This window comes from Pseudarthrobacter sp. J1763, assembly GCF_050490295.1.
Lineage (GTDB): Bacteria > Actinomycetota > Actinomycetes > Actinomycetales > Micrococcaceae > JBNPEO01.
Window position 1 is genome coordinate 225,021 of the sequence record NZ_JBNPEN010000001.1, and the last position, 115,343, is coordinate 340,363.

88 protein-coding genes and 2 tRNA genes (2 of these 90 cut by a window edge) are annotated in these 115,343 nt (G+C 57.4%); 67 read left to right on the top strand and 23 right to left on the bottom strand.

What is annotated here, in order from left to right; all coding sequences use genetic code 11:
- Together ACQQCD_RS01150 and ACQQCD_RS01155 are read left to right on the top strand one after the other, a co-directional pair.
- Positions 1–2,866: the 3' portion of an ATP-dependent helicase gene (locus ACQQCD_RS01150; RefSeq protein WP_430266556.1), read on the top strand. It extends 494 nt beyond the left edge of the window; the window shows 2,866 of its 3,360 coding nt (coding positions 495–3,360); the start codon falls outside the window, past its left edge; its stop codon occupies positions 2,864–2,866.
- A complete protein-coding gene (locus ACQQCD_RS01155; RefSeq protein WP_430266557.1) occupies positions 2,863–6,282 on the top strand; it encodes an ATP-dependent helicase in 3,420 nt (1,139 codons plus the stop codon). The genes ACQQCD_RS01150 and ACQQCD_RS01155 overlap by 4 nt, the downstream gene beginning before the upstream one ends.
- A gap of 36 nt (positions 6,283–6,318) precedes the next feature.
- Here ACQQCD_RS01155 and ACQQCD_RS01160 read toward each other — a convergent pair whose 3' ends face one another.
- The gene (locus ACQQCD_RS01160; RefSeq protein ID WP_430266558.1) at positions 6,319–7,560 is read right to left on the bottom strand and encodes a phosphotransferase; all 1,242 of its coding nucleotides are present in this window, start codon (positions 7,558–7,560) and stop codon (positions 6,319–6,321) included.
- 89 nt (positions 7,561–7,649) lie between these two features.
- Here ACQQCD_RS01160 and nudC point away from each other — a divergent pair, with 89 nt between their 5' ends.
- From nudC to ACQQCD_RS01175, 3 genes are all read left to right on the top strand, one after another.
- Complete coding sequence (gene nudC / locus ACQQCD_RS01165; RefSeq protein ID WP_430266559.1) at positions 7,650–8,648, top strand: NAD(+) diphosphatase; 999 nt, start codon at positions 7,650–7,652, stop codon at positions 8,646–8,648.
- Positions 8,649–8,709: 61 nt separating this feature from the next.
- Complete coding sequence (locus ACQQCD_RS01170) at positions 8,710–10,851, top strand: ATP-dependent DNA helicase UvrD2 (protein WP_430266560.1); 2,142 nt, start codon at positions 8,710–8,712, stop codon at positions 10,849–10,851.
- A 41-nt stretch (positions 10,852–10,892) separates the two neighbouring features.
- On the top strand, positions 10,893–11,432 hold the full coding sequence (locus ACQQCD_RS01175; protein ID WP_430266561.1) for a M48 metallopeptidase family protein: 540 nt from the start codon (positions 10,893–10,895) through the stop codon (positions 11,430–11,432).
- Between the two features lie 48 nt (positions 11,433–11,480).
- On the opposite strand, the gene ACQQCD_RS01180 is transcribed toward ACQQCD_RS01175, so the two are convergent.
- On the bottom strand, positions 11,481–12,869 hold the full coding sequence (locus tag ACQQCD_RS01180) for a zinc-dependent metalloprotease (RefSeq protein WP_430266726.1): 1,389 nt from the start codon (positions 12,867–12,869) through the stop codon (positions 11,481–11,483).
- Positions 12,870–13,169: 300 nt separating this feature from the next.
- On the opposite strand from ACQQCD_RS01180, the gene ACQQCD_RS01185 reads away from it, so the two are divergent.
- The 4 genes from ACQQCD_RS01185 (at position 13,170) to ACQQCD_RS01200 (ending at position 17,821) form a co-directional block, all read left to right on the top strand.
- Positions 13,170–14,279, top strand: coding sequence for a YlbL family protein (locus ACQQCD_RS01185; protein WP_430266562.1), 1,110 nt, complete (start codon positions 13,170–13,172; stop codon positions 14,277–14,279).
- 118 nt (positions 14,280–14,397) lie between these two features.
- Complete coding sequence (locus tag ACQQCD_RS01190) at positions 14,398–17,427, top strand: UPF0182 family protein (protein WP_430266563.1); 3,030 nt, start codon at positions 14,398–14,400, stop codon at positions 17,425–17,427.
- 98 nt (positions 17,428–17,525) lie between these two features.
- Positions 17,526–17,602: transfer RNA gene (locus ACQQCD_RS01195), tRNA-Met, on the top strand.
- A gap of 142 nt (positions 17,603–17,744) precedes the next feature.
- A tRNA-Met gene (locus tag ACQQCD_RS01200) sits at positions 17,745–17,821 on the top strand.
- A 124-nt stretch (positions 17,822–17,945) separates the two neighbouring features.
- Here the strand turns inward: ACQQCD_RS01200 and ACQQCD_RS01205 are convergent.
- Together ACQQCD_RS01205 and ACQQCD_RS01210 are read right to left on the bottom strand one after the other, a co-directional pair.
- Positions 17,946–18,572, bottom strand: a complete 627-nt coding sequence (locus tag ACQQCD_RS01205; protein ID WP_430266564.1) for a TetR/AcrR family transcriptional regulator — start codon at positions 18,570–18,572, stop codon at positions 17,946–17,948.
- On the bottom strand, positions 18,572–19,432 hold the full coding sequence (locus ACQQCD_RS01210; protein WP_430266565.1) for an enoyl-CoA hydratase-related protein: 861 nt from the start codon (positions 19,430–19,432) through the stop codon (positions 18,572–18,574). The genes ACQQCD_RS01205 and ACQQCD_RS01210 overlap by 1 nt, the downstream gene beginning before the upstream one ends.
- 77 nt (positions 19,433–19,509) lie before the next feature.
- Between ACQQCD_RS01210 and ACQQCD_RS01215 the strand changes: the two genes are divergently transcribed.
- Genes ACQQCD_RS01215 through ACQQCD_RS01250 form a run of 8 tightly spaced genes read left to right on the top strand, consistent with a single transcriptional unit; the run spans position 19,510 to position 30,599 of the window.
- Positions 19,510–20,682: an acyl-CoA dehydrogenase family protein gene (locus tag ACQQCD_RS01215; RefSeq protein ID WP_430266566.1), complete on the top strand. Its 1,173-nt coding sequence runs from the start codon at positions 19,510–19,512 to the stop codon at positions 20,680–20,682.
- A 16-nt stretch (positions 20,683–20,698) separates the two neighbouring features.
- Positions 20,699–21,922, top strand: a complete 1,224-nt coding sequence (locus ACQQCD_RS01220; protein ID WP_430266567.1) for an acetyl-CoA C-acetyltransferase — start codon at positions 20,699–20,701, stop codon at positions 21,920–21,922.
- A gap of 5 nt (positions 21,923–21,927) precedes the next feature.
- Positions 21,928–24,144, top strand: a complete 2,217-nt coding sequence (locus ACQQCD_RS01225) for a 3-hydroxyacyl-CoA dehydrogenase NAD-binding domain-containing protein (RefSeq protein ID WP_430266568.1) — start codon at positions 21,928–21,930, stop codon at positions 24,142–24,144.
- Positions 24,145–24,152: 8 nt separating this feature from the next.
- Positions 24,153–25,013, top strand: a complete 861-nt coding sequence (locus ACQQCD_RS01230; protein WP_430266569.1) for a crotonase/enoyl-CoA hydratase family protein — start codon at positions 24,153–24,155, stop codon at positions 25,011–25,013.
- Between the two features lie 59 nt (positions 25,014–25,072).
- Positions 25,073–26,629, top strand: a complete 1,557-nt coding sequence (locus tag ACQQCD_RS01235) for an acyl-CoA synthetase (protein ID WP_430266570.1) — start codon at positions 25,073–25,075, stop codon at positions 26,627–26,629.
- A gap of 2 nt (positions 26,630–26,631) precedes the next feature.
- Positions 26,632–27,807: a CaiB/BaiF CoA transferase family protein gene (locus ACQQCD_RS01240; protein ID WP_430266571.1), complete on the top strand. Its 1,176-nt coding sequence runs from the start codon at positions 26,632–26,634 to the stop codon at positions 27,805–27,807.
- Positions 27,792–28,883, top strand: coding sequence for an MBL fold metallo-hydrolase (locus tag ACQQCD_RS01245; RefSeq protein WP_430266572.1), 1,092 nt, complete (start codon positions 27,792–27,794; stop codon positions 28,881–28,883). The genes ACQQCD_RS01240 and ACQQCD_RS01245 overlap by 16 nt, the downstream gene beginning before the upstream one ends.
- Positions 28,884–28,922: 39 nt before the next feature.
- Entirely contained in the window at positions 28,923–30,599 is a 1,677-nt protein-coding gene (locus tag ACQQCD_RS01250) for an FAD-binding dehydrogenase (RefSeq protein WP_430266573.1), read from the top strand.
- Between the two features lie 119 nt (positions 30,600–30,718).
- Here the strand turns inward: ACQQCD_RS01250 and ACQQCD_RS01255 are convergent, their stop codons facing one another.
- Together ACQQCD_RS01255 and ACQQCD_RS01260 are read right to left on the bottom strand one after the other, a co-directional pair.
- Positions 30,719–31,507: a PspA/IM30 family protein gene (locus tag ACQQCD_RS01255; protein ID WP_430266574.1), complete on the bottom strand. Its 789-nt coding sequence runs from the start codon at positions 31,505–31,507 to the stop codon at positions 30,719–30,721.
- 156 nt (positions 31,508–31,663) lie between these two features.
- Positions 31,664–33,706 carry a TPM domain-containing protein gene (locus ACQQCD_RS01260; protein ID WP_430266575.1) on the bottom strand — a complete coding sequence of 681 codons (2,043 nt, stop codon included), beginning with the start codon at positions 33,704–33,706 and terminating at the stop codon, positions 31,664–31,666.
- 282 nt (positions 33,707–33,988) lie between these two features.
- Here ACQQCD_RS01260 and ACQQCD_RS01265 point away from each other — a divergent pair, with 282 nt between their 5' ends.
- The 4 genes from ACQQCD_RS01265 to ACQQCD_RS01280 all read left to right on the top strand — a co-directional run bounded on the left by ACQQCD_RS01265 (position 33,989) and on the right by ACQQCD_RS01280 (position 38,353).
- Positions 33,989–35,602, top strand: a complete 1,614-nt coding sequence (locus ACQQCD_RS01265; protein ID WP_430266576.1) for a trypsin-like peptidase domain-containing protein — start codon at positions 33,989–33,991, stop codon at positions 35,600–35,602.
- Between the two features lie 213 nt (positions 35,603–35,815).
- A complete protein-coding gene (locus tag ACQQCD_RS01270) occupies positions 35,816–36,610 on the top strand; it encodes an electron transfer flavoprotein subunit beta/FixA family protein (RefSeq protein WP_430266577.1) in 795 nt (264 codons plus the stop codon).
- A gap of 24 nt (positions 36,611–36,634) precedes the next feature.
- Positions 36,635–37,582: an electron transfer flavoprotein subunit alpha/FixB family protein gene (locus ACQQCD_RS01275; RefSeq protein WP_430266578.1), complete on the top strand. Its 948-nt coding sequence runs from the start codon at positions 36,635–36,637 to the stop codon at positions 37,580–37,582.
- Positions 37,583–38,353, top strand: a complete 771-nt coding sequence (locus ACQQCD_RS01280; RefSeq protein WP_430266727.1) for a PIG-L deacetylase family protein — start codon at positions 37,583–37,585, stop codon at positions 38,351–38,353. It begins immediately after the preceding gene.
- Positions 38,354–38,433: 80 nt separating this feature from the next.
- On the opposite strand, the gene ACQQCD_RS01285 is transcribed toward ACQQCD_RS01280, so the two are convergent.
- A complete protein-coding gene (locus tag ACQQCD_RS01285; protein ID WP_430266579.1) occupies positions 38,434–38,901 on the bottom strand; it encodes a tRNA (cytidine(34)-2'-O)-methyltransferase in 468 nt (155 codons plus the stop codon).
- Positions 38,902–38,941: 40 nt separating this feature from the next.
- Positions 38,942–39,916: a J domain-containing protein gene (locus ACQQCD_RS01290; protein WP_430266580.1), complete on the bottom strand. Its 975-nt coding sequence runs from the start codon at positions 39,914–39,916 to the stop codon at positions 38,942–38,944.
- 356 nt (positions 39,917–40,272) lie between these two features.
- On the opposite strand from ACQQCD_RS01290, the gene ACQQCD_RS01295 reads away from it, so the two are divergent.
- The 9 genes from ACQQCD_RS01295 (at position 40,273) to ACQQCD_RS01335 (ending at position 50,704) form a co-directional block, all read left to right on the top strand.
- The gene (locus tag ACQQCD_RS01295) at positions 40,273–40,872 is read left to right on the top strand and encodes a hypothetical protein (protein ID WP_430266581.1); all 600 of its coding nucleotides are present in this window, start codon (positions 40,273–40,275) and stop codon (positions 40,870–40,872) included.
- Between the two features lie 89 nt (positions 40,873–40,961).
- Positions 40,962–42,173, top strand: a complete 1,212-nt coding sequence (locus ACQQCD_RS01300) for a cysteine desulfurase family protein (RefSeq protein WP_430266582.1) — start codon at positions 40,962–40,964, stop codon at positions 42,171–42,173.
- A 148-nt stretch (positions 42,174–42,321) separates the two neighbouring features.
- The gene (gene mnmA / locus ACQQCD_RS01305) at positions 42,322–43,461 is read left to right on the top strand and encodes a tRNA 2-thiouridine(34) synthase MnmA (RefSeq protein WP_430266583.1); all 1,140 of its coding nucleotides are present in this window, start codon (positions 42,322–42,324) and stop codon (positions 43,459–43,461) included.
- Positions 43,462–43,692: 231 nt separating this feature from the next.
- Positions 43,693–45,336 carry an ABC transporter substrate-binding protein gene (locus ACQQCD_RS01310; RefSeq protein WP_430266584.1) on the top strand — a complete coding sequence of 548 codons (1,644 nt, stop codon included), beginning with the start codon at positions 43,693–43,695 and terminating at the stop codon, positions 45,334–45,336.
- A 98-nt stretch (positions 45,337–45,434) separates the two neighbouring features.
- Positions 45,435–46,526 (top strand): ABC transporter permease, encoded by a 1,092-nt coding sequence (locus ACQQCD_RS01315; RefSeq protein ID WP_430266585.1) that lies wholly within the window; start codon positions 45,435–45,437, stop codon positions 46,524–46,526.
- Between the two features lies 1 nt (position 46,527).
- Entirely contained in the window at positions 46,528–47,508 is a 981-nt protein-coding gene (locus ACQQCD_RS01320) for an ABC transporter permease (RefSeq protein ID WP_430266586.1), read from the top strand.
- Positions 47,505–49,208 (top strand): dipeptide ABC transporter ATP-binding protein, encoded by a 1,704-nt coding sequence (locus ACQQCD_RS01325; protein WP_430266587.1) that lies wholly within the window; start codon positions 47,505–47,507, stop codon positions 49,206–49,208. Before ACQQCD_RS01320 ends, ACQQCD_RS01325 begins: the two co-directional genes overlap by 4 nt.
- A 97-nt stretch (positions 49,209–49,305) precedes the next feature.
- Positions 49,306–49,698 carry a chorismate mutase gene (locus ACQQCD_RS01330; protein ID WP_430266588.1) on the top strand — a complete coding sequence of 131 codons (393 nt, stop codon included), beginning with the start codon at positions 49,306–49,308 and terminating at the stop codon, positions 49,696–49,698.
- A complete protein-coding gene (locus ACQQCD_RS01335) occupies positions 49,685–50,704 on the top strand; it encodes a hypothetical protein (RefSeq protein WP_430266589.1) in 1,020 nt (339 codons plus the stop codon). Before ACQQCD_RS01330 ends, ACQQCD_RS01335 begins: the two co-directional genes overlap by 14 nt.
- 32 nt (positions 50,705–50,736) lie before the next feature.
- Here the strand turns inward: ACQQCD_RS01335 and ACQQCD_RS01340 are convergent, their stop codons facing one another.
- The 5 genes from ACQQCD_RS01340 to ACQQCD_RS01360 are packed head-to-tail and all read right to left on the bottom strand — an operon-like array spanning position 50,737 to position 56,057.
- Positions 50,737–52,029 (bottom strand): DUF58 domain-containing protein, encoded by a 1,293-nt coding sequence (locus ACQQCD_RS01340; protein ID WP_430266590.1) that lies wholly within the window; start codon positions 52,027–52,029, stop codon positions 50,737–50,739.
- Entirely contained in the window at positions 52,029–53,015 is a 987-nt protein-coding gene (locus ACQQCD_RS01345) for an AAA family ATPase (RefSeq protein ID WP_430266591.1), read from the bottom strand. Before ACQQCD_RS01345 ends, ACQQCD_RS01340 begins: the two co-directional genes overlap by 1 nt.
- Positions 53,012–54,205 (bottom strand): DUF4350 domain-containing protein, encoded by a 1,194-nt coding sequence (locus tag ACQQCD_RS01350; RefSeq protein WP_430266592.1) that lies wholly within the window; start codon positions 54,203–54,205, stop codon positions 53,012–53,014. Before ACQQCD_RS01350 ends, ACQQCD_RS01345 begins: the two co-directional genes overlap by 4 nt.
- Positions 54,202–54,900: a DUF4129 domain-containing protein gene (locus ACQQCD_RS01355; protein WP_430266593.1), complete on the bottom strand. Its 699-nt coding sequence runs from the start codon at positions 54,898–54,900 to the stop codon at positions 54,202–54,204. The genes ACQQCD_RS01350 and ACQQCD_RS01355 overlap by 4 nt, the downstream gene beginning before the upstream one ends.
- Positions 54,897–56,057: a hypothetical protein gene (locus ACQQCD_RS01360; RefSeq protein ID WP_430266594.1), complete on the bottom strand. Its 1,161-nt coding sequence runs from the start codon at positions 56,055–56,057 to the stop codon at positions 54,897–54,899. The genes ACQQCD_RS01355 and ACQQCD_RS01360 overlap by 4 nt, the downstream gene beginning before the upstream one ends.
- Before the next feature lie 315 nt (positions 56,058–56,372).
- Here ACQQCD_RS01360 and mtrA point away from each other — a divergent pair, with 315 nt between their 5' ends.
- From mtrA to secA, 7 genes are all read left to right on the top strand, one after another.
- A complete protein-coding gene (mtrA, locus tag ACQQCD_RS01365) occupies positions 56,373–57,047 on the top strand; it encodes an MtrAB system response regulator MtrA (RefSeq protein WP_430266595.1) in 675 nt (224 codons plus the stop codon).
- 100 nt (positions 57,048–57,147) lie between these two features.
- Positions 57,148–58,884: an MtrAB system histidine kinase MtrB gene (gene mtrB, locus ACQQCD_RS01370; RefSeq protein ID WP_430266596.1), complete on the top strand. Its 1,737-nt coding sequence runs from the start codon at positions 57,148–57,150 to the stop codon at positions 58,882–58,884.
- Positions 58,877–60,592, top strand: coding sequence for an LpqB family beta-propeller domain-containing protein (locus ACQQCD_RS01375; RefSeq protein ID WP_430266597.1), 1,716 nt, complete (start codon positions 58,877–58,879; stop codon positions 60,590–60,592). The genes mtrB and ACQQCD_RS01375 overlap by 8 nt, the downstream gene beginning before the upstream one ends.
- 228 nt (positions 60,593–60,820) lie before the next feature.
- Positions 60,821–61,456 carry a ComF family protein gene (locus ACQQCD_RS01380; protein ID WP_430266598.1) on the top strand — a complete coding sequence of 212 codons (636 nt, stop codon included), beginning with the start codon at positions 60,821–60,823 and terminating at the stop codon, positions 61,454–61,456.
- Between the two features lie 184 nt (positions 61,457–61,640).
- Entirely contained in the window at positions 61,641–62,363 is a 723-nt protein-coding gene (gene hpf, locus ACQQCD_RS01385; RefSeq protein ID WP_430266599.1) for a ribosome hibernation-promoting factor, HPF/YfiA family, read from the top strand.
- 93 nt (positions 62,364–62,456) lie between these two features.
- On the top strand, positions 62,457–63,671 hold the full coding sequence (locus ACQQCD_RS01390) for a winged helix-turn-helix domain-containing protein (RefSeq protein WP_430266728.1): 1,215 nt from the start codon (positions 62,457–62,459) through the stop codon (positions 63,669–63,671).
- 103 nt (positions 63,672–63,774) lie between these two features.
- Positions 63,775–66,507, top strand: a complete 2,733-nt coding sequence (gene secA, locus ACQQCD_RS01395) for a preprotein translocase subunit SecA (RefSeq protein WP_430266600.1) — start codon at positions 63,775–63,777, stop codon at positions 66,505–66,507.
- Between the two features lie 76 nt (positions 66,508–66,583).
- Here the strand turns inward: secA and ACQQCD_RS01400 are convergent, their stop codons facing one another.
- Together ACQQCD_RS01400 and ACQQCD_RS01405 are read right to left on the bottom strand one after the other, a co-directional pair.
- Complete coding sequence (locus tag ACQQCD_RS01400; protein WP_430266601.1) at positions 66,584–67,069, bottom strand: Rv3235 family protein; 486 nt, start codon at positions 67,067–67,069, stop codon at positions 66,584–66,586.
- 58 nt (positions 67,070–67,127) lie between these two features.
- Complete coding sequence (locus ACQQCD_RS01405; RefSeq protein ID WP_430266602.1) at positions 67,128–68,066, bottom strand: LysM peptidoglycan-binding domain-containing protein; 939 nt, start codon at positions 68,064–68,066, stop codon at positions 67,128–67,130.
- A 329-nt stretch (positions 68,067–68,395) separates the two neighbouring features.
- Here ACQQCD_RS01405 and ACQQCD_RS01410 point away from each other — a divergent pair, with 329 nt between their 5' ends.
- Positions 68,396–68,962, top strand: a complete 567-nt coding sequence (locus ACQQCD_RS01410; RefSeq protein WP_430266603.1) for a hypothetical protein — start codon at positions 68,396–68,398, stop codon at positions 68,960–68,962.
- 35 nt (positions 68,963–68,997) lie between these two features.
- Here ACQQCD_RS01410 and ACQQCD_RS01415 read toward each other — a convergent pair whose 3' ends face one another.
- Complete coding sequence (locus ACQQCD_RS01415) at positions 68,998–69,228, bottom strand: helix-turn-helix domain-containing protein (protein WP_430266604.1); 231 nt, start codon at positions 69,226–69,228, stop codon at positions 68,998–69,000.
- A gap of 158 nt (positions 69,229–69,386) precedes the next feature.
- Between ACQQCD_RS01415 and ACQQCD_RS01420 the strand changes: the two genes are divergently transcribed.
- The 4 genes from ACQQCD_RS01420 to ACQQCD_RS01435 are packed head-to-tail and all read left to right on the top strand — an operon-like array spanning position 69,387 to position 77,745.
- Complete coding sequence (locus tag ACQQCD_RS01420; protein WP_430266605.1) at positions 69,387–70,031, top strand: hypothetical protein; 645 nt, start codon at positions 69,387–69,389, stop codon at positions 70,029–70,031.
- On the top strand, positions 70,028–71,353 hold the full coding sequence (locus ACQQCD_RS01425; protein ID WP_430266606.1) for an AAA family ATPase: 1,326 nt from the start codon (positions 70,028–70,030) through the stop codon (positions 71,351–71,353). Before ACQQCD_RS01420 ends, ACQQCD_RS01425 begins: the two co-directional genes overlap by 4 nt.
- Positions 71,354–71,411: 58 nt before the next feature.
- A complete protein-coding gene (locus tag ACQQCD_RS01430; protein WP_430266607.1) occupies positions 71,412–76,265 on the top strand; it encodes an NAD-glutamate dehydrogenase in 4,854 nt (1,617 codons plus the stop codon).
- A gap of 13 nt (positions 76,266–76,278) precedes the next feature.
- Positions 76,279–77,745 (top strand): sensor histidine kinase, encoded by a 1,467-nt coding sequence (locus ACQQCD_RS01435; RefSeq protein ID WP_430266608.1) that lies wholly within the window; start codon positions 76,279–76,281, stop codon positions 77,743–77,745.
- 93 nt (positions 77,746–77,838) lie between these two features.
- On the opposite strand, the gene ACQQCD_RS01440 is transcribed toward ACQQCD_RS01435, so the two are convergent.
- Positions 77,839–78,087 carry a WhiB family transcriptional regulator gene (locus tag ACQQCD_RS01440; RefSeq protein WP_430266609.1) on the bottom strand — a complete coding sequence of 83 codons (249 nt, stop codon included), beginning with the start codon at positions 78,085–78,087 and terminating at the stop codon, positions 77,839–77,841.
- 286 nt (positions 78,088–78,373) lie between these two features.
- Here ACQQCD_RS01440 and ACQQCD_RS01445 point away from each other — a divergent pair, with 286 nt between their 5' ends.
- Positions 78,374–78,808 carry a hypothetical protein gene (locus ACQQCD_RS01445; protein ID WP_430266610.1) on the top strand — a complete coding sequence of 145 codons (435 nt, stop codon included), beginning with the start codon at positions 78,374–78,376 and terminating at the stop codon, positions 78,806–78,808.
- Between the two features lie 32 nt (positions 78,809–78,840).
- Here the strand turns inward: ACQQCD_RS01445 and ACQQCD_RS01450 are convergent, their stop codons facing one another.
- Entirely contained in the window at positions 78,841–83,007 is a 4,167-nt protein-coding gene (locus ACQQCD_RS01450; protein WP_430266611.1) for an FtsK/SpoIIIE domain-containing protein, read from the bottom strand.
- Positions 83,008–83,227: 220 nt separating this feature from the next.
- Between ACQQCD_RS01450 and glf the strand changes: the two genes are divergently transcribed.
- The 6 genes from glf (at position 83,228) to ACQQCD_RS01480 (ending at position 91,390) form a co-directional block, all read left to right on the top strand.
- The gene (gene glf / locus ACQQCD_RS01455; protein ID WP_430266612.1) at positions 83,228–84,415 is read left to right on the top strand and encodes a UDP-galactopyranose mutase; all 1,188 of its coding nucleotides are present in this window, start codon (positions 83,228–83,230) and stop codon (positions 84,413–84,415) included.
- Entirely contained in the window at positions 84,412–86,454 is a 2,043-nt protein-coding gene (locus ACQQCD_RS01460; protein WP_430266613.1) for a glycosyltransferase, read from the top strand. The genes glf and ACQQCD_RS01460 overlap by 4 nt, the downstream gene beginning before the upstream one ends.
- Positions 86,451–87,320, top strand: coding sequence for an ABC transporter permease (locus ACQQCD_RS01465; protein WP_430266614.1), 870 nt, complete (start codon positions 86,451–86,453; stop codon positions 87,318–87,320). Before ACQQCD_RS01460 ends, ACQQCD_RS01465 begins: the two co-directional genes overlap by 4 nt.
- Positions 87,320–88,069: an ABC transporter ATP-binding protein gene (locus ACQQCD_RS01470; RefSeq protein ID WP_430266615.1), complete on the top strand. Its 750-nt coding sequence runs from the start codon at positions 87,320–87,322 to the stop codon at positions 88,067–88,069. Before ACQQCD_RS01465 ends, ACQQCD_RS01470 begins: the two co-directional genes overlap by 1 nt.
- A gap of 55 nt (positions 88,070–88,124) precedes the next feature.
- Entirely contained in the window at positions 88,125–90,287 is a 2,163-nt protein-coding gene (locus tag ACQQCD_RS01475) for an acyltransferase family protein (protein WP_430266616.1), read from the top strand.
- A 254-nt stretch (positions 90,288–90,541) separates the two neighbouring features.
- Positions 90,542–91,390 carry an ABC transporter substrate-binding protein gene (locus ACQQCD_RS01480; protein WP_430266617.1) on the top strand — a complete coding sequence of 283 codons (849 nt, stop codon included), beginning with the start codon at positions 90,542–90,544 and terminating at the stop codon, positions 91,388–91,390.
- Positions 91,391–91,473: 83 nt separating this feature from the next.
- On the opposite strand, the gene ACQQCD_RS01485 is transcribed toward ACQQCD_RS01480, so the two are convergent.
- Entirely contained in the window at positions 91,474–93,516 is a 2,043-nt protein-coding gene (locus ACQQCD_RS01485) for a DUF6541 family protein (protein WP_430266618.1), read from the bottom strand.
- A gap of 262 nt (positions 93,517–93,778) precedes the next feature.
- Here ACQQCD_RS01485 and ACQQCD_RS01490 point away from each other — a divergent pair, with 262 nt between their 5' ends.
- From ACQQCD_RS01490 to ACQQCD_RS01520, 7 genes are all read left to right on the top strand, one after another.
- Positions 93,779–94,444 (top strand): glycosyltransferase family 2 protein, encoded by a 666-nt coding sequence (locus tag ACQQCD_RS01490; protein WP_430266619.1) that lies wholly within the window; start codon positions 93,779–93,781, stop codon positions 94,442–94,444.
- 2 nt (positions 94,445–94,446) lie between these two features.
- Positions 94,447–94,800, top strand: a complete 354-nt coding sequence (locus ACQQCD_RS01495; RefSeq protein WP_430266620.1) for a DUF2304 domain-containing protein — start codon at positions 94,447–94,449, stop codon at positions 94,798–94,800.
- A 69-nt stretch (positions 94,801–94,869) separates the two neighbouring features.
- A complete protein-coding gene (locus ACQQCD_RS01500) occupies positions 94,870–95,766 on the top strand; it encodes a glycosyltransferase family 2 protein (RefSeq protein ID WP_430266621.1) in 897 nt (298 codons plus the stop codon).
- 82 nt (positions 95,767–95,848) lie between these two features.
- Positions 95,849–96,835: a UDP-N-acetylglucosamine 4,6-dehydratase (inverting) gene (gene pseB, locus ACQQCD_RS01505; RefSeq protein ID WP_430266622.1), complete on the top strand. Its 987-nt coding sequence runs from the start codon at positions 95,849–95,851 to the stop codon at positions 96,833–96,835.
- Between the two features lie 2 nt (positions 96,836–96,837).
- Positions 96,838–97,965 carry an aminotransferase class V-fold PLP-dependent enzyme gene (locus ACQQCD_RS01510; protein ID WP_430266623.1) on the top strand — a complete coding sequence of 376 codons (1,128 nt, stop codon included), beginning with the start codon at positions 96,838–96,840 and terminating at the stop codon, positions 97,963–97,965.
- The gene (locus ACQQCD_RS01515; RefSeq protein WP_430266624.1) at positions 97,962–98,747 is read left to right on the top strand and encodes a cytidylyltransferase domain-containing protein; all 786 of its coding nucleotides are present in this window, start codon (positions 97,962–97,964) and stop codon (positions 98,745–98,747) included. Before ACQQCD_RS01510 ends, ACQQCD_RS01515 begins: the two co-directional genes overlap by 4 nt.
- 64 nt (positions 98,748–98,811) lie before the next feature.
- Complete coding sequence (locus ACQQCD_RS01520; protein WP_430266625.1) at positions 98,812–100,233, top strand: GNAT family N-acetyltransferase; 1,422 nt, start codon at positions 98,812–98,814, stop codon at positions 100,231–100,233.
- A gap of 77 nt (positions 100,234–100,310) precedes the next feature.
- Here the strand turns inward: ACQQCD_RS01520 and pseI are convergent, their stop codons facing one another.
- From pseI to ACQQCD_RS01540, 4 genes are all read right to left on the bottom strand, one after another.
- Positions 100,311–101,363, bottom strand: a complete 1,053-nt coding sequence (gene pseI / locus ACQQCD_RS01525; protein WP_430266626.1) for a pseudaminic acid synthase — start codon at positions 101,361–101,363, stop codon at positions 100,311–100,313.
- 62 nt (positions 101,364–101,425) lie between these two features.
- A complete protein-coding gene (locus ACQQCD_RS01530; protein ID WP_430266627.1) occupies positions 101,426–102,808 on the bottom strand; it encodes a hypothetical protein in 1,383 nt (460 codons plus the stop codon).
- Positions 102,801–103,832 (bottom strand): hypothetical protein, encoded by a 1,032-nt coding sequence (locus ACQQCD_RS01535; protein WP_430266628.1) that lies wholly within the window; start codon positions 103,830–103,832, stop codon positions 102,801–102,803. The genes ACQQCD_RS01530 and ACQQCD_RS01535 overlap by 8 nt, the downstream gene beginning before the upstream one ends.
- 110 nt (positions 103,833–103,942) lie before the next feature.
- On the bottom strand, positions 103,943–106,588 hold the full coding sequence (locus ACQQCD_RS01540) for a GH25 family lysozyme (RefSeq protein WP_430266629.1): 2,646 nt from the start codon (positions 106,586–106,588) through the stop codon (positions 103,943–103,945).
- 305 nt (positions 106,589–106,893) lie between these two features.
- Between ACQQCD_RS01540 and ACQQCD_RS01545 the strand changes: the two genes are divergently transcribed.
- The 11 genes from ACQQCD_RS01545 to ACQQCD_RS01595 form a co-directional block, all read left to right on the top strand.
- On the top strand, positions 106,894–108,117 hold the full coding sequence (locus ACQQCD_RS01545) for a CpaF family protein (protein WP_430266630.1): 1,224 nt from the start codon (positions 106,894–106,896) through the stop codon (positions 108,115–108,117).
- Positions 108,117–108,971 (top strand): type II secretion system F family protein, encoded by an 855-nt coding sequence (locus ACQQCD_RS01550; RefSeq protein ID WP_430266631.1) that lies wholly within the window; start codon positions 108,117–108,119, stop codon positions 108,969–108,971. The genes ACQQCD_RS01545 and ACQQCD_RS01550 overlap by 1 nt, the downstream gene beginning before the upstream one ends.
- 62 nt (positions 108,972–109,033) lie before the next feature.
- Complete coding sequence (locus ACQQCD_RS01555; RefSeq protein WP_430266729.1) at positions 109,034–109,909, top strand: type II secretion system F family protein; 876 nt, start codon at positions 109,034–109,036, stop codon at positions 109,907–109,909.
- Between the two features lie 58 nt (positions 109,910–109,967).
- The gene (locus ACQQCD_RS01560; protein ID WP_430266632.1) at positions 109,968–110,261 is read left to right on the top strand and encodes a hypothetical protein; all 294 of its coding nucleotides are present in this window, start codon (positions 109,968–109,970) and stop codon (positions 110,259–110,261) included.
- A complete protein-coding gene (locus tag ACQQCD_RS01565) occupies positions 110,245–110,664 on the top strand; it encodes a TadE/TadG family type IV pilus assembly protein (protein WP_430266633.1) in 420 nt (139 codons plus the stop codon). The genes ACQQCD_RS01560 and ACQQCD_RS01565 overlap by 17 nt, the downstream gene beginning before the upstream one ends.
- Positions 110,645–111,145, top strand: a complete 501-nt coding sequence (locus ACQQCD_RS01570; RefSeq protein ID WP_430266634.1) for a hypothetical protein — start codon at positions 110,645–110,647, stop codon at positions 111,143–111,145. Before ACQQCD_RS01565 ends, ACQQCD_RS01570 begins: the two co-directional genes overlap by 20 nt.
- Entirely contained in the window at positions 111,145–111,633 is a 489-nt protein-coding gene (locus tag ACQQCD_RS01575) for a pilus assembly protein TadG-related protein (protein ID WP_430266635.1), read from the top strand. The genes ACQQCD_RS01570 and ACQQCD_RS01575 overlap by 1 nt, the downstream gene beginning before the upstream one ends.
- A gap of 38 nt (positions 111,634–111,671) precedes the next feature.
- The gene (prfB, locus tag ACQQCD_RS01580) at positions 111,672–112,787 is read left to right on the top strand and encodes a peptide chain release factor 2 (protein ID WP_430266636.1); all 1,116 of its coding nucleotides are present in this window, start codon (positions 111,672–111,674) and stop codon (positions 112,785–112,787) included.
- A 168-nt stretch (positions 112,788–112,955) separates the two neighbouring features.
- The gene (ftsE, locus tag ACQQCD_RS01585) at positions 112,956–113,777 is read left to right on the top strand and encodes a cell division ATP-binding protein FtsE (RefSeq protein ID WP_430266637.1); all 822 of its coding nucleotides are present in this window, start codon (positions 112,956–112,958) and stop codon (positions 113,775–113,777) included.
- Positions 113,774–114,688: a permease-like cell division protein FtsX gene (ftsX, locus tag ACQQCD_RS01590; protein ID WP_430266638.1), complete on the top strand. Its 915-nt coding sequence runs from the start codon at positions 113,774–113,776 to the stop codon at positions 114,686–114,688. The genes ftsE and ftsX overlap by 4 nt, the downstream gene beginning before the upstream one ends.
- Positions 114,689–114,786: 98 nt before the next feature.
- Positions 114,787–115,343: the start of a peptidoglycan DD-metalloendopeptidase family protein gene (locus tag ACQQCD_RS01595; protein ID WP_430266730.1), read on the top strand. It continues 823 nt past the right edge of the window; only the first 557 of its 1,380 coding nucleotides appear in the window; it begins with the start codon at positions 114,787–114,789; its stop codon lies off the right edge, out of view.

Consider the following 115,343-nt stretch of genomic DNA (forward strand, 5'->3'; position numbering starts at 1 on the left):
GCAAGCTGCCCTACCCACGCGCGGCTTTCGCCAAGAAATTCGGCAGCTCTTTGACCGCATTATTGAATCCGGTCGCGGGGCAGATGACCTCGCGGCGCTCAGCACGAGACTGAACCGGCCCGAGTGGCATGCAGCGGCCAACCTATATGCCGAGTATCGGGACGTGATGGATCTTGGTGCTGATGCCGCCTTTGATCCGGCAGGAATCATCACCACAGCGCGCAATATTTTCCAAGACTCTCCTGAGTTTTTGCGCCTTGAACGGGATCGGCTCCAGCTGATTTTGGTTGACGACATTCAAGAGGCGAATCCGGCTATATACGAACTTCTGGCAGATGTGGCGGAAGGCAAGGACTGCATTGTTACCGCCTGCCCAGACACAGTGGCCCAAGGGTTCCGCGGGGCGCGGCCAGACCTCGTCGCCGAACTACCGCAGCTCTTGCGCGGCACACCTGTACGTGGCGTGGGGGCTAGCTTGCCCGGGGCCTCGGACGAGGGCGTCAAGAAACTGAGTCTGAGCCGTTCACACCGAATGACTCCACCGCTGGCCGCAGCCTGGACTTCCGTGGCAGAGCGAATCTCCACCCGGGCCGGTGGGGGAGCTGCACGAACGCTCACTGCCGTTGCGGGGATCTCTGAAGCGGAGCAGAACAGCTCGGTCCATCAAAACAGCTCTGTGCATCAGAACAGCTCTGTGGAGGCCCACCTCTTGGCCTCACCAGTGCACGAACTGCGGTACCTCACACAGCGGATTCTTCACGCGAAGCTGCGGGACAATATCGCTTTCGAGGACATTGCCGTGATTGTCCGTAACGGTGCCCAAGTGGTTCAAACCCAGCGCTTTCTCCAAGCTCAAGGGATCACCTGCGCAGTCCCGGTAGCTGACACTGCGGTCCGTGACGAGATCGCCGTACGCCCACTTCTGGACGTTTACCGCGTAGTGCTAGAACCAGAAATGCTCGACGCCGAACGCGCGGTCGCGCTGATCACCTCCCGAGTGGGTGGCAGTAATGCGATGGAGCTGAGGCGATTGCGCCAAAGCCTCCGGCGAGAAGAACTCTCTGGCGGTTCCGGGCGCGCCAGTGACGAGCTCTTAGTCGAAGCACTGGGTAATCCTCGGGCTCTACAGACCCTTGGCATCGAAGCCCGGGGCGCTCGCCGGATCGCCGCCATGATTGAAGCCGGCCGGGCAGCGATGGCCGTCCAAGGAGCCAATGCTGAGACGGTCCTATGGGCAATCTGGGATACAGCCGGACTCGCCAAACGCTGGCGCGAGGCTGCCCTCGCAGGAGGAGCCGCAGGGGAACGGGCAGACCGGGATCTGGACGCCATCATGGCCCTGTTCCACGCCGCTGAACGCTATGTAGATCAGGTTCCAGGTTCTGGCCCTGCCCAGTTCTTTGACTACCTGATGAACCAAGAAATACCGATGGATACCTTGGCGGCACGAGCCCAACAGGGAAGTGCTGTGCAGATCATGACACCGGCCAGCGCAGCGGGCAAAGAGTGGGAGATGGTGCTGATCCCAGGATTGCAAGAAGGTGTGTGGCCCAATACCAAGCTTCGTGGCGAGTTGCTAGGCAGCAGTCTCTTTGCGGACGCCGTGGAACACGGGGTGGACTATGCACTCCAGCAGGGGCCCGTGAGTCGCCTTCGCGAAGTTCGTTACGACGAGCTACGAATGTTTTCACTCGCTGTGAGCCGCGCCCAGCGGATTCTGATTTGCACAGCAGTGGCGAGTGAAGACGAACAGCCCTCACAATTTTTGGATTACGTTGCGCCGCTTTCGGTGGATCATCCTGGACGCTCGCTGACCAGAGTAGAGCGGCCACTAACTCTGCGGGCCCTCGTGGCTGAATTACGGGCGGCCACCATAACGGAGACGGCTATAACGACAGATGCAGCGACAGAGACGGCAGCCGGCGCAGCCGGCGTTCCCTGGTCCCCTGACGCTCACGAGGCAGCTCGAGTGCTTGCAGTCTTGGCGTCCGCCCAACCGCCAGTTCCCGGTGCTGCGCCGCAAGACTGGTGGGGCTTGGCGCCCTTGAGCTCAACGGCTCCGATTGTGGGCCCTGAACTTCCTGTGGCAGTTTCGCCGTCAAAAATTGAGGCAGTCCACAAGTCACCTCTGGACTGGTTTGTGCAAGCAGCAGGCGGCGAAGCAGCGACTGACTTCGCACGCAGCCTGGGTACCTTGGTGCACTCCATTGCCCAAGACATGCCAGCAGCAAGTGGCAACGAATACATTCAGGAGCTAGTCCGAAGATGGCCCACCTTGGGGATGAAGGACAACTGGGAGGGACGGCTGGATTTCAAACGAGCCGAAGGCATGGTCAAACACCTCGCCTCCTACGTGATCCTGATGCGTTCTCAGAACCGCGAGCTCGTGGCCACTGAGCATGATTTCCAAGTGGAGTTCCCGGCCCCAGGTACCGCGCGCGACGCCGTGTTGCGTGGACAAGTGGACCGCCTGGAGATGGACGCAGATGGGCGGCTTTACGTGGTTGACCTTAAGACGGGCCGCCGAAAACCGACCAAAGCTGAGCTCGCCCGGCACGCCCAACTAGGTGTTTACCAAGCAGCCGTTGAAAACGGTGCCTTTGCCGAGCTAGCGGAGGGAAGTAGCGGTGGTGCCGCGTTGGTCCAATTGGGTTCAGAAACGGCCTCGGTTGGCGTCCAAGAACAACCAGCCCTTGAAAAAGACGAATCGTGGGCTCAGGAACTCATCCTAGAAGCTGCTGAATTAATGGGCTCCGCATCTTTCCAAGCCCGGCACGATCCCACCAAAGGAAGCTACGGCGGTCATGGTTGCCGGCTTCCAGAAGTTTGTCCCCTCTGCGCTAGGGGAAGGCAGGTCACTGAATGAGTCAGGAATTACCCGTGAGGTTCTCACCCGAGGAATTGGCCTCGCTATTGGGCGAATCCCATGCTCCCACCGCTGAGCAATCAGCCATTATCTCCGCTCCTCTGGAACCGATGCTGGTGATCGCCGGTGCCGGTTCAGGTAAAACTGCAACCATGTCAGACCGGGTGGTGTGGCTGGTAGCCAACGGTTGGGTGCGGCCGGAAGAAATTTTGGGTGTGACATTTACTCGCAAGGCCGCAGGTGAACTCGCCTCGCGTATTAGAAGCAAACTTGCAGCCTTGGCCAAAATTGCCGCTGCTGACACCAAACATGCCGTTTTCCCGGCGGGCCTTTTGGACCCCGATGCCTTGGAACCCAAGGTGTCGACGTATCACTCATACGCCTCCTCGATCGTCTCGGACCACGGCCTTCGCCTGGGTATCGAACGGGACGTGACCCTCTTGGGCGGTGCCCGGATGTGGCAGATGGCAAACGAAATTGTGGAATCTTTCGACGGCGAATACGAGCACCTGAGCGCTGCCAAATCCACGCTAGTTAAAGCAGTTGTTCAACTCTCAGGCGAGTGCTCCGAGCACTTGCGGCCCGCCACAGAAGTTCAAGAGTGGCTCGCGGAACGGCTTGCTACCTACAGTGAGCTTCCCCTCGTTTCCAAGGGAGCCCGGGGTCCAGAGAAAGCAGCCAAGGACCTCGAGCGTCTGCTCAAAACAAGGATCACCGTTGCTGAGCTTGTTGAACGCTACGAACAAGCCAAACGTCGCCGTTCAGTCCTAGACTTCGGGGACTTGGTTGAACTTGCAGCACGTATTTCCAATGAAATTCCTGAGGCAGCACGGATGGAGCGTGAGCGCAGCAAAGTTGTCCTCCTGGACGAATTTCAGGACACCTCGCACGCACAGATGGTGCTGTTCTCGCGGCTATTCGGCGACGGGCACCCGGTCACAGCGGTAGGGGACCCCAATCAATCCATCTACGGCTTTCGCGGTGCCTCAGCAGGGCAATTGTTCCACTTCTCCACAGAGTTCCCTAGGGTGTTCCCCGACGGCAACCGTGCACCAGCGAAGACTGCTTTCCTCACCACCGCATGGCGTAACGGCCACAACGTGCTGGCCATGGCAAATACCATCGCAGCGCCCTTGAACAAGGCGGCAGTGAGTGTCACCGGTGGTGTACCTTCACTCACGGCTTCACCAACTGCCAAACAGGGCCGCGTTGTTATGTCCAGGTTCAACACTGACGTGGACGAATCTTTGGCCATTACCGAGGCCGTTATGCGTTTACGTCGACCAGGCGGGTTACGTGAGCCGGGTGTGGCCAGTGGCCGTTCCGGACCGCCGAGTATGGCCGTTCTATGCCGCCGTCGGGCTCAAATGGAAGGCATTCGTCAACAATTCGAGCGTTACGGTGTTCCCTACGGGATTGTTGGTCTCGGTGGTTTGATGGACACCCCGGAAATTGTGGACATGGTTGCCACACTCCACGTTTTAGCGGATCCGGGCCGATCAGATTCCTTGATGCGGTTACTCGCTGGAGCGCGCTGGCGTCTGGGCACCGCAGACTTGATGGCATTCAACGACTGGTCTCGCTTTTTGGCCAAGCGCCGTGCCCAAGCCATTGAGCGCAGAGAATCTCTGGATCTCAACACACCTGAGGAGCTCGAGAGCGAGGACGCTAGCACCCCAGTGATCGCGGCGGACCTTAGCGATTCAGCAAGCCTGATTGAAGCGCTGGACTGGTTGCCGCAGCCAGGCTGGGTCTCCGGTCACCGACGCTCGCTCACCGCTGAAGGGCTGGAGCGTCTTCAACGGTTATCGGCGGAGCTGCGTACCTTGCGTACTTTCTTGGGTGATGACTTGATCTCCCTACTCGGTGAAGTCGAACGCACCATGCTTTTGGATATTGAGGTGGCAGCAAAACCTGGGGTGAGCATCCATCAAGCGCGTAGAAATCTTGATGCTTTTCAGGATGCGGCGGCGGGCTTTATGCAAACGGCTGAACGGGTTGACCTGGCGACTTTTTTGGCGTGGCTCGAAGCGGCTCAAGATGAAGAAAACGGCCTGGCCATGGCACAAGCCGAGGTTAATCCGGAAGCCGTTCAACTCCTCACCGTCCACGCTTCCAAGGGGCTCGAATGGGATGCGGTGTTTGTTCCGGGTCTAAATGCAGGCAGCTTTCCGAGCGACAAAATCTCACGATGGAGCAGCGGCAGTGCGGCGCTCCCGTGGCCTTTACGTGGGGACGCCAACGATCTACCTCAATGGGACACGGATCAGCCGGACAAAAAAGGTTGGCTGGAATCCGAGAAAACCTTCTCCGATGAGGTGGGCGCGCACGCCGAACTTGAAGAACGGAGACTTGCGTACGTTGCCTACACAAGGGCCAAGGACTTCTTGTGGCTCTCGAGCGCGGCCTGGGTGGGAACTCGCAGTAAACCCAGTGAACCGTCACCCTTCCTGAGCGAATTGTGGCAGCTAGCTGTGCCGGGGCAATCGCTGATCGAAATCCACGCCGAAAGTGTTGAAGCTGAGGCCATCACAGAGACGAACCCGCACACCGCCGAGATCCAAAGTGCCAACTGGCCCTACGATCCGCTAGAGGGGCCCCTCGACGCTGTGACCGGTGAACGTTTGAGTCTCAAACCAGGCCGACGCGCGGCAATGGAACGTGCCGCTGTTGAGGTCAACGCTTGGCTAGAAAGGGGGACGGAGACCGGGGATATTGCGGCGGGGCTGAGCCTCAAAGCGTCTGGATGGGCCGAAGAGGCAAAGCTACTCTTGGCTGCTCGCGAGCAGTTGAGGCCAAACAACGAAGTCCGTCTGCCGCAGCACATTTCCGCGTCCACTCTGACGGAACTGCGCAAGGATCCGGTTGGTGTTGTGACCCAATTGCGCCGACCGATCCCGCGGCAACCGGGAATGGCCGCCCGTAAGGGGACGGCTTTCCACTTGTGGGTGGAGGAGTTCTTTGGTTCGGCCGGAATGCTGGACTTTGAAGATCTCGCTGGCACTAATAGCGATCCGGCAGACGTCTACCAACTTGAAGAGCTTGTAGAGACTTTTAAACGCTCCGAATGGGCCAGCCGCATTCCCGCGTTTGTTGAAGCTGCCGTGGAAACGCGCGTAGGTGACGTTGTGGTTCGTGGCCGCATTGACGCCATTTTCCAAGACGCTGACGGTGGCTGGGAACTTGTGGACTGGAAAACCGGCCACAAACCCTCCGCCAAGGATCTGGAAGTGCGCGCCGTGCAGTTGGCCGTGTACCGGCTAGCCTGGGCACGGCTCAAAAACGTTCCCTTGGCGAAGGTGCGCGCTGCGTTCTACTACGTTGCGGACGACGCGGTGGTGCGGCCCATGGACCTTGCAGAGGAAGCCGAACTGGAAGCTATTGTGGCAGCCGCCTACGCTGAACAGCCGGTTTGAACAGTCGGTCAGCGCGATCACCGACAAACCGAGCCGCTAGGAGCGCTTGGGGGCCTCGATGATGGAAATCGCAGCCGTTTCGGTGCTGTCGTGGTGCGCAGCCTCCGGTTCCGTGGTTTCCTCGGAATCCGAGTCCTGCTCGCTGCTCTCTACTTCAACGGGAATTGGCGCTACCGACACAGCAGCTGCAGCACCTGCCGATACGGCAACCGTAGCTGCCGCTGGCGACTCAGCGACCGGCGGCTCTGCGGCCGGGGACGGCACAGCAGCGGCAGTCTCCGTCTCCAAGGCGGTTTCGGGTTCGGGCTCGTGGGCAGCGAGTTCTTGCAACCGCGCCTCTAGACGAGCTTCTTCCTCAACACGTTGTTCTTCTTCGATGTCTGCAGCCAAGGAGGCAAGCATGTCCTCGGCCTCGGCAATCATTTGTGGATCTTCACTCGCAAGCGCCTTGACCAAGTACTGGGCCAGGGCAAACTCAGCGGACAGGGCTGCGCGGCGCAGTAATTGTGTGTCCGGCTGGTCCCGGCGGGAGGCGGCGTAGTGGCGCAAAACGGAATCCACAAAGCTCTGATCTTGAGCGGCCACCAACCACGCCAAGTCATCGGCGGGATCGCCAATGCGGAGGTCAGTCCATCCGGTCACGGCCATCACGCGGGTTCCTTCAACCAGGATGTTGTCTTCGTGGAGGTCGCCATGAACCACACACGGGTTAAAGCGCCACAAAGTGACATCCTCAAGCGCGTTCTCCCAGCGGCGCAACAGAACGCTCTGAATTTTGCCGGTGGTGGCGGCTTGATCCAATTCGTTGAGGCGGCGCTGACGGAATTGTTCGGCGGAATAATGCGGCAGGTCTGCGTTGTCCACCAAAGAGTGAGGTAGATCGTGGATCGCGGCCAACGTAGTGGCCAGATCAGCGGCCATGGCGTCCCCTGCGGCGGCCATCTCATCCACCGGCACGCTATACCCGGCCAAGTGCGAGTACACAAAGGTGGTGAGCGCACCTTGTCGCACGGTGCCGGCCACGGTGGGCATCAAAAACGGAAGTTCGGCACGCACAGCGGGGGCGAAGGCACGGAGCACCAATAGCTCAGTTTCAAGACGGGTGCTGGCCTCGGGGTGCTTAGGGGAGCGCACACGCCAGCGCTTGTCTTCATTGTCCAGCAGGAGTGCCGAATCGAAGTCGGCGGCGTCGTCTGCGGAGGCGGCTACTGCCTTGGGAGCCAGGCCGGGTACGGCGGCGGTTGCAATGGCGGCCAGTTCAATGGGGGATCTTCTCACGCCTTCCACCGTAGATTGCCGGGGCGCGCTCTGTTTCGAGGCTCTCCGGCGAGTCGCCAATACCGTGTACAAGTCAGTACGGTAGAAGCATGAGTATTGTCGCGTCACGCACCCATGCAGCCGACCGCCTCACCTCCACCGTCTTGCCTCACATTGAAGCATCGATCGATCGAGATGCTACTGAGCGGATGCGCCCTGAGAAATTGTCGGAGCTTTTGGTTGAGCCGGGCACCAAAGCCATGCTGCTGTCCCAGCGTCAGGCACTTTTGACCGCTGACGACGACGGAGGCTTGCTTCTGCTGGACGTCGGTACTGTGCTCGAGCACATTCCAGAGCAAGACAAGCTGCAGTTCGTCTACTTGGGACGAACTGTCAGTTCCGAAAGCGCTCCGGTGGGGACCGCCGTCGTACTGGTGGTTTTGCCTGAACCCTTAGAACCCGGGACTGCTGGCATCAGCACCACCGCTGTGTGGCATAGTTTCCGTGAGTGTGCAGCCTGGTTAAACGCCACTGACACGGCACTGTTTATCGAGGCCAGCGCCATTTCAAACTGGCATTCCTCGCACCCCTATTGCCCGCGGTGTGGAGCAGCTACCAACGTGGAACAGTCCGGTTGGGTGCGCCGCTGCCCGCGCGATGATTCAGAGCATTACCCGCGCACTGACCCGGCGATCATTGTGACAATTGTTGGCCCGGATGATCGCGTGCTCCTAGGCGGCGGTGGTGCTCAGCACAGCAAAATGCACTCCACATTCGCCGGTTTTGTTGAGCCAGGTGAATCACTAGAACAAGCTGTTGCCCGGGAAATGGCTGAAGAAGTCAGCGTGGACATAACAGATGTGCAGTATCTCGGATCGCAGCCTTGGCCCTTCCCAGCAAGCCTGATGCTCGGGTTCACAGCAAGCACCACCACCGTTGACCCCAAACCCGACGGCGTTGAGGTCACCCGGGCGCGTTGGTTCACTCGTGCGGAATTGCAGGAAGCGGTGTTGAGCGGGGAGATTGTTATTCCGTCCAGAATTTCGATTTCCAGGGCGTTGATTGAGCACTGGTACGGCGGAAAAATTGAAGAGCCTCAACCGGCCTAAACTTGAAGGTCCAACAATCACCAAAGACCCAGAACAACTGCAGCAATCTAGAACGGCGCCCTTGACTACACCAGCATTTGACGACTCACTCTCCCTCGAGGAACGGATCCTGGGCGGGCTGGATGCCGAACAACGCGAGGTGGCCACCGCCTTGACCGGTCCCTTGTGTGTTCTGGCAGGTGCTGGTACAGGAAAAACCCGGGCCATTACCCACCGGATCGCTTATGGTGTCCACACAGGCGTCTACCAGCCTCAGCGGCTCTTGGCCGTGACCTTCACGGCCCGGGCCGCAGCGGAAATGCGCAGCCGGTTGCGCGACCTTGGTGTGGGGAACGTCCAAGCGAGGACCTTCCACGCAGCTGCATTGCGGCAATTGCAGTTCTTCTGGCCCCAAGCCATTGGCGGCGAATTGCCGGCACTGGTTGACCACAAAGCGCAGCTGATCACCGAGTCAGCGCGCCGGCTCCGCCTCTCAACGGACCGTGCCACCGTGCGCGACTTAGCCTCTGAAATTGAGTGGGCCAAAGTATCGATGCTCACCCCGGGCAATTACGCAGATCGTGCTGCGGACCGGGGAGAACCTGGCGGTTTTGATATCCGCACCGTCTCGAGGGTTTTTCAGGCCTATGAAGACCTCAAAACTGACCGAAATCTGATCGACTTTGAAGACGTTCTACTGATCACAGTGGGCATCTTGCAAGAGGATCAGAAGGTAGCGGCCACGGTTCGTGAACAGTACCGGCACTTTGTTGTGGACGAATACCAAGACGTTTCGCCGCTGCAACAAAAGCTCCTCGATTTGTGGCTAGGCGGCAGGCAAGAGCTGTGTGTTGTGGGGGACTCGAGCCAGACTATTTACTCCTTCACGGGCGCCACCTCACGCCACCTCTTGGAATTTCCCAAGACGTTCCCTGACGCCAAAGTGGTCCAGTTGGTCCGCGATTACCGGTCCACCCCGCAAGTGGTGAAGCTGGCCAACGAACTCCTCGCTGCTCGCCCCAGCGGTGGCCCCACAGCTGACGCTGCTTGGGCTAAACCCTTGCAGTTGAAAGCCCAACGTCCGCAAGGACCCGGGCCAGTCTTTACCGAATGCCCGGATGACGAAGCTGAAGCAGCCATGGCTGCGGCCAAGATCAAAGAACTGATGACAGCAGGGACCAAACCCAGCGAGATTGCAATCCTCTTCCGTACCAACGGCCAATCCGAAGCTTACGAACAAGCCCTGGCTTCGGCCGGAATCGGCTACCAGCTCCGTGGTGGAGAGCGGTTCTTTGCTCGCAGGGAAGTGCGTGATGCCATCCTGCAATTGCGGGCAGCATCGCGGGCTGTGGAAGAAGACGCCGCTCTCCAGCTTGGCCAAATAGTGCGTGACGTTCTCAGCAGCCTCGGCTACGCGGACAAAGCTCCAGCCTCCGGCGGTGCCACCCGGGAGCGCTGGGAATCCCTTGCCGCTTTGGTGTCTTTGGCTGATGAACTCAGTGCCAATCGTGGCCCTGAGTTTGGCTTGATGGCTTTTGTGGCTGAGCTTCAAGACCGATCCGTCTCCCAACATGCCCCCACCGTTCAAGGCGTGACTTTGGCTTCACTGCACGCGGCCAAGGGGCTGGAATGGGACGCAGTATTTTTGGTGGGATTGAGCGAGGGGCTGATGCCCATCTCCTTCGCCGATTCTGCAGCGTCAGTGGATGAGGAACGGCGTTTGCTGTATGTAGGCATCACACGTGCTCGAGAATTCTTGTCGCTGTCATGGTCCACAGCCCGAACACCCGGCGGACGAGCCAACCGTAAACCATCCCGCTTTTTGGACGGCTTGCGTCCCGGCTCAGTGACCACCTCCACGGTGCGTGGAAGCAAAGTATCCATGCGGCGCAAAGCTGCAGTTCCGGCGTCGTGCAAGGTCTGCGGAAGTATGCTCACCACAGGCGCTGAACGGAAAGTGGGCCGCTGTTCAAACTGCCCGCCTAGCTACGAAGAACACACCTTTGAAGCGTTGCGTGAATGGCGCCGAGGAGTGGCCTCCGAATCTGACGTTCCGGCGTACGTGGTGTTCACTGATGCAACGTTGACGGCAATTGCTGAGGCACGTCCGCTCACTATGGAACAGCTCGCTCCCGTGGCCGGGGTGGGGCCCTCCAAGCTCGAACGCTACGGGGAAGCGGTGCTCGCTGTGCTTGCACGGTCGGTGGCGGGGCCGGCGGCGTGAAAGGTTTGGGCCGGCGCCGTTCGGCGCAACCTCAGCAGCTGGTGACTGACTTCAGCGGCGTTACCGTGGAGGTCCGCCGGTCAACCCGGCGCCAGCGTACCGTCTCTGCATTTTGGGAGCAGGGAACGGCTGTGGTGGCTATTCCGGCGCACTTTACACCAGCTCAAGAGGCCGACTGGGTGCAAAAAATGGTGCCCAAGTTGCAACAGCGCGGGCAAGGACGTGGTGCAGGCGCCAAGCGTTCTCCGCGGAGCGACGATGAGTTGATGCAACGCGCCACGGAGCTGTCCAGACAGTATTTGGGGGCTAAGGCTGTGCCCTCGAGCGTGCGGTGGGTGAGTAATCAGAATTCGCGTTGGGGTTCGGCAACACCGGCGGACGGCAGTATTCGTCTGTCAGACAAGTTGCAACCCATGCCAGGCTGGGTACAGGACTACGTGATGGTGCACGAGCTGGCACATTTATTGGTGTCTTCGCACGGGCCTGTTTTTTGGCGGTTGGTGGACGCTTACCCGCATACCGAGCGAGCTAAAGCATTCCTCGAGGGTGTTGCCTTTGCCCAATCGCGGCTGCCCGCCTGACTGACATTTGTGGTTGTTCTCAGCGCTGAGAACAACCACAAATGCGAACTACTTTGGGGATGAATCCGGCGCCGGTTCGTCACCAGAGTCTGGCTCGTCAAAGCCGCCGGCAAGCAACTTCTCCAGCGCGTCGTCGACTTCGCTATCAGACGCTTCGGCCAGTGTGCGTCGAGCGGCAAAACCTGTGGGATCATCAAGGTCCTCGGCAGTCGGCAGCAAATCTGGGTGTTTCCAAATAGCGTCGCGGCCTTCCACGCCGCGTTCGTCCTTGAGCGAAGACCACAAGGCGGCAGCCTCGCGCAGTCGCCGCGGACGGAGTTCAAGGCCCACGAGCGAAGCAAAAGCGTGCTCGGCCGGACCACCCGTTGCCCGGCGACGACGAGCCGTCTCGCGCAGGGCCGCAGCGGAAGGCAACACATTGTGGGTTGCGGCAGCGGTGAGCTCGTCCACCCAACCCTCAACCAGCGCCAAAGCGGTTTCGAGCTTAGCGAGGGCTTGTTCCTGCGCAGGCGTTCGCTGCGGCATAAAGACGCCTTGCGAGAGCGCTTCTTGGATGCCTTCAGGATTCGAAGGATCAAGCTCGCGGGCTAGCTCTTCGATGCGTGAAGTGTCGATGTGGATGCCGCGTGCGTATTCCTCAATGGCACCCAGCAAATGGCCGCGCAACCACGGGACGTGCACAAACAGGCGGGCGTGTGCGGCTTCTCGAACCGCCAAGAATAAACGAATGTCGCCTTCAGGCAGCTCCAAGCCCTCACCAAATTTGGTCACGTTGGCCGGGAGTAGAGCCATTTCTAGGTCAGCCAGGGGGACACCAACGTCCGTTGAGCTCACAACTTCGGTGGAGAGCGCACCAATGGCTTGGCCCAACTGCATACCAAAAATGGCACCGCCCATGTTGTTCAGCATCGAGGATGCCCCGCCCATGGCGGACTTCATGTGTTCCGGCATCTGCTCGGTCATCGCGTTGGAGAGAGCGTTGGCAATGCTGTTAGCTACCGGTTCGGTGAGGCGCTTCCACGTCCCCATGGTCTCTTCCACCCACTCAGCGCGGGACCATGCTCGCCCAATCAGACCCGTTGACGGAAGGTCGGTGACGGCATCAAGCCAAAGCTCGGCAAGGCGCAGTGCCTCGTCCACCTCTCGGCTTTGCAGGCTAGTGACCGAAGGATCCGAAGTGCCAGCGGCCGCGCGTCGAGCATTTTCATGGGCGAGCGTCCAGTTCACTGGCCCTTCGGCCGGTGCGCTCATCATGGCCTGCACCTGCGCGAACATCTGCTGCAGCAGGGCAGGGTCATTGGGGAGGCCCGTTGCTTTGGCAATTTCGGCAGCGTCCAACCCGTTCATGCCTTGACCGCCTAAAAGATTCGCCAGCATTTCAGCAAGCGGGTCTTGGGGTTCGTCACCATTTGAAGGGGTGCTGGGATTCGAGGTCATGGCTCCGCCGATCTGTTTTCGAGCTGCTTCGACCTTCACCGTACTCCGGCGCACTGCTGCGTGTCTGCCAGCGAGCGGCCGGTTTCGCTATAGGCAAATATGCTGGGCTCCAGACTGTGAATGTCCATGGAATATGCCGTGAGCTGGCCTGTGTGAAGTCACCGGCGGCCCAACAATTCATGAGCACCGCGTAATCTGTTCACAACACTCCTCGCGTCCGGGTACACCTCTATGATCCGCAGCGGTCAGCAGCGGGGCAGGTAAAAACACAGAGTTAAAGTTTCGCCAGGGAAAGGCCCCATGACACAGCTGAGTAATCACCTTGATGCTCCGGACGCCAACAATGCTCCGTACACCAAGCGGGACCGCAGGTTTACGGCCATGTTGGTGACCGGCGCAGTGGCGGTTGTGTTGGGCATCGTCGCGGCAGTGGTACCAGTGCCTTACGTGGTGGAATCGCCAGGCCCCACCTTTAATACCCTCGGTAAAGATGGCACCAAATCGGTCATTTCAGTCACCGGTCACGAGTCTTACCCCACCTCTGGAAACCTCAACCTGACCACCGTCTACGTCAGCGGCGGCCCCAACGGTCCGGTATCGATCTTGGAAGCCTTGCAAGCTTGGTTGGATCCAGCCAAAGCTGTGTACCCGCAGGAAATGATCTACCCCTCCGGCGTCACGAAAGAGCAGTCGGACCAAGAAAGTGCCGTGGCCATGTCCACCTCACAAGAAAATGCGACGGCGGCCGCACTCTCTGAGCTGGCGATCACCTATAAGCAAAACTTGATTGTTGCTGGGTTCTCGGAAAACTCGCCTTCGCAATCAAAACTGGCGGTGGGGGATCAACTGCTCAGCGTTGACGGTCACAACGTGACCACCCTGAAAGTTGTGCAAGACGCGCTGGCAGCCGGCGCCGGAATGCCAGCAACCGTCGTCGTACTTCGCGGCGGAAAAAATGTCACAGCTCAAGTGACGCCAACCCGCAATTCTGAGGGCCGCTACCTGCTGGGCATTGGGCTTGAGTACAAGTTCACGTTCCCCTTTGACGTGAAGTTCAGTCTGGACCAGGTCGGTGGGCCAAGCGCCGGAATGATGTTTGCGCTTGGCCTGATTGACACCATCACCCCGGGCGAGCTGACTGGCGGGAAATTCGTCGCCGGCACCGGAACCATCACCCCGGACGGCAAAGTGGGCGCGATCGGCGGAATTGCCCAGAAGATGCACGGCGCTCGCGACCAAGGCGCAACGCTGTTTTTGGCACCGGCAGCAAACTGCAATGACGTTGTGGGGCACGTCCCGGATGGGCTCCAAGTGGTCAAGGTCGAGACCTTGGCTGAGGCGCGGGACGCAGTTCGACTTGCTGGAGAAGGTAAGGACACTTCCGCTTTGCCAAGTTGCTCAGCGAACTAGACTGACGGTGTGGGAACTTAGCGGGCTCTTGGCTCGTGCCATAAGTACCCGAATTATCATCACCGCTTGTTGCGCGCGGCCGCGCGCAAGGCACTCACATCACTAAGAGGTAGCTAGCTTGTCTAGAGACGCCAGCCCCGCAGGTCCCGCATATCAACGCGCGCGAAGGGGGGCTCTAGTTCCCACCCTCATTGTTGTTGCGGTGCTGGTAGTGGCATTTATCTTCTTCGCCAATATCTGGACTGACGTTTTGTGGTATCAGCAATTGGGATTCATTTCCGTATTTTTGACCGAGAATATCTCCCGCATCCTGACCTTCTTGGTGGGGTTCGCGCTGATGTTCTTGGCAGTGTTTTTCTCGATCCGCATTGCTTACCGGTCACGCCCGGTCTACGCGCCTGATTCGAGCATTCAGGACAATCTGAACCGCTACCAGGCACAGCTGGAACCCATCCGCCGGGCAGTGATGATTGGTGTTCCTGCACTCTTTGGACTGTTTGCCGGTAGTGCTGCAGCGGCTCAATGGCAGCGCGTTTTGATGTTTATCAACCAAGTTCCCTTTGGTCAGCAAGATCCGCAGTTCCACTTGGATATTAGTTTTTACCTCATGACACTGCCGTTCTTGGGCTTTTTAGTGGGTTTTTTGATCAGCGTTGTGGTCATCTCCACGATTGCCGGACTCCTGACGCACTACTTGTATGGCGCGATTCGCCTGCAAGAACGCGGCATTTTCACCAGCCGCACAGCACAGATTCACCTGTCCGTTGCCGGTGCGCTCTTTTTGTTGTTGCTCGCCGCGAATTTCTGGCTGGACCGTTATAGTGCAGTCCTTAATGCCAACCCGGGCCGTTGGGCTGGAGCCCTGTACGCGGACGTTTCGGCAGTAATCCCCACCAAGGCCATCTTGGCCATTGCCGCGGCGATTGTTGCTGTGCTCTTTATTGTGGCCGCAGTCATTGGCCGCTGGCGTTTGCCGGTGATCGGTACAGCCATGTTGATCATCACCGCAATCCTGGCCGGCGGCATCTACCCGTGGGCAATTCAGCAATTCCAGGTGCGGCCCTCTGAGCGGACGTTGGAGAAGGAATATATCCAGCGCAACATCGAGATGACCCGTTCGGCCTACGGCTTGGATAAAGTCTCCGTTAAGCCGTACAACGCCACCACGACGGCGACTGCCGGAGCTTTGCGCGGCGACGCCGAGACGGCTGCAAGTATCCGGCTCCTAGACCCCAACCTGATTTCTTCGGCATTTAGCCAGCTTGAGCAATACCGCCCGTACTACCAGTTCCCGCAGACGCTGAACGTTGACCGCTACAAGATCGATGGCAAGGTTCAAGACACCGTCATTGCCGTGCGTGAGCTGAACCCCAGCGGTTTGAACGCCTCACAGCAGACTTGGTACAACCAGCACATCGTCTACACCCACGGTTACGGTGTAGTGGCCGCCAAGGGCAACAAATTCACCTCAGACGGCAAGCCGGAATTTTTGCAGTATGGCATTCCTTCCACGGGTGCTTTGGGCAATGACACGAGCTACCAGCCGCGAATCTACTTTGGCGAAAACTCGCCCAGCTACTCGATTGTTGGAGCCCCTGAAGGCGCCCCGAACCGCGAGCAAGACCGGCCTGCTGGCCGCGAAGGTACTAGTGAAACCCTCAACACCTTCGACGGAAACGGTGGCCCCAACGTAGGTAACTGGTTCAACAAACTGCTTTACGCTGTGAAGTTCCAGTCCTCCGACTTGCTGCTCTCTGACGGTGTTAATGAGCAGTCGCAGATCCTGTATGACCGCACACCTCGCGAACGTGTTCAGAAAGTTGCACCGTATTTGACGATTGATGGGAATGCTTACCCGGCCGTCATTGATGGTCGTGTGAAGTGGATTGTGGACGGGTACACCACCAGCCCGTACTTCCCGTACTCCCAGCAGCAAGAGTTGGACTCCGCTACCCGCGATTCCCAAACTGCAGCCGGCCGTGTTGCGGCTCTTCCGGGTGAGTCCGTGAACTACATTCGAAACTCAGTCAAGGCAACCGTTGACGCATACGACGGCTCAGTGGATTTGTATGCCTGGGACGATCAGGATCCCGTACTGAAGACGTGGCAGAAAGTTTTCCCCACCACTGTGAAGCCGTACTCGGAGATGTCTGCTGATCTAATGAGTCACGTCCGCTACCCAGAGGATCTGTTTAAGGTTCAGCGTGAGCTTTTGGGACGCTACCACGTAACGGATCCGGATAGCTTCTACACCAACAACGATGCGTGGTCCACACCGAATGATCCCACCGTCAAGGATCCAGCCAACCAGGTCAAGCAGCCGCCTTACTACATGTCACTGCAAGTGCCTGGTGAAACCGGAACAGCTTTCCGTCTCACCAGCACGTTTATCCCTCAGGTGGTTGGAGACAGCGCACGTAACGTTCTGTACGGCTTCCTCTCGGCTAATTCTGATGCCGGTTCCACCAAGGGGGTGAAGGCAGAAAGCTACGGCAAGCTGCAATTGCTGGAGCTGCCCACGGATACCCAAGTCACCGGGCCGGGCCAGGCACAAAACCGCTTTGACTCAGACCCCACCGTTTCCCAAGCCTTAAACCTTTTGCGTCAAGGCGCCTCCGAGGTGCTCAACGGAAACCTACTGACTCTGCCAGTGGGTGGTGGTTTGCTCTATGTCCAGCCGGTGTACTTGAAGTCAACAGGTAGCACCGCGTACCCCACCTTGCAGCGAGTTCTTGTTGCTTTCGGTGACAAGATTGGTTTTGCTCCGACCCTGGACGCTGCCCTAGATCAGCTCTTCGGCGGTGACTCTGGTGCAACAGCGGGGGATGCTACGAACAACGGTAAGACACCCACCGCGCCGGGGACATCAGGAACAACTACCAATCCCAACGCGGATCCCAAGGGGGATCTGAAGGCTGCTCTTGATGAAGCCAATAAGGCTATTCAGGATGGTCAAGCTGCGTTGAAGTCCGGCGACTTCGCAGCCTATGGCGAGCAGCAAAAGAAGTTGGACGCGGCGCTGAAGAAGGCCATGGACGCTGAGGCTAAGCTCGACCCAGCCGCCGCTGCAACTTCGACGGCGAGCCCTAGCGCATTACCGTCGGCCACGCCGTCGGACTCTGCGTCACCGTCACCAAGTAACAAGTAGAACAACCGCTAAAACACGCGGCACACCGGCTGGGAGACACAGATCACGTCACCAGGATTTGGCCTGAAGTTTCCCAGCCGGTAGTGTTGTTCTTGCGACGCGGGGTGGAGCAGTTCGGTAGCTCGCTGGGCTCATAACCCAGAGGTCACAGGTTCAAATCCTGTCCCCGCAACCAATGAGAAAAAACCCGGAAGATTTTCTTCCGGGTTTTTTCGCGTCTGAGGACGATTGTTCAGGGGTGGGGTTACGCCGTGGCACTTCACGGTGGCACGGCGGTAATCTGCCTGTGCTTCACTGCGGTAGACTAGTTCTTGCGACGCGGGGTGGAGCAGTTCGGTAGCTCGCTGGGCTCATAACCCAGAGGTCACAGGTTCAAATCCTGTCCCCGCAACCAAGGAAACGGCCCGGTCAGTGGAAACACTGACCGGGCCGTTTTGTTCTAACCAGCGCTACAAAATTGGACACTCGCGCGCCGATCCAGGCTGCGGATGTCCAAAAATGTAGCGAGAACCCGGGAACTAGAGTGCAGGGACTGCGTCCTCGACGATTGTTTGGAGTGTGCCAGCCAGCAACGCGTGGACTTGGCTGCGAGTGAGGGTCTTGCGCAAAAGCCATTCGCGGGCGCCGCTTCGAGCCAGCTGCGCAAAAACACGGAAGAGCGCCCGGATCTCTTGCTGGTTGACGCGTCGATCAGCCAGGCCGCACGCCTCCATTAGGAGCTCAATTGACTCGTTCTCGGCTGAAATCAGGACTTCTTCAAGCTCAGGGTCCCGCCCGAGCGCCCCAGATCCCAGCGGGAGCCACGTGGAGCCGGATTTTTGCACTGAATCAAGAAACCACGTCACGGCACTGTCGATCCGCTCGGCCAGTGTGCTGTTGGGCAATTGAGCCATGGCAAGCTCAGAAACTGTTGAGCTGACTTTGATGACCTCAAGGTACAGGCCGCGCTTGTTCCCGAAATAGTGGTTGATCAGGCCGCGCGCCACGCCGGCTTCAATGGCAATGTCGGTAGCCGAGACGTCCTCGTAGGGGCGCTCATTAAACAGTCGCTGCGCGCATTCGAAGATCTGCTGCCGCCGCTCATCGGGGGAGAGGCGGCTACGGCGCTGTTCAGCAAGCGGTGCTTCGGCTGGGGTGGGGCTCATCAACTCCGCTCGCCGTCGATCCATGGAAGCCACGCGGGAAGATCCTGCGGGACACTCAGAGGGAAGTCCGGGTGGCGTTTTTCGAGGAAGGACTTCACACCTTCCACGGCGTCTTGGTGCGTGGGGAGTCCTGCAATGAGTCGTGAGTCCACACTGTGGGCTGTATATGGGGTTTCAAGGCCGCTGAGCCTGTTGAGCATTTGCTTGATCACGGCGTTGGACACTTCAGAAGTGTTCTTTATGAGGTCATGCGCCAGGTCATTGGCGGCGCCAAGCACGTCTTCCGGCGCGTGCACCGAGGTCACTAGGCCGGCACTTAGGGCTTCCTCGGCGCCGAAGATGCGTCCCGTGAGCATCCAGTCTGAGGCCCGGGTGACGCCAACGAGCCGGGGCAGGTACCAGGTAGATCCGCCTTCGGGGAAGATGCCGCGGCGGCTGAAGGGGAAACCAAAACGGGAGTCGTGGGAGGCTAGGCGGAAATCGCACGAGAGAGTTATGGTCAGCCCGCCCCCGACGGCGATTCCTCGTAGCGCTGCGATCACCGGTTTGTTCATTCCATAGATCGTTTTGGAGCACCGCCCTGCGGGCTCTTGCCAGTCGTCGCCTGCTGATTTTTCATTCACGTCAAAGCCGCCGCCGCTCAGATCGGCGCCAACACAAAAGTCTTTACCGGCGGCGGTGAGGATTACGACGAAAACTTCGGGGTCGGCGTCGGCTGCTTTGAAGGCGTGCTCTAGCTCGCTGGCCATGGTTAGGGTATATCCATTGTGGGCTTCTGGCCGGTTCAGGGTCAGCGTTGCAATACGCTCCGTGACCTCATAAGTGATGGAGGAGTATGGTGCCGAAATCTCTGTAGTCATGGGCAGCCTTCCGGGCCGAGGGGAAAAGTTCAAGACGGCTATTGACGTGCTGTCAATAGTCTTGCACTATTGGCGGTATGTCAATAACTCCGACGTCGTCAGCATGGATCGATGAAGATCTCCGCGATGTAGCCGAGCTGGCCGCAACGTTTTTCGTCAAAGAGGTAGCCCCGCTCGAGGAGAAGTTCAAAGCCCAAGGATTCCCGGACAAAGCACTCTATGCCAGAGCAGGGGAGCTGGGACTCTCCGGTATGTCCATTCCTGAGGAATACGGTGGCGGCGGTGGCACCTTCGCTAACCTCGCCGTGCTCCTCCAAGAGCAAACTACTGCAGGCGCCGGCAGCCTCGGGTTCGCCGTGAGTGAAGGCATTGTGGCCCACTATCTCTTGGCCTACGCCAGTGAAGAACAGAAAAAACGTTGGCTGCCCAAAATCTGCAGCGGCGAATGGGTGGGCGCCATCGCCATGACCGAGCCAGGCACCGGATCCGACCTGCAGGCGATCACCACCAAAGCCGTTCGCGAGGGTGACGAGTACGTTATCAGCGGATCCAAGATTTTCATCTCGAACGGTCAGCTGTGTGATCTGGTGATCATCGCCGCCAAAACCGATACCAGTCAGGGCGCCAAGGGAATCTCACTTTTGGTAGCAGAGGTTGGCGACAACCCACCCGGGTTCAACCGCGGCCGCAAACTCGCCAAGCTGGGCCTGAAAGGCCAAGACACTTCGGAACTGTACTTCGACGGACTCCGGGTCCCAGCCGAAAACATCCTGGGTACCGAGAAAAATGGCAGCCGGGAAGGTCAGGGCTTCTATCAATTAATGACCCAGCTTCCACAAGAACGGCTGATTACGGCCATCCTGGCCCAAGCCATCAGCGAAGCAGCGGTTGCGGCAACGCTTGACTACACCAAAACCCGTGAAGCCTTTGGCAAACCACTTTTTGAACTCCAAAACACCCGTTTTGAACTCGCCGAATGCGCCACTATCACCCGCGTAAACCGGGTTTTCCTCGATGACTGTATAACCCGGCACACCACCGGCGGCCTCGATGCGGCCACCGCGTCAATGGCCAAGTACTGGATCACTGACAAAACCTCCGAGGTAGTGGACCGTTGCCTACAACTCTTTGGCGGCTACGGGTACTCCACCGAGTACCCCATTGCCGAAATGTACGCCGACAACCGGGTGCTGCGGATTCTCGCCGGCGCCAACGAAGTTATGAAGGAACTCATCGCCCGCTCGCTGTGATGTGGAAGGAAAACCCATGAGTGAAACAACGCCGCCAGAAGCCTACGTATTTGATGCAGTCCGTACCCCGCGAGGACGCGGCAAAAAGGGATCGCTCCACGGGACTAAACCCATTGACCTCGTGGTGGGGCTGATCAACGCCCTGAGGGAACGGAACCCGGGCCTTGACGAAACTCTGATTGATGACCTCATTCTGGGAGTTGTCTCACCCGTAGGGGACCAAGGCGCAGTCATTGCCCGGACCGCCGTGCTAGCTGCTGGGTTGCCTGACACGGTGGGCGGCGTTCAAGTCAACAGGTTCTGCGCCTCCGGATTGGAAGCTGTAAACATTGCGGCTCAAAAGGTTCGTTCCGGGTGGGATCAGCTGATCATTGCCGGTGGCGTTGAGTCTATGTCTCGCGTACCGATCGGTTCCGACGGCGGAGCCTGGGCTATGGACCCTGCCACCAACTACGATGCTTACTTTGTTCCGCAGGGCATCGGTGCCGACTTGATCGCCACCATGGAGGGGTTCACCCGCGAGGACGTTGATGCGTACGCGGTGCGCTCGCAGAAGCTCGCCGCCCAGGCCTGGGCAGAGGGCCGCTTTGCGAACTCAGTGGTCCCAGTCAGGGACCAAAACGGCTTACTGGTGTTGGACCATGACGAGCACATGCGCCCTGAATCCACTCCCGAATCTCAGGCCGCATTGCGGCCGGCGTTTGAGGTGATGGGCTCGGCTGGTGGCTTTGACGCCGTCGCACTTCAAAAGTTCCACCACGTGGAGTCGATTGATCACGTGCACACTGCCGGTAATTCCTCGGGAATTGTCGACGGCGCTGCGCTGGTTCTGATGGGCAGCGCGGAAGTTGGGGAGCGGCTAGGTCTTAAGCCGCGAGGGCGGATTGTGGCCACCGCAACGTCCGGCGCCGACCCCACGATTATGCTCACGGGCCCCACTCCGGCTACCAAAAAACTCCTTGCGAAGGCAGGCCTCGGTGTGGAGGACATTGACCTGTTCGAGATCAACGAGGCCTTCGCGTCTGTCGTCTTGAAGTACCAAAAGGACTTGGGTATTCCGGACGAGCAGCTCAACGTCAACGGTGGTGCCATCGCCATGGGTCACCCGCTCGGTGCCACGGGGGCGATGATTCTGGGCACTGTGCTGGATGAGCTGGAACGGACTAACAAACGACGCGCGGTGGTCACCCTGTGCATCGGCGGCGGTATGGGCGTGGCAACTCTGGTGGAGAGGATTTAGGGGCGATGGCAAACGAGACTGCGAACTCAAAGACCGTGAACCAAATGACCGTGAACCAAGAAACAGGCATGATGATCCGCTGGGCGCAAGATGCCGACGGTGTAGTGGTCCTGACCATGGACGATCCCCAGCAATCCGCGAACACCATGAATGCCGATTACGTCGCTTCGATGCAGTCGGTAGTGGACAGGCTGCTTGCCGAAAAGGAAAACGTGAAAGGCGTGATCCTCACTTCGGCCAAAAAGACGTTCTTCGCCGGCGGTGATTTGAGAGACCTGGTGGCAGCCACCAAGGACGATGCACAGCGCATTGCTGATCTCGGCCGGCAAATAAAGCAACAGCTGAGGACCCTGGAAACCCTGGGTGTGCCGGTGGTGGCTGCCATCAACGGTGCTGCCCTCGGTGGTGGTCTCGAAATCGCATTGGCCACGCATTACCGGGTGGTGGCTAACACTCGAGGAACCGTACTTGGTTTGCCAGAAGTCACCCTGGGTCTGTTGCCTGGCGGCGGCGGAATTGTGCGCACCGTCCGGCTAATGGGGATCCAAGAAGCTGTCACCAAGCTCTTGCTGCAGGGCCAAAAGTACAAGCCAGCACAGGCTCTCGAACTGGGTTTGGTTCATAACGTAGTGGATACCGTGGAGGAGCTCATCCCGGCTGCCAAAGCATGGATTGCCTCCCATCCTGAGTCCTCGCAGCCGTGGGACGTTAAGGGTTACAAGATTCCTGGTGGAACCCCGTCCTCCCCGGCTTTCGCTGCGAACCTTCCGTCCTTCCCAGCGAATCTGCGCAAGCAACTCAAGGGTGCAAATTATCCGGCGCCGCGGGCTATTCTGGCCGCAGCAGTTGAAAGCACGCAAGTGGACTTTGAGACGGCCCAAGAGATCGAAGGCCGCTACTTCGTGGAGCTGGTCACGGGGCAAGTCTCCACCAACATGATCAAGGCATTCTTCTTTGACATGGCCAGCATCAATTCAGGTCTGAGCCGCCCCGAAGGCTTCCCCCAGCGCACCGCTACCAAGGTGGCAGTTCTGGGTGCCGGGATGATGGGTGCCGGTATCGCCTACGTTTGTGCCAAGGCGGGCATCGAGGTGATGCTCAAGGATGTTTCACTCGAAGCAGCCCAGCGTGGCAAGGCGTACTCGCAGGCCATCACAGAAACGGCTGTGTCTCGGGGCCGGTCCACCCAAGAGCAGGCCACCACGTTGCTGGACCGAATTACCCCCACCACTCAGGCCACTGATCTTGCCGGTTGTGATCTGGTGATCGAGGCAGTGTTTGAGAACGTCAATGTGAAACAAGTTGCGTTCCAAGAAATCCAGGACATTGTTGCTCCGGATGCCCTCTTAGGCTCCAACACGTCTAGTTTGCCCATTTCCTCGCTCGCTGAGGGAGTGAATGAAGCTAAGAACTTTATTGGGCTGCACTTCTTCTCCCCAGTGGACAAGATGCCACTCTTGGAGATCATCGCTGGCACGGAAACCTCGGATGAATCCCTGGCTAGGGCGTTCGACCTCGCCCAGCAAATCGGCAAAACTCCTATTGTGGTCAACGATTCGCGTGGATTTTTTACCAGCCGGGTGATCGGGACGTTTATGAATGAGGCCATCGCCATGTTGGGTGAAGGCGTCGCGGCGTCTTCGATTGAACAGGCGGGCCTGCAAGCCGGTTACCCGGCGGCACCACTGCAACTTGCCGATGAACTCAACCTGACTTTGATGTCCAAGATCCAGAAGGAAACCAAGGCTGGGCTCGAAGCCGACAACGGCCAGCAGAAGTACCGTCACCACGCTGCGTACAACATCGTGGACAAGATGATCGAGGAGTTCGGCCGCAAGGGAAAACTCGCCGGTGCAGGCTTCTATGACTATGCGGACGGCCACCGAACCGGCCTGTGGTCAGGGCTCAAGGAAAACTTTGGTGGCACAGCCCAGATTCCGTTTGAGGACATCAAGGAGCGGATGCTTTTCGCGGAATCGCTGGAGACTGTTCGGTGCCTGGACGAGGGTGTTCTGCGTAGTGCCGAGGACGCCAACATTGGCTCGCTGCTGGGTATTGGTTTCCCCGCATGGACTGGCGGTGTGCTTCAGTACATCAACGGTTACGACGGCGGATTGCCAGGTTTTGTGGCTAGGTCCCGTGAGCTTGCTGCCCGTTACGGTGAGCAATTCGAACCGCCGGCGTCGCTGGTGGAAAAGGCCGAGAACGGCGGCCACTACTGATGCGCCTGGTGCCTGAGCCTGCCGGCGGTGTGTTTGACCGCGAGTGGAAAGCGTTCTCGGTGACGCGGGATAAAAACCCGGAAGTCGCCGTCGTGCAGTTGCTTGGCCCTGGCCGCGGCAACATGATGGGGCAGGACTTTTGGGCTGGGCTGCCGCAAATTTTTGCCGCGCTCGATGCCGATACCTCGGTTCGCGCTGTGGTTCTCGCCGGTCAAGGTAAGCACTTCAGCACGGGCCTTGATGTTCAGGGCGTACTGGGGCCGTGGCTTGCTGGCATAGGTGGGGGACCAACATCCACAGCGGCGGATCGCAGCGGGTTCTTGGCTTTGGTCAGCACACTCCAAGCCAGTATCACTTCGGTGGCTGTGTGCCGGAAACCAGTGATTGCAGCAGTATCCGGCTGGTGCATTGGTGGCGGAGTTGACCTGATTAGCGCGGCAGATGTGCGGGTGGCATCCCAAGACGCCAAATTCAGCATTCGCGAAGCACGGCTGGCGATCGTCGCCGACGTTGGTAGCTTGCAACGCCTGCGCGGCATCATCGGTGAAGGCCACTTAAGGGAGTTGGCACTAACAGCCAAAGACTTTGACGCTGCCCATGCCGAAAAGATCGGCCTGGTCAACGAGGTTCTGGGGACACCCGGGGAAGCACTGGCTGCCGCCATCCAGATGGCCGGGGAGATCGCGGCTAACTCGCCGCTAGCCGTGGCCGGAACCAAAGCCGTGCTCAACGAGGATCGTGAAGAACACATTGCCCGGGGACTGCGTCACGTGGCGCTTTGGAATAGTTCATTTATTCACAGCGAAGACTTGCTAGAAGCCGTTCAAGCCATGGGGGAGGGGCGCTCAGCAAGGTTCACAGGTCACTAGTCAAAATCACTTGGCACTCCCGCCACAAAGAATCAGCGTCGATTTCTTAAGGAGCCGCAATGTATCTCACTCAAGGCCTTCATCGTTCACTTCAGGCAGACCCCAACGGTATTGCCACCATTTACAAGGACCGTTCCCGGACCTACGCCGAGCATGCCGATAGGATCGCCCGCTTTGCTGGAGCATTGCGGCAGCTCAACGTCCAGCCGGGGGACCGGGTGGCAATGCTCTCGCTCAATAGCGACCGCTACGCCGAGTATCTTCTGTCTGTGCCGTGGGCTGGTGCGGCAGTTAACCCGGTGAACATTCGGTGGAGCCCCACTGAGATTGCGTATTCTCTCAACGATTCCGGCACCAAGGTTTTGTTGATCGACGATGCGTTTCTCCCCATGGCCCAGTCCTTGAAGGAAAAAACCCCGGGACTGGAAACCTTGATCCACTGTGGTGATGGACCCACCCCGGAAGGCATGCTCTCCTACGAACAACTCGTGGCACAGAATGAACCAGTCGAGGATGCGTACCGCCGCGGGGATGACCTTGCTGGGGTCTTCTATACGGGTGGCACCACGGGATTCCCCAAGGGGGTGATGCTCAGCCACACGAACTTTGTTACCTCCGGCTTGGGCACCGTTGCCACGAGTGAATTGTTGTTCGCAGGAGCCACATTCTTGCACGCGGCGCCGATGTTCCACTTGGCTGACCTTGCCGCGTGGTGCGGCCTCACGATCTTGGGCGGCACTCACGTGATGGTTCCGTTCTTCGAACCAACCTCTGTATTCCAAGTAATCGAGAAGCACCGGCCCACCGACGTTTTGCTGGTACCCACCATGATCCAGATCCTCACCGACCATCCCGATGCCGGGAACTACGATCTGTCCTCAATGCAGCGCATGCTCTACGGTGGTGCATCTATTTCTGAAGGTGTTTTGAAACGGACCATGGAGCGTTTCCCAGGTGTGCGGATGACTCAGGCTTACGGGCAGACGGAGGCCGCGCCCGTGATCACCCTATTGCTGCCGGACGACCACCACGGCGACGCTCTGCGCTCGGGAGGCCGTGCAGCACCGCACTGCCAAGTCGCGGTATTGGGCGCGGACGGCACGGAACTTCCCAGCGGTGAAGTGGGCGAGATCTGTGCCCGCGGTGCCAACGTGATGCTCGGCTACTGGAATAACCCCGAACAGACTGCCGCGGCCCTCCAAGATGGGTGGCTGCACACCGGGGACCTTGGCTACCTTGATGCCCAAGGATTTGTGTACGTGGTGGACAGACTCAAGGACATGATCATCACCGGCGGCGAAAACGTGTACTCAGCCGAGGTAGAGAACGCGCTGAGCAAGCATCCCGCCGTCGCGTCCTCTGCAGTCATTGGTGTGCCGGATGAACGCTTTGGGGAGCGGGTGCACGCAGTGGTGATTTTGGCGCCGGACGCAGCACCTACCGTGGAGGAACTCCAGGCCCACTGCCGCGAACACATTGCCGGCTATAAGGTTCCTCGCAGCTTCGCATTCCCTGAATCCATGCCGATGTCAGGTGCCGGAAAGATCCTCAAGCGGGACTTGCGCGAAACGTACGCACGGGAAAAAGCCGCAGCCTCAGACGGCGAACAAGGATAATAATGTCAGGACCCTTGCAGGGTGTGAAAGTGGTGGAGCTTGCGGCGCTGGGACCAGCGCCGCACGCTGCCATGATGCTTGCGGACATGGGAGCAGACGTGGTCCGCATCGTGGGCCCGGCACCTTTTATTGGAGGGTACGACGTCGATACTCATCTCCAGCGCGGACGCACCACTGTGCGGGCGGACCTGAAAGACCACGCCGCGCTCGCGAAGGTGCGTTCACTCATCAACGAGGCCGATGTACTACTCGAGGGCTTCCGGCCAGGCACCACCGAGCGTTTGGGTTTGGGGCCGGCAGAGTTCTTGGAGGGAAATCCGCGACTCATCTACGCCAGGATGACCGGCTGGGGTCAGTCCGGGCCGCTGGCTGCCAGGGCCGGGCATGACATCAACTATCTGGCCCTCAGCGGTGCGCTCAACGCCGTTGGTCCCGCCGAGCATCCCGTCCCGCCGCTAAATCTGGTGGGGGACTTTGGTGCGGGATCCATGCTGGTCCTCACCGGCATTTTGGCGGCACTTGTGGAGCGGGAATATTCCGGCATGGGGCAAGTGGTGGACGCGGCCATGCTGGACGGAATAGGTATGCTCTCGCAACTGATTTTGGAGCTGCGCTCGGTGGGGATGTGGACTGACACCCGTGGCAGTAACCTCTTGGACGGGGCAGCCCCTTACTACCGCTGCTACCGGTGTGCGGACGGACAATTTGTTGCTGTGGGCGCCATTGAAGACCCCTTTTATGCTGAGCTGTTGTCTGGTTTGGGGCTTCGTGAGCAGGCTGCAGGGAGCCGAGAACCCATAAGCAGCGCAGAACCAACAGGATCCGTCCCTGAACGCATCAACCCGGCCAATTGGCCGCTCATCACCGAACTGTTCGCCCAGGCTTTTGCCCAGCGCAGCCGGGACGAATGGGACAAACTGTTCCGGGATACTGATGCGTGTGTCACCCCCGTGTTGAGCTTTGGCGAGGCCGCCCACACACCACAAGTGGTGGCCCGCGAGACTCTCCACGGCGACGGCGCGAATATTGTTGCCGCAGCTGCCCCACGATTCTCCCGGACGCCGTCGGCCGTTCAAGTTCCAGAGACCCGAGCCACAGAATCCCCCGTCTCAGAAATTTCAGCCACAGAAACTGGGGTCACTTTAGAGGATGTGTTAAAGCAATGGCAGAGGAAATGATTACCGTCACCGGGGACTTGCAATTCGAGGCGTGGCGCCAAAAAGTGCTCCCACCGGTGGAAGAAGTCCGGCCGAGTGTGTGGTCAATTCCGGTACCGTTCCCCAACAACCCCATGCGATACACACTGTGTTATGCGCTCATTGGAGAGGACGCCGGTTCCGGTTCAGTTGTGGTGGTTGATCCTGGATGGGCGTCAGCCGAGGGCTGGGAAGCCTTGACCCAGGGGCTGGCTCTTGCCGGGGTATCAACCGAAGCCGTTAGTGGAATTGTGGTGACTCACTTGCACCCAGACCACCTTGGTCTCGCTTCACGTTTGCGGACTGCGTCCGGAGCATGGGTGGCGCTTGGGGAGCAAGAGGTTTTACCCTCGGGCTGGGCCGCCGATGCTGACAAACATGCAATCAAGGATGCTGAGCGGTACCGGAATTGGGGTGTGCCGGCAGATCGCCTCACGGAGGTCACCTTTGGTGCAGCGGATTGGGCTCAGATGGCACGGATGCAGGAACCTCAACTCCGGCTCAGTGATGGCGCCTATGTTCCGGCCGTGGGCTTGAGGCTACGGGTCATCGCAACCCCTGGCCACACCCCGGGGCACATTTGTCTCTTTGATGAGAAAAATAACCTACTCCTGACGGGGGACCATATTCTTCCCCGAATCACTCCACACATATCCCTTGAAATGCACTCGCCCATCAACCCTGTAGCCGACTACCTCTCCTCTCTGGATGTCCTTGAAAATCTCCAAACGCAAGACGCGAACACGGCCCTGGAAGTTTTGCCAGCTCACGAATATCGTTTTGATGGTCTGAGTCAACGTCTTGCCGAGCTGCGGCAACACACCTTGGCTAGGTCCGCTGAAGTACAAAGCGTCATTAACTCGGGAACAGCAAGGAACGTGTGGGATGTGGCAAGCAAGTTGACCTGGTCCCGAGGATTTGACTCCCTCGGCTCTTTCGCATTGAGGCTAGCCATGGCCGAAACCGCAAGTCACCTCGTGTACCTTCAAAGCCAAGGTGCTGGGCTTGATTTCCAGATAACCGAGGTACCAGAGGCACCAGTCACCGGGACCGAGTAGATTCAATCCTGCGCCACCAAGCCCATTGAAAGGCTGACGATGAAAGCTGATGTGATAGTTATTGGGGCCGGCCTTGCCGGGCTCGCGGCAGCCAACGAAGTCATCAACTCTGGTCACACCGTGCTCCTGGTAGATCAAGAAAACGAAGCGAACCTTGGTGGCCAGGCCTTTTGGTCTTTTGGCGGGTTGTTTTTGGTGGACACTCCCGAACAGCGGCGGCTTGGGGTGAAGGATTCTTTTGACCTTGCCTGGCAGGACTGGCAAGGGAGTGCAGCTTGGGATCGTTTGGACGGGCCACTTCCCCAAGATGAGTGGGCCTCCCAGTGGGGCCGTGCCTACGTTGAATTTGCCGCCGGGGAGGCGCGATCGTGGCTACGTGAGCAGGGGGTGAGTTTCACGCCCATGGTTGGTTGGGCTGAACGTGGGGACGGCAGAGCTGGCGGCCACGGCAACTCGGTGCCGCGGTTCCACGTTGCTTGGGGGACCGGCACAGGGGTTGTTGGGCCGTTCGTTGAAAAGGCTCGAGCGGCAGCAGCGGAAGGCAATTTACAGTTTGCTTTTCGCCACCGGGTTGATCGCCTCGGCATGCACGACGGCGCCATCACCTCGGTCTCCGGAGCGGTCCTTGCGCCTGAGACGGCAAGGCGCGGTTCGCCGTCGAACTCGCAAGTAGTGGGGGATTTCGAGTTCAGCGCTCAAGCGGTCATTGTGACCACCGGCGGGCTGGGCGGAAACCACCAGATGGTGCGCCGCAATTGGCCGGCGAGGCTTGGCGCGCCGCCCGCCACCATGATCACTGGAGTCCCCGAATACGTGGACGGGCGAATGCTGGACATTGCCGAATCTAGTGGCGTGCGGCTGGTTAATAAAGACCGGATGTGGCACTACACAGAGGGAATCCAGAATTGGGACCCAGTGTGGCCTCAACACGGAATACGAATACTTCCAGGCCCTTCGTCCATGTGGTTTGACGCATTGGGGCGGCGGCTTCCCGCTCCCGGGCTGCCAGGCTATGACACCCTAGGCACGTTGAGATTACTGCGGACGGACCCGGCGATCGCGCAGTACAGCCACTCTTGGTTCATTTTGACCCAAAAGATGATTGAGAAAGAGTTCGCGCTCTCAGGTTCCGAACAAAACCCGGACATCACCAACAAGGACTTTAAGCTGCTGCTTAAGGCGCGGCTGGGCAAGGGAGCTCCAGCCCCTGTGGAAGCGTTCAAGACTTATGGGGCGGACTTTGTGGTGGCTAACTCACTTGAGGAGCTAGTCCCGCAAATGAACGCTCTGACCACGGAGCAATTGTTGGATGTGGCCACTCTTAGGGCCCACATAGAGCAGCGAGACCGGGAGATGAGCAACCCGTTCAGCAAGGACGCGCAAGTGATGGGGATTCATAATGCCCGTAAGTACCTTGGCGACAGGCTCACCCGCGTCGCCGCACCGCACAGAATTCTTGATCCCAAGGCCGGCCCGCTGATCGGTGTAAAGCTGCACATTCTCACTCGCAAAACACTCGGCGGAATCCAAACCGATTTGTCCTCACGTGCGCTTAACTCAGACGGAAAAGTGATTAGCGGGCTCTACGCGGCAGGTGAGGTCAGCGGCTTTGGTGGGGGAGGCTCCCACGGTTACAACGCCCTCGAGGGGACTTTTTTGGGTGGTTGCATGTTGACTGGCAGAACGGCGGGCCGGGCAGCTGCTGCTGCGCTCTAGCGCAGCCAGCTCTAAGCCACGGTGAATCTCAGCAGGGCAGCAAAACAAAAGTGATAAAGCACAAAACGATCGTCGCCCGGCAGCAGGAGCCGGGCGACGATCGTTTTGTTGAGTGCTATTTAGAGCTTGTCGAAGTCAGCTTCGTCCACGGTGGAACGGCTAGTCTGCGGAGCGGATGCGCCCAACGCTGGGGTGGAGCCGCCGTGCTTCAAAGCAGCAAGACGGGCTTCGATTTCAGTCTGCTCACCGAGGTCTTCAAGCTGGTTGAACTGGGCGTCCAAGCTTGAAGATGCCAGCTCTTGCTGACCGCGGACTTTTGCTTCTTCGCGACGGATTTTCTCCTCGAAGCGGCCAATCTCACTCGTGGGGTCAAGGATGTCGATGCTCTTAATGGCATCGTGAACCTGAGACTGAGCCTCAACTGTCTTGGACCGAGCCACCAGTTCATTGCGCTTGCTGGTCAGCTCGTTGAGCTTGGCCTTCATTTGGTCCAGGCCAGACTTGAGCTTGTCTACAACCTCGGTCTGCGAAGCGATGTTGGGCTCGTTAGCTTTGGCCTCGTTCTCGGCCGACATTTGACGCTGCAAGGCAACCTTGGCGAGGTTGTCGAACTTGGTGGCATCTGCATCGTTGCCAGCAGCACGGAACTCGTCAGCCTTGCGTGATGCTGCAAGTGCCTTGTTGCCCCAGTCATGTGCGTTTTTGACGTCCTCGGTGTGGTCGTCCTGAAGCAGGCGCAAGTTGCCAATGGTCTGTGCCACGGCGGACTCAGCCTCGGCGATGTTGTTTGTGTAGTCACGAACCATTTGATCCAGCATCTTCTGCGGATCCTCGGCCTGATCCAGAATGGCGTTGATGTTCGCCTTTGCCAACTGTGCGATCCGGCCAAAAATGGACTGCTTTACCATGGTGATCCCTTTCGTCCTGCTCAGAGCGGGTGCTGGTCTCAGCTACCCGATTGGGTACTTCCTCTATACATCTGCGCCGTGGTGACGCATAGATGCCTAGCTATTGGTGCGGCTGGTTCCCTGTGGAACCTGGGACCAGCCGCGGATGATGTGAACCTAGAAACCGAAGTCGCCGCCGGAGTCGCCGCCCCAGCCGCCGCCTCCGCCGGAGTCGCCTCCACCCCAGCCTCCGCCACCGCCCCAGCCTCCGCCAGAGTCGCCTCCACCCCAGCCGGAGTCGCCTCCGCCGTGATTTCCGCCATTGAGAATCGAGTTGATCAAGATGCCGCCGAGGATGGCACCACCCAGACCTCCACCATTGCCGCGGCCACCGAACATTCCGCCGCCGAAGCCTTGGTTACCATAGCCCTGGCCAAACTGATCCACATCCTGCTGGGCCAAGGAGGCTGCCTGAGCAGCCAAGGCGTTTGCTTGCTGTGCGTAGCTGAGCGCTGTAACCGGGTCAGCTTTGGAAATGGAGAGCGCGTAGTCAGCGTTGCGTTGTGCTTCCGCCAGGCGGGTGCGAGCCTCGGTGCCTACACCGCCGCGGCGTGCCGTGATGTAGTCAGTGGTGGCGCTAATCTGAGCCTGAGCTGACATAAGTGCCTGCTGGAGTGACGCTTGGGCACGCCGGGCCTGATCTTGTTGGTCCCGAATTCCCGTGAGCGCTTGGTCTAAACCTTGGTGGGCGGTTTCAACACGCTGCAAGGTCAGCGCGGGGTCAATCTTCCCGGTCTGCATCTCTGTTTTGACCTGTTGTAGAGCCTGTTCTACCCCCGCTACTGGGCCCACCAGTTCAGTGTGCTGACCGTTCGCGGTCATGGCTTTGGCTTGGGCAAGGTCTTGTTCGGTCTCGGCGATGGCAGAGTCGAGAGTGGTGCGGGAGATATCCAGATTTGCGGAGACCTTAGCGATGGCATCAAGGAGGATGTTGGTCTGAGCCAAGCTTTCCTCAGCTGCTCGCACAGCCACGGCGGCGAGACTGGACTCCCCAGCGTCGAGTTTGGTCTGGGCCGTTGCTGAAGCGTTCTGGACAAAGCTCAGACGTTCCTTCGCCTGAGTGATGTTGTCAGCAACCTGGGTGCTGGCTGATTCGGCATATTTAGACCGCAGCACCGTCAATGACTGCTCGGCTGCATTGATTCGTTCCGTGGCCTTCGTGGCGCCGGCTTCAACCGAAGCCAAGGCCTGCGGGGCATTCTTCTCCAGCTCGCGGAGGGAATCGAAGTCAGCTTTCTGTTCCTTGAGGGAAGCGATTGCAGCTTCGGAGCGTCGGATGATTTCGCCAAGCCAGCTGCGCTGTTGTTCTTCAGTGTCTGGGATGTGGTCATCAAGTTGCTGTTGCAGCTTGAACGACTCTGACATGTGGCCCTTGGCCTCAGCGAGTGCCGTGGTGAAATTCCCCACTGCAGCATCACCGTATTGTGCCTGAGCGAAGCCAAGCTCTTGTTCGCTGGACTTGATGGCGTCATCCGCAGCGATGAGCAAAGAACCACTGCGTTTGCGCAACTCGTCAATGCTTAGCCCGGCCAATGGGTCCAGCTGTTCGCCCTGAGGTCCATAGCTAGCGCTCGATGCTTGAGCTGCCTTTTTGCGCCGGTTGCGGACCAACAAATACGCTCCGGCGCCGCCTGCAACCACCACGCCACCACCAACGAGTGCTGCAACACTGCCACCGCCGCTTTGGCTCTCACCGATTTGCGTAGCCGTGTTGATGATGGCTTTGTCGTAATCCTTAACGCCCTGGCTCAGAGCCGGGGACACGGCATTTTTGAGGAGATCATTGCGCTGCGAATCGGTGATGGGGGAATTGGGCCCGCGCACAATGGTTCCGTTGCCGGATTCTGTTGCAATCACTAGCAATACATCGCTTGCACTGAACGTCTTTTTGGTGGCCACGGCATTAGCCCATGCAGTGGGAGCAGTGGGGTTGGTGAAAGTCTTAACGGTGACTACCCAGAGATTGATCTGGTGATCGGTGTAGAGCTTTCGAATGGCATCATTGACCGCGGTCTTGTCCTTGATCACGCCGGAATTATCCGTGATGTTTTGACCCGAGGGAATGGTCACGGGATCTTCGGCGAACGCCGCAGCGGCCGGGACTAAGAGGAGTCCGGTCAACCCGATAGTGGCAAGGACTCGTTTTAACAGTAACCGCATGGGTAACCCTTCAGCACGCTAGTACCGTCCCAGGCCGGAACAGCAGTTCAGAATGCATCAGCGCCCCCACGCACAGGTTTCGCCGCAGGTCGCTGTGGCATTTCAACTTGATTCTATGGTGCAGCACTGGGTGCGTCCACCGAAGCGAATATGCCACAAGCGAAATGCGAACAAGGGTAGATTGAGCGCAGGAAAAGTTCCCAGACAACTTCCAGCAAACGTCCGACATTGCCCCAGAATCATTGACCATAGTTAGTGAGACGGAGGACGAAAGGAAATTTCATGACTGAGAATCCAGCACCGAGGAATTCCGGCGAAGCGGCCGACTCTGCTGCGAACCAGGATCCAACCACGCACCACACTGAGGTGATCCCGCACCTGGAAAATCCGACCATGAGTTTTGATCGTCACCCAGCCCAGGCGAACCCAGCCCAGGCCAACCCAGCACAGGCGGGCCACGAGCAGCAGAATACAGCCAACGGAAATTACTCGCCGCCGCAGCCGGTATACCCGCAGCCAGCCCCGCAAGGAACCTTCTCTGGACAGCAGAGCAACTTCAAGGGACCGGCCAACGCTGGGGGCAATGCCACTACGCCGCCGGCCCCGCACTACTCACCTCAGTATGGGCAGCAGCCATATAGTCAGCACACTTCGGCCTCCGTGGCCACCATGCCGGGCTCTGCGCCCAAACGCAAAGCCAGCTTTGGTGTTGGCACTTTGGTGGCGTGCATTGTTGCTGCGGGTCTTGTTGGTGGAGGTGTAGCCGCTGGTGGGAGTGCGCTGTGGGGTCAAAACACTTCCAGCGCGGCTTCCACGTCCAGCCAGCCCAGCACGGTGATTGTCAACAACAAGGACTCTGTTAATGCGATCACCGCGGCTGCAGCCAAAGCATCTCCGAGTGTTGTGACCATCAGCGCAGTGAGCGGTCAGTCCTCAGGCACAGGATCAGGAATCATCATTGATGATCAGGGGCATATTCTGACGAACACCCACGTGGTGACCTTGGATGGAACGGCAGCGAAAGCCACCATTGAAGTACGTACCAATGAGGGTAAGGTCCTGACTGGCACCGTAGTAGGTACTGACCCGCTTTCTGACCTGGCAGTGATTAAGGTTGATCCTTCAGGGCTGACCCCAGCCACTCTGGGAGATTCCAGCCAGCTTAATGTTGGTGACACCGCTGTGGCCATCGGTTCACCGCTGGGCCTGACCAACACTGTGACAGACGGCATTGTCTCCACGCTGAACCGGACCATATCCGTAGCGTCTTCAGCGGCACCTGACCAAAGTTCAGACAGCTCCCAGGGCCAGGATGACAACGGCTTCCGTTTTGCCCCGCCAGGTAGCAGCCAAGACCAGAGCCAAACCGCTACAAGTTCCATCTACCTCAACGTGATTCAAACCGATGCAGCCATCAACCCCGGAAACTCCGGTGGTGCCTTGGTCAACAGCAAAGGTGAAGTTGTAGGTGTGAACGTGGCTATAGCTTCGTCTGGAAGCAGCAGTAGTAGCAGTAGTAGCAGCGGAAACATCGGTGTTGGTTTTAGCATCCCGATCAACTACGCCAAGCGAATTGCTCAAGACATCATCAGCAACGGCAAGGCCACCCACGGGCAGTTCGGTGTGAGTGTTCAGCCAAAAACCTCCACTAGCGCCGACTCTACCTTCTCGGTAGGAGGCCTTGTAGCTGAAGTTGTTAGTGGTTCGGCCGCTGACAAAGCCGGTCTGAAAAAGGGTGATGTGATCACCAAGTTCGGTGACTACAGCATCAGCGATCCCAAGGAACTCACAGCAGCTGTTCGCGAACAGGCTGCCGGAAGCACCGTCAAGGTGACCGTCCAGCGTGACGGTTCTACCAAAGAATTTGACGTCACACTTACGGAAGCGGCCAACTGACATTCGTCGCAGATAGTTCGGTAAGAATGAAATAAGAACGACGGCGACCGGCCCCGAAAAAGGGTCGGTCGCCGTCGTTCTTTTAAGCGCAGCGACGAAAAGGACCTTAACGCTCAAGCCCACCAAGCTGGCTTTGTGGTTAGCTTGGAACACACCCGACGAAGACAGGCTCGGTACAGCACCGGTGGCCTTTAAGAGACAGTGGGAGAAACGTTGAAGATCGTTGTTTTGATCAAGTTTGTGCCTGATGCGCAATTTGATCGCCACTTGAGCGGCCCTGGTCACACCACTGACCGCTCCGAAAGCATTCTGTCCGAACTGGACGAGTACGCACTCGAGGCCGCACTGCAGATCGCAGACGCCGCGCCGGGGTCAGGTCACTCTGTTGTTGCACTGACCATGGGCCCGGCTGGTGCGTCCAACGCCGTAAAGAAGGCGCTGCAGATGGGTGCAAGCGAAGGAATCCACTTGAGCGACGATGCTCTAGCTGGTTCCGATGCTGCTGCAACATCGCTGGCACTCGCCGCTGCTATCAACAAGATTGGGGCAGAAGCTCCTGTGGACCTGATTGTCACAGGGATGGCCTCCACCGATGGCGAAACTTCCTTGGTTCCGGCGATGCTCGCCGAACGCCTCGATTTGCCGCAATTGACGTTTGCTTCCGCGGTGGAACTAGATGGATCCACCCTAACGATCCGCCGTGATTCAGACTTGTATTCGGAAACTGTCCAAGCAACTTTGCCGGCAGTACTCTCCGTCACCGACCAGGCCAATGATCCCCGGTACCCCAACTTCAAAGGCATCATCGCGGCCAAGCGGAAAAAGACTCAGACTTTGAGTCTCGCTGAGGTTGGCGTGGATGCGTCCCAGGTGGGTACTGCCGGCTCGTGGGCTGCAGTGACCTCGGCAAATGAGCGCCCGGCGCGCACAGCCGGAACCATTATCAATGACGACGGCAACGCTGGCATTGCGCTCGCGGACTTCTTGGCCGCCCAGAAGCTCATCTGAACCGGACGCTAGGACGTAATCATCATGGCAAAAGTACTTGTATATATTGACGCTGAGGGTGAGCTGAAAAAGAGCCACCTTGAACTTTTGACTGCCGCACGTGGCCTTGGCGAATTGGCTGTTGCTCTACCAACAACGCCCGACGCCGATGCCTCAGCAACCCTGGGACGTTACGGCGCCGCAGAGGTGCTGTTGCCTTCGGTTGACTTGGGCGATTACCTCGTGGGGCCAAAGGCCGCTTTTGTGGCCGCTGCAGCCCAAGGAGTAGGTGCCTCGGCAATCATTCTTGGAAACACTGCGGAGTCCAAAGAGATCGCTGCACGAGCGGGCATCCGTTTGGGTGCAGGTGTGATTACCGATGTTGTTCAGCTCGACGCTGACGGCACAGCACACAAGTCAGTGCTCGCCGGCTCTTACACCACGCAGGCTACGGTCCGCACGGGCATTGCCGTTCTGACCCTCAAGCCCAACAGTGTTGAACCGTCTGAAGCATCAGCACCGGGTTCTGCAAATGTTTCTACAGTTGAAGTTCCCGCTGCCGCCTTGGCTTCTTCGGCCCGCATCACCAATCGCGCACCTCGCCCGGCAACCGGACGCCCCGAGCTGACGGATGCACGCATTATTGTTGCCGGTGGTCGAGGTCTGGACGGTGATTTTGGGCCGGTTGAAGAATTGGCCGATGTTCTGGGTGCCGCCGTCGGTGCTTCACGTGCGGCTACTGACGCTGGCTGGATTGGTCACGAATTCCAAGTGGGGCAAACCGGTAAAACCGTGTCGCCGCAGCTGTACATTTCAGTCGGTATTTCCGGGGCAATCCAGCAAAAAGCTGGGATGCAGACCTCCAAGGTAATCGTTGCGGTGAACAAGGACGCTGAGTCACCCATCTTTGAGATTGCTGACTTTGGTGTGGTGGGTGACCTCTTTCAGGTTCTGCCACAAGCCATCGAAGAAATCCGGAAGCGCAAAGGCTAAATCTTGACTCAGCACACCACGGACCCGTTCGGCTCGAATCACAGGGTCGAACGGGTTTTGTGTTTCACTGCCCACCCGGACGACGTTGACTTTGGCGCGGCCGGAACCATTGCAGCATGGACCGCCGAAGGTGTTGAAGTCACCTATTGTGTGATGACCGACGGCGACGCCGGCGGCTTTGAGCCACGCGAACGTGAAGCGATCATCGCCCAACGAGCTGCTGAACAATTTCAAGCTGCACAGATTGTGGGGGTGAAAAACGTCCACTATTTGCACCGCCGCGACGGTTACCTCACCCCGGATCATTCGGTGATTGCTGAAGTAGTGGCACTGATCCGGGAAATCCGTCCCGACGTCGTACTTTCCATGCACCCGCAGCGAAACTGGGCACGCATCCAAAAGTCCCACCCAGATCACCTTGCGGTTGGCGAGGCAGTCACCCGAGCCGTGTATCCTGCCGCCGAGAACCCCTTTGCGTACCCCGAACTCGCCGAGCGTGGGCTGGAAGCGTACAAAGTTCCCTGGCTCTGGCTGATGGCTGGTCCGGAAGAGCTAGAAAACCATTTTGTGGACGTCACCGAACATGTGGAGGCCAAACTCGCAGCGATTCGAATCCATGCCAGCCAACATCCGGATCTAACTGCGATGGACCGTTCGGTCCGCCAAGGTCTGGAAGACACCGCCGCCCGCGGTGGCTTGGGCGAGGGAACGTTAGCCGAGGCATTCCATGTGGTGGCTGTGAACGGGCAAAGCACCTTCGCAGGCTTCTAAGCTCACCGTGAATCCTGCGTTTGCTGGACCGAGAGCTGTCCGGACGTTTTCATCTGGATATGGAGAGCTGGAGTGGATGCTTACAGTTGCGCTCCGGCGAATCCGTTCTGGCGCCATGCCTCATAGATGGCAATCGAGGCAGAGTTAGCCAGATTGAGCGATCGCAAGGACGGCAACATGGGCAAACGCACCCGTGATGTCACGTGCGGATCAATCTTGATTTCTGCGGGTAGCCCCACGGATTCTGGGCCGAACATTAAAACGTCACCGGCTTGATACTGGACCTCCGTGTAGGGGAGTTCCCCCTCGGAGGTAAAAGCAAACACCCGCTCGGGCTGCAAGGCTTCCCAGGCTGCTTCAATATTTGGGTGAACCGTCACCACGGCAAGGTCGTGATAATCCAGACCCGCCCGGCGCAACTTAGAGTCCTCGAAGCTGAACCCTAAAGGCTCAACGAGGTGCAATTCTGCGCCGGTAATGGCGGCCAAACGGATGGCATTGCCGGTATTACCGGGAATTTCTGGCGTATAAAAAAGGATGCGGAACACCCAACCATCCTAGTGCCGGGCGCGTGCATCCCTTGAATTGCTAGTGCATCCCTTTGATCAGCCGCGCAAGAATAGGCACATCAACGGTGTTAGGTACTGGCCCAGAACCGAGGAAGTGTTTTAGCCCGCGAATCAGGCCAGCGGCATTCACCACCTCGGGGGCGATGATTTCCGAGCCACCGCGATGATCGTCAATGACCGGTTGATGAATGGCGCCGTCGGGACTATGAATAACAGTCCAAGCCGTGACGTTCAATTCCGGGAAAGCATCCTGAAGACTCCGCAGCGATGGCGCCAGCCGGGGCGGTTTCACTAACCGGCCAGCCCGGTTCAGCGAGTCACCATTCCAACCATAAACGCCCGGTGGGAGAAGCATGGAGTCGATCAAAGCTAAGCGGTAACCGACTAAAAGGGCGTGGTCTATGTGGCTGTTGTTATGCGGTGCCACCAGCCCGTTGATGAGCCTAGCGGATGGCATTTCGGACAAAATTCCACGAACCAAGAGTTGCACTGTGCGCATTTCGCGGGCAATCCGGGCCTCTGCGCCAAAGATTCCACGCTTGCGGGGGAGGCCATGCATTTGCTGACGTGCCATAGCCTCGGGGATCATACTGGTGCCGAACGCCGAGGGGTCTTCGCCCGGTGCCCCGGTGGGAAACGGTGGAACAAACACTGCAGGATCAGTTGCGCTAACCCGGGGTGCAGGTCTGCGGACACCGTGTGCGGTGAAGCCAGCCGTACCTGACGAATGGCCCGACGACGAACGGTACCCGGACTTTTCGGCAGTAGTTCGCGGAACCGAACCTGCGCCGTAGCTGCCGTCGTAAGCCGCCCGCCTTTTGGGATCGGAGAGCGTTTCAAAAGCAAGAGTGACAAGACGGAACGTTGCAGGATCTCCACCATGGTCAGGGTGGGTGCGCCTAGCCTGTTTGCGGTACGCAACTTTGATTTCTTGAGTTGTAGCGGTGATCGGCACACCAAGAATCTCGTAGTGCGTCACACGAGCTTTGCTCACAGTTGTTGCTCATCCCTCCGTGGCCAAGATTCACGAGCCAAATTCGTGGCGAGAACCTACAAAATACGTGCGCATTTCGCCTGCCAAGCTTATCCGGTGAACAGCCACTTTATCCATGGGCATGATCGCTCATCGGCTTTGGACTTGATGACACTCCAAGCGGCAACAGATTAGAATCGTCCACGGTGGCGTGCGGCGCAGGTGCGCAAGCGCACCAGCGTCGGCAAAAGCAAGGGGAAGCAGTGCATACGACAGTCCATTCAGAGGTGGGCCAAGTGCGCCCTGCGGCGCAATGCCGTCGAACTTTTTCTGCCTTGAGTGCCCTATTACTTTGCGCAAGTCTTGCTGCGTGCGCCGTGGCCGTTGACGATCCCAAAGCCCCCAAACCGGCGCCGAGCACACCAACATTGGCCACCCCCACGGTCATCCCCGGTCATGACGCCGCAGCTGTAGCCGCTAAGGACATGACCTTCGCCGCGGGTAACACGCTCGCCGCATCCGTGCCGATTAGCTTCGGACAAGGCCTTGAAGAAACCCCAGGATGGAGAATCACACGAAATAACGTTGATTCAGGAACTGACTACACGAGCACCGCCGGGTGTATTGTCTCGGCCAAAACCCGTACTAAACAGAGATCACTGTCTGTTGCCGGTGATGACAACGCCGCCACGGCAGGGATGTTTGCTTACCTTGATTCAAGTGTTTTGCCTGAGTACCTCAAAACCGCCCAATTACGGTGGGGCGGCGATGATGAAAAGCCAGGCAAAAAACTTGACGTCCTTGCTCTAGAAACCAAAGCCGCGCCTCCCGTGCGCGCCTCGGTGGTTTATGCACGGGTGTTCTCCCAAGCAGAGTCAACGCTGCTCTTGAGTATCTCGTGCCCAACGGATGCGGCGCTCGCCGCTGCTAAAGGCACAGTGATTAAAAGAATGGTGGTGCAACCACCTGCCGATTAGCACTCGGTGAGTGACTGACGGCCGGCACTTGCTTGCGTTACCTTGTCCTGCCCACAACGAGCCATAGCAAGCGGACATAGAATAGAACAGTGCCAAGCTACCTAGATCACGCCGCCACAACACCCCTTTCGGATTCCGCTCTTGCTGAAATGACCCGTGAATTGGCCAAAGTAGGTAACCCCTCTTCACTCCACTCGGCTGGCCGTTCGGCCCGGCGCACAGTGGAGGATGCTCGCGAGCGCTTGGCCGCTGCGGCGGGTGCGCACCCTTCAGAGGTCATCTTCACTTCCGGCGGCACAGAGGCGGACAACCTCGCCATCAAGGGCATGTACTGGGCTCGAAAAAAGCGGGATGCGGCCAAGCGCAGGATCCTCTGTGCCGGCATCGAACACCATGCGGTACTGGACACCGTTGAGTGGTTGGAACGCCACGAGGACGCCGAGATCGTCTGGTTGCCAGTAGATAGCTACGGCGTGGTGGACCTCGCGGCGGTGGAACGTGAGCTGAGTCAGAGCCCAGAAACCATTGCCTTGTTGACCCTGATGTGGGCCAACAACGAGGTGGGGAGCGTTCAGCCCATCAAGGAAGTTGTGGAATTAGCTCACGCGCACGGCATTCCAGTGCATTCGGACGCGGTGCAGGCGTTTGGCTCGGTACCCGTGAATTTCAAGAGCTCAGGCCTTGATGCCATGAGCGTTTCAGCGCATAAAATCGGCGGCCCTATGGGGATCGGCGCACTCTTTCTAGGCCGTGCAGTTGCCTTGGAAGCAACTCAGCATGGTGGCGGCCAAGAACGTGATGTTCGTTCCGGCACCTTGGACACACCAGCGATTGCTGCCTTTGCAATTGCCGCCGAGGAGGCAGCAGCCCACTTGGATACCGAGGCGGTGCGGCTCAGTGCTTTGCGAGATCAGCTCATCGAGGGGGTTCTCGCGGCGGTTCCCCAAGCTCAATTACGCGGCGCGCCAGGCTCCGGACGTTTGCCGGGGAACGCTCACTTCACCTTCCCAGGCTGCGAGGGGGACTCGCTGCTGTTCCTGTTGGACTTGGTTGGGGTGCAATCGTCAACTGGATCGGCATGCACGGCAGGAGTGCCACGGCCCTCACATGTGTTGTTGGCCATGGGCTTGGACGAAGAAACTGCCCGTGGTGCCCAGCGCTTTAGCTTGGGGCACAACTCCACCGAGGCAGACGTCTTAGCCCTACTTTCCGCCCTTCCGGGAGCTTATGCCCAAGCATTGAAGGCCGGAATGGCTTCCCATATTTCTTCTATCCAAACGGCTGGAACCCTCAATCCCTAGGCCTCGGCTCTAGGGTCACGCTGCACCAGGGTCCACCCGGCGCTAGAATAGTGGGGCACCCACCACGTCCTTGGCGTGGCAGTAATTTAACGCAGTTCCTTGGTGAACTCTTCAAAGCACTGTGTGCAAAGTCCATTAGAGAGTAATTATGCGAGTCCTTGCAGCCATGAGCGGTGGAGTCGATTCCGCCGTTGCCGCCGCCCGAGCCGTTGAGGCGGGCCATGACGTTGTTGGCGTCCACTTGGCCCTATCCCGAATGCCCGGTACTTTGCGTACCGGAAGCCGCGGTTGTTGCACTATCGAGGACTCCCGTGATGCGTGGCGAGCGTGCGACATTTTGGGCATCCCCTATTACGTGTGGGACTTCTCTGAACGCTTTAAAGAAGACGTAGTCCAAGACTTCATTGACGAATACGCTGCGGGGCGCACGCCTAACCCATGCATGCGCTGCAACGAACGCATCAAGTTCGCCGCGCTGCTGGAGAAAGCCATCGCTTTGGGCTTCGACGCAGTGTGCACTGGTCACTATGCCAAGGTCATCACTGACGCCGATGGCAACCCTGAATTGCACCGTGCTGCAGATTGGGCCAAAGACCAGAGTTATGTACTTGGTGTTCTGACGCATGAGCAGCTCAAGCATTCGATGTTCCCGCTCGCTGACACCCCATCCAAGGCCGAAGTCCGCGCCGAGGCTGAACGCCGCGGACTCTCCGTGGCCAACAAGCCGGACAGCCACGACATTTGTTTTATCCCAGACGGGGACACCGCGGGTTGGCTGGCCGAGAAGATTGACATGACCAACGGCGACATCGTTGACGAGACAGGCACCAAAGTAGGGGAGCACCCCGGCGCTAACGCTTTCACCGTTGGACAGCGGCGTGGCCTCAAGCTCGGCACCCCCGCGGCGGACGGCAAGCCGCGCTTTGTTCTGGAGATCCGCCCCAAGGAAAACAAAGTTGTGGTGGGGCCCGAGGCACTGTTGGCGATCGACGAGATCCGCGGCATCAAAGTCTCTTGGGCCGGGTTGCCGATTAGCGAAGTCAACACCGGCGAAGAGTTTGCTTGCTACGCCCAGGTGCGCGCTCACGGGGATCCGGTGCCGGCTCGCGCCAAGGTAGAAATGGTCGACGACGAGAACGGCACCGCCCGTACTCAGGTGTTGGTAACCCTTGATGAATCACTGCGTGGTGTGGCTCCCGGTCAAACTGTTGTTCTCTATCAGGGCAGCCGTGTTTTGGGCCAAGCAACCATCGATGTGGCACGTTCTTTGCAACGCACTGCGCTCTAGTTGCGACTTCTGGAGAAGCCCGGACGCCACAGATTTGCCCGGTAAGGGCGTCCAGCCGCGGTGCTAGTTATTAGTGAACTAACAATCGTGTTGTAAACATCTGATTGCAAATTGGGTTTAGGCGCGCCTTCCAGCCATTCGTCTGGTAGAAACGAGAGATCACGAATGTGCTGGCGGTCACCTTGGGGTGTGATGCCAGGCACTTCGCACGCATCGAAAGAAAGTCACCCAATGACTAAGTACACCTTTGATCGTCGTCATTTTCTCGGGTTTGCCGGTATGTCCGTTCTGGCAATTGGCGTCACAGCCTGCACCGGCCCTAGCGGTGGAAGCACCAGCAGCGCCAGCGGCGCTTCCGGAGCAGCCATCGTTTTGGGCACCACTGACAAAGTCACCTTCTTGGATCCAGCTGGTTCCTACGACAACGGCTCCTTTATGGTGATGAACCAGATCTACCCCTTTGTTCTGAACTCGAAGCCAGGCAGCGCGGATCCCACTCCGGATATCGCCGAGTCCGCTAGTTTCACGAGCCCCACCGAATACACGGTCAAGCTGAAGTCGGGTCTGAAATGGGCTAATGGCAACACTTTGGATTCAACGGACGTGAAATTCAGCTTTGATCGTCAGCTCAAGATCAACGATCCGAACGGTCCGGCAACCTTGCTGGCCAACCTGGATTCCGTGAGTGCTCCTGACGCCACAACAGTGATCTTCAAACTCAAGCAGGGGAATGACCAAACCTTCCCGCAGATCTTGACCAGCCCGGCTGGGCCCATTGTGGATCACAAGACGTTCCCAGCGGACAAGGTTATCGATGACGACGCGATCATCAAGGCGAAGGCTTTTGCTGGGCAGTACACGATTGAGTCGTACAAAAAGAACGAGCTCATCAGCTTCAAGGCCTACGCGGACTACAAGGGCTTGCTCGGTGCACCCAAGACCAGCGACGTCACCATCAAGTACTACGCTGACGCTTCTAACTTGAAGCTAGATGTTGAACAGGGCAACGTTGACGTTGCTACCCGGAGCCTGTCCGCCACGGACATCGCTGACCTGAAGACCAAGAGCGACAAGGTTCGTGTAGACGTAGGACCCGGTGGCGAGCTGCGCTACATCGTGTTCAACTTTGACACGATGCCCTTCGGCGCCAAGACCCCTGAGGCTGATCCCGCCAAGGCATTGGCCATCCGGCAGGCAATGGCTAACGTTGTTGATCGCCAGGCAATTGCTGATCAGGTCTACAAAGGAACCTACCTTCCGGTCTACTCCCACGTACCGCAAGGATTTGCTGGTGCCACTGAACCGTTGAAGAGCATGTACGGCGACGGTTCGGGCAAGCCCAGTGTGGACAAGGCCAAGGCTGTGCTTGAGGCAGCAGGCGTTTCCACGCCGGTGACACTTAACCTGCAGTACAACTCGGATCACTACGGCCAGTCCTCCGGCGATGAGTACGCTGCCATCAAGGATCAGCTGGAAAAGAGCTCCTTGTTCAAGGTGAACTTGCAGTCCACTGAGTGGGTGACGTATTCCAAGGAACGCGTTAAGGACACTTACCCGGAATACCAGCTCGGTTGGTTCCCGGACTACTCCGACGCTGACAACTACCTGTCTCCGTTCTTCACAGCCAATAACTTCCTGAAGAACCACTATGACAACAAGAACGTGCAGGACATGATCGCCAAGCAGTTGGTCACCGTGGACAAGCCGGCACGTGAAAAGTTGATTGGTGACATTCAGGAAGCTGTAGCCACGGACCTCTCCACTTTGCCGCTCTTCCAGGGCGCCCAAGTGGCTGTCTCGGGTAAAAACGTGCAGGGCACCAAGGACACCTTGGATGCGTCCTTCAAATTCCGCTTGGGCGTTCTGTCAAAGTAAGCGCCGAACACCCATAAAAACGAAGTGACTGCGTAGGGGGAGGCGGCGCCTGTGGCGCCGCCTCCTTTCTACGGTATTGGACACAACGAACGGCAAGAATGACAACCTTAATTGAAAGTCCGCCAGACGGCGCCGACGCACTCCTCCCCACCGCCAAAGTTAAATCCGGCGGTGGCCTGGGCAAATATATTCTGATCAGATTTCTGCTGATCTTCCCCACTATTTTTATTTTGGTCACCATGGTGTTTTTCCTGATGCGGATCACCGGCGATCCCATCACGGCAGCCCAAGGCGGGCGTCTCTCGCCCGAACAGTTAGCCATCCGAGTTCATGATGCTGGCTACGACAGGCCCGTGCTTGTTCAGTACTTTGAGTACCTCGGCCAGATTGCCACCGGCAACTTTGGCCGCACCATCTCGGACAACCTGAAGGTCACCGACATGCTGGCCACCTACGGGTCGGCAACACTTGAATTGGCCGTCAACTCCTTAGTAGTAGCCTTGCTGCTGGGTGTGCCCTTAGGAATGTGGGCTGCCCGCAAGCGGGACAAAACCCCGGACGCCGTACTGCGCATTTTGGCCATCATGGGCTATGCAACACCCGTGTTTTTTGCTGGCCTATTGCTCAAGCTCATTTTTTCCGTGGGATTAGGATGGCTGCCGGTGGCCGGGCGAGTGTCCTCGAGTAACGAGATTGCGCTCAACTCCCTGGCAGCACCCACAGGGATTTACTGGCTTGATGCCATCCGGAGTGGTAACTTCCAAGCACTCAGCGATGTAGCGGCCCATTCCGTTCTACCCGCCATTGCCCTGGGTCTACTGACTGGAGGTGTGTTCCTGCGTCTAGTACGCACCAACGTTATTGGAACCCTGAGCAAGGACTACGTGGAAGCTGCGCGTTCTCGCGGTGTTAAAGAATTCCGCTTGGTGACAAAGCACGCCTACAAGCCAGCCTTGATCCCGATCATCACGGTGATGGGTCTTCAAATCGCGCTCTTGCTCGGTGGAGCTGTGCTGACTGAAACCACCTTTGAATGGAAAGGCCTTGGCTTCCAGCTGGCTCACTACCTAACCGCCCGTGACTTTATTGCGGTGCAAGGAATTGTGGTTCTGCTGGCCATCATTGTGGCCGTCACCAACTTTGTGGTGGATGTTATCGCCGCCTTGATCGATCCCCGGGTGAGGTACTGAGATGAGTAACGTACCTGAGATTTACCGGCGTCGATCCATTTGGGAACGTCTGCCCATCATCTCCCACCTGAACAAAAGTGTGGGACTCCAACGCGGGATGCTGCTGGCCGGCATCATCTTGACATCGCTGTTTTTGCTGACGGCAGCCTTCGCCCCGTTGATAGCCCCGTACGGTTTTGGTCAGCGGTTCCCCGTGAGCCAAGAACCGCCGTCGAGCGCTCACATCTGGGGTACCACCGCGGGTGGCCTGGATGTTTTCTCGCGCACCATTTGGGGCACCCAAACCGCTGTATTGGTGATCATTGTGGCAGTGGCGCTGTCCATTTTTATTGGTGTTGCGCTGGGACTGCTCTCCGGTTACTTCGGTGGCTGGTTGGACCGTGTTCTGGTGGTTATTGCGGATGCTGTTTACGCGTTCCCTACCTTGCTGCTGGCCATTGTGGTTTCCATTGCCATTAACCACGGAGCCTCTAACCTGTGGTTCGGAATCTTGTCCGCAGCCGCATCGATCACCGTGGTTTTTATCCCTCAGTACTTCCGAGTGATCCGCGCCGAAACCATCCGTCTCAAAACGGAACCCTTTGTGGAATCGGCCAAGGTAGTGGGCGCTTCAAGCACTCGCATTATGGCTCGCCACATATACAAAAACGCCACCCGCACGCTGCCGTTGATCTTTACGCTCAACGCCTCCGAGGCTATCTTGACGCTCGCGGCCCTTGGCTTTTTAGGCTTCGGCTTGGAACCGTCCTCGGCAGCTGAATGGGGCTACGACCTCAACCATGCGCAATCCGATGTCACAGCAGGCATTTGGTGGACTGCATTGTTCCCTGGCATCGCCATTGTGCTCACAGTGCTGGGGCTAACCCTGTTGGGAGAGAGCATGAATGATCTCAACGATCCTCGGCTACGCGGACGGAAGCGGGCGGGCAAAAAGACTGCCACCGCACCCGGAAATGATTCAGCTAAGGAGGCAACGGTATGAGCAACGTTGAGACCACGGCGCCTGGGCCGAATCGCACGGAGGTGCTGAAGATTGAGCACCTCAAAGTTACCTTCGCCACGGACTCCGGCGACGTACGTGCAGTGGATGATGTTTCGCTCAGCGTCGCTTCCGGCGAGGTTGTTGCCATTGTTGGCGAATCCGGCTCGGGGAAGACGGTCACCGCCAAGACCATTTTGGGGCTTTTGCCTGAGACAGCCGTCAGCTCTGGTGCTGTATTGATCAGTGGGCAGAACGTGATTGAAGTGACTCCCGAGAAGCTTCGCCGGATTCGTGGTGAAGACGTGGCGATGGTTTTCCAAGAACCCTCAACTGCGCTTAACCCTGTTTACACGGTGGGTTGGCAGATCGCCGAAGGGCTGCTTGCACACTCTCGCGATGGGCGCCGCATCACCAAAAAAGAAGCACGACGCCGGGCCATCGAAGCCTTGGGCAAAGTGGGAATCCCGGAGCCGGAGAAACGTGTGGATTACTACCCGCACCAATTCTCCGGCGGTCAAAAACAGCGTGTGGTGATTGCTTGTGCTCTTGCGCTGAACCCTTCGTTGATTGTTGCGGACGAACCCACAACGGCCCTGGACGTCACAGTGCAGGCGGAAATACTGCAACTTCTGCGTGAACTGCGTGACGTCTACGGAACATCCATTGTGCTGATTACTCACAACATGGGTGTGGTGGCGGATCTGGCCGACCGTGTGGTGGTGATGTATCAGGGTGATGTGGTGGAAGAAGCCAGCGCAAAAACGCTGTTCGCCCAGCCGCGTGAGGATTACACCAAGAAGCTGCTTGCGGCCGTTCCGCACTTGGGCCGTAATTCGGCCTCGGCCGGACTGACCGAACGTGCGCATCAGGGGAACGAGGTTTTGGTGGAAGCCAAGAACCTGGTCATTGAGTACCCCGGTCGTTTGGGCAGCCCCGGTTTCCGGGCTGTTGACGACGTCAGCTTCACTATTTCGGCCGGCGAAGTCTTTGGGCTGGTGGGGGAGTCCGGTTCCGGGAAGACCACTATTGGGCGTGCCATCGCCGGTTTGAACAAAACTACGGGTGGTTCCCTAAAGGTCTTGGGCTATGAAATGCGGACCTTTAACGAAAGGCGTTTCCGGCCACTCCGCAAGGACATTGGGTTCGTTTTTCAAGACCCAGCGGCGTCCTTTAATCCGCAACTAAGCATTGGCGAATGTGTTGCTGAGCCGTTGCTGATCCATTTGGATCTCAGCCCGGCAGAGGTACGCAAACGGGTGGGCGAATTACTTGAGGCAGTTCAATTGCCTGCAGCTTATGCCGCGCGTTTTCCGCACGAACTCTCGGGCGGTCAACGTCAACGAGCCTCCTTGGCCCGTGCGCTCGCCTTGAACCCCAAATTGTTGATTGCTGATGAACCCACATCAGCGCTTGATGTTTCGGTTCAGGCCAAGGTTCTGGAGCTGTTCCGCGAAATTCAGGCCGAGTTTGGGTTTGCGGCTCTGTTTGTCAGCCACGATTTGGCAGTGGTGGACATGCTCAGCGAGTGGGTTGGTGTGCTTTACAAGGGCAAGCTAGTGGAGCAGGGCATCGGTTCAACGGTGATGGGCAACGCGACGCATCCATATACGCGAAAGCTCATCGCCTCGCTTCCAGTCCCGGACCCGGATGAACAAGCACGACGGCGCGAGGCTCACCGCGCGCTGCTGACAGGTGCCTAAACACCGCATGGGGTGTCAGCGCAGCTTCCCGGTGCTGAAGAGGTAACAGTAGCTGCGCACGCGGTCAACGGGTGCTGCTGCGTCATAGACTGAGTCAATGACGCAGCAGCACCCGGCTACCGACGCCTCCAGCACTAGCACTTCCTTCGATCCAACGGCCAGCTCTCTTGCCGGTCACGTGCAGGATCAGGTGATGAATGAGCTCCTTTCCATCCGTTCAAGCATCGACAACATTGATGCCACGCTGGTTTTTTTACTCGCTGAACGTTTTAAAGCAACCCAGCGCGTGGGTGTCCTCAAAGCGAAGCACCGTTTGCCCGCCGGAGACCCGGGGCGTGAAGCCGCCCAGATCGCGCGGCTACGCAGGCTCGCCGAAGAAGCTCACCTTGACCCGGCTTTTGCTGAGAAATTCTTGAACTTCATCATCAGTGAAGTGATTCGTCATCATGAGGCCATCTCGGCCGATCACGAGAACAATGTCAACGACTAAGCAAGTCACCGCTACTGCCTTTTCAGCATGGCCTGGGAATGATCCTGTTGAAGCGCTCAAGATTGTTCGTGGCGAACTGGGCACGCCGCACACCCCTTTTTTGCCGCAGCTTCCGGACCGCGGAGTAGGTTCAGACGCGATCGGCCGGACAGCAAGTTTGCTGGTGGAACTCCCTGTGGATGTTCAACCACATGGTTGGCGTTTGGTTGACCGTCCAGGCAAGGACATCCGCCGTGCTCACTCAGCCCTGTCCACGGACATTAATATCCTTGCTGACATTGCCGGTGCAGAACAGCAGCCCAGCGATGAACTGAAAATTGAGCTGGTAGGTCCGCTCACGCTCAGCTCCGCCTTGTACGTTCATCGCGGCGAACGTGCTGTGAGCGATCACGGTGCGCGCCGGGAAATCGCCGAATCTCTGGCAGCAGGTGTGGGCCAGCATTTGACCCGTATTCAAAGCGCAGTACCAGGCACGCGGCTCGTGGTTCAGGTCGATGAACATTTGGCAGCCTCCGCGTTGGCGGGGACACTGCCAACGGCGAGTGGCTACCGCACTTTGCGGTCTATCCCGGGAGCCGAAGCTACGGCTACGTGGACGTTACTTGTTGATGCCCTTCGGGACGCTGGGGCACACGAGATTGTGTTCTCCCTGGCGGCGAAGGATGCGCCCTTGCAACGAATCCTGCATTCCGGGGCTGATGGATTCGCCCTCGATGTGGCGGGTATTTCGCGTGAACAGTGGGACATCACTGCTGGTGCTGTCGAAAGCGGAAAACGGCTTTGGGCCGGGCTTGAGCTTGCCTCGAGCCAATCCGGCTCGGCCAGCAAAGCAGCAGATCAGATCATTGTTCCGTGGCGCGAATTAGGTCTGCCGTTGAACACTCTGGGTGCTGTTCGAGTCATGCCAGCGCAACCACTGGATCGTGGCACCCCGCAGCAGGGGAAAACTGTGCTTGGACGGTTGAGCGCCGCGGCAGACGCTATCAACCAGCGAATGCTCGGCTAAGCATCAAAGCTAGTAACCCGCAGCATCCCTTGCTACAGACGCCCGGCCGCTTTGAGCCGGATATAGGCGTCGGCGAGTAAAGGCGGTAATGCCAACGGTGCAGCGTCCACTACCTCGGCCCCCATCTGCCGCAATTGCCTGCTGATTGCTTCCCGCTCAAGGAGGGCGCGCTCTGCCGCCGCTGCCCGATACGTCTGGGTCGCCGTCGTCCGTTCTGTGAGCAGCGCATCTAAAGCTGGATCACGAACACTTGCCACCACCACAACGTGGTCTTGGGCGAGTTGCTGGACTATGGGCAGCAGTCCTTCTTCAGGGGCTCCAGAATCCAAGGCCGTGAGCAAAACCACCAAGGCCCGGTGGGAAGATATGGCGCGTACTTGTTGAGGAATTTGGCTGAAATCCAGCTCGATGAGCGCTGGCTCCAAGGTAGCCATAGATTGGACCAAGTTCTTCAGCAGCATACCCTTGGCGGTGCTTCCGGTGCGCGCCCGGACGCGTCGATCGAAGGCCACAAAGTCCACTCGGTCTCCACCACGTTCGGCCAAAACTGCTAGCAGGAGCGCTGCCTCCATGCCGGTATCCAAGTGCGGTTCATCATCAATCCGCACTGCGGAGAGCCGCGAAGTATCAAGGACAACGATCACCCGCCGGTCCCGCTCTGGCCGCCACGTCCGAACCACCACGGATTGGCGTCGGGCAGTAGCCCTCCAGTCGATGGACCGCACGTCATCGCCGCGCACATAATCGCGCAGCGAGTCGAATTCGGTGCCGGCTCCGCGGATCTGGACAGCGGCCTTGCCGTCCAGCTCACGCAAACGCTTGAGTTTGGAAGGAAGATGACGTTTGGAATGGAACGGTGGCAGCACCTTGACTGAGGCCGGAGCTGAAAACGTTCGCTGACGCGCCCCGAGCCCAAGAGGTCCGAAGGCCCGCACCGTCAGGTTCGCCGTGCGTAGCTCGCCACGGCGCGTTGACAACAAGGTGGTGCTGACTTTGCGTTGCTCTGAAGGTGGAATATCCAAAGCCTGGCGTGCTTTTTGGGCTCCCGCTGAAGGCTGCCAGGCATCTCTCATTTCGCCCTGGAGACGGCGCGACGAATCGTTGCTGACTAGAACTTCACTCGTGCAGGGCTCACCGAGCCGGACGTTCTGGGGAAGCATACGGCGGAACTGAAGTTTCTTCAGCAGGGCGGCCAGCGCAACGTCTAAAAATACCAGCAGCACTAGCGCGGCCAGAGCCAGGAGCACTGTGGACCACGATGGGAATAGCACCAAAAGAACCAGCACAACGGCGGCGAGTAGAAGGACCCGCCCGGAAATGGCCATTAGCGCGGGACGGGCACGGTGGCCAGAATGCCGTAGAGCACGTCATCAACGCTGACACCGTCCATTTGTGCTTCGGCTCGCAAACTCACCCGGTGCCGCAGACATGGGACGGTGAGAGCTTTGACGTCGTCAGGGATTACGTAATTCCTCCCGCACAACCATGCCCAAGCCCGTGAGGTGTTCAGAAGAGCTGTGGTGCCACGAGGTGAAACACCCAACTGGAACGACGGCGCAGTACGAGTAGCGCGCACTACGTCAACAATGTAGGCCAAGACTTCGGGCGCAGCACCTACAGCTGCCACAGCAGCTTTAGCCGCGGCTAGATCGTCTGCGCTTGCCACCGGAGTAACACCGGCCCCGGCCAGGTCGCGAGGGTTAAAACCAGTTGCATGGCGGCGAATAATCTCAATCTCGTCATGACGCTCGGGAAGCTGCATGGTCAGTTTGAGCAGGAACCTATCCAATTGGGCCTCAGGAAGGGCATAAGTCCCCTCATACTCCACTGGGTTCTGGGTGGCCGCCACAATAAATGGATCGGGCAGGGCACGCGAGATACCGTCCACTGATACTTGGCGTTCTTCCATGGCTTCCAGTAGGGACGCCTGAGTTTTGGGAGGTGTCCGGTTGATCTCGTCAGCGAGCAAAATGTTCGTAAAGACGGGGCCTTCGCGGAAGGTGAACTCGGAGGTGTGGGCATCGTAGACCAGTGACCCAGTAATGTCACCGGGCATCAAATCGGGTGTGAACTGGACTCGTTTAGTGTCCAGACTCAAGGCCGCTGATAGGGAGCGGACAAGAAGTGTTTTTGCAACGCCCGGGACTCCTTCCAGCAGCACGTGACCGCCGGCAAGCAGAGCAATGAGCAGGCCGGTCACAGCGGAGTCTTGCCCTACAACGGCTTTACCAACTTCAGCACGAACACGGTTCAACGCTTCGAGCGCGGGATGAGGACCACCGGGAAATTCGGTGGATGGGGTAGTAGTCATCGTGACAGTACTTCCTTCTCTAGTGCGTTGAGTTCTTGCGCCCAGCGGGTTAAATCCGTATCCGTGGCGGGTCTGTAGGAAGTCAAAAGATGGCTAACATCGGTCTCAGGACGCCCCAGATGCCGGGAAACTGCTTCCACTACGCTCGCCACTGGGGCATGTGGACCCAGATGCAATTGGGAGGCCAGGCGGGAGAGTGCGCCTGAACGCAAGTTACTAGCGGCGCGGTCAAGAGAGTTCGACTGCTGATAAAGCCGGGCCCGGCCGTCCACCGTTTCGGAGGATTTCACCACCACTGGCAAGGGCTCTAAAGCGAGTGGACCGAGGCGCCGGCCTCGCCACAGCATGGCTAGCACCCCTAAGAACATCACCCAGAATCCCACCAGGTTTACCCAATCAGGCATCAGCTCGGTGACCGTTTTCGGTTTGCTGGTGTGGGTAACGTCAGAGAAGTCTGGTGTTACCCACACGAGTTTTTCGGTGCTTCCAAGCGAGTTAATCACTAAGGATGCGTTGCCACCCTGAGCTAAAAACTCGTTCATCAGGATTTCTTTGCTGCCCAGTACTGTGACTTGGCCATCCTTGGACGTTGCGTACATTCCGGTTGCGGATCCGCTGTCCTCGCTGCTGTTGTGTGCGCTGCTGTCGGCGCTACCGTAGCAAGCAGTGGCAGAGCGGTAGATACGTACGCGGTGCACCTGTACGTTCCCTGCCCGCTGTGGGATCTCAGCGCTGCACCGTGGATTAAGACTCCCGTGCGGCACTTCGAGAACACCGGCTTGGAATATCTCAGGAGCGAGGACTTTCAAGGATGCGAGGCTCGGAGTGACCACCACGATCTTGCCCCTTCGTGAGGCCAGTGCGAGCAATTGATCTTTGTCCAGGTAGCTGCGCGGGTCGTACAAAAAAGTCGTGGACTCTTGGCTAGCGGAGTCCAGTTCTACAAGGGCTTTTTTGAACGAATCGGGTCCCTTGACGTCCACCTGGTGTTTCTTCAAGACTTCCCCCAGTGCCATTGCACCGTTCGGTTTGGGGTTCTTGAGTGATAGATCGCTGGCATCAGGTGTGGGGCTTGTGGCGATAACAAAGAATATGATCGCAGCCCCGAGGAGAAATCCACTAATGATGATCCAGAGCAGGTGACGGCGGACCCAGGCAAGAGCTTTGGAGAAGGGGCTGCTTATGCTCATTGAGGCACCGCCGGTAGCGCGGAGGTATTTTTGTGGCGCTCTGGCTTGAGTGCTCGAAGCCTAGACTCGAGGCCGCTGAGCTGTTGAACCTGAACTGGGGTGACACTGTGTTTGCCATAAACGATCGCTGAAAAAATCACTGAGGCGCGGTGAAGCTCAGCCTGTTCGGAAACGAAGGACTTGCCAATCTCGGCCGCCGCTTCGCTTGCTGTACGCCCAGCCTTCGCATCGATAACGGTGCGTTCTTCGGCGGTTTTGACCGTGGCGCGGAACCAAGCAACTGCGGCGGCGCTGAGTTCCCCGGCCCTTTGGGCAAGCTCGGCTTCGGACCGGAAGTCGGCAGCAGATTTGGTGTTGTCCTCCTCAAAAACCAAGCCCTGTTTCGGTGCTCGTGCGTTCAGCCGGGGACGGACAATAAATATTGCTGCCACAACCACCACCAACACAGCAACCCCTACCCACACCACGCTGGTTTGGGAGGGAGGGGCGCTGAAATTAACGTCAACTAGATTGCGGAACCAGTTCAACGCATCGTTGAGAAGTTTGCCCAGAAGTGTTGGTTTGGCTTCTTGATAGACACTCCGCGAGAGCTCCTCTTCAGCCCAACGGCGCGCCTCATCTCCTCCCGGAGTAACGGGAGGTTCAGCGAAAAACCGCTGTTGCAGAAGCGTCACTGCAAAACGAATGAACGTCATATGGCTCGGTACGTTCCCAGCACGTTAGCGCTGCCGCCCGGGACGCCACCGTTGTCGATTTCATTGCTTTCATTCAAACGCATGAGTTCCACGTCCAGACCGTCCCGACGCATCCTCAGGTCTAGATAAATCAGCGCGATCACGCTTGCTTGGAGGGCAAAGCCAAATGCACTCACAAAACACGTCAGAACAACAGTCGCAGCCATGGCAATCAAATATCCACCGAGGTAGTCGCCGGGGCTCTGACGCGGTGCAAAGGTACTGAAGATCAAAGTCGATCCGGTACTGATGGCGAACGAGACGATGTTCGTAGAAACGCCCACGATGAGTCCCGTCAGGAGATTGATCCCCAAAATTCGCCACCAATTATGTGTGGTCAAAGTCCATGATCTTTTGATCGAGGCGAAGATCCCCAGCCGCTCCACCACAATGATGGACGGCACTAGCGAAATCTTGATGTAGATCCATAAGAATCCAACGAATACTCCACTCATCCCCAAAAGGTTCAGCGGGAGGGACCATTGCCAGTCCACGTTGGCAGTCAAAACCAAAATCCCTACAGCTAGGCCAAACCACACGGATCCAGCCAGTACTGTCAGCACAGCAAAACCAACCACGGCCCAGATCCTGCCTCGGGCACCTCGCCACATTTGGGCTAGAGAAGTTTTCCGATTAAGTGCAGCGCGTGAAACCGGTATAGAAACAGCGCCCTGCAGGAGCACCGAACAAAGGCCAACCACGGCAGCTAAAAGAACCATCCCACTGATGACCGCAAGGCCAAACGCTGCCACTTCGGGAGGTAGCCCGCCATCGGAGCTCATACTGGAATCTAGGCCGACACCGATACTTGTGGCATAAGAAGCGGTGCCAGCAATAATGAGCCCGATCAATGTGTAGAGGATCAGGGACGAGCCAAGAATTGCACCGGGAGTTCGGCGTAGAACGGAGAAGGCCCCACTGAGGATGTCAGCTAGTCCTAAAGGACGGAGCGGAATTGCGCCTGGCTTCGGGGGCAGGACATAGCCATTGGCGAAATTCGGATTGTAGAAACCAGCTTGCTGGTTGTAACCATTAGCCGGTTGTAGGTACTGCCGCTGTTGGTACGCCTGTTGTTCATACGGGGCTGCTTGATACCGCGGCGACCCATACGGTGGCATCTCTTGGGCCGGAGGATACGGCGGAGGATACGGCGGAGGATACGGCGGCGGAGCTGGCGGTGTAGGCGCCCCGGTATTCTCGGAGGGCTCCGGAGATACCCACGGATTGCTCACACGATTCCTTCCCCCGCCCCGGTCAACGGGGCCACGTGATGGGTGGCACTCGCGGTCGCCGGGGACCTTGTGTTCTCAGACAGCCTATAGGCGCTGATCGCTGCACCGCTAGGCATGTAGAGGGGAAGTTCTCCCCGCTCAGAGCAGCGCCCCTCGGCCAGTCAACGGGACAAAGCTGTGTCAATAAGGGAACATAGACGTATGAAGGCACGCATTCTGGTAGTGGACGACGACGAAGCTCTTGCCGAGATGATTGGCATCGTTTTGCGCAACGACGGTTTCGATCCGGTGTTTTGCGCTGATGGTGGCAGGGCTCTCGAGATTTTCCGTGCGTCCAAGCCTGATTTAGTCCTCTTGGACATTATGTTGCCGGGCTCTGACGGCATTGAAGTGTGCCGGCAGATCCGTGGTGAGTCCGATGTTCCTATTGTGATGTTGACGGCTAAGTCGGACACCTCCGATGTTGTGCGTGGCCTTGAATCAGGCGCTGACGATTACGTCCCCAAGCCCTTTAAACCAGCCGAACTCGTGGCACGTGTTCGAGCGCGGCTACGCCCGGGCGATCAAAAAGCGCCAGAGACTCTTCGCATTGCTGACGTCACTATCGACGTGGCCGGTCACATGGTCAGTCGCGGCGACGAACGAATTTCCCTCACACCACTCGAATTCGACTTGCTCGTGGCGTTGGCTCGGAAGCCGTGGCAGGTGTTCACCCGCGAGCTCCTTTTGGAACAGGTGTGGGGTTACCGTCATGCCGCTGACACACGACTAGTAAATGTTCATGTGCAGCGCCTTCGCTCCAAGATTGAGCGGGATCCGGAAGCCCCTGAAGTAGTTTTGACGGTCCGCGGTGTCGGATATAAAGCAGGTTCCTGAGTCAGCGGTGCCGCCTTCATCTGACGATGCGCCGGACCCAGAACTTACTCCCGATCAAAGTCCTGTACACCCAAATATCAGAGGGGTAAAAGGCGCCTCTTTGCGTGCCCGGATTTATGCTCGGCGCGCCCAAATCATCTTTGTTCGCTTGGCTCGCTTTGTTCTGCACGCACTCTCGCGGATCATCCCATCGTTGGACACTGCACGGAGGGCTGTAGCGCGACGTTGGCGCAGATCCATGCAATTCCGAACTGTTCTGGTGACGTTGCTGCTTGCTGGCTTGGCGTTTTTTGGTGTGGGCGCATACTTGTCCAATCAGATCGCTAACAACCTCTTCCAGGAACGCTTACGCCAAGCTGAGATAGACACGCGCACCTCGGTCAAGGAAGTCCAAGACACCTTCGACGGCGCCCAAGTCACTGACCGTGCCAGTGTCCAAAAACTCGTCATTGACACCCTTGATGTATTGGAGGGCAAAGGCACAGAAATTCAGCGCCGCTTTGTGTTTTTGGCCCTCCCGGATCAAACCCAACCACGCAACAAATGGGTAGATTCTCGCTCCTCGTACCAGACCGGGATTTCCGTCATTCCGGAGAGCTTGCGCGCAGCTGTTCAAAAGTCTGGCAAGGACCAGTACTGGGCTTCTATTAGCCTGCCGGTCCAGAGCGAAAACCACCCTGCCATAGCGATGGGCAACAAAGTTCTTTTCAACGGCACTGTGTACGAGTTGTACTTGATCTACGACGTCAACTCGGCTCAAACCACGCTCAACGACATCCAAAACGTCCTTCTGGCTGGTGCAGCGGTTTTGGTGCTTTTGATTGGTGCTGTGGCATGGTTCGTCACTCGAAGTGTGGTCAGCCCCGTCAGTCACGCGGCCTTAGTTTCGGAGAAGCTTGCTGCCGGACAACTCCAAGAACGTATGACAGTTAAGGGTGAAGACGAGGTAGCCCGTTTGGGGGCTTCGTTCAACCACATGGCTGCGAGCCTTCAAGAGCAGATCACCCAGCTGGCTACCCTTTCCCAAATGCAGCAGCGCTTTGTCTCGGATGTGTCCCATGAGCTGCGCACTCCGCTGACCACAGTACGGATGGCAGCCGAGGTGCTGTACAGCGCTCGCGATGACTTTGACGCAGTTAACAAGCGTTCCGCTGAGTTGCTTTATAACCAAGTCGAGCGTTTTCAATCGCTGCTAGCTGACTTGTTGGAAATCTCTCGCTTTGATGCTGGTGCGGCCACACTTGATGCTGAACCTCGCGACATTTTCCAAGTGCTGGACAAGGTTATTGAGAGCGCTGCACCGGTGGCAAAACAATACGGTTCAGAAATTCGGATGACCACAAGCCAAAAAACCATCGTGGTCGAGATGGACGCCAAACGTATTGAGCGTATCCTCCGCAACTTGCTCCTCAACGCTGTTGAGCATGGCGAAGGAAAGCCGATTGAAGTTATGGTCGCTTCTAACGCTGATGCCGTCGCCGTTGCTGTACGAGATCACGGAATTGGGCTCAGCAAAGCAGACGCCGACCGCGTTTTTGACCGTTTTTGGCGCGCGGATCCCGCACGAACACGCTCAACTGGTGGCAGCGGTCTAGGTCTCTCCATCGCCATGGAGGACGCCAAACTTCACCAAGGCTGGCTGGAAGCCAGAGGTGAAAAGGGCAAAGGTTCTACGTTCCGGCTCACCATCCCACTTGAAGCCGGCGGAGAGATCATTAAGTCGCCGGTGCCCATGGAACAAAACTATTTGTCCATCCCGGCGGGTGCCGCTGACCGGCACGACGTTGTGCCAAGCTTCGAAGATCACATGGCCACGAGGGAGCAGAACGATGAATAGGCGCAGCGAGCGGCGCCGGTGGGCCGTCGCCGTCGTAATCATGGCTCTATTTTTGAGTGGTTGCGCCCAAATCCCTAGTTCTGGCCCGGTGACCAAAAGCCAAGACGAAAGCAGCGGGCAGCTCTCCGATGCCACTGTTTATTACCCTTCAGGGCCACGTACAGGGTCAAGCCCACAAGGCATTGTTGAAGATTTCTACAATGCAGGGAATTCGCACCAAGATGACTATGCGGTAGCTCGGCAATTCCTGACTCAATCAACGTCAGTCTCGTGGAAACCGGACCAGCGCACATTGGTCTACCGCTCCGCCAAGGTGGTCCCCGGCGGGAAAGCCAACGACTTCAACTATCAACTAGATGTTGCGTATTCGGTTGACTCAGAGGGAATCGCCACTCAGTTCCCCTCCGGCACGATTGAAAGTGTCCCGGTCACCTTGGCTCAGGTGGATGGACAATGGCGAATCTCCCAAGTCCAAGATGGCACCATCATTCCCGAAGAGATTTACCGTGGGCTCTACCAGCCTTACACCATCTACTTCTATGACCCGAGCTTCCAATACGCCGTTCCAGACGTCCGTTGGTTTATCAACCGCGCGTCTGTCACTAAGTCGATTGTTAGCGCACTCCTTGCTGGCCCGGCGCCGTACCTCAAAGATGCTGTGGTGAGCGCATTCCCTTCCGGAACTCAGCTAGCGCGGGAATCCGTACCTGTAGTGTCCGGGGCCGCGCAGGTTGACCTGACAGAGGATCTCTTAGAGACCTCGGTGGAGGACCGTCAGCGGATGCTGAACCAACTCACGCTCTCCTTCCGGGGACAATCAACAGTGGTCAGCGTCCAATTACGTGCGGGCCAAAACGAATTGCATCTCGAAGACGCTGGCACCGTCTCGCCTCCGATTGTGGACAAAAACGTACCGTCATGGCAGATAGCCGTCGCCAACCACGAGCTGGTGAAGTACGAGAACAACAAGACTGAACGCATCACCGGTCTGAAGGACACCTCAGCGCTTGGGCCGCGGTATCCGGCAGCGGCGCCAGCCTCGGCGTCGTACGCTTTTTTGAACGATCAGCGCACCACGATGTACACCATCGTCCCGGGGCAATCGGCTCGAGCCGTCACCACCAGGAGCCGCTTGTCGCGGCCAAGTTTCGATCCCCAGAACTGGGTGTGGACGGCAGGACCTGGCGGCACCGGCGCCGAAGAGATTGTGGCGTACCGTCCGGACGGTGTTCGCGAAGGTGCCACCATGCCCAGCGTGATCCTGACCCCGAGTTGGCTTGCCGGCCGGGCGGTCAAGGAGTTCCAAGTTTCACGGGACGGCACACGCGCTCTAGTCATTTCTTCAGCGAACGGCAGCACTGCTGTCCAGCTGGTTGGAATCGTCCGCAGCAGCGATGGCACCCCGCGCGAACTGACCTCACCTATGACCTTGCCATCAACATCCTCGCCCGATCAAGGCGTGTGGGTTAGTGATTCCACGGTTGCAGTAATGGCCACTTCAGCTACCGCCTCGGTGACCCCCGAGCTGCTGACGCTCCGTTCGGGCCAAGCGCAGAACCTCCCGGCGCTGCAAGGCTTGCTGGCGCTGAGCGCAGGCAACGGAGTTCAAGACCTGTATGCCCGTACTAAGGACGGCATTTTGCAGCGGGTGGGTAACAGCTGGGCTCAACAAACCACGGGCGTCCTGGACCCTAAATTCCCTGGCTAAAATTCAGTGCAGTTTTCCACATATGGGCATATTTGAGCCTCGCGTAGCGGCCGGATAGCGCATGCTCGAGCTATGGGAGCTCATAAAGTCCAGACGCTGAGCGGAAGAATCACTGCCTCTGCAACGGACGTCTTGAATCTGCTATTACCGGCTCAGTGCGTGCATTGTGGGCTCGAAGACACCATTTTGTGTCAACAGTGCGCGGCTCAGCTACGCGCTCAATGCCGAGTGCCTTTTCGTGCGGAGAGTGGTGCGCCAGCTCTGACCGAGTTCGACGGCACCGTGTTGCTGCCAGCAGTGGCCGCTGGTGTGTATCGGGACGAATTATCCCAAGTGATTTTGGCCTACAAACACCTAGGTAGCGCTGGACTACTGCGTCCTTTGGCCCTCACTCTTGCGCAGACTTTGCGAGTGGCGCTTGCTCCAGGTCCGCCGGTAATCCTTGTTCCGGTCCCCACCTCTTCGGCAGCATTCCGACGGCGGGGATTTAGTCCTGTCCAGGAGATGCTTCGGGCTGTGCAGACCAGTGGGTCACTGGCGGTCGGTGTGAGCATCGGTGATGTTCTGGCGAAGAAAGCCTCCTGGGGTGCCGCCGGTGGCGGGCAAAAAGGTTTGGGTGCCGGTGAGCGATCAAGACGCGTCAGGCACAGTATGCGTTTGCGCTTGATTGTTCCGCAATGGGGGATAAATATGGCCCGCGCCGCTGTGTGTGGCCGCCGAGTGGTGATTGTGGACGACGTGCTCACCACCGGAGCCACACTCTCCGAAGCCGCCCGTGTGTTGCGGGCAGCCGGTGCCAGTGTAGAAGGAGCAGTAGTACTTGCCGCTTCACGGGCGCCGGCACCTGAAAGTAACGACATCTGAGCAATGTCAGGAAAAAATAAGTGAAGAAAGGGTGAATAACCAGGGCTAATGAACTAACGTCAGTTGTGGGTACTAAATCAAGAGATGTACCTTTCGATGGCGGCTCGGAAAGGGGCTCGACTGTCAATACAGATCGGCCCCAGAAGTGCCGCTGTCGTGTCACCGAAGTTATTTGGAGGGCACCATGGAATTCATGATCAGCGGACGGAACCTGACAGTTTCTGAGCGCTTCCGGGATTACGCCGGCGAAAAGATCGCAAAGATCGAGTCACTCGGAGACAAGATTCAACGAGTGGACGCCAAGGTTTCTAAGGAAACTAATGCACGATCCACGGACAACCTCCTGACCGTTGAAGTCACCGTTTTGGGACGCGGACCTGTGATTCGAGCTGAGGCTTCGGCTCCGGACAAGTTTGCCGCTTTTGATTTGGCCTATGCCAAGTTGCTTGAGCGCCTCCGCCGGGCCAAGGACCGTCGCAAGGTCCATCACGGTCGCCATACACCGAAGGCAGTTCGCGAAGCTACGGCCACTCTGGAACCGGCCAGCACCAGCACGCCGCTCTACCTCGAAACTGCTCAGGAAGAGACGTCGGCGCCCACTGAAGAACGCTCGCCGTATGAGATCGAGAACGACATTCCCGCAGGCGATAGTCCCGTCCTCATTCGTCGCAAAGTTTTCCCAGCGGTCAAGATGACCATGGACGAAGCAGTGGACAACATGGAGCTTGTGGGGCACGATTTCTACTTGTTTATCGATAGCGCCAATGACACACCCTCGGTGGTATATCGTCGCCGGGGCTGGACGTACGGAATCATCACGCTTGATCAGAACTGCGAACCGGGTACTGGTCCCGTGGAAGAGCAGATTCATGCGTATCACTCCGATGACCAGGTGGCCAGCGTCTAGGCCTTGAGTGCTTGGCATAACGCCAATGTAATGACTGTATAAAAGCTGATGCGGGTCCAGTGATGGGCCCGCATCAGCTGTGGAAGGACACAAATCTTGGCGCAACTATCACTCGCGCAGGCTCGCAGAATTGCCCTCGGTGCTCAGGGACTCGCGAAGGCCCGCAAGCCTGGGCCGGTTTCGGCGCGGGCGATCAGTGGCGCGTTTGAGCGGATGCAATTGGTGCAGATCGACTCGGTTAATGTGCTGTCCCGCAGCCACTATCTGCCGTTTTTCTCCCGTCTTGGCGACTATGACCGTTCCACCCTCGAGACAATGTCTAATCGATCTCCGCGGCGAATGATGGAGTACTGGGCCCATGAAGCCAGTTACATCCAGCCTCAGCACTTTCATGATTTGCGGGTGTGGCAAAACCGTACGTGGATGGGTGCCAAAAACCTGGACCCTGAGCTTCGTGATCAGCTTGCCGGGCAAATTATGACGGTGCTGTCCACCAGCCGCCCGCTGACCGCCTCCGAGGTGACGGCGCGCATTGACCACAAAGAAGAACGAGAAGACGTTAATTGGGGATGGAATTGGAACTCCGCGAAGCGTGTTCTCGAAGACCTTTTTGAACAAGGAACTATTACATCTGCTGGTCGCACAGATCAGTTTGAGCGCAGATACACTTTGACCCATAAGGCTTATCCTCAAACAGCGCAGTTGGGGGAGGCATCGCGGGAGGAGTCCATGGTTCGTCTGATTAAAGCCTCAGCTCGTGCCCACGGAATCGGCTCCCTTCGTTGCCTAGCCGACTATTTCCGTATGCCACAATCGGCGGCGAGTACCGCCGTCGACCATTTGTTGCGAACTGGCGTCCTAGAAAAGGTTCAGGTGGCTGGCTGGGATCGGGAACTGTATTTACACACTGAGGCCGCTTTACCGCGCCGGGCCACGGGGCGCGCATTGCTGAGCCCTTTTGACCCCGTGGTGTTTGAGCGGCGCCGCCTCGAAGAACTATTCGGTATGCACTACCGCCTGGAGATTTATACACCGGCGCACAAACGACGTTATGGGTACTACGTTTTGCCGTTCTTGTTACGGGACAGCTTTGTTGCCCGGGTGGATCTGAAGGCTGACCGGCAAGCCTCGGCACTTTGGGTACGCGCAAGCCATGCCGAGCCCGGCGCACCGTTGGACACAGCTCAGGAACTGGCCGCGGAACTGCGCTTGATGGCAACTTGGCTCAAGTTGGACACCGTCAGGGTCGACGACGAAGGAGACCTCGGCGCGCAGCTCGCCGACGCGGTGCACACCCTAGAAAATTAGATACGGACTTTCACTCAGAGGGAAAGGCGCGCACGTGGTGTGAGTCTCTCCCGTAGACTGAACACGCCAGATTTCGGCAGCAATGGACTGGGAGCAACGTCACGTGGCATCACTTCTTGAAAAACTTCTTCGCACCGGCGATAAGAAGACCCTGAGGCAACTGCGCAATTATGCAGCTTCAATCAACGCCCTCGAGGACACACTCAAGACGTTCACGGACGCTGAGTTGCGCGAAGAAACTGACCGGCTCAAGCTGCGTCACTCTGACGGCGAAAGCCTGGATGATCTTCTGCCAGAGGCTTTTGCTGCAGTGCGTGAAGCGTCTTCCCGCACCCTAGGTATGCGCCACTTCGACGTTCAGTTGATGGGTGGCGCCGCGCTGCACTTGGGCAACATTGCCGAAATGAAGACTGGTGAAGGTAAAACTTTGGTGGCCACGGCCCCGGCATACCTCAACGCACTAAGTGGCAAAGGCGTGCACGTAGTTACGGTCAACGATTACTTGGCCGAATATCAGTCAGACCTGATGGGGCGCGTCTACCGGTTCCTTGGCCTCAGCAGCGGTTGCATCCTCTCCAACCAGGATCCCGCTGTTCGGCGTGAACAGTACGCCTCTGACATCACCTATGGCACTAACAACGAGTTCGGCTTTGACTACCTGCGAGACAACATGGCGTGGGACAGCACTGAGCTTGTTCAGCGGGGGCACAACTTTGCGATTGTGGATGAAGTTGACTCGATCCTGATCGATGAGGCCCGCACCCCGCTCATCATTTCTGGACCGGCTCAAGGCGACGCGAACCGCTGGTATGGCGAATTCGCCAAGGTTGTTAACCGGCTCAGCGTTGAAACTGACTACGAGGTTGATGAGAAAAAGCGTACCGTCGGTGTGCTGGAGAACGGTATTGAAAAGGTTGAGGATTACCTCGGCATTTCTAACCTGTACGAGTCGGCAAATACTCCGCTGATTGGCTTTTTGAACAACGCCATCAAAGCTAAGGAACTCTTTAAGCGCGACAAGGACTACGTCGTTTTGGACGGCGAAGTCCTCATCGTTGACGAGCACACTGGACGTATTCTGGCTGGCCGCCGGTACAACGAAGGTATGCACCAGGCGATTGAGGCCAAAGAAGGCGTTGAAATCAAGGCCGAGAACCAGACGCTCGCCACCGTAACGCTGCAGAACTACTTCCGCATGTACAACAAGCTCGCAGGTATGACCGGTACTGCCGAGACCGAGGCCGCAGAATTTATGGGCACCTACAAGCTCGGTGTGGTGGCCATTCCCACCAACCGTGAAATGCAGCGTGTGGACCAGCCGGACCTGGTGTTCAAAAACGAGCAGGTTAAGTTTGACGCAGTTGTTCAGGATATTGTTGAACGCCACAAATTGGGCCAGCCGGTCCTTGTTGGTACCACCAGCGTGGAGAAGAGTGAATATCTTTCCCGCCAGTTGGCCAAGGAAGGCGTTAAGCACGAGGTCCTCAACGCTAAGAACCACGCTCGCGAAGCAAGCATTGTTGCCGAGGCTGGACGCAAGGGAGCAGTGACGGTTGCCACCAACATGGCTGGTCGCGGAACCGACATTATGCTCGGTGGTAGCCCGGAGTTCACGGCCGTTGCGGCGCTCAAGGCAAAGGGTCTTGACCCGGTTGATACCCCGGAAGAGTATGAGGCTGCATGGCCGGAAGCCCTCGAAGCTGCCAAAAAGGCTGTTAAGGACGAGCATGAGGAAGTCCTGGGCTTGGGCGGGCTGTATGTTTTGGGTACGGAACGCCATGAGTCTCGCCGGATTGATAACCAGTTGCGTGGACGTTCTGGGCGTCAGGGTGACCCGGGCGAGTCACGGTTCTACCTTTCCTTGACCGATGACTTGATGCGCTTGTTCAACTCCGGTGGCGCTGAGCGGCTGATGGCTTCTTCGCTTCCGGACGATGTCCCGCTCGAGTCGAAGCTGGTTTCGCGTGCTATCGCCTCTGCGCAGGGCCAGGTTGAGGGCCGCAACGCCGAACAGCGTAAAAACGTTTTGAAGTACGACGACGTGTTGAACCGCCAGCGCGAAGCAATCTACGGCGACCGTCGGCGGATTCTTGAGGGCGATGATCTGCACGAAAAGGTCCAGTTCTTCCTGGAAGATACGATCAATGCAGTTATTGACGATTCGACCGCCGAAGGCCATGGCGATGACTGGGACTACGCACAGTTGTGGACGAACCTCAAAACGCTCTACCCCGTGACCTTGACTTACCATGACGTGATTGACGAGGCCGGAGGAAAGTCTCGCGTTACGAGTGAGTTCTTGAAGGAAGAGATTCTTTCCGATGCTCGCTTGGTCTACCAAGGCCGCGAAAACCAGCTCGGCGAAGCAAGCATGCGCGAGCTTGAGCGTCGTGTGGTGCTGTCCGTGATTGGACGCAAGTGGCAAGAACACTTGTATGAAATGGACTACCTCAAGGAGGGAATCGGTCTGCGAGCTATGGCTCAGCGTGACCCGCTGGTTGAGTACCAGCGTGAAGGTTTCACCATGTTCCAGTCCATGATGGCTGCGATTCGTGAAGAGAGCGTTGGCTTCTTGTTCAACCTTGAAGTTGAGGTTACGCCCGGCGAAGAAGGTTCAGCTGAGGGTGAGGCAAACCATGAGCCACACATTCACGCTACGGGCTTGGAAGCTCCCGCTAAGCCGGCACAGTTGCAGTACACAGCACCCACTGAGGATGGCGATGCGGAAACTCATATTGAGACCGCACGCAATACGGATGCCGCTGATGCTCGCTCAGGTAATCCGGCTAAGGCTGCTGCAGCCAAGGCGAAAAGAAACAACAAGAAGAAGCGCTGATCGCCAGGGATAAGACCCCTCTGGTGAGATTTCATTAGTGCGTTGAACTGACGCGTCGTCCGGTCTGGGCGGCGCGTCAGCCAATTTCTAGAGCTGTAACGCACCAGGACGCTTGGCGTTGTTCTAGCCGCACGGCCACTGCTCGAGCCTTGGTGTCCTCACGGACCAACAAAGCGAGCTCGTAGACGCCCTCGCATACCTGACTGGCGTGGACACTACGAACGGCCGGGTTAGCGTGGACTTTACGGCGGTTGCCCGCTGCTTTCTCCGAATTGCGGCTAATGGTGGCGCGTAGCTCGAGCGCTGCGAAGATGTTCGGCTCCAACCAACGTGAGAGCTGACGCGATGGTCGGGTACCGGCCAGGACTTCCATCGCTGCTTGCACTACTGTGCCAGCCGTGTGGCGAACCTCTCTGATCTCTTGGGCTCCAACAACGCTGAGTACCGGTTGTTGCGACGGTGCTGGCGCCATAGCGCTGGCGCGTTTGGCCGTGCCCGCTCGCTTTGCGCTGGGGGCTTTGGGGGAAACGGCGGGAACTTTCTTCAGTGTGCTGATGCTCATGGGACTGCCCTTCAATCTGAGGTGGAATAACGAGTGGTGATGAGTTCGAGTGGAATTCTTAGTGTGCGGGGATCCAAAGCACCGTGCCGGGAAGCAATAGATTGGGGTCCTCGCCCACAACCTCTCGGTTGAGTTGGAACCAGCGGGGCCATTCGGCTGCAATCTCGGCATCGCTAGCACCAGCCGGCAGGTGTCGAGCCGCGAGACTCCACAGACTGTCACCTGCCACGGCGGCTACCGTTCCGGCCCGGCGGCCACCCTTCGCATTCGAAGCGGCACTTGCACTTGAGGTGGGGCTGGCGCTTTCGGCAACTTCCCGCTTCTGCGGTGGTGCTAAGACACCTGCATTTGCGGCCGGTGCACTTGGCGTCCAAGCCCCACGAATCGGCGTCGAGCCGGAAACTGCCTGAGATGTTGCAGCCGATAATGGCGGGTGCGCTGGAGCTGCGCTTGGGGGTGTAGCTGTTGTGCTGCTAGGGATAGCTGTGGCAGTTGCTGCTGGACTTGAAGTAGCAGTGGCATTAGCGGCATTAGCGGCATTGGCGTTAGCGGTGACAGTAGCGGCCGCGCCGGCCGTGGCTGAGACCGCCGGCACCGGGTGCCACCTTGGGTCAAGGGCAGCGTCTGTGGCTTGTGCCATGGGCGCTGCCAAGAGGTTGATTCCTAAGATCGCAAGTGCCAAGCGGCGCATAAACACTGGTGCAAAGCGTCCAGCTTGTTCAGATGCGCGGTTTTTACCGAGCTTGCCCAACACTGCGGCAATGAGTGCAGCAAGAAGTGAAAGAATCCACCAAAGGACCACTGCCAAGCCAGTAACGGTGGCCAACAAACCAAGCAGACCTTCAAAATCAGGATGCCCGGCCATAAGGTCTTGAACGGCTCCGCGACTAGCGGCGCTACTTCCTATCCAGACCAGGGCAATTCCGAGTATCAAGATGACGGTAGCCATAGCGGCGTCCATAGAAACGCGATGCTGAATGGGCTGGTGTTGGTTCATTACCGGACTCCGATCATGTCATTTGATGTAGTTTGACGAATTTGAATTCAGTTTGACTCATTCCATCGACGTTTGTCTAGAGGATAGATTTTCTTAATATCAGTTTTTCGCTCATATTTGCGTGCTGGGACTCACCGTCAAGCTAAGAAAAACGCGTTGGCCTGCGTAAACGTGCAGATTCCAGGCCCTGAGGGATGGTTGAGAAATTTCCGGAGATTTTGACGTCAGAAATGCTCACACTAGGGCTGCTCTAGCCGTCCATGGCGCCTTAGAAGCGGGTAAGTCGCGTATGAATTGACCCGGGGAAGGACGCAGCCTACGCTGACGCCATGCGATGGGACGCTCTTTTTGAAGACCTTGAGAATCAGCTGGCAGCAAGTGCTCAGCTGGATCTTGAAGCGGAAATTTCCGAACGCGCTCGCGTGGATGCCTCGGCCGTTGAGCTTATTGATCGCTTGCGCGCTCATGCAGGACACCGAATTTCCATAGCCTTGCGCGGCGGGGCAAAAATCTCCGGCAAGCTCTCGCATGTGGGCCGTGATTGGCTGGTGATGGACGCCGGAGTCCATGAGTATTTGGTGACTTATCCGGCCATCATCACTTATCAGGGTTTGGGGAGGGCAAGCAGCTCTACTGTGACTAAGAGTTGGGCTCGCATTAGCCTTGCCTCGGCGCTGAGGACTATCGGGCGAGACCGCGCCGAAGTGCAGGTCCAACTTCTGGACGGTCGCGAAGAATCACAGACGTTGCGAGGCGTTTTGGACCGGGTGGCTGCCGATCACGTTGATCTTGCGGTTCTTGCACCAGGCGAAGTCCGCAGAAGTGCCTCTCTCGAGGCTGTGGTGACTCTGCCGCTGAGCTCAGTGGCAGTAGTGCAGTCATTGCGGATCTATTAGCGGTCCGCGCTACTGCTTGGAAGTAACGTCATTGCTCAAGCGGTGACGTTTTTGCCCTTGCTTTTGGCGTTAGCGGCAGTCATCTGCTCGGTTTCGGCATAGCGCTCGTTGATGTATTCCTCGAGCTTGCTCTGCTCAACACGCCATTGGCCGCGGCCACCCACTTGAATGGCTTTGAGTTCACCACTGCGCACCAAGGCATAGGCCTGTGGAGAGTTGATCTGTAGCTGTTCGGCAACATCGGCCAAAGTCAGGAATCGTGGCATGGCACTATTCTGCCATCCTTGGTGTGTCTTGACGTAGTTATCCACAGTTTGATGCATTTTGACCGTATGACTTTTGGTTATGGGCTTCGGTGGTGAGAATGGTGAACGAGGCGCCGCAGTGGCGCTGGACCTTGGCCACTATGGGGGATGTACCAATGATGAGTTCCACGACCACAAACACTGCTGCGAGGTTGAAGAAGCCGTCGTGGAAGGATCCGCGCCTCTTGGTGGGTATTTTGCTGGTTCTTTGCTCTGTGGCTGGAGTGGTTGCGCTGATAACTTCCATGGATCGCACCACTGAAGTTTTCGTGGCGAACGCACCCATCGCCGTCGGGCAAAAGGTCGACGCCGGCTCCTTGGGGCGTGCCAAAGTCCAGCTAGGTGACACCCAAGACAGCTACATCCTCGCCTCTGACGGTGTTCCGGAGTCCAGCATCGCTACTCGGATGATCCCCAAGGGGCAGCTTCTTCCCAAAGACAGCGTGGGGCATGCTGACGCCTTGGATCGGAAGCCCGTAGCTATCACCATCGATCAGGCTCTTCCCGCCCAAGCAGTGGTGGGCTCACACGTTGATGTGTGGGTGGCCATGCCGGACACACGCAACGGTTACCAGGAACCGCAGTTACTGTTACCTGGTGCTGAGATTGGCGACATTGTGGCTAGCTCACAAACTCTGGGTTCATCCTCGGCGAAGTCGGTGCTTGTTTTAGTGTCCGATGCCCAAATGCCCAAGTTGCTGGGAGCGCAAGCTAACAAGGCAAAGATTTCTGTGGTTTGGAACCCGGCTGGTGGTGTCAAATGAGTATTCCGGTCATCACCGTGGGCAGTACTGAAGAGGACCTTGTGGGCGGGCTTGAGCGTCTCCACGGTCCCGTGACAGTGGTTCGGCGCTGCACCGAACTGGCCGAACTGATTGCTGCGTGCCAAAGCGGGCTCGCCCGCGCTGCGGTTGTAGCTGGAGGCAGCGAAGAACTGACCGCCTCCTTGATTGACCGTTTACATGCAGTGGGTGTCGCCGTGGTTGCCCTTAGCGACGTACCGGAGGAACGGGCCCGTCTGTCATCAATTGGTGTTGGCGTGGCGCCTCTTGCTGTTGAACCGGGTGTGCTCGCAGAAAGACTCTCCGAAGCCGTGCGGCAGCTCAGCGGTAACTCCCGGAGCCGGCCAGAATCGGGTCTTGGGGGATTCAATAGCGCCTATGCGGATCCGTCAGATGCCGCGGTATCCGCACTCGACATTGACCAGCCAACGCCTTTGGCCGAAGGTACTGGCCAAGTTATTGCGGTGTGGGGCCCCGCCGGTGCGCCAGGTCGAACAACTATTGCCGTCAACATGGCTGCCGAGCTCTCTGCCGAGGGTAAAAGTGTCATTCTCATCGACGCTGACAGCTATGGAGCAAGTATCGCCACCATGCTGGGTCTACTGGATGAATCCGCGGCCTTGGCGCATGCCTGCCGCCTAGCGGATCAGGGTGTTCTTGATGATGCAGCTCTCTTGCGGATCGCCATGCCCGTAGTCACCAAGGGCGGAATCATGAGAGTGCTGACGGGAATCACTCGTGCCGATCGGTGGACGGAGCTCAGGGCAGCTGCGTTGGAGCGTGTGATTGAACGATGCAAAGCGAACGCCGAGTACGTAGTCATCGATACCGGGTTTTGTCTCGAAGCTGACGAAGAGCTGAGTTTTGACACCTTGGCTCCGCGGCGAAATGCGGCCACTCTTCGGAGCTTGGAACTGGCCGACAAAGTGTTCGCGGTTGGATTGGCCAGCCCGATTGGTGTGCCGCGTCTGGTGCGAGCGTTAGCTGAATTGGAGCAGTCAGTTCCCAGCGCAGCTCCGCTTGTGCTGATGAACAATGTGCGTTCAGCGCTGCTTGGGCGTTCGCCGGAGACTCAGTTGCGCGACGCATGGGATAGGTTCGCGCCTGCGTCGTCGATCACGGCCTTTTTGCCCGCTGATCAGGCTGCAACGGACGCAGCGCTTTTGAGCGGTTCGGTGTTATTGGAGGTGGCCCCGGACTCCGATTTGCGTCGAGGAATTGCAGCCCTCGTTTGTGCACCTGTCCAGCGGAAGCGAAAATCCTCTGTGTTTTCAACCACGGCGCAACGTCGCGCGAAGCGCTAGGCTCGGCATGTAGCCAGCAATGATGCTGGTCAAAAACCAGTGATGGAGGCGTTTGTCGATGTCGTCGGGATCCAACGAGTCGGATCAGTTCACCCCGGTGGAAAATCAAAATGGTTTTCTCGCCGACTACTACGAGCATCTGGCAGCGGACGACGCTAGCCGCTTCGACAGCGGAACCCTCGCTGCACGGGCCAACGCCCACCGCCAGCTTGCGGAGACGCGCTTGTCCGGCACCGCAAATATAGCCGTGCAGCACGAAGGAGACGCCTCCGTGGTGTACATCGTCACTGACGATATGCCCTTCCTTGTTGACTCAGTCAACGCAGAGTTAGTGCGTCAAAACTCTCCTATTCACCTTGTGGTTCACCCCATGTTTGTAGTCACCCGTGACCGCAACTCCGGTGCCCTCCGTAGCGTGGCCCGGGTGCCTTCGCACGTTGGAACTTCCAGTGGTGACACCGCGGCTCTGCCTAACCTCGCGCATTTAGTAGCCGCGGATGACGAAGCCTCGCACATGGAGTCTTGGATCGCCGTCGAGATCGATCGAACCAGCGAAGACCACGCTCAGGAACTTGTGGCCGGACTCGAACGCGTTCTGGGGGATGTCCGGGCTGCCGTTGAAGACTGGCAGAAAATGCGCAGCAAAGCCCTTGAAGTGGCTGACGGTTTGGAAAAGGTTGCGCACTCCCATGGGGTGGAGGATATTCGGCAAACTCAAGATCTCTTGCGCTGGTTAGATGATGGCAACTTCACCTTTTTGGGTTACCGCGACTACGAACTCATCACACAGGACGGCGAAGATGTACTCAAGCTTGGGGATGAATGCGGCCTTGGTCTGCTCCGGGGCCACGAGGATGGCAAGCAGATCCAGCATCTTACGCCGGAAGGCCAACGTCGGGCTCGCGAAAAGCGCGCGCTGGTTATCACCAAGGCGAATTCGCGGTCCACGGTGCACCGCTCTGCTTACTTGGACTACGTAGGCGTCAAGAGTTTTGATTCGGCGGGCAATGTCACCGGCGAACGCCGTTTTATCGGCCTCTTTGCTACAACTGCCTACGCCGGTTCTGTTCAGAACATCCCGATCATCCGGGAAAAGGTGGCTTGGGTTTTGCGTGAGTCTGGGTTCCCGCCGGATTCTCACTCGGGCAAAGACCTCCTGGGCATTATGGAAACTTATCCACGCGATGAGCTGTTCCAAATGGACGCACAAGAGCTGTTCACTACAGCCAGCGCCATCCAGCGCCTTCAAGAGCGTCGGCAAACACGCCTGTTCTTGCGCCCGGACATCTACGGCCGCTTTGTCTCCGCCGTGGTTTATTTGCCACGCGATCGCTACACCACCAACGTCCGTTTGCGGATTGAAAAAGAACTTCGCGAAACTTTCGACGCTAAGTCCATCGACTACGAAGCGCGTATGAGCGAATCAGCGCTGGCTCGGTTGTTCTTCCGCATTCGTTTACCTCGCGACGCAGACCTTTCCAACGTTGACGCCAACGCGCTAGAACAGCGTTTGGTTCGTGCTGCCCGCTCATGGTCAGAAGGTATTTCAGAAGTGCTCGGTAACGGACGCACTCACGAAGATGCCGACCAGCTGGCCCGCTTGTGGGCAGAAGCTTTTCCGGCGAGCTACCGGGTGGACTACGAAGTGGAGGATGCACTCGAGGACATCGCTCGCTTTGAAAAGTATGGGGCGAACAGCGAACGCTCTGATGCTGACGCCAGTGGCGGACAGGGCCTGCATGTGTATCGCCCAGCTGGCGCGGGGGAGAGCCTCGAGGAGGACGCGCGCGTCAAGCTTTACATGAAGGAACCCCGCAGCCTGAGCCAGATTCTGCCGTTTTTCCATAACTTGGGTCTTGAAGTTCTGGACGAGCGTCCTTTTGAGATTCAGACCAGTGATCAACAGGATTTCTTCCTCTACGATCTTGGTTTGAAGTACCCGGAAGGTATCGATCCCATCGCCACAGGATCGTTGTTGGCTGATTCCTTTGGTGCGGCAATTACCGGTGGCATTGAATCAGACAGCTTTGACCGTTTGGTACTCCGCGAGGGTATGGACTACCGCCAGGTTGTTATTCTGCGAAGCTACGCAAAGTACATGCGGCAAATGGGGAACACTAATTCGTACGGTTTTGTCTCCGACACGCTGTTGACCAACCCGGCTGTCACGCGCGGATTGATAGCGCTCTTCGAAGCCCGCCTTAATCCCGAGATACCGGCTCAAACGCGCGAGGAGCGTGTGGCGACGGTTCGCGCCGAACTTGCTGCCGCCGTCGAACAGGTCCCAACGCTGGACGCCGACCGTGTTCTGCGGACGTTCAGTAACTTGATCGAATCAACGCTGCGGACCAACTACTACCAAAACCGGCCATATTTGAGCGTCAAGCTAGATCCGAGGAACATCGACGGGCTCCCGTTCCCGCGCCCGATGTTCGAAATCTGGGTGTACTCGCCACGTGTTGAAGGTGTGCATTTGCGCTTTGGCAAGGTGGCCCGTGGCGGTTTGCGCTGGTCTGACCGACGCGAAGACTTCCGCACTGAAATCCTTGGCCTAGTCAAAGCTCAGACTGTCAAAAACGCAGTGATTGTCCCAACCGGCGCCAAGGGTGGCTTCTTCGCCAAGCAGTTGCCGGACCCGGCCGCGGACCGTGCAGCATGGATGGCCGAAGGCGTGGAAAGCTACAAGACCTTTATCCGGGGCCTGTTGGACCTGACTGACAACTTGGTCACCGCTGCTGATGGCCAGACCTTGGTGCCACCGGCTTCAGTGGTACGGCACGACGACGACGATTCTTACCTTGTGGTGGCAGCGGACAAGGGAACAGCTTCCTTCTCCGACATCGCCAACTCGCTCTCCGCTGAGTACGGCTTCTGGCTTGGTGATGCCTTCGCGTCCGGCGGCTCGGTGGGCTACGACCACAAAGCGATGGGAATTACCGCCCGTGGTGCATGGGAATCCGTTAAACGGCACTTCTCCGAACTGGATGTAGACACCCAAACTCAAGAGTTCACAGTGGTGGGTGTTGGCGACATGTCAGGTGACGTGTTCGGAAATGGCATGTTGCTCTCCGAACACATTCGTCTAGTGGCGGCATTTGACCACCGGCACGTATTTTTGGATCCGAACCCCAACGCTGCAGCCGCGTTCGCTGAGCGCCGCAGGCTTTTTGACCTGCCGCGTTCGTCGTGGGATGACTACGACCGTTCGCTCATCAGTGAAGGTGGGGGAATTTTCCCGCGCCAGGCCAAGAGTATTCCGATCAGCGAACAGATTCGTGTCGCATTGGGATTGCCCGAGGGCACCGTACGGTTAAGCCCGCCCGAACTGTTGCGAGCCATTCTTTTGGCGCCAGCCGATCTGCTCTACAACGGCGGTATTGGTACCTACGTAAAGGCCTCTATTGAGTCACACGCCGATGTTGGGGACAAGGCTAACGATGCCATTCGGGTGGATGGCCGTGATCTGCGGGTCAAGGTTGTTGGTGAAGGCGGAAACCTTGGTATGACCCAGCGGGGTCGCATCGAGGCAGCGCTCCAAGGAGTGATCCTCAATACGGATGCCATTGACAACTCTGCTGGTGTGGACTGCTCCGACCACGAAGTTAACATCAAAATCTTTGTTGACCGTATGGTGGCGGCCGGCAAACTCGACGCTGGCGAGCGTGCAGAGTTTCTAGCCAGCATGACTGATGAAGTGGGCCGTCTGGTTCTTGAAGACAACATTGACCAGAACATCCTGCTTCTTAATGACCGCACCCGCGTTGCTGAGTGGAGCCCCAGCTACGAGCGCTTGATGGACTGGCTTGAGAAGAATGCCGACCTTAAGCGTGACCTAGAAGCGCTGCCGAGCACCGCGACGTTGCAGATTCGTTTGGAACAGGGACAAGGGCTGACCTCGCCGGAGCTCTCTGTTTTGGCGGCCTACGCCAAAATTGAGCTCGCGGAAGCGTTGATCGACAGCGATGTGAGCGATGATCCGTGGTTCCGGTCCACCTTGCGTAAGTATTTCCCTGCGCAATTGGCTGAACGTTTTGATGCTGATCTGGACAGCCACCCCTTGCGCCGGGAGATCATTTGCACCGTTGTAGCAAACGACATGATCAACATTGGTGGAATCACCTTCGCTTTCCGCACCATGGAAGAAACCAGCGCGACCGAATCCGCAGTGGCAAAAGCATTTGTGGCCTTGCGCGAGATCTATCAGCTCGACGTGATGCTGGCCGAGCTCAACGGCTTGCCAGCCTCTTTCCCAACGGAGCACTGGACTGCCGTGCACTTGGACATGCGCAGGCTTCTAGACCGCGCGGTTCGTTGGCTGGTGGCGGAGGGCAGCACCTCCCGGACCATTGAAGAAGTCGTCTCCGAGTTCAAGCCCAAGATGTTGCCGTTCCGCGGCCAGCTTTTGGACTATTTGCAAGGGACTGACCGGGAACGCGTCCAGGAGTGGTTTGAACGGGCTAAGGGATGGAACCTTCCTGAAGACTTGGGCCGTCGCTGGGCTGAGCTGTTTGAGAGCTATGCGCTCTTGGACATCGCAAGGATCACTCGTTCGCAGAGTGAACCGGTTGAAGCCGTGGCGCGGGTGTACTACACCGTGTTTGAACGTTTCCACATCGACTCATTGCTTGTACGGATCAGCAACCTTCCCCGCGAAGACCGCTGGCAGGCTCTGGCACGGGCGGCGCTTCGAGACGACTTGTACTCAACGGCTGCTGACATCACCACCTCAGTCCTGGCAGCGAGTGAGGTAGGAGTATCGCCTGCCGAACGCGTTGCCGTGTGGGAAGCCCAAAATGCCGAACAGCTGGGTAGGGCTAAAACAATGTTTGACGAGGTCAATTCACTCGAAGAAGACGATATGGCTTCGCTCTCTGTAGCATTGAGACTTCTGCGTTCAATCGTCCGCCGCTAGCACTGGAGTTCATGTGGCCATCTTTACCGACCCCATCAGGGAGCATGCTGATTTTGGGCCGGGGGATGCCGAATGGCTCCACCTGCTGGTAGGCGACTGGCAAATGGTCGCGGACCTTGCGTTCGCCGACCTTGCCTTGTGGTTTCCGCATCCCGAGCATGGCTATCTCGCTTTGGCCCACGTGCGGCCTTCAACAACGCACACGGTGTTTCACGCTGACTTTGTCAGTGAAGGCATCCGTTCGGACTTGAGGCCGCTCGTGGACAAAGCGTGGGCTAGTCAGAGCATTGAGCGCTCTCCAGAGACCAACTGGAGCAGTGATATGGCGCTGCGTGTCGAGGCAGTTCCCATGGTCCGTAACGGCCGCACCTTGGCCGTGGTGACTTCCCACATGGATCTGTCCAGCTCACGGATGCCGTCGAGACTGGAACTGACCTACCGCCAGTGTGCCTATGACTTGTTGCGGATGGGAACGCTCGGCTTGTGGCCTGACTTTGCCTCGCCAACGGGCTCTCGCCGCGGTGCTCCGCGTGTGGGGGATGGACTAATCCGCCTTGATGCGGAGGGCATTGTTCAGTACGCGAGCCCTAACGGTGTTTCGGCCTTCCGGCGCTTGGGCGACGGTGAATCATTGGAAGGACGGTCACTGGCCGAGGTGACAGCTGACCTGTTGAAGGACAGACGTCTTGTTGACGAGACGCTGCCCCTAGTGGTCACCGGCCGTATGCCGTGGCGCACAGAGATTGAATCTCGTGGCGTCAGCTTGTCCTTGCGAGCAATTCCTTTGCGGGATGAAAACGAGAGGTTCGGCGCGCTGGTTTTGTGCCGTGACGTCTCTGAGCTGCGGCGCCGCGAGCAAGAACTTGTTACCAAGGACGCAACTATCCGGGAAATCCATCACCGGGTGAAAAACAATCTTCAAACGGTGGCAGCGCTCTTGCGAATGCAATCACGCCGGATGGTCTCCGACGAGGCTAAGCAGGGCCTTGAGCAAGCGATGCGGCGAGTGGCCACGATTGCCTTGGTCCATGAAACTTTGTCCCAGGGCTTGGCTCAAAACGTGGATTTTGACGAGCTGATCAGCCGGCAGTTCAGGCTCTCAGCGGAAGTTGCCTCACCATCGCAGCAGGTGCGCACCGAACGTTCTGGGGACTTCGGAGAACTGCCCAGCGACTTTGCCACACCCTTAGCGCTGGTTATCAACGAATTGGTGACTAACGCCGTCGAACATGGGCTTGATGGACGCGCTGGGACTGTTTGGCTGATGGCAAAACGGTCAGTAGGGGAGACTGGCGCTGAGGAACTGACGGTGACCATAGCCGACGACGGTGTTGGACTTCCCAATGGCAGCTACACCGAAGGTTTGGGATTGCAGATTGTGCGGACCCTTGTTCAAAGCGAACTGGGAGGAACCATCCTCTGGAGTGCTCGCGAAGGTGGCGGGACCAATGTGGAGATCTTCCTGGAGTTAACGCAGTAGGAGATTCGGCAAACAAAAAGCCCCATAGCGCTCGAACCGAGCGGTCTATGGGGCCGAATGTTATGTGGCTAGCTGAACCTGTTGCTTGCCTGACTAGGATGCGCGGCGTGCGCGTGCTGCGCGACGCTTGAGTGCACGGCGCTCGTCTTCGCTAAGACCGCCCCAAACACCGGCGTCCTGACCGGATTCGAGTGCCCACTGCAAACACGTGTCTACCACCGGGCAACGGCGACAAACGCTTTTGGCTTCTTCGATCTGCAACAGAGCGGGGCCGGTATTGCCAACCGGGAAAAACAATTCCGGATCCTTGTCGAGGCACGCGGCCTTATTACGCCAATCCATGCGATCAATTACTCCAATTCTGGATGCATACCTCGGCGACCGAACGGTCTTGTGAAAATATTCACGAGGAGGTACAAGGGAAAGGGGCCATTTCTGGCCCCTGTTTCTACTTGTTCAAGCGTGTCATGTTAACGCGGAGCAAACAAGGGGTGAAGGTCTGCAAATTGCTGGTTTGGCATGAGCGATACGTCACATTGACAGCAACGAAACCCGTAAATTTGACTATGTCCGGTATGGTGCCACTGTGTCAAGACCTCACAGTGAACATCCCGATCAGCCCGACGCAGTGACTTCAGCGAGTGCGTTATCCGCAACAGAAGCCGTGAAGCGGCCCTGGACTATTGGGGTTATTTCCATCATTTTGGTCCTGGAAGCGCTGGCATTGCTCTTGGCGGCAGCTTGGTATGGCTACAACCTTGTTACCGGTGCCCCTGTACTCTCCTTTTGGGGCGCGGTCTTTACGCTAGGACTGATTCTGGCTGCCGCCATTGGTTTGCTAGTCGTGGGACACTTTTTGTTCCGTGGACAGCGTTGGACTCGTTCGGCAGCTCTAGTGATGCAACTTTTTGTTCTGACGATTGGTGTGCCCACACTGACCGGCGGGTTGCCATTGCTGGGACTGGCCATGATTATTCCAGCCGTGGTTGTCATAGTTCTGCTGTTCTTTAAGGACACCGTGAGCTTCGCCTCCCGGAGCGGCGGCTCAACGCCAAGCTTTTAGAGTGTGAGCTTTTTGGAGTTCGCGTTCTGGTACTAGGCCGCTTCGAGGACAAACTGGGCTGGAATCGCTTCGTTGCGTGAAATCAAAACGCCGCGACCCCGGGGTCCACGCGGTTCGACGTCGAACCTCAGCCCGAAAATGTCAGCGTCGTTTACCGATCGCGGAGCCAGAATGATTCCGCAACCGCTACTTCGGGCGTTCATGGAAACGGGGACTCGTGAGAGCAAAACCGGGCTAAACACTGTAGCCAACACCATGGTGAGCCCTCCGTGGTGCAACTCCATCAATAAGTGTTGTCCCTGGATCTCAAGCTGCTCAACATCATCAATAACCAGGATCGAGTCAGCAGGCAGCGAGCCCTCGATTTGTTGCTCACGGAGGGTTGAAAGCTGGGCGAGAGTACTACTGGAATAACGCAATGGCAGCCAATGACCGGCCTGCGGATTGCACTGTTGGAGGGCCGTCAGAAAGCTCGACTTACCAGACTCCGGGGAGCCTAGAACCAGTAGAAGCATGCCAAGTCTGAACGGTACGTTGGCGAGCTTGCCCTCATCACCTGCCATTCCGATGACCAGGCCATTCTGGGGACGATCCTGTGCCTCTTGAGCGCTCATGAGCTTGTCTATGTCCGCTGCAGTCAGCGTAGATGGCAGAGGCAGAATACGCAGTGCTGGTGGAGTGGTGCTGTAGCAATTTGAAGCAGTCTCGGCCAGATCTGGGGCTTCGAAGATCTGTGCCACGCGGGCCGTTCCCTCCGTCAGTGCACCGTTCGCCACCGTCCTGCCAGGAATACGTGAGGTCGCCGGCAATTTGGGCCACATCATTTTGCTGTCTTCAGAGGCACCATAGGGACAATAAAGACGGGAAGCTAGGGCTGGTGAAAATCGGGCAATGCTCAGCTCACGATCACCGGATATCACTACAAATACACCAGCGCGCGGGCCGTCGCGAACAATGTCGCTGACCAGGTCTTCAGCCCACGAATAGGCGCTGCTCCGGAGCGCCGAGAGCCATGCACCCCACGAACTAATCACCAAAACTAACGGTGACTTACCGCTTTGGGCGCCCTCCGGACCCTGCGCTGACGAGGAAACGATGTGGCTGGCCAAACGTTCAAGGATTCGAACCCCTCGACGCAACTCGTACAGCGATGCGTGAGCACCCACCGTTGGAGCCTCGGCCACGGAGGCGAGTTGGCCATCGCCGTCTAGCAGGTACAGTGCAGCACTCATCTCCGATGGTGTTCTGGGGACCGAGGGCTTGGTGGGGGAGAGCTGCTTTTCTGCCGGCCGGGTATTCAACAGCTGTGACGTGACCACGGCAAGGGCGCGGGCAGACTCTTGGGCATCCGGAGCAAAGATCCCCAAGTTTCCGTGCTCAAGAGGGTTCCATCGTAGAGAAGCAACCTGTTGGCGGTCCGGATAATCCGTCAGACCCAATACCGTTGCCGGGCCAGCTGGCGACTCACTATAAATGAAGTCTCCTGGCTTGCTGAATTCTCCCGTATTACTAAATTCTGCTGGGGCTAGTGAATGTGAACGTGGCAAGGGTGGTGCCACCGGTCGCCGGACTGATTCTTGTGACGTCTTGGCCCACAAAGCAGTCGTCATTTCAACGATGGGACGTGCATTCTCCGTTGGTGTATTACTCGGTGTACAGCCGGGATCGTCTCCGTCGCTGCTTTTGCTGAGTGGCATGGCGGACTCCGAAGGGCCCATATGCATCGCCTCCTCGGCAGAGAAAATCTCTATCCCGGGGCGAATAACGTCCTCCGTTGCTGCTATGAGTTCAGCAGTCTGAAAAAGTTCCGGTTCCGCCGTGCCGCGAGCAATGTAGGCCCGGCCCTGTAACTGCACCGGAATGTGCGCGGCGTCTCGTCGATTGAGAATGTCTAGGGACTCCATCTCGGATTGAACGCGTAGAGCAATGCTGGTGGTGACGTTGGCACGAATGTCTGAATTGAGAGCGCCAGAAGGACGCTGAGTTGCCATGATCAGCTGAATACCCAGAGACCGGCCGATCGTGGCAATACGCATCAGTTCTGTTAGCGCGGCCGGGGCTTCGTCCACAAGCATGCGGAATTCGTCGATCACAATAAACAGGTTCGGCAGGGCCTCATCGCTACTGGTGCGCCGAACCCTGTACTGCTCCAGATCCGGGGCCGAGACCGAAGCTAACAGTGCTTCGCGCCGACGAACTTCGGCGCGAAGAGACGCCAAGGTTCGTTCGAGTTCTTCCTGGGCGAGGTCTGTCACCACGCCCACACAGTGGGGCAAGCCAGCCAACGGGTCCAAACCAGAACCGCCCTTGAAATCAAAAAACAAAAAGTTCACTCGAGAAGGCGGGAAACTCAAGGCTGCGGAAGCTACGAGCGTCCGCAAAAGCTCCGATTTACCCGAGCCAGTGGTTCCTGCCACCAAGAAGTGCGGCCCATCGGACTTTAGATCCACCACTAAATTGCCGGTGGCGCTCGCCCCCAGAGTCACAGGAAGTCCCGCTGCAGCCTCTGACGCGCTCCAACGTTTTTCAGTGCTGCCACTGGAAACTGACAATAGCTCCCCTAGTTTCGTCTTCGCCGGCAGACCAGAAACCAGTGTCTCGGCCAGAAGGGGGCCGGCCCCGTGGCTCCGACAAAATTTATCGAAGAGGCCATTCGAGAGCACATCCGCCACAAAATCTGTGGAGCTTTCCCCGTTGAGAAGCTGGGCGTTGTGCTCGCCGAATTTGATGGTTGTCTCACCACTGTTGGCCGACTCGGCGGCGCTCGAACGAACCGACTTTATAAGCTGAAAGCCTGCCGTCAGTGCGGCGTTCTCGATCTCCGCCCGCAGGGGAGTGTCCATCATTGAGACAAAAAACTTCAGCGGAGCTGTATGACTTTCCGTGGCATTTGCTGCGCCGGTGAACAACGTCAGGGCAGTCAGCGGGTTGGTGCTGAGGGTGACACCGGGCAAGAACTGGGCGCCACGCGAAAAATGACCTGGCGCGGCAAGAATAAATATTGTGGCGCCGGCAGCTGCCGGATAAGTGGCTACCTGAGCTAGCAGCGCCGCGATCAATCCCCGGGCCTGCGTTTCGGAACCACGTATTAGGACGGGGCGTCGAGGGAATACAAGGACTAGAGGAGTGCGGCCCACCTCGGGTGGTTCAAAGTCGTCATACCCGCCACTGACCTTGATGTTTGCAGACTGAACGGTGGTGCCGAGGCGCAGTGATACTGGGCCTAGAGGCTCGGGAACGTCCCGCACTGTAGGGGCACCCAAGATCAGCGGAAGCGCTGGCGCCGAGCGTCGTCGTCGTTCTTCATCTTGCGCCGCGGCTGCGGCAACTGCCGTACCCAAACGCTGACGACGGCGTCTGCCGGATACAAGCGGGATCAAAACCGATACGGCGGAGACAGCTGTGAAGGCCAAAAACATCCACATGCCCGTGATCACTGCCAAGCCCACACCAATCAACAAAGGCAAACCAGCGGTCAGAGCAATGGTGGTCTTGTTGGTTTGGGCTGCGTCGGCACGCACTGAGACTTCGATCGGAGTTGAAACATCAGCCCCGGCTTCGGCGGGAAGCTCGGCCTCGGTGTTCAATGCCAGAGAGCACCAACTCGAGCCCAGCTCAATCAGGGAGGACGTGTCAACCGCCGTTTTAGCCACAGCTCGAGAGTCCACAAAGCTGCCGTTGGCGCTACCGGCATCTTGGAGTACTACATTCGTCTCGGCGACCTCGAGCCAAGCGTGGTGTCTGGACAGCGAAGGATCCGGGATGGTGATGTCGGCGTTATTCCGGCCAATGCCGTAGCGACCCCGAGTCAGAGGAAACGTTAAACCTGCGCCGGGCCCGGAGTGAACTACAAAGTGGAGTCGGCCCTGAGACCTATGGTGCGAGTTTTGGGGAACGGCGGCAACGCCGTCCACGATGACGCAGCCGTTAACCAGTGGGAAGTCGCCCACCACTAGTTCATCAAGAGGCTTTCCACCCACTCGAGGCTGGTCGATCCCTGAAGGTTGCGTCCCGTGCGATTGTGCCAGTGCAGTTGCCAGATCCGCGCCTGGAGCGCCTGGCTGAATACGCACCGAAAGTTCAGCCGCTGGGATTACTGGTTGGGCAGCGGGCTTCGCCATTGGATCAGCGGAGAGAACCTGCGGACGCGCCGGACCGCGCCCCGCACCTGGACCGCGAACAAGTGTGCAATGCAACACAACCGCACCACCTTCCCCTTCAATGAGCTTTACTGCTGGCCCCAACGCTAGGCGCGGACAGTGGTGAGACAACAGTCAAAAATTGCTCCCTGTGGATAACTTGGGGCGGTCGCTGCCAGTGCGGGGTGCGCCTCAACAGTCTCCAAAGCAATCTCGGGTAACCTTATTCAGCAGGCATAGCTCAACTTTTGCCTGCCCACATGTCTACACAGGAGTGTTTGTGAACGCTGATCTCGTCGTCGTAGGTTCAGGTTTCTTTGGCCTAACCATTGCAGAGCAAGCCGCCACCGAGCTGGGCTTGAAAGTAGTGGTCTTGGACCGTCGCCACCACATTGGCGGAAACGCCTACAGCGAGAAGGAAGCTCAGACCGGAATTGAGATCCACCGCTACGGTGCGCACCTCTTCCACACCTCAAACGAGAAAGTCTGGGAATACGTAAATCGCTTCACCACCTTTACGAACTACGTTCACAAGGTCTACGGCGTGCACAAAGGCGAGGTTTACTCCCTGCCGATCAACTTGGCAACAATCAACCAGTTCTTCCGGGCAAACCTGACGCCCGGCCAAGCGCGGGAATTGATTCAGGAGCAAGCCGGTGAGCTCGCGGGCACGGATCCTCAGAACTTGAACGACAAGGGCATCCAGCTCATTGGTCGGCCCCTGTATGAGGCATTTATCAAGCACTACACGGGGAAGCAGTGGCAGACGGACCCCAAGAACCTGCCGGCTGGAATTATCTCCCGGCTGCCCGTTCGCTATAACTACGACAACCGGTACTTCAACGATAAGTACGAGGGTTTGCCGACGAACGGCTACACGGCTTGGATTGAAAAGATGGCGGAGCACCCGAACATCGAGGTGCGTCTGAACACTGACTTCTTTGACAACTCCCACGAGTACTCGAAGGACAACGTGGTTGGAAAGGTTCCGGTAATTTACACCGGTCCCGTGGACCGCTACTTCGACTTCGCCGAGGGCGAGCTGTCCTGGCGCACCATTGACTTCGAAGAAGAAGTTCTCAACGTCGGCGACTTCCAGGGCACCTCCGTGGTCAATTACAACGATGAAGACGTCAACTACACGCGCATCATCGAACCGCGCCACTTCCACCCGGAGCGCGAATACCAGACTGAAAAAACAGTCATTATGCGTGAATTCTCACGTTTCGCCGAAAAGGGCGACGAACCGTACTACCCCATTAACACCGCGGAAGATCGCGAGAAGTTGCTCAAATACCGCGACCTCGCAGCTGCCGAATCAGATGTTCTCTTTGGTGGCCGTCTGGGAACGTACAAGTACCTGGACATGCACATGGCCATCGGTTCAGCACTGAGCATGTTCGAGAACAAGATTCGTCCTCACTTCGAGGCGGGAACCAAAATTGAAAGTGGAGGAGTGGACGCATGAGCGCAGGGGACGCGCAGACTGCCTCAAGTTCAGCCCCCACCGCCGAGTGGGTCACACTCCAGCGAGTCGTTTTCCCTGAAGATTCGGAAATGGATACGGCTCCGCTCTACGTAGACATGGGCACAGCAGCAGGTATGCCGGCCCCTACCGAGGAAGAGGCCCGTAAACGTGGTCAGCGTCCCGTCCGCTTAAGCTCATCGGCTCGCGAAGCGCACGCCGAAGACTTTATGGGCCGGACGGCCACACGTGTACGGCCAGGGGAGCGGGTTTCGTTCGGAAGCTACTTCAACGCTTTTGCTGCTAGCTATTGGCGGAAGTGGACAACTCTTAAATCTGTTCGCTTGCAGGTTCAAACCAGCGGCTCCGGCACGCTCATTGTTTACCGATCCAATGCAAAAGGTTCTTTGCTGCAGGTTCGTAATGTGCGTCTTGAAGGCGAGCAAACGTCCGAGATCGAACTTGATCTTTTGCCCTTCGGAGACGGAGGCTGGTACTGGTTTGACCTGGTAGCTAGCCGTGATGAGCTCCAGATGCAAGCAGCGCAGTGGCAGGCTCCCGGGCCCGCACCGGCCCCTTCGAGCGTCACTCTTGAAATCACGACGCTCAATAAGACTGACTACTGCCTCAACAATCTTCGTTTGATGGCTAGCCACCCTGAAAGCTTGGAGTTTGTCTCCGAGATTTTGATTGTGGACCAAGGCAGCGACAAGCTTGCTCAGGCTGAAGGCTTCGAAGACGTCAAAGCAGCGTTGGGCGGGAAACTTCGCATCATTGAGCAGTCCAACCTTGGCGGCTCTGGCGGCTTTGCGCGCGGCATGTTTGAGGCGTGTGAAAACGGCAGTGACTACGTTTTGCTGATGGATGATGACGTGGTGATTGAACCTGAGAGCATCAGCCGCTTGTTGACGTTTGCTAACTATTGCCGCAAGCCAACCATTGTTGGTGCTCACATGTTTGACCTTCATCACCGGACAGCTCTACACACCTTTGGTGAAATTGTTAGTCCTTCCCGAATCCAGCCGGAACAACCGCTGGAAGAGATGGAAATGGGACACGATTTCTTGCGCTCGAACCTGCGCCAGACGCCGTGGATGCACCGCCGCGTGGATGTTGACTACAACGGATGGTGGATGTGCTTGATCCCCACCTCAGTAATCCGGGAAATCGGTCTCTCCATGCCCGTGTTTATTAAATGGGACGACGCCGAATATGGCCTTCGCGCCAAAGCTCACGGCTACCAGACCGTCAGTTTGCCCGGAGCAGCAGTGTGGCACGTCTCGTGGGGTGACAAAGACGACCTAGTGGGCTGGCAGGCTTATTTCCACGCCCGTAACCGATTGATGGTTGCCCTGATGTACAGCCCCTTCGCACGTGGTGGCAAAGCAGTCTTGGGCGCCTTGTTTGCTGACCTCAAGCACACTTTGTCCATGCAATATGCAACGGCTCAGGGGCGGGTATGGGCGGTCAAAGATATCTTGGACGGGCCGCAAGAACTGCACGCTTCCCTCGCTTCGACGCTGCCGCGGATTCGCGAGATGCTCGCTACCCACAGCGACACTGTGTACCTGAGTGACCCAGAAGCTTTCCCCGAGGCGCAAAAAGAACTCAGCATTGGCGGAAGCTCTGCCGTTGCCGGGCGGCCCTCGCTGCGCAACATTCTTCCGTGGGGTCTGAAGACGCTGAAGCGACAGTTGCTCGCAGAGGTTTCCAGTGCAGACGTTGAGCGGCCACAAGCGCGGATTTCACACCAAGATAACAAATGGTGGTCAGTGTCCCAGTTTGATTCAGCCGTAGTCAGCAACGCTGACGGCACGGGAGCCTCATGGTACAAACGAAATCCTAAGCTAGCTCGGACCCTCTTGAAGGATTCAGCCAAAAACACCGCCCAATTGGTACGTCGTTGGGATGACCTGGCAGCTGAATACCGGGCCACCATGCCGACTCTGTGTACCCAAGAGGTGTGGGCACACACCTTTGCCCAGCACACCATCTCAGATTCTCGAACGCCAGTTGCAGTAAGCACCGAGGGCGAAGAATGACAGCAATTCAGGACGCGCCTCTGATCCGCCCTGGTATCGGGCACGGATTGCAGGATGTTTTCCGCCAGCGGTACCTCTTGAAACTCCTTGTTCGCAAAGAAATCAAGCTCCGCTACCGTGGCTCTGTTCTGGGCATCCTTTGGTCTTACGTTAAACCGGCAGTGCAGTTCATTGTGTTCTACATTGCCCTTGGGGTGTTTCTTGGCCTCAACCGCAATGTTGGAAATTATGCGGTTTATCTCTTTTCTGGCATTGTTCTGATCAACTTTTTTACCGAAGCGCTCAACAACGCAGCTAAATCCGTTGTCTATAACTCGGGTCTCATCAAAAAGATCTTTATGCCGCGGGAGCTTTTCCCGGTGGCTTCGGTATTTGTCTCCGCAGCTCACTTCTTTCCGCAACTAGTTGTACTAGTGATTGGTTGTGTAGTCACCGGTTGGCGACCCACCCTGCTTGGGCTTCTGGCAGGAGTGGCAGGCTTCTTAGTCCTTGCCATGCTCTCGGTGGGCTTGGGATTATTTTTTAGCTCAGTTAATGTGTATTTCCGCGACTCAGAGAACTTCGTGGAACTGATGCTAATGATCGCCACATGGGCGTCGCCCGTAATGTACCAATGGACCATGGTCCACGAGAAGCTCGGCGATTTTTGGTTCGGTGTTTACCAATCGAACCCGGTGACTGTCGGCGTCGAACTTTTTCATTATGCCTTCTGGTCCACTACCTCCGGTGGAGACACAGCACTTGCTGCCCCGCCACAGCTATTTGAACTTTGGCTGCCGATTGCACTGATCGTTTCTGCCGCCGTTCTGGCCCTCGGTCAATTCACCTTCCGCAAGTTGGAAGTCAAGTTTGCGCAGGAGTTGTAGTGTCCGACGTAGCCCCGATTACCGTTGAAATCCAAGGCATCAGCAAACAGTTCGTTTTGCGGCATACCCGTTCCCTCAAGGAAGCTCTGATCTGGCTCCTCAAGGGACGCAAAGGCGATCTCAGCGTCAAGTTCCATGCCCTGGACAACGTCACGATGAACGTTCGGCAGGGAGAAACGGTGGCCCTCTTGGGCTTCAATGGATCCGGTAAATCGACGTTGCTCAAGCACATCTCAGGTGTAATGACACCGGACTCCGGAACTGTCCGAACGCGTGGACGAGTTGCCGGTCTTATTGAGGTTGGGGCCGGTTTCCATCCGGATCTCACTGGTAGGGACAACATCTATCTCAATGCCGCCATTCTTGGGGTTTCGGAAGCTCAGATCCAAGAACGATTCGACTCCATTGTTGAATTCGCCGAGATTGGTGAGTTCGTGGATACCGAGGTCCGGTTCTACTCATCGGGAATGTACTTGCGTTTGGCGTTTGCCGTTGCAGTTCATTCTGATCCGGAAGTTTTTTTGGTCGACGAGATCCTTGCTGTGGGGGACGAGCCGTTCCAACGCAAGTGCTTGAACAAGATCCAAGAACTCGTAGACGCGGGTCAAACGCTGGTCGTCGTTAGTCATGACCTAGATCTTGTGCAACGAGTGTGTCAGCGTGGAGTTTTGCTTGAGCACGGCAAGGTTCTTATGGACGGACCTGTTGCAGAGGTCGTGCAGTTCCTCAGGTCAAGGGACAGCCACTAGGTCCTCCTTTACGCCGACTAACTGGCAACGATTCACGTACGACGGGATAGGTAGATTGAGCGTTAACCAGGCCATTACACTGCCCACGCGGCGTGATGTTGTTGGGCCAAAGTCGAAGGTTCGCACAGACATTCAGGCTTTGCGTGCTCTAGCTGTTGGAGCAGTGGTGTTAAATCACCTGTGGCCGGATAGGCTGCCCGGTGGCTATGTTGGCGTTGACATCTTCTTTGTCATTTCTGGGTTCCTCATCACTCGGCACCTTGTTGGCGAGCTGACGAAACGAGGGCGGGTTCACTTCGCAGCGTTTTATGCCCGTCGCATGCGGCGACTTTTGCCGGCTGCCCTGTTGGTGGGCGCTTTGGGGCTCGCTGGCACGTGGTTGTTTATGCCGTATTCACGGTGGGCTGATGCTGCGGGGGAGGGCATCGCCGCTGCTTTTTATGGTGAAAACTGGCTGTTAGCTGCTAAATCTGTTGACTACTCGGCAAGCCACGAAACAGCTACCGTAGTCCAGCACTACTGGTCCTTGTCCGTCGAAGAGCAGTTCTACGTGGTCTGGCCACTGTTGTTGGCTGGTGCGTTCGCGGCAGCGCTATGGCGGCGTAAGAACCCTTTGCGATTCCTCACCATCGCTATGAGCGTCGTGTTCGCCGCGTCATTGATTTTCAGCATTATCTACACTGTGACTAACCCCAACGAGGCCTACTTCGTCACCACCACGAGGGCATGGGAATTTGCTGCTGGCGGTCTGATTGCTTTGGGCACCGTGGCATTTTTGGACACCAAAGCTTCCCAAAGGCGTTCGCCCTCGAAGCTTGTTCAAAACCGGATGCAGCTACTAGCCGGAATCGGACTAATTGCGGTTTTGGTCACCCTGTTTGTCTACAACCAAGAGACGACTTTCCCTGGCGCCATGGCACTGATCCCCGTGGTTGGTACCGGGCTGATCATTTGGACAGGCTCTGTACTGGGCTCCAGTGCGATCCCGTTTTCTGGATTCAGGCCCTTTCAGTTTGTCGGTGACGTTTCGTATTCGTTGTACTTGTGGCACTGGCCCCTCATTGTCTTGGCAGTTCCCTTCCTCGGCCGCGAATTGGGCAACGTGGACAAATGGATCATCGCCGCGATTTCCCTTGCGCTCGCGTTTTTGAGCAAGCGTTACATCGAGGATCCGGGACGAACCAAGCTCTATAAAGGCAGGCGCTCGGCGGTTAGTTTGCTGGCAGGATTTGCAGCCATGCTTTTGGTGACGGCGCTGGCATTAGGCATGGTTCTGTCCGCTGGCAGGGTGGAAGGCGCGGAGGCCCAGAAGCTCGCCAACTTGGCGCAGCAGCCTTGCTACGGTGCTTCCAGTTTGCTGCCCAACGCAAACTGCCCGGACAAATACGGTTCACCGGATGTGTTGAATATTGGCAAGGCCCAGTCCCCGTACTTTGCTGTGAGTGGCTGTCGTTCGGCAACCGATCAAATCGTTGTCCAGGATGTTTCGTTCTTGCAGGATTGTGACTATTCGGGTGGGGATAAGAATGCCAAGACCGTTTGGTACGTTGGCGATTCTCACGCTGAACATTGGAAGGTCGCTTTCTTCGATCTTGCACGAAAGCAAAAGTGGCACGTCCGGTTATCTCTGGCTGGGGGATGTTCGTTGGCAGACGTCAAGCGAATCGCATTTATGGACGCTCCGCGGCTAGATTCAGCCAGTCAAGAACGGTGTTTGCAATGGAGTCAACAGGTTTCTGACAAGATCCTCAAGCAAAAACCAGACTATGTTGTCACCTCGACCTTCTCTGTTAAAGAAACCATCGACGACGGCACCGGTCGCGATCAGCTGGCACAGTATAAAGACACAGTCGAACGCCGGCAGGCGAAATGGGCCCAGAACGGAACTCGAGTGATCGTGATCCGGGATCCACCACTGACCCTCGGTAAGAGCACACCAGGCTGTGTGATTCAGAAGAAGGGTGATTCTCTAGCTTGTGCCACTGATCGTTCCAAAGCTCTCGTAGCTGATCCGACGGCCAAAGCTGCACTTGATCTTGGCTCGGGTAACCTCAAGGTGATGGACTTGTCAGATCAATTCTGTGATGCGAAGCAGTGTCACGCCGTGATCGGCGGAATCTTCGTTTACTTCGACAACAACCACTTGTCGAAGAACTACGTTGAGAGCCTCGAGCCGATCTTTGACGAGCGCCTGTTGGGCCTCATGAATTCGAAGTAGGCCCAGATCAAATGCAGAAAGCTCAAACTAGAAGTGAACGGACAATATTAATGAAGTCGCAGGGTTCGGACAGTACTCTCAGCCGACGACGGTTACTCGCCTTGGGGGGTGTGTTGCCTCTCGCGGGGTTACTCGCATCGTGTTCCACGCCCACGGCCGTCCAGCAACCTCTTGAGCAATCAAACGACGGTTTTCCAAAAACGTTTGAGCACCGCTTCGGCACCACTACCTTGAATTCTGTCCCTCTGAGGCTCGTGGCTCTGGGAGCCGTCGAAGCGGAAACACTTGTGGCGCTGGGGATCGCACCCGTGTCCCGGCCGGGCAGCGATTCGTCACCCTGGTATCGCTCGGCCGTGCGTTCCATCGTTACGAGCGAAGAGTTGCAAAACTATGACGATGCAAAGTCGCTTTCCTCCTCTCTCTTCAGCGACATCAAACCCGATGCGTTCATTTCAGTTGGTCCTCGCCTCGGCAAAGCAGAATACGAGTCGCTCAGCAAGCTAGCCCCTGTTTTGCTTGCTCCGGAAAATGTGAGTCCCCAAAGTTGGGAGGACATTGCCAGCTTCGTCGCTTCCGCCGTTGGAATGACAAAGCCCATGGAATCACTTGTCGCTGACGCTAAGACAGCTATCGCAGAGATCGTGGAGGACTACCCTGACCTTCAGGGAGCGTCAACACTTATGGTCAGCGCGTCGTCTGTTTCTGGCTCTGATTACGTTTTGTCCGGAACCCACTCTTCGCCGATGGCCTTTTTGAAGGGGATCGGTATGAAGGAAGCACCCGCTGTGGCCACGCTCGCCGCTAAGCTCACCGCCGCTAATGCGCGTTTCCCCTATGATTCCTTGTACCTACCGCGGACCCAATCGGGGCGGCTCAGTGCGGACGTCCTGATCGTATCTGTGCCTGCCGTTGATTACACAAGCTACAAAGCCAACGAAAAGCTGGGTGAGGGTTTCCCAGCGTTCGGAGACGGCACCTTGTACGTAACTAACGCTGCCGAGGCACTATCGCTTCAGCGGCAGTCGATTCTTGGTGCGCAGTGGTGCGCTAGGAACGTGTTGCCTGAATTGGCAAAGTCCGTATATCTCAATCGTCAGAAGTAGCAGACCGTCTGTATTAAAAAGGTGCGTTTTGCGCCCCGGGCGGGGGCGCAAAACGCACCTTTATTATTGGCTGCACATAGATGCTAGCCGCAAGCCGTTACTTTAAAGAGCCTAGCTTTGCCAACGGCTTTGATGAGCTTCATGCCAGGAGCCGAGTCACTGGCAAGGTCGCGTGTTCCTTCAAGCGGTTCGCCACGCGGTGCCATTTCAGAGTCTGCGAAATCGAGAGCCCAGTAGGCGCGCTTTTCTTTGATGACTGGGCAAACATCGGGGTTATATGCCGCTTCCGCCCAGTGATCCATCAACAGTCTCTCGCTGTCGCTGCGTGCTCCCACGATGTGCGGCGCTATGACCTTCCGCCCAGAGAACGCGTACGCCATAGACGCGCCCGTGCGTGGGTTGCCCACAATAACGTCACCCTCGGGTACTAGCGTACCCAACTGATTCATGAGGGTGAGCTCGTCCGTCGTCACCAAAGAGGAATCCGCACGAGTCTCAAAAGTCGTGTGAAGCTTCTCCTGAACCTTCGCGAGCGTTCCACCCTGAGCGGCTACGCCAAGTACAGCGAAGGCCACTATGGCCCCAACGCCGAGCGCCGGGCTACCTGTCCGGATTTTCGATAAGCGGGCTAAGGGGCTTTCCTTCGATTTTGCGCGATCGGCAATCCAAGTCATGCCGTTGTCCCAGACAGGACTCAACTTGCGAATAGTCCATTCAATGCCCAAAGCCACAATGGGGAGGGTAATCAGAGGCAACATGGCAGCGAAACGGTTGGAGTCTGAATACCACACCCCAGTCATAAAGAAACGGAACGAGCCGAAGGGCCATGCGGAGACCACCAAGTACAAAACAGCCCCAATGGTAAACATCAATAAGGTCCACCAGTGACGTCTGAAATTACGAGCCACCGCGTAGAGCCCCACTACGGTGAAAAATGAAATTATCCAGGCGACGGTGGTGCCCATCGGTGCGCTGGTAAGAACCTCGCCGAGTGCTTGGGCGTTGTTTTGGAAGGGCGGCCACGTCGCGGCACTCGCTGGTGGCCGGGCCTTGATCCAGATGATCAAAGTAACTAGGTAGTACAGAATGGCCGCGGCTAGCCAAAAGACGAATGCCCTACGAGTAATTTGGCCGCGCTTGAAATGGACTACAGCGCGTAGCAGCACGGCCAACACTGCGGGGGACGCGAAGGCCAGAAGAGCCACTAGGGCGCTAGGGTGGGTCAATGCCAGCCCTGGGACAATGGCAACCAACAAAATCAATGCATGAGCGTTGATGCGCAATTGACCTGACCGTACACCAAGAGCCTCGATTGCCAGCCCCAAAGCGACGGGAAGCATTGTCAGGGCAGCATGGTTGGGATACAGGATGCCGAACGCCACCATCAGGTATGGGAAGCTACTAAACCCTGCCGATAGAACACCCGCACCCAGAAGGGTAGCGGGGCGCGAACCAACAATCCGGCTTACTAAGAAAATTGCGCCCATCGGCCAGACTAAAGCAGCGTATAGGATCGTTCCCCAATTCACTGCGATGGTGATTGACTGCGCACCGGACATCAATACCAAAGCAAGCATCGCATGCATACCCGCTGGATATAGGCCCTGAGAAGCATCAGTCAGATTGCCCAAAGTAAGTGTGTTGGCGGATTGCGTATCGGCGATGTAACGGACAGCATTCAGGTGGTAGACATTGTCATAAGTTTCGGAGAATGCCTCCGGAGATCCGAAGCCTGACATGTACCGGGCAGCAATAATGATCGCCGGTATGGCCACGGCAAGAGGGATCATCAGCTGGTTGATCCTGTGCCCGGTGAAGTAGTCACGGGCCGGCGGGGCCAGCTTCAGCGCTGAAGAATGCAAGGTGTACTTGTCGACTAGGCGCCTAATTACAAGTACCAAAACTAGTAAAAGAACTGTCAGGGCAACGATGGTCACCGGGTTAAACGGTATATGCGTGTAGCCAAAGACTATGCCCGCACAGGCGGCCACTGTGGCAGTGACTGGAACGGCTAGTACAGCCAAGCTCGGTCCTCTGACGCCTGCCGCCCACAACAGGGCGAGGCCCGGCGCGAAAAAGACGACGACGGCAAGGCCGAGCGTGGGTAGGGTTTCCCACCAGGACATTGATCAACTCCTAAACGTCAAGGAAAGACTACTAGGCTTGGCTGGATACGTGGCGCCGAGCCAAAGCAACTCGCCGTCTGACGCAGCCGCGCGTTGCGTTATCTGGTCCTCGGCGGCGTGTTCAAACGGTGCTTTGGGTCTTGATTCTCTGGTTCACAATCTTGTTCTTCTCCGATCGCCGTAGAGCCATGTGCCTCGGCTAACTGCAAGACGCGTCGTGCTAACCCGCTGATTACGGGAGCTGTATGGAATACTCATAAGAGTGAATCGAGCATGGATTGTGATCCCGATGTATAACGAGGCGACTGTCGTCGGCGACGTCATTAGTCGCGTCAAGACGGTGTTCCCCAATGTTGTGTGCATCGACGACGGCAGCACGGATGGATCGCCGGAGGTCGCTGAAAGCGCCGGCGCCGTCGTCGTCCAGCACCCAATTAACCTCGGTCAGGGAGCGGCATTGCAGACCGGAATTTCCTATGCGCTCGAAGACCCAAACATGACCTCGATTGTGACTTTCGACGCCGATGGGCAACACCGTATCGAGGATGCACAGGCCATGGTGGAAAGAATCGATTCGGGGGAAGCGGACATCGTCCTCGGCTCCCGCTTTTTGGACTCGCGTACCAAAATCGGCCCTATGAAGCGCGTTGTGCTCAAAACCGCTGCCCTGCAGAGCCGCCTAGCTACGGGAATGAATCTCACGGACGCTCACAACGGTCTCCGGGTTTTCAACCGGGATGTTGCCAGCCGTATTCACCTGACGCAAAACCGGATGGCCCATGCCTCTGAGCTCGTCAACCAGATCGCTGAAATGAAGCCTCGCTGGGTGGAGCATCCGGTCGAGATTATCTACACGGATTATTCCAAGGCGAAGGGCCAGTCCCTGCTGAACTCCGTCAATATTCTGGCCGAACTGTTCTTGAGGTAACCATGCAATTCATTGTTCAGCTCGTCCTGGTTCTTGGCGTTATCTTATTTTCTTTTGTCCTTATGCGTGGTTCGGCCAATGCTCGGCACACTGCTATTCGCCGCATGATGACTATTCTGTTCGCCGTCACAGCAGTTATGTCCATTCTCTTTCCGCGACTTATTCAAAGTGTCGCGAGCTTCGTGGGAATCGGACGCGGAACTGACTTAGTCCTCTACGCGTTTATTGTGTCGTTCCTCATCTTTATGGCATCGACCTACCAGCGGTTCCGTGGCCAGGAAGTGGCACTGACCAAACTGTCTCGGAGGATTGCACTCAAAGAGGCGCGCAAGCCGTGGCTCGAGGACGAATCGTAGGATATTGACCAAACTCGTGACGCTGACACCAGCTCAACACTGCTCTCCACCGATGGAAATGAGGACCGCATGACCATTGACGTTATGTTCCCGTACTACGGCGACGTCGCCATGATGAAGGCCGCTGTCAGCTCCGTGTTAGCGCAGACGGATACTGACTTTAAACTCACGATCGTCGATGACGGTTTTCCCGATGACTCACTCCCGGCATACTTTGAGGAGCTTGTGGCGAGCGATGACCGAATCGTTTACTTCAAAAATGAGACGAATCTCGGCGCTAATGGCAATTACCGCAAATGTGTGGGACTCATCGAGCACGAGATCGTTGTGATTATGGGTGCCGATGACCTCATGAAGCCGAACTATCTGGCTACAGTCCGTGCGGCGTTCGAAAACCCCGAGGTGGACATTGTGCAGCCGGGCATCGAGGTCATCGATGAGAACGGCCAAGTGTACCTGCCGCTGATGGACCGTATCAAGGCCGCCATGCGGCGTTCGCTGGTGGGGAAGGCCTCCTCCGCTATCGTTGAGGGCGAGGCTCTGGCCGCCAATCTCATCGACGGAAACTGGTTGTATTTCCCATCTGTCGCTTGGCGCGCGTCTGCCATCAAAACGCACAATTTCCGGCAGGGCTATGACGTGGTTCAAGACTTGGCTCTTGCCCTTGACGTGATTATGGACGGCGGCAAGATGTTTGTGACGGGAACGGTCTGCTTCCAGTACCGCCGTCACCGTGAATCGGACAGCTCGGTCCGCGCCCTCGATGGTCGGCGGTTTGCCGAAGAGCGTCGTTTCTTCGATGAGAAGGTTCGCGAGTTCACGGCGCTAAATTGGACTAGAGCAGCGCGTGCTGCTCGATTCCACGTGACATCGAGATTGAATGCTGCGTCGCTCCTTCCAAAGGTGGTCAGCAAGCGTATGTGGCCCGGACTTCGGACGTTGAGCGCGCACGTCGTTAAGCCGTAATACGACTCTCGCTTCGGTGAGAGAAAACCCAGTTTTTCTGACAATGTATGTGTAACGAGACACGAAGGCAAAGGTGAGACGCATGTCCATGTTGGACGGTGCATCGGTACTGATCACGGGCGGCACAGGTTCGCTTGGTAAGGCACTGATCAAGGAAATTCTTGCGAACCATAATGTTCGTCGATTGGTCATTTTCAGCCGTGACGAACTAAAGCAGTTCGAGGCGCGCAACATGTTCAACGATGACCCGCGCTTGCGCTGGTTCATTGGCGATATTCGTGACCGCCACCGACTCAACAGGGCTTTCCACGGTGTGGACTACGTTATCCACGCAGCAGCCCTCAAGCAGGTGGACACTGCTGAGTACAACCCGTTTGAATTTGTCGAGACTAACGTTCGAGGATCACAGAACGTTATTGACGCAGCGATTGATCAGGGTGTCAAAAAGGTTGTGGCACTGTCCACGGACAAGGCCTCAAGCCCGGTCAACCTCTACGGTGCCACAAAGCTCTGCGCAGACCGCCTCTTTATCTCGGGCAACCACTATGCTGCCGCCTACGACACCCGCTTCTGCGTGGTTCGCTACGGCAATGTTATGGGTTCTCGTGGTTCTATCGTTCCCAAATGGAAGGCCATGGCAGAACGCGGCGAGTCTCTCGGCGTCACAGACTTCCGCATGACCCGCTTCTGGATCACCATCGAGCAAGCCGTTAAGTTTGTATTGGACTCCTTCGAGATCATGCAGGGTGGCGAGCTCTACGTACCTAAGATCCCGTCCATCCGAATTACCGATCTCGCCAAGGCCGTGGACGAGAACGCCAAGGTCCACGAGATTGGCATCCGCCCCGGCGAAAAGCTCCACGAAGAAATGATTGCTGCAGACGATTCACGCCGCACAATCTCGGTTGGCGACCGATACATCGTTGAGCCACACCTCGAAGGCTGGGGATACAAGCGCCCCGAAGGTGCTGAACCGGTCAAGGACGGCTGGAGCTACCAATCGGACGGCAACGACCGTTTCCTCTCCGTGGACGAGCTCCGCGACATGTTCAAGGCGGAGGGTCTGTAAGGATGCTTCCGTACGGACGCCAAGATATTGAACAAGCTGACGTTGACGCTGTCGTCGCTGCGCTCCAGAGCGACTGGCTGACGACGGGACCTGAAGTAGCACGCTTTGAAGCGGCCATTTCTAAGGTGGCAGGCGGGGCTAGTGCCACGGCTGTGACAAGTGGTACTGCCGCCCTTCACACCGCGTACGCGGCAGCTAACTTGGCGCCCGGCGACGAGGTCGTCTCAACTCCGATGACCTTTGTCGCAACCCAGTCCACGGCTTGTGCTTTCGGGGCGAAGATCGTTTTCGCTGACATCGACCCGTTCACGGGAAATCTCGATCCTGAGGCTGCCGCGGCAGCTGTGACCGAGAAAACAAAGGTCATTGCCACCGTCGACTACGCGGGCCACCCTGTCAAGGGTCCCGAGTTCCAGAAGCTGGCCGCAGAGTCTGGCGCGCTCTTCCTGGAGGATGCTGCCCACTCGATCGGTTCCACGCTCAATGGCGTGCCCGTCGGCCAGCTCGCGGATCTCACGACCTTCTCCTTCTTCCCGACGAAGAACCTCACCACCGCTGAAGGTGGTGCAGTCGTCACCACGAGTGCTGAACTCGACAAGCGAGCCCGCAACTTTAAGGGACTCGGCATGATCCGCGATCCAAAGGAAATGCGTGCTCAGGACGAAGGAAGCTGGTTCTATGAGGTCCAGGAGTTCGGCCTGAACTACCGTCTCCCGGATGTCCTCTGTGCGCTCGGCACAAGTCAGATTGCTCGCCTCGGCCAGTACAAGGCTCGCCGTCAGGAGATCCACGACCGCTATAACGCCGCCTTCGCTGGCAACGAGAGCCTCACGTTGCCGGGCGTTGAGCAGGGCGCTGAACCCATGTGGCACCTTTACCCGCTGCGAGTTCCTGCGGAGCGCCGTCGGGCGATCTTTGACGAGCTGCGCACCCGGGGTATCGGCGTTCAAGTTAACTACATCCCGAGCTACTGGCACCCCGTATTCCAAGACATGGGATACAAAAAGGGCATGTGCCCTAACGCCGAGCAGTTCTACGCTCAGGAAATTAGCCTCCCGCTCTTCGCCACCCTGACCAACGACCAGGTGGATATGGTCATTGAGAACGTTCTGGAGATTGTCGGAGAATGAGCGGCACAGACCTGAATACGCAGCAAATCAAGCGCATCAACCTTGCTGAAGCACCCCGCGTCGTCGCGGTCATCCAGGCGAGGGTTGGCTCCACGCGCTTGCGCGCCAAGGTCCTGAGGGACCTTGGCGGCATGCCAGTTCTTGAATGGGTATTGCGAGCCGCAAGGGCGGCCCAAGGTATCAACGAGGTGGTTATTGCCACCTCGGATCTACCGGATGATGACGTGATTGAAGACTTCGGTCGCAAGCACGGAGTCCGGGTTATTCGCGGGTCACAGGATGACGTGCTCTCGCGTTTTTTGTTGGCCGCCAAGACGACAAACGCAGATGCTGTTGTTCGGCTTACCGCCGATTGTCCTCTTTTGGATCCTGCGGTTATCTCACAAGTGGTGTACCTGTGGCGGCAAGATCAGATGGTCGATTATGTCTCCACGACCCAGCACCGTTCGCTTCCCCGTGGCCTCGACGTCGAATTAGTCCGCTCATCGGCGCTGCTCAAGGCAGATGAGCGCACGGAGCCGCACCATAGAGCACACGTGACAAGCGCCATTTACGAAGAAGGAGCAGGCTTCGTAACTGGTTCGCTTTCTTTCCAGCCCAGCTACAACCACTTCCGGGTGACACTGGACACTGACGAGGACGCTCAGCTTCTGGACGCACTCGTGGCTAAAATCGGCACTGACATCCCGTCCTGGCGAGGCATCCTCCACGTTCTAGACGAGAACCCAGATATTGTTGCGCTCAATGCGCATATTGAACAGAAAGCGCTGGAAGAGGGCTGATTTGCGCATTTTGCTCCGATGCGATTCCACCAAGTCGCAGGGCCTAGGCCATGTGATCAGGACTATGGCAATCGCCGAGGCTGCATTGGCCGCGGGCCATAGCGTTGAATTCTCTGGCGATGTTGCGAGCCCTGTGGGTCAGGAGCTCATTTCAGCACTTTGTTCTCGAGTGCATCCGGGTCCAAAGTCAGCGGAGGAACTTGCCGCTCTGGCCGTTTCCGTTGGTGCTGATTTGGTGCACATTGATACCTACGTGGAACAAGGCGCTATTTTTGAATGCCTTAACCGCTCATCGGTTCGTTTCTCCTCGATGGAGGACGGCACTTACGGGCGGCGGCGAGCAGATATCATCATTGACCCGTCGCCGGGTGCGGAGGTCTTGCACCGCCCGGATGACGGCTCCTACAGGCTTTTTCGGGGCACAAAGTCGATTCCGATTAGACGTTCCATCAGGCAGCTGCGATCCGTCGGAAAACATAGCCCGGCTATCAAGCGCGTCATGATCATCATGGGTGGAACTGACGCTCGGGACATGACAGCTACCTTGGTAAAACTTTGGGCCAAAGCTGCAGTTCCTTCCCACTGCGTTGCTGTCGACCCGAACGGACGTTCTACGCTTGGTATTGAACTTCTTGAGGGGCAAACCCTCGAACTCGTTAGACCTTCCTTAGACGTCCCTGAACTTTTCCCCACGATGGATGTAGTTATCAGTGGTGCTGGAACAACCACATGGGAACTTGCAACCCTCGGCGTCCCTACCGGCCTTGTACAGCTTGTAGGCAACCAGAACGACAATTATCAATTTGCCATTCAGCGGGGAATAGCCGTTGGACTGGGGGACATCAGTACGGGGGAGCTAGACGAGGCCGCTGCGATACAAAAAATTCAACAATTGCTACTGAGCGATTCACTCCGCCGGAAACTCTCGACTCAGTCAACCGAACTTCTTGATGGCGCTGGGGCGGACAGAATCGTGACGGAATGGGAACAGCTAATGGATGAGCCATCGGAGCTATCGATTAGACCGGCGACGGTCGAAGATGCAGGGATTCTGTTCGATTGGAGAAACGAAGCCTCCGTACGAGCGGTTTCGCGCCAAAGGGGCGAGCTGCACTGGGGTGACCATGTTGCCTGGGTAACCCGCGCAGTTGCAAACCCCGAGGTCTGTTTGTTGATCGCACAGTTTGAGGGTGCTCGAATTGGTACTGTCCGGTTTCATGTTGTGGAACCCAATGTTTGGGAAGCCTCTATTACGCTCGCACCAGAGATGCGAGGGCGCGGAATGGCCTCTGCAGTTCTCGCTGCGGCTGAAGTACACTTCTTCGTCGATCATCCAGAAGCGATCCTTCAAGCGGCAATGCTGGAATCGAACGTGCAATCGTTCAAACTATTTCAGGGTGCCGGTTATGTTGGGGAACTCGAGCGAATTGATGGCGAGTTGTGGTATCGATTGACCAAAACTGCGGCATCTATAACCCCAAATTAAGCTAGACAGGGTTCAAAAGATCGGCCGGTGAAACACAATTTTCCCTTGTGTTTCACTGGCCGCTCTTTTTCATGTGACTAGATAACATCCCAGGTCAGCGCAGTGCCGGGTTCGGCATCAACGCGGAAGGGGCGCCCAAGCACAGTCTCGTATAGGGCGGGTTCCAAGCCGCCGGAGGGACGGATCGAACGTACATTCTCCGCGGTGGCAATCTCGCCAGCCTTCACCGGCTTGACGATGTACAAGGAACGGCGAAGTTTGAGGCTCGCGGATTCGCCAGTGGTTTGTTGGATCACGGGGGAGCCGAGTGCTTCTTGCGCGGTGCGGCTCTCCTCAACAAGGGAGCGCAATTCGTGGGGTTCTAAGGAGAAATCAGAATCAACGCCACCGTCAGCTCGGCTCAGCGTGACGTGCTTTTCGATGACAGTTGCGCCAAGTGCAACTGCAGCAATGGCGGCACCGATGCCCATAGTGTGGTCGGAAAGACCAACCTGAACGCCGAAGGCATCGCGCAGTACTGGAATAGTCCGAAGGTTGGACTCTGAAGCCGACGCGGGGTACGAAGAGGTGCACGCAAGAACCACGATTTGATCATTGCCTTCAGCCCGAATGGTTTTGACAGCCGTATCGATATCAGAAAGGCTTGCTGCGCCGTTGGAGAGGATGATTGGTTTGCCAGTCCGTGCAACCAAGCGGAGCAGAGGCAGATCCCCGATCTCCAGAGAAGCGATCTTGTACAGCGGAACGTCCAAGGATTCCAGGAGGTCTACGGCAGTGGAATCGAAAGGACTGGAGAAAGCAATAAGACCGCGTTCACGCGCACGTTCGAAAATCGGAGCATGCCAGTCCCACGGTGTGTGCGCTTCCGTGTACAGCTTGTAAAGATTCTTGCCACCCCAGAGAGCATGGTCTTCGCCGATTTGGAACTGAGGCTTATTGGAGTCGATCGTAATGGTGTCTGCGGTATAGGTTTGCAGCTTAACGGCTTGTGCGCCAGAGTCCGCCACCATGTCCACAATGTCCAAGGCCCGCTGAAGGCTCCCATTGTGGTTACCAGACATTTCAGCAATGATAAATGGCTTTTCGGTGCTACCGATTTTGTGACCGGCTACTTCGTAGGATGAATGCATTTCGTACCTATCTCGATGGCGTACTTAAATCCGCAGTGGTGGTTGCAGTTTCTACAAAGATGCTAGACCCGTTTGCGCACCAGCATAAAACCGGCGGCGCAAACGCCCAACGCGACAACGATGCTGATCAATCCGGCGAGGAGTGTGTTCGGCACTAGAAAGTTCAGGCCGACAACCACTATTGCTCCAGCTGCTGTCAACGCAAATGGACGCCACGGGAATGCCTCTCGCAACGCTTTGGCTGCAAGCACCGCATACACCAAGCCAAGAATACCGAACGCGCCGACTTTGACGGCACCAAGCTCCCAGTAGTTGGTGGTCTGGGCAGCGAACAGGCCAACAAGGCCAGCTAGCACCAGCACAGACGGTGTAACCCACGTGAACGAACGGGTTTCCTGTTTAGCGAACAACACTGACATTGCCAGCAGGTAGAGTGCATAACCGCAGCCGACTGCGGGCAGCACCTTTGCTAGCATCATGACTTCGGGGTCGTTCCCCTTCAGGACGAGCATTCCCACTGTCGCTCCGGAGCTGCCCAAAAGCACAAGACCACCGGCAATGAGAGCTGCCTGAGTCGAAAGCTGCCGTGCCACGACGAGCAGCCCATTGCTGTGGGACGCTTCGAAGAGCCTCGCTGTCCAGACATTGTTCAAACTCGAGAGAACAGCGAACGGGCCCAGGGCAAATGCTGCTGCGGCAACGTATCGTCCGGAGCCTACAGAATTTTGGAAGTGTTGTACAAGGAACGAATCGCCTTGCATCATCAGCATCATGGCAATGCTGTGGGGAAGCAGAGGCAAGCCAAGCTTGAACGCAGATTTCACCGCAATCCATGCTTTTCCGGGCCACAGTGGTGGTGCAAGCTTGAAGGACACGCCAGCGGTAATTGCCATCCCAATGAGGAACGCGGCCATGTAGGTGGCGGAGTCGGCTGAGAACAAACTAATCGCAATAAGTCCACACAGGTGCGCTCCCAGAGACGCAGCCCCACTCAACATCACGAAGGCCAGAGCTCTACGTTGGCTTCGCAGAATGGCTTGGGAACTCACCACGATACTGAGCAGACCAGTGGACGCCACAGCAAAAGCGAAAGTCGCCCCAACGTGACTGTCCGGTATTGAAAAATAGACAAATAGTGCGGAGATCAGAGAAATACCGAAACTCAGGATCAGGTTTGCTCCGTGTATAGCCCGAGCGTGGGCTTTACCGTTTTCTGGTTGGAAGTACGCGCGGGTAATAGCTAGGGGCAACCCTGCGGACAATACCACCTGGCCAACTTGCAACACTACTGCGGAAAAACCTACGCGCCCCCACTCCGCAGAGTCCAGGATTCGAATGGAGAACGGCTGTACTAAAAGGGCGCCTAGTCCCTGTAGCGCTGCTCCAAGCAGGTAGTAGACCGATTGCCTCGTGTGAGATACCGGTGCTTTTGCTGAATCAGCCAAAGTAGTCCATTTTGGGGGCAACGAGTGTGGTGGAGGACGAACGGGCTAGTCGGTCCGGAAGGTGCTCAAATGGGTCACGAAGGAAGTGAAGCGGAGATGGCTTGACGTCGTTAACCAACGGGCCGACTTCGCGCTTCTTGAGCCCTAGGATCGCTTGAGCTTTCGCAATTGGGGCACCAACCCAGTAGTCGGCGAATGCCCGAACGGAGGGCGTGTCCCACCCGAGCGTGTGCCGAAGTTCCTCGGGCGATTGCATATATTCGTAGCCCAACTCCGCCCGTGCAACGGACAAGAGTGTTGGGCCATCGGTGGCGTCTTCGTAGAATTCAGGCCACAAGCGCCGGAGATACTCTTCGGAAGAGGTTTCTTGAATACCGGCGATCTGGAAATGGGGCCCGTAGATACTCACCGGCGTTTCTACCGCAGCCCCGTAAATTAGCGCCGTTGCCAAACGGTTGGAAATTACTTTCTTGGAGCTCATGAGTAACCACATAACTCGAGCCAGGAATGCTGAGTCGCGCCGTTCGCCTGCGCTGGTAATGGTGTGACCAGCGTCTGTCCAGGCCTTGACGATTTCTGGCTTTTGAAGGTCGTCGACGTGCATACACACGAGAGCCGATCCTTCGCGCTCAAAAATTTCACGGGCATATGCGTTCTGGTCGCCGTCCACGGACACCAATCGTGTGCCGTGGAAAGGGAAAACGACTGCGTCGATAGTGCGTTCTATTGGAGGTCCACTGCGGTTGACCATCTCGGCTAAATAGAGGGCGGGGGCGCCGATTGCGGTGCTTCTAAAGCCCGTCTCGCGAACCGACTCTTCTTCGGTCCACCCCCGAGAATCGTGGGTCCACACAAAGAGATTGCCTGCGGGGGCAGCGCTGGCTAGATCGGCAAAGTGCGTTGAAATTGGTGTCACGGGTGTCCAGCCGTGCTGAAGCAGCCCTCGCATATGGCGTGGGCGGGGTAGACCTGCGTGACCGGCTAAAACCGCGGAGTGGCCGTAGAAGTGATTCTGGATATCCATTACGGACCGGACTCCTTTTGAGAGAAATTATGGAACTGCGTGGGCCTGCGAAGTAGCGACCGCATTCAAGGATACGACACATTGCATGAGCGAACCTGTCCCGTCTGTATCTAGCTGGTGCCCGAACTTAGCAAGACATTTTGCATTCCGCCCTTACCGTTGCCGGCTGCCACCCACACGGAACCGTCCGTGCGCCGAAGCAAAATATTCTTCTGTTGACCAGAGGTGAAGCCAAATGCGGGCATCTTCTGATCTGCTGTTTGCCATGGTCCTGAAAGCGCCGTACGTGGCTTGAAGCCTCCCACGCCGTCTCCCGGGTAGAGCCAATTTGTGCCGGACGAGGTGTTCGCCAGAAGATCGGCTTTGCCATCACCATTGAAATCTCCAGTGGCCACTACCGCGGAAAAGATATCCCATCCACTTCCGATCTGTCGTCGTGAAAGAAATCCTCCTGAGCCGTTGCCGGGATACAGGAAAAGTGCCCCTTGCGACGTTCGGGCCATTATGTCCCCGGAGCCGTCACCATTCCAGTCGGTTGTCGCGACGATGGAGGCAAAGATTTGCCAGCCCTTACCGATCGTCTTAGGCGCTAGGAAGTTCCCACGCCCGTCAGTCGGGTAGAGCAAGAGTGTGCCATCGACGGCCCTGGCCAGCAGGGCCGTTCCGCCTTTTCGATCAAAGTCTTTGGCCACTGAAACAGAGGTGAATGTTTGCCATCCGGCGCCAACTTGTCGCCGGGTCAACCATCCGCCGTGCCCGTTGCCCGGGTAGAGATAGAGTTGCCCCGTCTTGGCGACGGCCAAAACGTCGGTGTTCCCATCGCCGTCGAAGTCGCCAGCCTCTAGCACCCTCGCGAATACCTGCCATGCGCTGCCAACTTGCACCGACATCGCAAAATTGCCCTTACCGCCGCCTAAGTACGTGGTGAGTGCGCCGCTGGAGTTACGAACGACGATGTCGCTTTTACCGTCGCGATTGATGTCGAGGCCACCGAGCACAGAATCGAACGCTCCCCAACCGCGGCCAGCAATAGCGGGAGATGCGAAACCGTTAGAACCATTCCCAGAGTACAAATACAGGTCTCCGGACGTGGAAATGGCGAAAAGATCTGCCTTCCCATCGCCCGAGAAATCACCGGCAGGAAGGACAGAAGCGAACTGCTGATAGCCCTGACCGATGCTGATCCGAGGCTTAAATCCTGCTTTTCCGTTCCCGGCATAAAGCCATAGCACCCCGTCTGTCCCCACGGCTACGAGGTCGTTAAACCCATCGCGGTTGAAGTCACCCGGCGCGAGTACAGACTTGAAAATGCTCCACCCAGAGCCAACTTGTGTTCGTGGGCGAAGTCCTCCTTGACCGTCACCGGCGTAAAACCAAAAATTCCCGCTGGCGTCGCGCGCGAGGAGATCAGCGTTTCCGTCACCATTAAAATCTTTGGTGGCAGTGACGACGTCGTAGATATCCCACCCTGTGCCGATCACGGTCGCTGCACCGAAAGTCCCATCTGCGAGCCCTCGCTGGAGCAGCAGTTTTCCGTCAGCGGTCTTCGTCAACAGATCGGCGCGTCCGTCTGAGGTGTAATCACCTGATGTGAGGCGCTGTACCTTTGTGAACAGAGCCGGAGCGCTGGCGCCAGCAAAACGCTTCAGCCCAGCGGAATCACCGTTCCAAACGTTGGAGTCACCCAAGAATGGTCCGGTGCTGCTGTATTGCCACATGCTGTAGGTGCTCCAGCTTGCGGGCAGGGTGCCTGCGTCGTTGCTCGCGGAGAGCGGGTATGCGGCCAGCCATAGCGGGTAGTCACCGAAAGCAGCAGAGTTTCCTGTGCATTGCGTCCACCAGTCAGTGGTGGTGTAAATCGCCGGAATACGTCCGGTTAGCGATTTCATGGTGGTACCGAATTCTTTGAGCCACTGAACCATTTGACTCGCGGTCATCCCGTAGCAAACATTTCCAGTGTTGTACCCGAGGTCTGTGCGTCCCACGTAGGGGTTGTACTCAATATCAATCACGGGAGGAAGTGTGGAACCGTCGGCGCTCCATCCACCACCGTTGGCCACAAAGTACTTGGCTTGGGAAGCTCCAGAGGACCAGTTGGGAATAGCGAAGTGGTATGCGCCGCGCGTCATACCAACCTGGCGCGAGCCGTTGTATTGCTGAGCGAAGTTCGCGTTGGTGTAGAAACTACCCTCGGTGGCCTTCACATAGGCAAAGCGCGAACCCTGGGACCACTGCGATGCCCAATCCACATTTCCCTGATAGGCGCTGACGTCTTGGCCAGGAACTCCAAAGCTGGGACGCCAATGCGTTGCACTAAAGGCCTCAGCACTCACGGCTTGCCGTGATAGCACGCCGCTGGTTCCAGAGGACACGTACTTCTTTGAAGCGTTGGTCTCCATTGTGGCGCCAGCTGGGCCGATGGCTTTGAGGAGTTGTTCCTCTTTACTTCCGGCCGGTGCTGGAACCGCAGAGGCCGTTGCGGTTGCGGTGGGGGACATAGTGGGCGCAACCGTCGTCGTACTTTGTGCGGTGGCGGCGGGGGAGGCCGACGGCGAAACAGTCGCCGCGCTGCTGGTTTTCGTGGCGGATGCTGTGGGGCTGGGCGACGACGTTGAACTGGTCAGCGAATCGGCGTTAGCCGCGCCCGGCGACAGTAGTCCAAGTGTGGTGACGCAAACGGCGGCGAATGCGGCGCCGCGGAGTGTTCGAGACTGAAGTGCGCTCGGGTGGCGGCGGGAAAGTGCAGGCTTAATCATGGATGACTCCGGGGCAGTACGGGGAGGAGCTCAGCTTGCACTGAAACTTTACGGGCCGCTAGTTGCGACAGGTGTTTTGCAAACTCTAGGGGCTAACGCGAATACCCTAACACCTCGCGCCTGATGTGACCAGAGTGATCCATGTGACTCGAGTGACTAAACGAACGGCGCATCGATCGACTTCTGAGTTGGTTGTTTTCCACAGGCAATCTCGTATGACTTTTATTCAGCTCTGTGCTGGCTTACCGTGTTGGCTAATAGGGGACATGCCAGCAGGTCGACGGCGCAAGACGTACGGGGGAAACGTGGATGCAATAGCTATTGTCGAGGATGAGGTCCGTGAGCTGATTAGACGGCGTGGCCTAGATCCTCTGACGCAAGCGAGCGACGTTCGTCGTCTGGTTGAGGCGGCGGTTAGCGACTACGACGAACGCTCGATGCTGGGAGCGGTGCCACCATTGGGACACGCAGAGACCGTGCGCCGCCAAGTATTCGATGCTGTTGCCGGGTTTGGGGCCCTGCAACCGCTCTTGGACGATCCCAGCATTGAAGAAATTTGGCTCAACGCGCCTCATGAAATATTCGTGGCGCGTAACGGTGAGTCTGAACTGACTTCCATTTCGCTGACGGACCAGCAGGTCAAAGACCTCGTGGAACGGATGCTGAAGAGTTCCGGCAGACGACTGGACCTCTCCTCGCCCTTTGTGGATGCGGCATTGCCTGATGGTTCCCGTCTCCACGTCGTGATCCCCGATGTCACCCGCCGGCATTGGGCAGTAAATATTAGAAAGTTCGTGGTCAAAGCAACCCGGCTTGAACACCTTGTGGAATTCGGCACACTCACCCCGCAGGCCGCACGCTTCCTCGGAGCGGCCGTGAGTAGCGGCTTGAACGTACTGGTCTCGGGAGCTACTCAAGCGGGGAAGACCACCATGCTCAATTGCCTTGCCGCCAGCATTGGCTCGCGTGAACGTGTGGTCACTGTTGAAGAAATTTTTGAGCTCAAGCTTCCACTCCGCGATGTAGTGGGCCTCCAATGCCGGCAGGCAAACCTCGAAGGTGAAGGAGAGATTCCGCTACGCAGGCTAGTTAAAGAAGCTCTGCGTATGCGGCCCGACCGGCTGATCGTGGGAGAGGTTCGTGAAGCCGAGAGCCTAGACATGCTGATCGCCTTGAACAGTGGCCTGCCTGGGATGTGTACGGTCCACGCGAACTCCGCGCATGACGCTGTCACCAAGATCTGTACCCTGCCGCTGCTAGCCGGAGCCAACATATCCAGCCACTTTGTGGTGCCCACCGTAGCGTCCTGTGTTGACTTAGTAGTGCACTGCACGCGACTCGCTAACGGGCGCCGGCGAGTATCGGAAATACTCGCGTTGGGACGTCGAGTCGAAAACGGTGTGATTGAGTCCACCATGGTGTTCTCAATCAAAGATGGCGAACTAGCCCCAACCGGGACTGGGCTGCCTTCAGCAGACAAGCTTGCATTGGCAGGTTACGACGCAGCCTCGCTTTTGGAGGTTCGCTAATGTCGGCGGCTTGGGGGCTTCTTTTTGGTGCCGGGCTCTTCCTGATCTGGTGGTCATTTTGGGCTGTGCCCGCAAAGCCAAAACGTGACGCTAAACCATCACGGCTCGAATTGATGCTCCTGAGCGCCGGGATCGAACGGGTCAGCGCAACGGGCCTAATCGTCTCCTGCTTCGCAGTCGGGCTTGTGGTGCTTTTGGTTTTCTTTGTTTTCACACGCTCGTGGCAGATCGCTGCGTGCTTTGGCCTATTCGGCGGGTGGCTCCCGCTGGCTTTAGTGAGCTGGCGGGCCAAAAAGCGCACGGCCGTGCTACGCCAGCTATGGCCCGACGTCGTTGACCACCTCCGCTCCGCCATCCGGGCTGGTCTCTCACTTCCGGAAGCGCTGATGCAATTGGGCACCAAAGGTCCGGAGGAGTTGAGGCCCCTCTTCTTGGAGTTCGCTGCTGACTACCGTTCAGGTGGGCAGTTCGATCAGTCGCTCACGCTCCTGAAGGCTCGCATTGCTGACCCAGTGGCAGACCGGATCATTGAAGCTTTGCGTCTGACAAGGGAGGTCGGCGGTTCAGACCTGGGCCGGCTCTTGGGCACCCTCGCAGAATTCCTGCGTGATAGTGGCAGAACCCGGAGCGAGCTTGAAGCGCGCCAGTCGTGGACAGTAAACGCCGCCAGACTTGCTGTTGCGGCACCATGGATAGTTCTGCTGCTGATGGCTTCGCGGCGCGAGGCAGTGACAGCCTACAGCTCCACCCTCGGTTTGCTTGTCCTTGTTGGCGGCTTAGTGATCTCCGTGGTCTGCTATCGCGTGATGCTGCGGATTGGTGCCCTCCCAGAAGATGAGCGGGTGCTCCGGTGAGTGCGCTGAACGCGTCAGCGGTATTTTGTGGGGTTGTCCTGGGAGGTGGGCTCTGGCTGGTGATGGTCAGGCTGCCGTTTATGCGAGCCACTACGTTCACAGACCGCATTGCCCCGCAGCTGCGTTCAGCCAGTAACGAGTCTCGGTTACTCCGGACGGCGAAACAGAACATCACACCTTTCGGCGCCCTGGAACGGATTCTTGCTCCCGCGCTCCGGGACGCAGTCCACTGGATGGCACGGTTTAATACAGGCGCCTCGGCACTTAGCCGACGCCTAGCCCAAGCTGGCATCAAAAAGAGCGCAGTGGACTTCCGGGCAGAACAGCTGCTCTGGGCAGGAGCGGGATTTGTCGTGGGCGTAGTGGCCATTGTGAGTTCGGCCGCGGCAGGCCGATTCAATCCCTTAATAGCGGTTATAGCCGTGGTGGGAAGCGCCTTAGCCGGGTTTGTAGCGCGCGACTATGTCTTAGGGGTGACCATCCGACGCCGTGAAGCCAGGATGCTCTCAGAATTTCCTAGTCTGGCGGAACTAATGGCGCTCGCAGTCAGTGCGGGGGAGAGCGCCACCGGCGCCTTGGAGCGGATATGCCGTTCGGCCAAGGGCGAGTTGGCCTCGGAATTCGCGGAAATTTTGGCTCAAACTCGGGCGGGAAAACCACTTGTTGAGGCGCTCCAGGACTTTTCCAGACGCACTGACCTTGCGCCGCTTGTGCGGTTTGTCGACGGGATCGTTGTGGCCGTGGAGCGAGGGACCCCACTAGCCGAGGTTTTACGAGCTCAAGCGCAGGATGTGCGTGACATGTCCAAACGCGAGCTGATGGAATCTGCGGGCAAAAAAGAAATTGCCATGATGGTTCCGCTCGTTTTCGGGGTATTGCCGCTGACCGTCATTTTCGCAATATTCCCTGGTATTGCTGCCATCTCGCTCAATCCCTAACGGGCTAACCGGATTTCAAAAATCAGATTAAATCTCATCACTAGCAAGGAAAGAAACCATGAAAATCCAAACAATCACGCAAACTACCTTGACCATGTACCGGGCGTCAGCTCAACTGATCGCCCTCGCACTCACTGCACTACTCGGACTGAACGGATCGCTGGGTCAGTCCGTGCCCGGAGCAAATACAAGCCCGCTGGACCGGACTGAAAACAGCGAACGCGGCGATGTTCCCGGTTGGGTCATGATCACACTGATGTCTGCCGCTCTCGTGGCACTCTTGCTAGCGATCGCCGGCCCCGCATTGGAAGGGTTGTTCAATCAGGCAATGGATAGTGTCGGCAAGAAATAAGTTCCTCAAGGGGACTTTATCTACGGCCAGCCGGGATTCGGAGCGGGGCTCTGCCGTTGTGGACTTTGTCCTCGTTGGAGCGCTGCTCACCATGTTCTTTTTGGCGATTATTCAGCTCACGCTTGTTCTCCATATCCGGAACACTCTGATTGATGCTGCGGCTTCCGGTGCGCGGTACGGAACGCTCGCTGACCGAGGCCCCGCCGATGCGGTTCAACGCGCTAAGGACTTAACAACTTCGGCACTGAATGCGGACTTCGCTCAAGACGTTACGGTGTCAGAGACTGAATACCAGGGGGTAAGAACCATGGAAGTTAGGATTTCTGCCCCGCTGCCTGTCATTGGCCTCATTGGTCCTAGTGCGGCGCTGGAGGTGACAGGGCATGCAGCAGTGCAGCGCTAGCGTTGAACGCTTCAAACATCGGCTCCTACTCGCGCTGGGCCGCGATGCACACGGACGGGCCACCGCCGCGAACCAGGCTGGCAACGCCATTGTTGAGTTCACCTTTTTGTCCGTGCTGCTTATGGTTCCAGTGGTGTACTTCATCTTGACCGTGGCTCAACTTCAGGCCGCTTCATTTGCTGCGGTTGGCGCCACGGATCAAGCTGCCAAGGTTTACGTCGCCCAGGCCAACCCTGCAGATGGAAGAGTAGCCGCACAGCAAGCGGCAATGCTTGCGCTCGCGGACCACGGGTTCGGTCAAGAAGCAGGCAGTATGTCAATTACGTGCGCCCCGGGCAGTTGTTCAGATTCTGGTTCGATCGTGACCGTGAGTTTGGATCTGAGCGTTCCACTGCCATTGATGCCCTTTGATAACGGCAACCGTCTCAACGTCGGGAAGGTCTCGTCATCGGCGAGCCAAATCGTGGGACGTTTCCGGTGATGAGTCCCAAAATTCGAGAAGCTCTCACCCCGTCAACAAACACCAAGGACGGAGAGCGATCCAACGAAGGCGGCCAGCTGATGGTCATGATCATTGGGTACGTGCTCCTTTCACTACTTCTGGCAACCGTTGTTATGGCCATCTCGAATGTGTACATCGAGCACAAGAAACTGCTTTCGGTTGCTGACAGTGCTGCAGTAGCCGCAGCGGACAGCTATTCCCTTGGCCAAAATCAAGGCGGCTCTTCACCGGTGGCGGAATTGAACTCGCAACGCGTCTACAACTCGGCCCAAGATTTTCTGGTTAAGGACAACGCCACGGTCCGCTTTAACGCCCTTGCTCTTGACCCAAGGACCGGCAGCACCGACGGACGAACTGCGAACGTTGTCCTCACCGCCGTCGTACATCCACCAGTAGTGAACTTTCTCATCCCAGACGGGATCAGAATTGAAGCGAGCTCGACGGCGCGGTCTAGGCTGGTGCGATAAACACGCCACGCGCTGCTATAGCGTAGGCTGGATTGACCATGGCTGCCATAGATTTTCCCGCGGAAATCCGCGCATTACGAAGCACGTACACCTCCATCGAACAGGTCTCCAACGTCGAACAAATCCGTGAGGATATTGAAGACTTGTCCGATCAGGCTGGTGCCCCTGATCTTTGGGATGACCCTGCGGCAGCCCAAATCGTGACCTCAAAGCTCTCTCACCGCCAGAGCGAACTCGAACGTCTCACTACTCTGGCTGACCGAATCGATGACCTTGAAGTTTTGGTTGAACTGGGCCAAGACGAAGACGACTCAGATTCGATGGATGAGGCCGCTGCGGAACTGGAATCGATCCGTAAGTCGCTGGCTCAGCTAGAAATCGTGACGCTGCTGGCCGGCGAATACGATTCGCGCGAAGCCGTAGTAACTATTCGCTCCGGTGCCGGTGGCGTTGATGCAGCTGACTTTGCCGAGATGTTGATGCGTATGTACCTACGCTGGGCGGAGCGCCATGGCTATCCCACCACCGTGATGGACACTTCCTATGCCGAAGAGGCTGGGCTCAAGTCCGCCACCTTCGAGGTCAAAGCGCCTTATGCCTTTGGAACTTTGAGCGTTGAAGCAGGGACACATCGTTTGGTTCGGATCAGTCCTTTTGACAACCAGGGTCGCCGGCAGACGTCCTTCGCCGCGGTGGAGGTTATTCCTCTGATTGAGCAAACAGACTCGATCGAGATCCCGGACAATGAAATCCGTGTTGACGTGTTCCGCTCATCTGGCCCCGGCGGACAGTCCGTGAACACCACTGACTCAGCTGTCCGGTTGACACACATTCCCACCGGCACCGTGGTGTCCATGCAAAACGAGAAATCGCAATTGCAGAACCGTGCAGCAGCCATGCGGGTCCTTCAGTCGCGGCTTCTGCTACTCAAAAAAGAGCAGGAAGACGCTGAGAAGAAAGCCTTCGCTGGAGACATCAAGGCGTCCTGGGGGGACCAGATGCGTTCCTACGTTCTCAACCCGTACCAGATGGTCAAGGACTTACGGACTAACTTCGAAGTCGGTAACACCTCCGCGGTCTTGGACGGCGACATTGATGACTTTATTGACGCAGGCATTCGCTGGCGCGCGGATAATCGCAACGCGGCCGAGTAGTCACGGTTGATCACCGATTAGGCGACACACCGCGCTAAACGGGGGCCAAGGGTGGGTTCAATGCCTATAGTCGAAAGGCCGGAGCCTACTTCCCCCAAGCGAAAGCCCGAGCACCGGTAGCTGGACAGGGCAATTTTTTGCGCTCTCCTGCCGGGTTTACGAAGAGTCATGATTCGTTTCGAAAATGTCACCAAGGTCTATGACCAAAAGGCGCGTCCTGCACTGGATTCGGTGAGCCTAGAGATCGACCGAGGCGAATTTACCTTCCTCGTCGGGGCTTCCGGTTCAGGTAAGTCCACGTTCCTGCGCTTGGTCCTCAAAGAGGACCGTGCCACCTCCGGGTCCGTCTATGTCGCCGGGCAAAACGTGGACAACATCTCCAGCTGGCGTGTGCCCAAGCTGCGCCGTGGCATCGGTGTGGTGTTCCAGGATTTCCGCTTGTTGCCGCAAAAAAATGTCTTCGCCAATGTGGCCTTCGCTATGCAGGTCATTGGGAAGAGTCGAGCAGTTATCCGCGAGACAGTGCCTGAGGTGCTTAAGACGGTTGGTCTTGAGGGCAAAGAACGCCGTATGCCTCACGAACTTTCTGGTGGTGAGCAGCAGCGCGTGGCGATCGCCCGCGCCGTCGTCAATAAGCCGGGCATTCTGCTCGCTGACGAGCCCACTGGAAACCTTGACCCCACCACTTCGATGGGGATTATGGCTGTTTTGGACAAGATTAATCAGAACGGCACCACGGTTGTTATGGCCACGCACGACGACGATATTGTCAACGAAATGCGCCGGCGTGTGATCGAGCTAAAAAATGGTTTGGTTGTCCGTGACGAAGCGAAGGCTTTGTACACGTCGATGGTCCCGGTGGTCAGCGCTCGTGGGGAACGTCCGGATTCCGGTTCGCGCTCCACCGACCGGTCAACGGACCCAAGCCGTTCAAAAGGTTCAGACAGTTCAACGGGTTCGAACCGCACCGATGAGGAGGGCCAGAAGTGAGGCTCGCGTTTATCCTCGGTGAAATCGGCGGGGGCCTGCGGCGCAACCTATCCATGGTGGTTTCTGTCATTCTTGTGACCTTTGTGTCGCTAACATTTGTGGGCGCCGCGGGGATGTTGCAATTGCAGATCAACCAGATGAAAGGCTTCTGGTACGACAAGGTCCAGGTTGCCATTTTCCTGTGCAGTGACGGTTCGACGGCGACTGGTTGCGCGAGCGGGCCGGTGACTGCGGAGCAGAAAGATAATCTGCAAAAACTCTTGGAGTCTGACAACGTCAAGCAGTACGTCAACGACTTCCAGTTTGAGTCCCAGGATGAGGCTTTTAAGCACTTCAAGGAGCAGTTCTCCAATTCACCGATCGTTGACTCGGTCACTGCAGACCAGCTGCCTTCTTCGTTCCGGATCAACCTGAAAGACCCGCAGAAGTACCAGATCATCTCTGAGACGTTCTCTTCTCAGCCAGGCGTTGAGTCCGTGACGGACCAGCGTCAATTGCTAGAGAAGCTGTTTTCTGCGATGAATGCAGCGTCCCTGGTAGCGGTGACGATTGCCGGTGTGATGATCGTCTGCGCCATCTTGCTGATTGCCACCACCATTCGGCTTTCGGCCTATAGCCGTAGGCGCGAGACGGGAATTATGCGGTTGGTGGGTGCCTCCAAAACCGTGATCCAACTGCCGTTTGTTCTTGAAGGTGTTATTGCAGCAGTGATTGGCGCAGTGTTGGCCTCGGCTACGCTTTGGGCAGTAGCGCACTTCTTCCTTGGCGAAGTCCTTGCCAAGCAGTACCCCCAGACTGCGTTTATCTCGGCTGGCCAAACGTTGATTTTGGCTCCCGCGTTGATTGCCCTAGGTGTCCTCTTGGCTGGCGTTTCCTCGTTGTTGACGCTGCGACGTTATCTGAAGGTTTAGACATGATCTCCATAAAGGATTATTCGATGCGCGCATTCAAGGGCAGCGGCGCTGTTCGCAGCACTTCACGTAGGGCTGTTCGCCGGGCAAGCCAGGTGATGGGTTCTGCTCTAGTCCTTACGTTGACCCTCAGCCTTGGAGCTGTGCCAGCAGCGCATGCGGATAGTTTAGAAGATCAACAGAAGGCTCTTCAGGATCAGGCAGCAAGGGTTCAAGATTCTCTCGAGTTCGTTGATGCCAAGATTGCCAAGGCTGCCGGCGACTTGGTGGTGTACCAAGGACAGCTTCCCGGCGCCCAGCAGGCCCTCCTTGCAGCCCAAGGCCGCGTAGCCACCGCTACCTCCGAAGTTCAGGCCATGGCGGCTCGAGTAGATATGGCTCAGCAGAACAAAGCCAAAATCACCGAGCAGATGAACACGGACAAGCAGAAGCTGGCGTCAACCAAAAAGCTCATCGGTCAGATCGCATCGCAGGCTTATAAGTCCGGGGGAGTGCCCTCTGATCTGTCACTCTTTTTCGGAGCAGACGGCACTGGATCTTTGACTGACACCATGGATCTTGCTGATCAAGCGTTGCGAGCTCAAAACTCTGCCATGGACAAGTTGTCCCAGCAGAACGCCACCAACGTGAACTCACAAGCCCGTCTTGTTGCCGT

Coding starts and splice junctions, on each gene's coding strand:
- ACQQCD_RS01155 (WP_430266557.1), top strand. CDS start 2,863: ATGAGTCAGGAATTACCCGTGAGGTTCTCACCCGAGGAATTGGCCTCG.
- nudC (WP_430266559.1), top strand. CDS start 7,650: ATGAGTATTGTCGCGTCACGCACCCATGCAGCCGACCGCCTCACCTCC.
- ACQQCD_RS01180 (WP_430266726.1), bottom strand. CDS start 12,869: ATGACCTCGAATCCCAGCACCCCTTCAAATGGTGACGAACCCCAAGAC.
- ACQQCD_RS01185 (WP_430266562.1), top strand. CDS start 13,170: ATGACACAGCTGAGTAATCACCTTGATGCTCCGGACGCCAACAATGCT.
- ACQQCD_RS01205 (WP_430266564.1), bottom strand. CDS start 18,572: ATGAGCCCCACCCCAGCCGAAGCACCGCTTGCTGAACAGCGCCGTAGC.
- ACQQCD_RS01210 (WP_430266565.1), bottom strand. CDS start 19,432: ATGACTACAGAGATTTCGGCACCATACTCCTCCATCACTTATGAGGTC.
- ACQQCD_RS01215 (WP_430266566.1), top strand. CDS start 19,510: ATGTCAATAACTCCGACGTCGTCAGCATGGATCGATGAAGATCTCCGC.
- ACQQCD_RS01220 (WP_430266567.1), top strand. CDS start 20,699: ATGAGTGAAACAACGCCGCCAGAAGCCTACGTATTTGATGCAGTCCGT.
- ACQQCD_RS01225 (WP_430266568.1), top strand. CDS start 21,928: ATGGCAAACGAGACTGCGAACTCAAAGACCGTGAACCAAATGACCGTG.
- ACQQCD_RS01235 (WP_430266570.1), top strand. CDS start 25,073: ATGTATCTCACTCAAGGCCTTCATCGTTCACTTCAGGCAGACCCCAAC.
- ACQQCD_RS01240 (WP_430266571.1), top strand. CDS start 26,632: ATGTCAGGACCCTTGCAGGGTGTGAAAGTGGTGGAGCTTGCGGCGCTG.
- ACQQCD_RS01245 (WP_430266572.1), top strand. CDS start 27,792: ATGGCAGAGGAAATGATTACCGTCACCGGGGACTTGCAATTCGAGGCG.
- ACQQCD_RS01250 (WP_430266573.1), top strand. CDS start 28,923: ATGAAAGCTGATGTGATAGTTATTGGGGCCGGCCTTGCCGGGCTCGCG.
- ACQQCD_RS01255 (WP_430266574.1), bottom strand. CDS start 31,507: ATGGTAAAGCAGTCCATTTTTGGCCGGATCGCACAGTTGGCAAAGGCG.
- ACQQCD_RS01260 (WP_430266575.1), bottom strand. CDS start 33,706: ATGCGGTTACTGTTAAAACGAGTCCTTGCCACTATCGGGTTGACCGGA.
- ACQQCD_RS01265 (WP_430266576.1), top strand. CDS start 33,989: ATGACTGAGAATCCAGCACCGAGGAATTCCGGCGAAGCGGCCGACTCT.
- ACQQCD_RS01275 (WP_430266578.1), top strand. CDS start 36,635: ATGGCAAAAGTACTTGTATATATTGACGCTGAGGGTGAGCTGAAAAAG.
- mnmA (WP_430266583.1), top strand. CDS start 42,322: ATGCGAGTCCTTGCAGCCATGAGCGGTGGAGTCGATTCCGCCGTTGCC.
- ACQQCD_RS01310 (WP_430266584.1), top strand. CDS start 43,693: ATGACTAAGTACACCTTTGATCGTCGTCATTTTCTCGGGTTTGCCGGT.
- ACQQCD_RS01315 (WP_430266585.1), top strand. CDS start 45,435: ATGACAACCTTAATTGAAAGTCCGCCAGACGGCGCCGACGCACTCCTC.
- ACQQCD_RS01320 (WP_430266586.1), top strand. CDS start 46,528: ATGAGTAACGTACCTGAGATTTACCGGCGTCGATCCATTTGGGAACGT.
- ACQQCD_RS01325 (WP_430266587.1), top strand. CDS start 47,505: ATGAGCAACGTTGAGACCACGGCGCCTGGGCCGAATCGCACGGAGGTG.
- ACQQCD_RS01330 (WP_430266588.1), top strand. CDS start 49,306: ATGACGCAGCAGCACCCGGCTACCGACGCCTCCAGCACTAGCACTTCC.
- ACQQCD_RS01335 (WP_430266589.1), top strand. CDS start 49,685: ATGTCAACGACTAAGCAAGTCACCGCTACTGCCTTTTCAGCATGGCCT.
- ACQQCD_RS01340 (WP_430266590.1), bottom strand. CDS start 52,029: ATGGCCATTTCCGGGCGGGTCCTTCTACTCGCCGCCGTTGTGCTGGTT.
- ACQQCD_RS01345 (WP_430266591.1), bottom strand. CDS start 53,015: ATGACTACTACCCCATCCACCGAATTTCCCGGTGGTCCTCATCCCGCG.
- ACQQCD_RS01350 (WP_430266592.1), bottom strand. CDS start 54,205: ATGAGCATAAGCAGCCCCTTCTCCAAAGCTCTTGCCTGGGTCCGCCGT.
- ACQQCD_RS01355 (WP_430266593.1), bottom strand. CDS start 54,900: ATGACGTTCATTCGTTTTGCAGTGACGCTTCTGCAACAGCGGTTTTTC.
- ACQQCD_RS01360 (WP_430266594.1), bottom strand. CDS start 56,057: ATGCCACCGTATGGGTCGCCGCGGTATCAAGCAGCCCCGTATGAACAA.
- mtrA (WP_430266595.1), top strand. CDS start 56,373: ATGAAGGCACGCATTCTGGTAGTGGACGACGACGAAGCTCTTGCCGAG.
- ACQQCD_RS01375 (WP_430266597.1), top strand. CDS start 58,877: ATGAATAGGCGCAGCGAGCGGCGCCGGTGGGCCGTCGCCGTCGTAATC.
- hpf (WP_430266599.1), top strand. CDS start 61,641: ATGGAATTCATGATCAGCGGACGGAACCTGACAGTTTCTGAGCGCTTC.
- ACQQCD_RS01400 (WP_430266601.1), bottom strand. CDS start 67,069: ATGAGCATCAGCACACTGAAGAAAGTTCCCGCCGTTTCCCCCAAAGCC.
- ACQQCD_RS01405 (WP_430266602.1), bottom strand. CDS start 68,066: ATGAACCAACACCAGCCCATTCAGCATCGCGTTTCTATGGACGCCGCT.
- ACQQCD_RS01410 (WP_430266603.1), top strand. CDS start 68,396: ATGCGATGGGACGCTCTTTTTGAAGACCTTGAGAATCAGCTGGCAGCA.
- ACQQCD_RS01415 (WP_430266604.1), bottom strand. CDS start 69,228: ATGCCACGATTCCTGACTTTGGCCGATGTTGCCGAACAGCTACAGATC.
- ACQQCD_RS01420 (WP_430266605.1), top strand. CDS start 69,387: ATGAGTTCCACGACCACAAACACTGCTGCGAGGTTGAAGAAGCCGTCG.
- ACQQCD_RS01425 (WP_430266606.1), top strand. CDS start 70,028: ATGAGTATTCCGGTCATCACCGTGGGCAGTACTGAAGAGGACCTTGTG.
- ACQQCD_RS01430 (WP_430266607.1), top strand. CDS start 71,412: ATGTCGTCGGGATCCAACGAGTCGGATCAGTTCACCCCGGTGGAAAAT.
- ACQQCD_RS01440 (WP_430266609.1), bottom strand. CDS start 78,087: ATGGATTGGCGTAATAAGGCCGCGTGCCTCGACAAGGATCCGGAATTG.
- ACQQCD_RS01460 (WP_430266613.1), top strand. CDS start 84,412: ATGAGCGCAGGGGACGCGCAGACTGCCTCAAGTTCAGCCCCCACCGCC.
- ACQQCD_RS01465 (WP_430266614.1), top strand. CDS start 86,451: ATGACAGCAATTCAGGACGCGCCTCTGATCCGCCCTGGTATCGGGCAC.
- ACQQCD_RS01485 (WP_430266618.1), bottom strand. CDS start 93,516: ATGTCCTGGTGGGAAACCCTACCCACGCTCGGCCTTGCCGTCGTCGTC.
- ACQQCD_RS01495 (WP_430266620.1), top strand. CDS start 94,447: ATGCAATTCATTGTTCAGCTCGTCCTGGTTCTTGGCGTTATCTTATTT.
- ACQQCD_RS01500 (WP_430266621.1), top strand. CDS start 94,870: ATGACCATTGACGTTATGTTCCCGTACTACGGCGACGTCGCCATGATG.
- pseB (WP_430266622.1), top strand. CDS start 95,849: ATGTCCATGTTGGACGGTGCATCGGTACTGATCACGGGCGGCACAGGT.
- ACQQCD_RS01510 (WP_430266623.1), top strand. CDS start 96,838: ATGCTTCCGTACGGACGCCAAGATATTGAACAAGCTGACGTTGACGCT.
- ACQQCD_RS01515 (WP_430266624.1), top strand. CDS start 97,962: ATGAGCGGCACAGACCTGAATACGCAGCAAATCAAGCGCATCAACCTT.
- ACQQCD_RS01520 (WP_430266625.1), top strand. CDS start 98,812: ATGGCAATCGCCGAGGCTGCATTGGCCGCGGGCCATAGCGTTGAATTC.
- pseI (WP_430266626.1), bottom strand. CDS start 101,363: ATGCATTCATCCTACGAAGTAGCCGGTCACAAAATCGGTAGCACCGAA.
- ACQQCD_RS01535 (WP_430266628.1), bottom strand. CDS start 103,832: ATGGATATCCAGAATCACTTCTACGGCCACTCCGCGGTTTTAGCCGGT.
- ACQQCD_RS01540 (WP_430266629.1), bottom strand. CDS start 106,588: ATGATTAAGCCTGCACTTTCCCGCCGCCACCCGAGCGCACTTCAGTCT.
- ACQQCD_RS01550 (WP_430266631.1), top strand. CDS start 108,117: ATGTCGGCGGCTTGGGGGCTTCTTTTTGGTGCCGGGCTCTTCCTGATC.
- ACQQCD_RS01555 (WP_430266729.1), top strand. CDS start 109,034: ATGGTCAGGCTGCCGTTTATGCGAGCCACTACGTTCACAGACCGCATT.
- ACQQCD_RS01560 (WP_430266632.1), top strand. CDS start 109,968: ATGAAAATCCAAACAATCACGCAAACTACCTTGACCATGTACCGGGCG.
- ACQQCD_RS01570 (WP_430266634.1), top strand. CDS start 110,645: ATGCAGCAGTGCAGCGCTAGCGTTGAACGCTTCAAACATCGGCTCCTA.
- ACQQCD_RS01575 (WP_430266635.1), top strand. CDS start 111,145: ATGAGTCCCAAAATTCGAGAAGCTCTCACCCCGTCAACAAACACCAAG.
- prfB (WP_430266636.1), top strand. CDS start 111,672: ATGGCTGCCATAGATTTTCCCGCGGAAATCCGCGCATTACGAAGCACG.
- ftsE (WP_430266637.1), top strand. CDS start 112,956: ATGATTCGTTTCGAAAATGTCACCAAGGTCTATGACCAAAAGGCGCGT.